This window comes from Rhodoferax ferrireducens T118 (assembly GCF_000013605.1).
In the GTDB taxonomy this organism is placed as follows: Bacteria; Pseudomonadota; Gammaproteobacteria; order Burkholderiales; family Burkholderiaceae_C; genus Rhodoferax; species Rhodoferax ferrireducens.
This window is the reverse complement of record NC_007908.1, coordinates 4,299,270-4,414,612: the sequence shown is the minus strand read 5'-3', so window position 1 is coordinate 4,414,612 and position 115,343 is coordinate 4,299,270. Positions and strand designations below refer to the sequence as shown.

94 protein-coding genes, 1 CRISPR repeat array and 1 riboswitch (1 of these 96 only partly in view) are annotated in these 115,343 nt (G+C 61.3%); of the genes, 58 read left to right on the top strand and 36 right to left on the bottom strand.

Going from position 1 to position 115,343, the window contains the following annotated elements; all coding sequences use genetic code 11:
* Positions 1–55: 55 nt before the first annotated feature.
* Positions 56–991 (bottom strand): N-acetyl-gamma-glutamyl-phosphate reductase, encoded by a 936-nt coding sequence (gene argC, locus RFER_RS20015; protein WP_011466207.1) that lies wholly within the window; start codon positions 989–991, stop codon positions 56–58.
* A 161-nt stretch (positions 992–1,152) separates the two neighbouring features.
* Here argC and sucC point away from each other — a divergent pair, with 161 nt between their 5' ends.
* The 8 genes from sucC (at position 1,153) to RFER_RS19975 (ending at position 11,810) form a co-directional block, all read left to right on the top strand.
* Positions 1,153–2,319 carry an ADP-forming succinate--CoA ligase subunit beta gene (gene sucC / locus RFER_RS20010; RefSeq protein ID WP_011466206.1) on the top strand — a complete coding sequence of 389 codons (1,167 nt, stop codon included), beginning with the start codon at positions 1,153–1,155 and terminating at the stop codon, positions 2,317–2,319.
* A gap of 19 nt (positions 2,320–2,338) precedes the next feature.
* A complete protein-coding gene (sucD, locus tag RFER_RS20005) occupies positions 2,339–3,232 on the top strand; it encodes a succinate--CoA ligase subunit alpha (RefSeq protein ID WP_011466205.1) in 894 nt (297 codons plus the stop codon).
* 121 nt (positions 3,233–3,353) lie between these two features.
* The gene (locus tag RFER_RS20000) at positions 3,354–4,052 is read left to right on the top strand and encodes a TerC family protein (protein WP_011466204.1); all 699 of its coding nucleotides are present in this window, start codon (positions 3,354–3,356) and stop codon (positions 4,050–4,052) included.
* A gap of 208 nt (positions 4,053–4,260) precedes the next feature.
* Positions 4,261–6,984, top strand: coding sequence for a CHASE2 domain-containing serine/threonine-protein kinase (locus RFER_RS19995; protein WP_011466203.1), 2,724 nt, complete (start codon positions 4,261–4,263; stop codon positions 6,982–6,984).
* A 12-nt stretch (positions 6,985–6,996) separates the two neighbouring features.
* Complete coding sequence (locus tag RFER_RS19990; protein ID WP_011466202.1) at positions 6,997–7,782, top strand: Stp1/IreP family PP2C-type Ser/Thr phosphatase; 786 nt, start codon at positions 6,997–6,999, stop codon at positions 7,780–7,782.
* Positions 7,783–7,830: 48 nt separating this feature from the next.
* Entirely contained in the window at positions 7,831–8,508 is a 678-nt protein-coding gene (locus RFER_RS19985; RefSeq protein ID WP_011466201.1) for an FHA domain-containing protein, read from the top strand.
* A 93-nt stretch (positions 8,509–8,601) separates the two neighbouring features.
* Entirely contained in the window at positions 8,602–9,393 is a 792-nt protein-coding gene (locus RFER_RS19980; protein ID WP_011466200.1) for a 3',5'-cyclic-nucleotide phosphodiesterase, read from the top strand.
* On the top strand, positions 9,390–11,810 hold the full coding sequence (locus RFER_RS19975; RefSeq protein ID WP_011466199.1) for a GspE/PulE family protein: 2,421 nt from the start codon (positions 9,390–9,392) through the stop codon (positions 11,808–11,810). The genes RFER_RS19980 and RFER_RS19975 overlap by 4 nt, the downstream gene beginning before the upstream one ends.
* A 125-nt stretch (positions 11,811–11,935) precedes the next feature.
* Here the strand turns inward: RFER_RS19975 and RFER_RS24985 are convergent, their stop codons facing one another.
* Positions 11,936–13,705 carry a methyl-accepting chemotaxis protein gene (locus RFER_RS24985; RefSeq protein ID WP_011466198.1) on the bottom strand — a complete coding sequence of 590 codons (1,770 nt, stop codon included), beginning with the start codon at positions 13,703–13,705 and terminating at the stop codon, positions 11,936–11,938.
* 479 nt (positions 13,706–14,184) lie between these two features.
* Positions 14,185–14,272, bottom strand: a riboswitch (cyclic di-GMP riboswitch).
* A 268-nt stretch (positions 14,273–14,540) separates the two neighbouring features.
* Here RFER_RS24985 and RFER_RS19965 point away from each other — a divergent pair.
* From RFER_RS19965 to lipA, 3 genes are read left to right on the top strand one after another with little or no spacing between them, the layout of a single operon-like run.
* Positions 14,541–14,810, top strand: coding sequence for a YbeD family protein (locus RFER_RS19965; RefSeq protein WP_011466197.1), 270 nt, complete (start codon positions 14,541–14,543; stop codon positions 14,808–14,810).
* Positions 14,811–15,503, top strand: coding sequence for a lipoyl(octanoyl) transferase LipB (gene lipB, locus RFER_RS19960; RefSeq protein WP_011466196.1), 693 nt, complete (start codon positions 14,811–14,813; stop codon positions 15,501–15,503).
* Between the two features lie 47 nt (positions 15,504–15,550).
* The gene (gene lipA / locus RFER_RS19955) at positions 15,551–16,567 is read left to right on the top strand and encodes a lipoyl synthase (RefSeq protein WP_011466195.1); all 1,017 of its coding nucleotides are present in this window, start codon (positions 15,551–15,553) and stop codon (positions 16,565–16,567) included.
* A gap of 46 nt (positions 16,568–16,613) precedes the next feature.
* Here lipA and RFER_RS19950 read toward each other — a convergent pair whose 3' ends face one another.
* Positions 16,614–17,234 (bottom strand): TnsA endonuclease N-terminal domain-containing protein, encoded by a 621-nt coding sequence (locus RFER_RS19950; protein WP_011466194.1) that lies wholly within the window; start codon positions 17,232–17,234, stop codon positions 16,614–16,616.
* Positions 17,235–17,442: 208 nt separating this feature from the next.
* Between RFER_RS19950 and RFER_RS19945 the strand changes: the two genes are divergently transcribed.
* The 3 genes from RFER_RS19945 to RFER_RS19935 all read left to right on the top strand — a co-directional run bounded on the left by RFER_RS19945 (position 17,443) and on the right by RFER_RS19935 (position 26,004).
* Positions 17,443–20,850, top strand: coding sequence for an EAL domain-containing protein (locus tag RFER_RS19945; RefSeq protein WP_011466193.1), 3,408 nt, complete (start codon positions 17,443–17,445; stop codon positions 20,848–20,850).
* 674 nt (positions 20,851–21,524) lie between these two features.
* A complete protein-coding gene (locus RFER_RS19940) occupies positions 21,525–25,061 on the top strand; it encodes a DEAD/DEAH box helicase (protein WP_011466192.1) in 3,537 nt (1,178 codons plus the stop codon).
* A 244-nt stretch (positions 25,062–25,305) separates the two neighbouring features.
* The gene (locus RFER_RS19935; protein WP_011466191.1) at positions 25,306–26,004 is read left to right on the top strand and encodes a PEP-CTERM sorting domain-containing protein; all 699 of its coding nucleotides are present in this window, start codon (positions 25,306–25,308) and stop codon (positions 26,002–26,004) included.
* A 59-nt stretch (positions 26,005–26,063) separates the two neighbouring features.
* On the opposite strand, the gene RFER_RS19930 is transcribed toward RFER_RS19935, so the two are convergent.
* Complete coding sequence (locus RFER_RS19930) at positions 26,064–26,855, bottom strand: exodeoxyribonuclease III (RefSeq protein ID WP_011466190.1); 792 nt, start codon at positions 26,853–26,855, stop codon at positions 26,064–26,066.
* An 11-nt stretch (positions 26,856–26,866) separates the two neighbouring features.
* Between RFER_RS19930 and pyrE the strand changes: the two genes are divergently transcribed.
* Together pyrE and RFER_RS19920 are read left to right on the top strand one after the other, a co-directional pair.
* Positions 26,867–27,589, top strand: coding sequence for an orotate phosphoribosyltransferase (gene pyrE, locus RFER_RS19925; RefSeq protein WP_041791020.1), 723 nt, complete (start codon positions 26,867–26,869; stop codon positions 27,587–27,589).
* Positions 27,590–27,591: 2 nt separating this feature from the next.
* Positions 27,592–28,254 (top strand): DUF4124 domain-containing protein, encoded by a 663-nt coding sequence (locus RFER_RS19920; RefSeq protein ID WP_011466188.1) that lies wholly within the window; start codon positions 27,592–27,594, stop codon positions 28,252–28,254.
* A gap of 72 nt (positions 28,255–28,326) precedes the next feature.
* Here RFER_RS19920 and gatB read toward each other — a convergent pair whose 3' ends face one another.
* Genes gatB through gatC form a run of 3 tightly spaced genes read right to left on the bottom strand, consistent with a single transcriptional unit; the run spans position 28,327 to position 31,626 of the window.
* On the bottom strand, positions 28,327–29,817 hold the full coding sequence (gatB, locus tag RFER_RS19915; RefSeq protein ID WP_011466187.1) for an Asp-tRNA(Asn)/Glu-tRNA(Gln) amidotransferase subunit GatB: 1,491 nt from the start codon (positions 29,815–29,817) through the stop codon (positions 28,327–28,329).
* Positions 29,818–29,819: 2 nt separating this feature from the next.
* Complete coding sequence (gene gatA / locus RFER_RS19910; protein WP_011466186.1) at positions 29,820–31,301, bottom strand: Asp-tRNA(Asn)/Glu-tRNA(Gln) amidotransferase subunit GatA; 1,482 nt, start codon at positions 31,299–31,301, stop codon at positions 29,820–29,822.
* 25 nt (positions 31,302–31,326) lie between these two features.
* Entirely contained in the window at positions 31,327–31,626 is a 300-nt protein-coding gene (gene gatC, locus RFER_RS19905; protein ID WP_011466185.1) for an Asp-tRNA(Asn)/Glu-tRNA(Gln) amidotransferase subunit GatC, read from the bottom strand.
* Positions 31,627–31,829: 203 nt separating this feature from the next.
* Here gatC and RFER_RS19900 point away from each other — a divergent pair, with 203 nt between their 5' ends.
* The 4 genes from RFER_RS19900 to mrdA are packed head-to-tail and all read left to right on the top strand — an operon-like array spanning position 31,830 to position 36,361.
* Positions 31,830–32,873, top strand: coding sequence for a rod shape-determining protein (locus tag RFER_RS19900; RefSeq protein ID WP_011466184.1), 1,044 nt, complete (start codon positions 31,830–31,832; stop codon positions 32,871–32,873).
* Between the two features lie 15 nt (positions 32,874–32,888).
* Positions 32,889–33,809: a rod shape-determining protein MreC gene (gene mreC / locus RFER_RS19895; protein WP_011466183.1), complete on the top strand. Its 921-nt coding sequence runs from the start codon at positions 32,889–32,891 to the stop codon at positions 33,807–33,809.
* A complete protein-coding gene (mreD, locus tag RFER_RS19890; protein ID WP_011466182.1) occupies positions 33,806–34,336 on the top strand; it encodes a rod shape-determining protein MreD in 531 nt (176 codons plus the stop codon). Before mreC ends, mreD begins: the two co-directional genes overlap by 4 nt.
* Before the next feature lie 3 nt (positions 34,337–34,339).
* Positions 34,340–36,361, top strand: coding sequence for a penicillin-binding protein 2 (gene mrdA, locus RFER_RS19885; RefSeq protein WP_011466181.1), 2,022 nt, complete (start codon positions 34,340–34,342; stop codon positions 36,359–36,361).
* A gap of 22 nt (positions 36,362–36,383) precedes the next feature.
* On the opposite strand, the gene RFER_RS19880 is transcribed toward mrdA, so the two are convergent.
* Both RFER_RS19880 and RFER_RS19875 read right to left on the bottom strand, forming a co-directional pair.
* On the bottom strand, positions 36,384–37,142 hold the full coding sequence (locus RFER_RS19880; protein ID WP_011466180.1) for a TSUP family transporter: 759 nt from the start codon (positions 37,140–37,142) through the stop codon (positions 36,384–36,386).
* A 255-nt stretch (positions 37,143–37,397) separates the two neighbouring features.
* Entirely contained in the window at positions 37,398–39,107 is a 1,710-nt protein-coding gene (locus RFER_RS19875; protein WP_011466179.1) for a GMC family oxidoreductase, read from the bottom strand.
* A gap of 171 nt (positions 39,108–39,278) precedes the next feature.
* Between RFER_RS19875 and RFER_RS19870 the strand changes: the two genes are divergently transcribed.
* The 4 genes from RFER_RS19870 to RFER_RS19855 are packed head-to-tail and all read left to right on the top strand — an operon-like array spanning position 39,279 to position 42,899.
* Complete coding sequence (locus RFER_RS19870; protein WP_011466178.1) at positions 39,279–40,409, top strand: MlaE family ABC transporter permease; 1,131 nt, start codon at positions 39,279–39,281, stop codon at positions 40,407–40,409.
* Positions 40,406–41,221, top strand: a complete 816-nt coding sequence (locus RFER_RS19865) for an ABC transporter ATP-binding protein (protein ID WP_011466177.1) — start codon at positions 40,406–40,408, stop codon at positions 41,219–41,221. Before RFER_RS19870 ends, RFER_RS19865 begins: the two co-directional genes overlap by 4 nt.
* An 11-nt stretch (positions 41,222–41,232) precedes the next feature.
* On the top strand, positions 41,233–42,198 hold the full coding sequence (locus RFER_RS19860) for an MlaD family protein (RefSeq protein ID WP_011466176.1): 966 nt from the start codon (positions 41,233–41,235) through the stop codon (positions 42,196–42,198).
* Positions 42,195–42,899 (top strand): ABC-type transport auxiliary lipoprotein family protein, encoded by a 705-nt coding sequence (locus RFER_RS19855; RefSeq protein WP_011466175.1) that lies wholly within the window; start codon positions 42,195–42,197, stop codon positions 42,897–42,899. Before RFER_RS19860 ends, RFER_RS19855 begins: the two co-directional genes overlap by 4 nt.
* 41 nt (positions 42,900–42,940) lie before the next feature.
* Here RFER_RS19855 and RFER_RS19850 read toward each other — a convergent pair whose 3' ends face one another.
* From RFER_RS19850 to RFER_RS19795, 12 genes are all read right to left on the bottom strand, one after another.
* Entirely contained in the window at positions 42,941–43,339 is a 399-nt protein-coding gene (locus RFER_RS19850) for a rhodanese-like domain-containing protein (RefSeq protein WP_011466174.1), read from the bottom strand.
* Between the two features lie 189 nt (positions 43,340–43,528).
* Positions 43,529–49,156: a CRISPR direct-repeat array (repeat unit 37 nt; unit sequence GTTTCAATCCGCGCCCGACATGAATGCCGGGCGATCC).
* 225 nt (positions 49,157–49,381) lie between these two features.
* The gene (gene cas2 / locus RFER_RS19845; protein WP_011466170.1) at positions 49,382–49,672 is read right to left on the bottom strand and encodes a CRISPR-associated endonuclease Cas2; all 291 of its coding nucleotides are present in this window, start codon (positions 49,670–49,672) and stop codon (positions 49,382–49,384) included.
* Between the two features lie 9 nt (positions 49,673–49,681).
* Positions 49,682–50,710 carry a type I-C CRISPR-associated endonuclease Cas1c gene (gene cas1c / locus RFER_RS19840; protein WP_011466169.1) on the bottom strand — a complete coding sequence of 343 codons (1,029 nt, stop codon included), beginning with the start codon at positions 50,708–50,710 and terminating at the stop codon, positions 49,682–49,684.
* A gap of 12 nt (positions 50,711–50,722) precedes the next feature.
* A complete protein-coding gene (gene cas4, locus RFER_RS19835) occupies positions 50,723–51,361 on the bottom strand; it encodes a CRISPR-associated protein Cas4 (RefSeq protein ID WP_011466168.1) in 639 nt (212 codons plus the stop codon).
* A gap of 24 nt (positions 51,362–51,385) precedes the next feature.
* Positions 51,386–52,240 carry a BRO-N domain-containing protein gene (locus RFER_RS19830; protein ID WP_011466167.1) on the bottom strand — a complete coding sequence of 285 codons (855 nt, stop codon included), beginning with the start codon at positions 52,238–52,240 and terminating at the stop codon, positions 51,386–51,388.
* Between the two features lie 31 nt (positions 52,241–52,271).
* Complete coding sequence (cas7c, locus tag RFER_RS19825) at positions 52,272–53,156, bottom strand: type I-C CRISPR-associated protein Cas7/Csd2 (RefSeq protein ID WP_011466166.1); 885 nt, start codon at positions 53,154–53,156, stop codon at positions 52,272–52,274.
* Between the two features lie 15 nt (positions 53,157–53,171).
* Complete coding sequence (cas8c, locus tag RFER_RS19820) at positions 53,172–55,082, bottom strand: type I-C CRISPR-associated protein Cas8c/Csd1 (protein ID WP_011466165.1); 1,911 nt, start codon at positions 55,080–55,082, stop codon at positions 53,172–53,174.
* Position 55,083: 1 nt separating this feature from the next.
* The gene (cas5c, locus tag RFER_RS19815) at positions 55,084–55,833 is read right to left on the bottom strand and encodes a type I-C CRISPR-associated protein Cas5c (RefSeq protein WP_244095753.1); all 750 of its coding nucleotides are present in this window, start codon (positions 55,831–55,833) and stop codon (positions 55,084–55,086) included.
* Complete coding sequence (locus tag RFER_RS19810; protein ID WP_011466163.1) at positions 55,790–58,267, bottom strand: CRISPR-associated helicase/endonuclease Cas3; 2,478 nt, start codon at positions 58,265–58,267, stop codon at positions 55,790–55,792. Before RFER_RS19810 ends, cas5c begins: the two co-directional genes overlap by 44 nt.
* Positions 58,268–58,351: 84 nt before the next feature.
* Positions 58,352–59,332, bottom strand: a complete 981-nt coding sequence (locus RFER_RS19805; protein WP_011466162.1) for a helix-turn-helix transcriptional regulator — start codon at positions 59,330–59,332, stop codon at positions 58,352–58,354.
* Between the two features lie 65 nt (positions 59,333–59,397).
* Positions 59,398–61,182, bottom strand: coding sequence for a carboxyl transferase domain-containing protein (locus tag RFER_RS19800; protein WP_425057091.1), 1,785 nt, complete (start codon positions 61,180–61,182; stop codon positions 59,398–59,400).
* A 40-nt stretch (positions 61,183–61,222) separates the two neighbouring features.
* Positions 61,223–62,884, bottom strand: coding sequence for an AMP-binding protein (locus RFER_RS19795; RefSeq protein WP_011466160.1), 1,662 nt, complete (start codon positions 62,882–62,884; stop codon positions 61,223–61,225).
* A gap of 112 nt (positions 62,885–62,996) precedes the next feature.
* Here RFER_RS19795 and RFER_RS19790 point away from each other — a divergent pair, with 112 nt between their 5' ends.
* Positions 62,997–63,638 (top strand): TetR/AcrR family transcriptional regulator, encoded by a 642-nt coding sequence (locus tag RFER_RS19790; protein WP_011466159.1) that lies wholly within the window; start codon positions 62,997–62,999, stop codon positions 63,636–63,638.
* 139 nt (positions 63,639–63,777) lie between these two features.
* Here the strand turns inward: RFER_RS19790 and RFER_RS19785 are convergent, their stop codons facing one another.
* A complete protein-coding gene (locus RFER_RS19785; protein WP_011466158.1) occupies positions 63,778–64,332 on the bottom strand; it encodes a bactofilin family protein in 555 nt (184 codons plus the stop codon).
* 88 nt (positions 64,333–64,420) lie between these two features.
* Positions 64,421–66,562: an alpha-glucan family phosphorylase gene (gene glgP, locus RFER_RS19780; protein ID WP_011466157.1), complete on the bottom strand. Its 2,142-nt coding sequence runs from the start codon at positions 66,560–66,562 to the stop codon at positions 64,421–64,423.
* 342 nt (positions 66,563–66,904) lie between these two features.
* Between glgP and RFER_RS19775 the strand changes: the two genes are divergently transcribed.
* Together RFER_RS19775 and RFER_RS19770 are read left to right on the top strand one after the other, a co-directional pair.
* Positions 66,905–67,846: a choice-of-anchor L family PEP-CTERM protein gene (locus tag RFER_RS19775; protein ID WP_011466156.1), complete on the top strand. Its 942-nt coding sequence runs from the start codon at positions 66,905–66,907 to the stop codon at positions 67,844–67,846.
* A gap of 184 nt (positions 67,847–68,030) precedes the next feature.
* Complete coding sequence (locus RFER_RS19770) at positions 68,031–70,592, top strand: EAL domain-containing protein (RefSeq protein WP_011466155.1); 2,562 nt, start codon at positions 68,031–68,033, stop codon at positions 70,590–70,592.
* 8 nt (positions 70,593–70,600) lie between these two features.
* Here the strand turns inward: RFER_RS19770 and RFER_RS19765 are convergent, their stop codons facing one another.
* The gene (locus RFER_RS19765; protein WP_011466154.1) at positions 70,601–71,044 is read right to left on the bottom strand and encodes an Lrp/AsnC family transcriptional regulator; all 444 of its coding nucleotides are present in this window, start codon (positions 71,042–71,044) and stop codon (positions 70,601–70,603) included.
* 168 nt (positions 71,045–71,212) lie between these two features.
* Between RFER_RS19765 and RFER_RS19760 the strand changes: the two genes are divergently transcribed.
* The 7 genes from RFER_RS19760 to RFER_RS19730 all read left to right on the top strand — a co-directional run bounded on the left by RFER_RS19760 (position 71,213) and on the right by RFER_RS19730 (position 78,235).
* Positions 71,213–72,394 (top strand): KamA family radical SAM protein, encoded by a 1,182-nt coding sequence (locus RFER_RS19760; RefSeq protein WP_011466153.1) that lies wholly within the window; start codon positions 71,213–71,215, stop codon positions 72,392–72,394.
* Between the two features lie 66 nt (positions 72,395–72,460).
* A complete protein-coding gene (locus tag RFER_RS19755) occupies positions 72,461–73,498 on the top strand; it encodes a zinc-binding dehydrogenase (protein WP_041791014.1) in 1,038 nt (345 codons plus the stop codon).
* Between the two features lie 22 nt (positions 73,499–73,520).
* Positions 73,521–74,597, top strand: coding sequence for a hypothetical protein (locus tag RFER_RS19750; RefSeq protein WP_011466151.1), 1,077 nt, complete (start codon positions 73,521–73,523; stop codon positions 74,595–74,597).
* On the top strand, positions 74,594–76,150 hold the full coding sequence (locus RFER_RS19745) for a lysine 5,6-aminomutase subunit alpha (RefSeq protein WP_011466150.1): 1,557 nt from the start codon (positions 74,594–74,596) through the stop codon (positions 76,148–76,150). Before RFER_RS19750 ends, RFER_RS19745 begins: the two co-directional genes overlap by 4 nt.
* A complete protein-coding gene (locus tag RFER_RS19740; protein ID WP_011466149.1) occupies positions 76,143–76,898 on the top strand; it encodes an OAM dimerization domain-containing protein in 756 nt (251 codons plus the stop codon). The genes RFER_RS19745 and RFER_RS19740 overlap by 8 nt, the downstream gene beginning before the upstream one ends.
* A gap of 99 nt (positions 76,899–76,997) precedes the next feature.
* The gene (locus tag RFER_RS19735; protein WP_011466148.1) at positions 76,998–77,411 is read left to right on the top strand and encodes a hotdog domain-containing protein; all 414 of its coding nucleotides are present in this window, start codon (positions 76,998–77,000) and stop codon (positions 77,409–77,411) included.
* 2 nt (positions 77,412–77,413) lie between these two features.
* Positions 77,414–78,235, top strand: a complete 822-nt coding sequence (locus tag RFER_RS19730; protein WP_011466147.1) for a 3-keto-5-aminohexanoate cleavage protein — start codon at positions 77,414–77,416, stop codon at positions 78,233–78,235.
* A 149-nt stretch (positions 78,236–78,384) separates the two neighbouring features.
* Here RFER_RS19730 and rocF read toward each other — a convergent pair whose 3' ends face one another.
* Both rocF and RFER_RS19720 read right to left on the bottom strand, forming a co-directional pair.
* Positions 78,385–79,350, bottom strand: coding sequence for an arginase (gene rocF / locus RFER_RS19725; RefSeq protein WP_011466146.1), 966 nt, complete (start codon positions 79,348–79,350; stop codon positions 78,385–78,387).
* A complete protein-coding gene (locus tag RFER_RS19720) occupies positions 79,347–80,456 on the bottom strand; it encodes an ornithine cyclodeaminase (RefSeq protein ID WP_011466145.1) in 1,110 nt (369 codons plus the stop codon). Before RFER_RS19720 ends, rocF begins: the two co-directional genes overlap by 4 nt.
* A 125-nt stretch (positions 80,457–80,581) precedes the next feature.
* Here RFER_RS19720 and RFER_RS19715 point away from each other — a divergent pair, with 125 nt between their 5' ends.
* Positions 80,582–81,007, top strand: a complete 426-nt coding sequence (locus RFER_RS19715; RefSeq protein ID WP_011466144.1) for an Lrp/AsnC family transcriptional regulator — start codon at positions 80,582–80,584, stop codon at positions 81,005–81,007.
* Positions 81,008–81,084: 77 nt separating this feature from the next.
* Here the strand turns inward: RFER_RS19715 and RFER_RS19710 are convergent, their stop codons facing one another.
* Positions 81,085–81,915 (bottom strand): lysophospholipid acyltransferase family protein, encoded by an 831-nt coding sequence (locus tag RFER_RS19710; RefSeq protein WP_011466143.1) that lies wholly within the window; start codon positions 81,913–81,915, stop codon positions 81,085–81,087.
* Between the two features lie 191 nt (positions 81,916–82,106).
* Between RFER_RS19710 and metK the strand changes: the two genes are divergently transcribed.
* On the top strand, positions 82,107–83,288 hold the full coding sequence (gene metK, locus RFER_RS19705; RefSeq protein ID WP_011466142.1) for a methionine adenosyltransferase: 1,182 nt from the start codon (positions 82,107–82,109) through the stop codon (positions 83,286–83,288).
* A 61-nt stretch (positions 83,289–83,349) separates the two neighbouring features.
* Here the strand turns inward: metK and RFER_RS19700 are convergent, their stop codons facing one another.
* On the bottom strand, positions 83,350–84,069 hold the full coding sequence (locus RFER_RS19700; RefSeq protein WP_011466141.1) for a YggS family pyridoxal phosphate-dependent enzyme: 720 nt from the start codon (positions 84,067–84,069) through the stop codon (positions 83,350–83,352).
* Between the two features lie 35 nt (positions 84,070–84,104).
* Here RFER_RS19700 and RFER_RS19695 point away from each other — a divergent pair, with 35 nt between their 5' ends.
* The 3 genes from RFER_RS19695 (at position 84,105) to RFER_RS19685 (ending at position 87,280) form a co-directional block, all read left to right on the top strand.
* On the top strand, positions 84,105–85,148 hold the full coding sequence (locus RFER_RS19695) for a type IV pilus twitching motility protein PilT (protein WP_011466140.1): 1,044 nt from the start codon (positions 84,105–84,107) through the stop codon (positions 85,146–85,148).
* A gap of 72 nt (positions 85,149–85,220) precedes the next feature.
* A complete protein-coding gene (locus tag RFER_RS19690) occupies positions 85,221–86,357 on the top strand; it encodes a PilT/PilU family type 4a pilus ATPase (RefSeq protein ID WP_011466139.1) in 1,137 nt (378 codons plus the stop codon).
* Positions 86,358–86,365: 8 nt separating this feature from the next.
* Positions 86,366–87,280: an NAD(P)-dependent oxidoreductase gene (locus RFER_RS19685; protein WP_011466138.1), complete on the top strand. Its 915-nt coding sequence runs from the start codon at positions 86,366–86,368 to the stop codon at positions 87,278–87,280.
* Positions 87,281–87,323: 43 nt separating this feature from the next.
* On the opposite strand, the gene RFER_RS19680 is transcribed toward RFER_RS19685, so the two are convergent.
* Genes RFER_RS19680 through RFER_RS19670 form a run of 3 tightly spaced genes read right to left on the bottom strand, consistent with a single transcriptional unit; the run spans position 87,324 to position 88,981 of the window.
* Positions 87,324–87,962: a BON domain-containing protein gene (locus RFER_RS19680; RefSeq protein WP_425057069.1), complete on the bottom strand. Its 639-nt coding sequence runs from the start codon at positions 87,960–87,962 to the stop codon at positions 87,324–87,326.
* A gap of 2 nt (positions 87,963–87,964) precedes the next feature.
* Positions 87,965–88,558: a phosphoheptose isomerase gene (locus RFER_RS19675; protein ID WP_011466136.1), complete on the bottom strand. Its 594-nt coding sequence runs from the start codon at positions 88,556–88,558 to the stop codon at positions 87,965–87,967.
* Positions 88,559–88,594: 36 nt separating this feature from the next.
* Complete coding sequence (locus RFER_RS19670) at positions 88,595–88,981, bottom strand: YraN family protein (protein ID WP_011466135.1); 387 nt, start codon at positions 88,979–88,981, stop codon at positions 88,595–88,597.
* Between RFER_RS19670 and rsmI the strand changes: the two genes are divergently transcribed.
* From rsmI to RFER_RS19625, 9 genes are all read left to right on the top strand, one after another.
* Positions 88,981–89,916: a 16S rRNA (cytidine(1402)-2'-O)-methyltransferase gene (rsmI, locus tag RFER_RS19665; protein WP_041791011.1), complete on the top strand. Its 936-nt coding sequence runs from the start codon at positions 88,981–88,983 to the stop codon at positions 89,914–89,916. The genes RFER_RS19670 and rsmI overlap by 1 nt on opposite strands.
* A 110-nt stretch (positions 89,917–90,026) precedes the next feature.
* Positions 90,027–90,380 carry a MerR family transcriptional regulator gene (locus RFER_RS19660; RefSeq protein ID WP_011466133.1) on the top strand — a complete coding sequence of 118 codons (354 nt, stop codon included), beginning with the start codon at positions 90,027–90,029 and terminating at the stop codon, positions 90,378–90,380.
* Between the two features lie 92 nt (positions 90,381–90,472).
* The gene (locus RFER_RS19655; protein ID WP_011466132.1) at positions 90,473–90,796 is read left to right on the top strand and encodes an EthD family reductase; all 324 of its coding nucleotides are present in this window, start codon (positions 90,473–90,475) and stop codon (positions 90,794–90,796) included.
* 265 nt (positions 90,797–91,061) lie between these two features.
* Positions 91,062–91,682, top strand: coding sequence for a PAQR family membrane homeostasis protein TrhA (trhA, locus tag RFER_RS19650; protein WP_011466131.1), 621 nt, complete (start codon positions 91,062–91,064; stop codon positions 91,680–91,682).
* A gap of 190 nt (positions 91,683–91,872) precedes the next feature.
* Positions 91,873–95,529, top strand: coding sequence for an indolepyruvate ferredoxin oxidoreductase family protein (locus RFER_RS19645; protein WP_011466130.1), 3,657 nt, complete (start codon positions 91,873–91,875; stop codon positions 95,527–95,529).
* Positions 95,530–95,603: 74 nt separating this feature from the next.
* The gene (gene yajC / locus RFER_RS19640) at positions 95,604–95,933 is read left to right on the top strand and encodes a preprotein translocase subunit YajC (protein ID WP_041791009.1); all 330 of its coding nucleotides are present in this window, start codon (positions 95,604–95,606) and stop codon (positions 95,931–95,933) included.
* Positions 95,934–95,963: 30 nt separating this feature from the next.
* A complete protein-coding gene (gene secD / locus RFER_RS19635) occupies positions 95,964–97,844 on the top strand; it encodes a protein translocase subunit SecD (RefSeq protein ID WP_011466128.1) in 1,881 nt (626 codons plus the stop codon).
* A gap of 23 nt (positions 97,845–97,867) precedes the next feature.
* Positions 97,868–98,821 (top strand): protein translocase subunit SecF, encoded by a 954-nt coding sequence (secF, locus tag RFER_RS19630; protein WP_011466127.1) that lies wholly within the window; start codon positions 97,868–97,870, stop codon positions 98,819–98,821.
* 84 nt (positions 98,822–98,905) lie between these two features.
* Positions 98,906–101,278 (top strand): DUF1631 family protein, encoded by a 2,373-nt coding sequence (locus tag RFER_RS19625; protein WP_011466126.1) that lies wholly within the window; start codon positions 98,906–98,908, stop codon positions 101,276–101,278.
* On the opposite strand, the gene RFER_RS19620 is transcribed toward RFER_RS19625, so the two are convergent.
* The 3 genes from RFER_RS19620 to RFER_RS19610 form a co-directional block, all read right to left on the bottom strand.
* The gene (locus RFER_RS19620) at positions 101,275–101,787 is read right to left on the bottom strand and encodes a DUF494 family protein (protein ID WP_011466125.1); all 513 of its coding nucleotides are present in this window, start codon (positions 101,785–101,787) and stop codon (positions 101,275–101,277) included. The two genes, RFER_RS19625 and RFER_RS19620, sit on opposite strands and share 4 nt — an antisense overlap.
* Before the next feature lie 87 nt (positions 101,788–101,874).
* Complete coding sequence (gene dprA, locus RFER_RS19615) at positions 101,875–103,104, bottom strand: DNA-processing protein DprA (protein ID WP_011466124.1); 1,230 nt, start codon at positions 103,102–103,104, stop codon at positions 101,875–101,877.
* 43 nt (positions 103,105–103,147) lie between these two features.
* Positions 103,148–104,377, bottom strand: a complete 1,230-nt coding sequence (locus RFER_RS19610; protein ID WP_011466123.1) for a LysM peptidoglycan-binding domain-containing protein — start codon at positions 104,375–104,377, stop codon at positions 103,148–103,150.
* Between the two features lie 299 nt (positions 104,378–104,676).
* Between RFER_RS19610 and def the strand changes: the two genes are divergently transcribed.
* The 10 genes from def (at position 104,677) to RFER_RS19560 (ending at position 114,378) form a co-directional block, all read left to right on the top strand.
* A complete protein-coding gene (def, locus tag RFER_RS19605; protein WP_011466122.1) occupies positions 104,677–105,186 on the top strand; it encodes a peptide deformylase in 510 nt (169 codons plus the stop codon).
* Entirely contained in the window at positions 105,183–106,154 is a 972-nt protein-coding gene (gene fmt, locus RFER_RS19600) for a methionyl-tRNA formyltransferase (protein ID WP_011466121.1), read from the top strand. The genes def and fmt overlap by 4 nt, the downstream gene beginning before the upstream one ends.
* Positions 106,155–106,205: 51 nt before the next feature.
* The gene (locus RFER_RS19595; protein WP_011466120.1) at positions 106,206–108,017 is read left to right on the top strand and encodes an NAD(P)H-dependent oxidoreductase subunit E; all 1,812 of its coding nucleotides are present in this window, start codon (positions 106,206–106,208) and stop codon (positions 108,015–108,017) included.
* Complete coding sequence (locus RFER_RS19590; RefSeq protein ID WP_011466119.1) at positions 108,014–108,736, top strand: 2Fe-2S iron-sulfur cluster-binding protein; 723 nt, start codon at positions 108,014–108,016, stop codon at positions 108,734–108,736. Before RFER_RS19595 ends, RFER_RS19590 begins: the two co-directional genes overlap by 4 nt.
* A gap of 11 nt (positions 108,737–108,747) precedes the next feature.
* Positions 108,748–109,299 (top strand): NADP oxidoreductase, encoded by a 552-nt coding sequence (locus RFER_RS19585; protein WP_041792926.1) that lies wholly within the window; start codon positions 108,748–108,750, stop codon positions 109,297–109,299.
* A 20-nt stretch (positions 109,300–109,319) separates the two neighbouring features.
* Positions 109,320–110,843 carry a Ni/Fe hydrogenase subunit alpha gene (locus RFER_RS19580; RefSeq protein ID WP_011466117.1) on the top strand — a complete coding sequence of 508 codons (1,524 nt, stop codon included), beginning with the start codon at positions 109,320–109,322 and terminating at the stop codon, positions 110,841–110,843.
* The gene (locus tag RFER_RS19575) at positions 110,840–111,310 is read left to right on the top strand and encodes a hydrogenase maturation protease (RefSeq protein WP_011466116.1); all 471 of its coding nucleotides are present in this window, start codon (positions 110,840–110,842) and stop codon (positions 111,308–111,310) included. Before RFER_RS19580 ends, RFER_RS19575 begins: the two co-directional genes overlap by 4 nt.
* Positions 111,311–111,403: 93 nt before the next feature.
* Positions 111,404–111,820, top strand: a complete 417-nt coding sequence (locus RFER_RS19570) for an archease (RefSeq protein ID WP_011466115.1) — start codon at positions 111,404–111,406, stop codon at positions 111,818–111,820.
* Between the two features lie 3 nt (positions 111,821–111,823).
* The gene (locus tag RFER_RS19565) at positions 111,824–113,254 is read left to right on the top strand and encodes an RtcB family protein (protein WP_011466114.1); all 1,431 of its coding nucleotides are present in this window, start codon (positions 111,824–111,826) and stop codon (positions 113,252–113,254) included.
* Between the two features lie 17 nt (positions 113,255–113,271).
* Positions 113,272–114,378, top strand: a complete 1,107-nt coding sequence (locus RFER_RS19560; RefSeq protein WP_041791007.1) for a CapA family protein — start codon at positions 113,272–113,274, stop codon at positions 114,376–114,378.
* 24 nt (positions 114,379–114,402) lie between these two features.
* On the opposite strand, the gene RFER_RS19555 is transcribed toward RFER_RS19560, so the two are convergent.
* Both RFER_RS19555 and RFER_RS19550 read right to left on the bottom strand, forming a co-directional pair.
* Positions 114,403–114,864, bottom strand: a complete 462-nt coding sequence (locus tag RFER_RS19555) for a CBS domain-containing protein (protein WP_011466112.1) — start codon at positions 114,862–114,864, stop codon at positions 114,403–114,405.
* 33 nt (positions 114,865–114,897) lie between these two features.
* Positions 114,898–115,343, bottom strand: the 3' portion of a protein-coding gene (locus tag RFER_RS19550; protein ID WP_244095751.1) for an HPF/RaiA family ribosome-associated protein. The gene runs 160 nt beyond the window's last position; only the last 446 of its 606 coding nucleotides appear in the window; its start codon lies off the right edge, out of view; the stop codon is at positions 114,898–114,900.

The window sequence follows — 115,343 nt, the reverse complement described above, 5'->3', positions numbered from 1 at the left end:
TAGCCCACGTTAAATAAGCGTAGTTAGCTATCAATATCATAGCTAATTTGGTAAGCTACAGCCCCAGCATCAACTGCAAGTTCTGCACCGCAGCGCCGCTGGCGCCTTTGCCCAGGTTGTCCAGGCGCGCCACCAGCACGGCGTGGTGAAAGTCATCGTGCACTTGCCTGTTGGCGAACACGCGCAGTTCCATCCGGTTGGTGTCTACCAGTGCCAGTGGATCGAGCTTGTTGTCCGGGGTGGCGGGCAGCACGCTGACCCACTCGCTGCCCGCGTAATGCTGCGTCAGCGCGTCCTGCAAGTCCTGCGCGCTCACGTGCCCCGGCAAGAGATCCAGATGCAGCGGCACTTGCACCAGCATGCCCTGCCTGAAATTGCCCACTGAGGGGATGAACAAGGGGCGCCGTAGCAGGCCGGTGTATTTCATGATCTCGGGAATGTGCTTGTGTTTCAAGCCCAGGGCGTACAGCTCAAACGCGGGCGCCGAGCCATTTTCATAGGCCTCGATCATCGGGCGGCCACCGCCCGAGTAGCCGCTGACGGCGGGCAGGGTGATGGGGAAATCTTTGGGGATCAGGCCCGCATCAATGAGCGGGCGCAGCAGTGCGATGGCCCCGGTGGCGTAGCAGCCCGGATTGGCGACCCGGCGTGCCTGGGACACCGCCTCCCGCTGCCCGGCAACGAGTTCCGGAAAACCAAACACCCAGCCCGGCGCCGTGCGGTGCGCGGTGGAGGCGTCAATGATCTTGGGGCCGATCTGGCCGGTGGCACGCGCCATGTCGTCGATCATGGCGACCGATTCAATCGCGGCTTCGTCGTGCAGACAAAGCACCACCAGGTCAACCTGTGCCATCAGGGCGCGCTTGGCGGCCGCATCCTTGCGCTGTTCAGGCGCAATACTGATCAGCTCGATGCCTGGCAAGGTTTGCAGGCGCTCACGGATTTGCAGACCGGTGGTACCGGCCTCGCCGTCAATAAAAATCTTGTGCATGGTTCATCTCGGTCGGGAGGTGCTGGCTGGTCCTGTCAGCTGGCCTCAAGTTTGGTGCATTGCAGCATGATACAGTTGGAGGCTGCTTTGTCCAGTGCCTGCCGCAGAGTCCTCAAACTCTGCCGCCGGATGAAAAACTACCTGTTCCTGAGAGAGCCTTCATGAAAATTCACGAGTACCAAGGCAAGGAAATCTTGCGTCAAGCTGGTGTACCGGTGCCGCGCGGCATTCCGGCCTTCACCGTTCAAGAAGCGGTGGAAGCCGCTCAAAAACTCGGCGGCCCGGTCTGGGTGGTCAAGGCCCAGATCCACGCCGGTGGCCGCGGCAAGGGTGGCGGCGTGAAGTTGGCACGCTCGATCGACGAGGTCAAAAAGCTCGCCGGTGAAATCCTGGGCATGCAGTTGGTCACGCACCAAACCGGCCCCGAAGGGCAAAAAGTTCGTCGCCTGCTGATTGAAGACGGCGCTGACATTCAAAAAGAATACTACGTGTCCGCCGTGACCGATCGTGCCAGCCAGCGCGTGGCCATGATCGTCTCCAGCGAGGGCGGCATGTCGATTGAAGACGTGGCGCACGACACGCCCGAGAAAATCATCACCGAGATCGTGGACCCCGCCACCGGCCTGACCGTTGCGCAAGCCACCAAACTGGCCAATGCCATCGGCGTGCCTGCTGGCTCGACCGCGCAAGCCGTGGACGTGCTGCAAAAGGTTTACAAGGTCTACATGGACACCGATGCCTCGCTGGTTGAAATCAACCCGATGATTCTGGAAGGCAATGGCAATATCAAGGCCATCGACGCCAAGTTCAACTTTGACGACAACGCGCTGTTCCGCCATCCCGAGATCGTGGCCTACCGCGATCTCGACGAAGAAGACCCGGCCGAAGTGGAAGCCAGCAAGTTTGACCTGGCCTACATCAGCCTGGACGGCAACATCGGCTGCCTGGTCAATGGCGCTGGTCTGGCGATGGCGACCATGGACACCATCAAGTTGTTTGGCGCCTCGCCGGCAAACTTCCTGGACGTGGGTGGCGGCGCCACCCCCGAGAAGGTGACCGAAGCCTTCAAGATCATGCTGAAGAACCCCAACGTCAAGGTGATTCTGGTCAACATCTTTGGCGGCATCATGAAATGCGACACCATTGCGGCCGGCGTCATTGCGGCTTGCAAGGCCGTGAACCTGAATGTGCCGCTGGTGGTGCGCATGAAGGGCACTAACGAAGAGCTGGGCAAAAAACTGCTGGCCGAATCCGGCCTGCCCATCATCAGCGCCGATACCATGGCCGATGCAGCGCAAAAAGCGGTGGCTGCCGTTAAAGCAGCCTGAGACTGACTAGGAACAAATCATGTCCATCCTCATCAATAAAGACACCAAAGTCATCACCCAAGGCATCACCGGCAAGACCGGTCAGTTTCACACCGAAAAGTGCCAGGAATATGCCAACGGCAAGAACTGTTTCGTCGCCGGGGTGAACCCCAAAAAGGCGGGCGAGAAGATTTTTGACATCCCGATTTTTGCCTCCGTCAAGGAAGCCGCCAGCCAGACTGGCGCGACCGTGTCGGTTATTTACGTGCCACCGGCCGGCGCAGCCGCTGCGATCTGGGAGGCCGTGGAGGCCGACCTGGACTTGGCGATCTGCATCACCGAGGGCATCCCGATCCGGGACATGCTCGAAGTGCGCAACAAAATGCGCGCCAAGGTGGCGGCCGGTGGCAAGGAAACCCTGCTGCTCGGCCCCAACTGCCCGGGCCTGATCACGCCCGACGAGATCAAGATCGGCATCATGCCCGCGCACATTCACCGCAAGGGCCGTATTGGGGTGGTTAGCCGCTCCGGCACGCTCACCTATGAAGCGGTGGCGCAGCTGACTGAAATTGGGCTCGGTCAGTCCAGTGCCGTCGGCATTGGCGGCGACCCGATCAATGGCCTCAAGCACATCGACATCATGCGCCTGTTCAACGACGACCCCGATACCGACGCGGTCATCATGATTGGCGAAATCGGCGGCCCGGACGAAGCCGACGCAGCACGCTGGTGCAAAGCCAATATGAAGAAACCGATTGTTGGCTTTATTGCCGGTGTCACCGCCCCTGCGGGCAAACGCATGGGTCACGCCGGCGCCTTGATTTCGGGTGGTGGCGACACGGCCGAAGCCAAGCTGGCGGTGATGGAGGAGTGTGGTTTCAAGATCACGCGCAATCCGTCCGAACTGGCCAAGCTGCTCAAAGCCATGCTGTAAAGGCGAGTCGCCTTTATCGGTGCGCCCCAACGGCAGCACTCAACCCACCTAGCCGGATTGCCCCAGGGACAATTCGGCTTTGTTGTTTATAAGCCTCAGGCATTCATAGAGACCCAGCACCGTGGAAGAATTTCTCACCGCTCACTTTTGGTTCGCTGTCGGTCAGATCATCATGATCGATATTTTGCTCGGTGGTGACAATGCCGTGGTGATCGCCCTGGCTTGCCGCCAGCTGCCGGTGCACCAGCGCCTGAAGGGCATTTTGTGGGGGACGGCGGGGGCGATTGTGCTGCGTGTCATCCTGATCGCCTTCGCCTTGACTTTGCTGCAGGTGCCATTTTTGAAGCTGGTCGGTGCCGCCTTGTTGTTGTGGATCGGCGTCAAGTTGCTGCTGCCGCAGGACGAAAACGGGCACAACAGTATTCAGGCCAGTGACCAGCTGTGGGCGGCGGTCAAGACCGTGATCATTGCCGATCTGGTGATGAGCATCGACAACGTCATCGCCATCGCCGGTGCGGCCACAGGCGCTGGCAGCCAGCACCAGTTGCCGCTGGTGATTTTTGGTTTGCTGGTCAGCGTTCCGATCATTATTTGGGGCAGTCAACTGGTGCTCAAACTGATGGACCGCTTCCCGGTGATCATCACGGTCGGTGGTATGTTGCTGGGGTGGATTGCCGGCACCATGGCGCACAGTGATCCCGCCGTGCAAAACTATTTACCCCAGTCCATGGTGTGGCACTATGGCTTCGGCTTGGTGGGCGCGCTGGGCGTGCTGGCGATGGGCGCGGCACTCAAGAAACGCCGGCTACCACCCACCTGAGTCGATGCCAAGGCGCACGCAGGGTTGTGGCTGCCCGTGGCTTGTTCGGCATTTTTTTGCACAAAGCTGCGAAATTTCTTCAAGATGCCTCTTGTTGACGGTGGTTCCATCTGCTACTGTAGCCTTGCGCTGGATCTTTGCGTTTGACATCTTGCGGGCTGGTGCGCCGCTGATCGGTTTCAGCTACACAAAGGGTTAAAGGTGCCGGGTGGCGAAATCTTCTTTATCTGAATCGGGTTCTTTCTGGCGCACCGACGGGTTTGTGGGTGTCTTGGTTGTGCTCATTGTGGTGCTGCTGTACCTGGGCAGCGACTTTATTGGCACCTTGGAACGGCGGTTTTATGACGTCGCCAGCACCAACACCAGCAGCTCGCGCCATCCGTCCGACCGGATCGCCGTCATCGCCATTGATGATCGGAGTATTGCCAACATCGGTCGCTGGCCCTGGCCACGTGGTATTCATGCCCAGTTGATTGACAAGTTGGCGACCGCCAAATCCAAGGTCGTGGTTTATGCCGTGTTCTTTTTTGAACCCCAGGTTGACCGGGGTCTGAGCTACATTCGCAAAATGAAAGAGGTGCTGGGCGCCGACGCCGATCCAGCCGGCACCCCCTCCGCTCGGAGTGAACAGCTGGCGCGGGTGATGACCGAAGCCGAGACAGCACTCGACACCGATGGTCAACTGGCGGCGAGTCTCAAAAGCGCCGGCAACGTCATCCTGGCTTCGTCTTTCACCTTGGGCGAACCCCAAGGCAACGCCGACCAGCCCCTGCCCGCGTTTGCGCTCAAGAGTGCGCTCGATGAAAACAGCGCTTTCTCGCTGCCAGCGCTCAGAGGGCAGCAGCCCATCGAGCGCCTGGGGGCGGCCGCAGCCGGTATCGGTCACCTGAACCAGACGCAGGACGTGGACGGCGCCGTTCGATTTGAGCCCCTGCTGGTCAATTACGACGGCAAGGCGGTGCCCTCGGTGGCGCTACTGGCCGCCACCCAAAGTCTTAACCTGAGCACCGCTGATATCGCGCTCCATGAGGGTGAATCAGTGCAAATCGGCCAACTGCGCGTAAAAACCGATGCGGCGGCGCGCATGTTGCCCCAGTTCTATCAAGCGCGTGACGGCAAACCGGCCTTTAGCGTGGATTCTTTTGACGATGTGCTCAGCGGCAAAATCCTTGCCTCCAAATATGCAGACAAGATTGTCATCATTGGGGTCACGGCAACGGGCGTGGGTACCCAGTTCCCTGTGCCTGGCAACCCGGCCTTGTCGCCCGCAGAAGCGATTGCGCATGTGACGTCGAGCATCTTGGGCGAGCACTTTATTGTTCAGCCAGGCTGGGGTGCCGGGGCCAGGCTGGCGCTGTTGCTCCTGGCCAGCGCCTATCTCATTGCCGCCTTGCCACGCTTGCCGGCGGGTCGGGCAGCCGTGATCACCCTGCTGTTATTGACGGTTTTACTGGGCACCGAGTTTGGCCTGTTGTCGGGCGCGGCGCTGTGGCTGAAGCTGGTGTTTCCGGCGACGCTGCTGCTGATCGGGCATCTGGCCCTGACGACCAAGCGATTCTTGATGCCGCAGGCCGACAAGTCCAAGCCGGATGAAGAGTCGGCTGAAACCAAGCGCATGATGGGCTTGGCGCTGCAGGGGCAGGGCCAGCTCGACATGGCCTTTGACCGGTTCCGCCGCGTGCCCATGACAGAGGCGGTGATGGGTGATTTGTGCCGCCTGGCACTTGACTTCGAAGGCAAGTGCCAATCGGACAAGGCCGGGGCGGTGTATCAATACATGGCGACCTACAGCAAGGACTACAAAGATATCAAACTGAAGTTGAACCAGGCCGGGAATCCGTCAGAAGCCGTGCTGATCGGTGGCAGCATTTCCCGTCCGGGGGGCGCCCTGCGGTTCGACGCTGGCGCGATTGAGAAGCCCATGCTGGGGCGTTACCAAGTGGAAAAAGAACTTGGCAAAGGCGCGATGGGTGTGGTGTATTTGGGTAGAGACCCGAAAATTGGCCGGGTGGTGGCGATCAAGACCCTGGCGCTGAGTAAGGAATTTGAAGGTGATGAACTGGTGGATGCGAGGGAACGCTTTTTCCGCGAAGCCGAAACGGCCGGGCGTTTACAGCACCAGAATATCGTGACGATTTTTGACGCTGGCGAGGAGCACGATCTGGCCTATATTGCCATGGAGTTCCTCAAGGGCAAGGACTTGGCCGACTACTGCCAGGGGGGTCGTTTGCTGGCAGTACCCACCGTGCTTTCCATCGTGGTGCGGGTGGCGCAGGCGCTGGACTATGCCCACCACCAGCATGTGGTGCACCGCGACATCAAGCCGGCCAACATCATGTACGAGCTCGAGAGCGACACCTTGAAGGTGACTGACTTTGGAATTGCGCGCATCACCGATTCGAGCAAAACCAGGACCGGCCTGGTGTGGGGTACTCCCAGTTTCATGTCGCCCGAGCAACTCGCCGGTAAAAAAGTGGATGGTCGATCGGATCTCTATTCGCTCGGTGTCATGCTGTTCCAGCTGTTGACAGGCGTGCTGCCCTTCCGTGGTGACTCCATGGCCGAGTTGATGTCCAAAATTGCGAATGATGAGGCGCGCGACATTTGCAGCATCCGCCCGGCGTTGCCAGCGGCGCTGGCGCGCGTGGTCGCGGTGTCACTGAGCAAACGCCCAGAGGCCCGCTACCAGGATGGGGCTCAGTTTGCCTTTGAGCTGCGGGCGGTATTATCGGCACTGATGGGTGACGTGGCGGCGCTTGGCGGTGCCGTACCGACGGCAGACCGGCAGGCGTCATCCGTGGCTGAAAAAACGGCGCAGTTTGTGGCAACCGTTCCTGCATCGGCGACAGAATTTGAAAAAACGGTCGTGCTCGCCAGCACAACCTCCACGTTGAAACCGCCCAGCGCCAAAGCAGGCGGCCTTGACACCTAGCCTGGTACCTCCATGAATTACACCTTCTGTACACAGACTGACCCGGGCCGGGTCCGGGAAAACAACGAAGATTCCGTGGCTTTTGATGCAGCCACAAACCTGGGTGTTTTGGCGGATGGCATGGGAGGTTACAACGCTGGTGAGATTGCCAGTGGCATGGCGACCGCCTATATCAAGTCCGAATTGGCGCGCTGGTTATCCGAGGCCAGCCCGCAGGCCAACGCCGGGGAAGTCAGGCGCGCCATTGAGATTTGTGTCGACAATGCCAACCGCTCCATTTTTGCTGCCTCCTGCTCCAACCGGCATTATGCGGGTATGGGAACCACCCTGGTGGTCGGCGTTTTTCTGGACAACCGCTTGTTGTTAGGGCATGTCGGAGATTCCCGCTGTTATCGCTGGCGTGGCAACACCCTGCTGCAGATCACCAAGGACCATTCGCTGCTGCAGGAGCAAATTGACGCCGGATTGTTAACGCCCGAGCAGGCGGCGACAGCGCCCAACAAAAACCTGGTCACCCGGGCACTGGGCGTGGACAATGTGGTTTCACTGGAACTCAACGAGCATCGCGTCGAGCCTGGTGATATTTATTTGATGTGTTCCGATGGACTTTCTGACATGATGCCAGACGCCGCGATTGCGGAAGTCCTGCAACATGGCATATCACTGCTGCCAATGGTGCAAGAGCTGGTAACCTTGGCCAACCAGAATGGCGGACGCGATAACATCACGGTATTGTTGATTCAAGCTTCAGCCAGCCCGGACAAGCGCGGATTGATGGCCAGATTGCTTGGTAAATAGCTAGCGCATGAGAAACCCAATAATCAATTTCAGGAACAGGAGTCGGTCATGCCGAAAATGATCGTATCGATCGACGGTGTTGTCATCAAGGAAGTCCAATTGACAAAGGACCGCACGACGCTGGGCCGGCGGCCGTACAACGACATCGTGATCGACAACCTGGCAGTCAGCGGCGAGCATGCGGTGGTGCAAATGACGGGTGGACAGGTTTATCTGGAAGACCTGAACAGCACCAATGGCACCTACGTGAACGGCAAGGCGATCAAGAAGCAGTTGCTCCAGGATGGTGACTCGGTCGAAGTCGGCAAATACAAGATCAAATTTGTCAGCGATGTGCTCGGCGAGAGTTATGAAAAGACCATGATGGTCAAAGCGGGTGCCAGCGGGTTGGCGCCATCCGCTGCACCGACGTCGTTGACGCCGCCCGCGAGCGCTGGTTTCGCGGCGCAAGCGAGTGCCGAGCCGCCGGGCGCCGCAATCAAGGTCTTGTCAGGGGCTGCGGCCGGCCGTGAAGTGCCCTTGACCAAAGTAGTCACCACGATCGGCAAGCCGGGTGTCGCCGTTGCCGCGATCACCCGACGCCAGCGTGGTTTTGTCGTGCATCACGTTGAAGGGGCGGGCAACCCGACCCTCAACGGGGCGCCCGTCGGGGCAGAGCAGGTGGCCTTGAAAAATGGCGATCTGATTGAGCTGGCCGGGACCCAAATGCAGTTTGTTCAGGCTTGAGCTGGCCGATGACAGGCCAGGCTTGCGGTCCGGCCTGACGGGTCAAGATCACGTACAGCGAGGCGTTATGGGATATTTTTCAAAGCATTCGGCATGAAAGTACGTGTACTGGGCTGTTCAGGCGCGATCTCAAAGGATTGTCGAACCACGTCATTCCTGATCGATGGGGACGTGTTGATTGACGCCGGCACCGGGGTCGGTGACCTCACGCCGGATGAAATGAGCGGCATTGAGCACGTCTTGCTCACGCACTCGCACCTGGACCACGTGCTTGCCCTGCCCTTGATGGTGGACGCGATTGCCGCCCGGCGCACGACGCCAGTGCAGATTCATGCACTCGCTGGCACCATCGCCGCCTTGGAAAAACATATTTTTAATGATGTCATCTGGCCCGATTTCGCTCGCCTTCCAACGCCAGAGGCGCCCTTTGTCAGTTTTCATGAAATCCAGGTGGGCCAGACCCTGCAATTCGGGCGCAAGCTGGTGGAGGTTTTGCCTGCGGTGCACACCGTCCCCGCTGTGGGTTTTGCCGTTACCGCAGGAAACGGCTGCTGGGTGTTCACCGGTGACACCGAACGCAACCCGGCATTCTGGGACCGGCTCAACCAACTCAATGTGGCGATGCTGGTGATCGAAACCGCCTTCAGCAACCGCGAAAAAGACTTGGCACAACGCAGCCTGCACCTGTCACCCCACGTACTGGCCGACGAACTGGACTGCATCGCGCCCGGCGCTGCTTATCCTATTTACATCACCCACACCAAGCCCGCGGAAACCGAGTTGATCATGGCCGAGATTCAGCGTTTTGATCAGACCTTGGCCAATGGACCCCATGTGACGCACGATATTCGCTGGTTGCGCGCCGGGCAGGAGTTTGAGTTATGAGCGCCGTGATTAAACCGGTCAGTGGCGAGAGAAATTCCGAGCAGGTTTTTTTTGAATCACAAAAGCTGCCCAGCGAGAAACGGGGCATGCTGTTTGAAGCCCTGTTTTACAAGCAGTTGCAACAGGTTACCACCCGGATCCACGAAACCGAGAATCTGGAGCAGATCATGCTGGAGGCGAGCCAGGATATCTGCAAACTGTTCAATGCCGACCGTCTGACTCTTTATGCCGTCAATGAGGACCAGAGTGCCATTGTCTCCAAGGTCAAGACCGGGCTCAACAGCAGCCGGGACCTCAAGTTGCCGATCACGCCCCAAAGTATTGCCGGTTACGTTGCCTTTAGCCGACGACTGCTCAACCTGCCCGACGTCTATGACGACGACGCGCTCAAGCAAATACACCCGGCCCTGACCTTTCTCAAGGAAGTGGACAAACGATCGGGCTACCGAACGCGGCAGATGCTGGTGGCCCCTATTCTTGAAGGCAAGACGCTTTATGGCGTGCTGCAGGTCATCAACAACAAAAACGATCAGCCCTTTGGAGAGCTTGAAGTGGAAGGCGTGTCGCAACTGTGCAAAACACTGGGCACCGCCATTCGGCAACGGATCCAGAAGGCGGAAGCGAGCGCGCGGCGCATGGCCACCAAATACGATGGTTTGGTCGCCGACGGTGTGATGTCGGCGCAGGAGCTTGAGCATTGCCTGCAGCAGGCGCGCGTCGAGGGCAAGTCGGTGGAGCAGGTCTTGATCACGCAGTACCAGGTCCGGCCAGCCCAGATTGGCCCCTCACTGGCCAAGTTTTTTGGCGTGCCCTATGAGCCCTTCAGTGCGGGGCGCATCCGCTCGGAGATGCTGCATGGTCCGCTCAAGCGCGAGTTCATTGAACAGCAGGGGTGGATACCGCTGGAGGAGTCGCCCGATGGCCTGGTCATCATGTGTGTGGACCCCGAGGCGGCGCTCAGCTCGCGCGTGGTGCCGCAGGTATTTCCCCGCATCATCAGATTCTCCTACCGGGTCACAACGCAAACCGAATTTGCCGATACTTTGGGTCAGATCTTCGGTCTGGAAGCGGCGGGCGGGTCGATCGACGAGTTGCTGGCTGACATGGACGGCGGGGCCATTGACGACGGCAGCAATGACGACTCGCTGGAGTCGGCGGCGGCTGACAACGAACTCGTGAAGTTCGTCAACAAGGTCATCATTGACGCCTACAAGCAGGGTGTGTCCGATATTCACATTGAGCCGATGCCGGGCAAGCTTAAAACCGGCATCCGATTCCGCATCGATGGCACGCTGCAGCCGTATATCGAGGTTCCGGCCCATTTTCGCCAGGCCATGGTGACCCGTTTGAAGATCATGTGCGACCTCGACATTTCAGAGCGCCGCCGGCCCCAGGACGGCAAGATCAAGTTTAAAAAATACGGTCCGCTCGACATTGAACTGCGGGTGGCCACCATACCGTCCGCTGGCGGGGTGGAAGACGTGGTGATGCGGATTCTGGCCGCCGGGGAGCCGATCCCCATGGACAAGCTGGGCCTCACCCCGCACAACATGGAGCGCGTCATTCGCACCGTCGAGAAGCCGTACGGCTTGTTTTACGTGTGCGGCCCGACCGGCTCGGGCAAAACCACCACGCTGCACTCCATCCTCAAGCATCTCAACACGCCCGACACCAAAATCTGGACGGCCGAAGACCCGGTGGAAATCACGCAAAAAGGACTGCGCCAGGTCCAGATCAACCGCAAAGCCGGCATCGACTTTGCGCTCATCATGCGGGCCTTCTTGCGCGCCGACCCCGACATCATCATGGTCGGCGAGTCGCGCGACAAGGAAACGGTGGCGATGGGCATCGAAGCGTCGCTCACCGGCCACCTGGTGTTCTCGACCCTGCACACCAACTCGGCGCCGGAATCCATCACCCGCCTGCTGGACATGGGCATGGACCCCTTCAACTTTGCCGATGCGCTGTTGGGCATTCTGGCGCAGCGGCTGGCCAAAAAGCTGTGTGACTGCAAGGAAGCCTATGTGCCCGATGCCGAAGAGCTGCGCCTGTTTGCGGCCGAATATTCTGATGAGCTGCGGCACTCGCAAGCCTGGGCGGCCGACTATGAAGGTGAAACCGATAGATTGATCGCGAGCTGGCACCGGCAATACGATCAGGACGGCCAACTGCGGTTTTACCGCCATGTAGGCTGCGACAAGTGCCACAACACCGGCTACAAAGGCCGCATCGGCCTGCATGAGCTGCTGATCGCCGACGACGGCATCAAGAAACTGATCCAGGAGCGTGCCCGCGTCGCCGAGATTTTTGCCGCCGCGGTGGAAGGCGGCATGCGGACCTTGAAGATGGACGGCATGGAGAAAATCATGATGGGCCTGACCGACATCAAGATGGTCAGGTCGGTGTGCATCAAGTGATGCCAAGCCGAACCCCCATCACATCACATCACATCCAATAGCCGCAGCGTGGCTGCAGGCCCGCAGCTTTTGGCTGTGCCGGGTCAAAAACCCGTCTTGGCTACCGCGAATGTCGAGACGTGACCTTAGAAGCTTTCCCAGTCATCCCCACCCGCATTGGCGGTGGCGGCTCGCGGGGTTTTGTGCGCGGTCGTCACGGGAGCTGCCAGCGAGCGCGGCGCAGGACTGGGAACGATTTTTGTCTTGGCGCCACTTTCCAGTGTTCTGTCGACCGGGGTGGGGTGGGTGTTGATCGTCCGTTGCGGCGTCGTGTTGTGCGCCCTGCCGCCGACATCGTCCTGCGACAGCTTGAACACCGCGACTGTCCCGACCAGATCCTGTGCCTGTGTCTGCAGGCTCGAAGCGGCCGCCGCCATCTCTTCCACCAGCGCAGCATTCTGTTGCGTCGTCTGGTCCATCTGCGTTACAGCCTCGCCGACTTGCGCCACGCCCTGGCTTTGTTCGACGCTGGCGGCCGTGATCTCGCCCATGAGGTCGGTGACGCGGCGGATTGAACCGACCACTTCGGTCATGGTGGCGCCGGCCTGATCGACCTGCGCAGTGCCCTGCTCAACCCGCTCGACGCTGGTATTGATCAGGCTCTTGATTTCCTTGGCGGCGTTGGCCGAACGTCCCGCCAAGGACCGCACTTCACTGGCTACCACAGCGAAACCACGCCCCTGCTCGCCCGCGCGCGCCGCTTCCACCGCCGCGTTCAGAGCCAGGATGTTGGTCTGGAAGGCGATGCCATCGATCACGCTGATAATGTCCGAGATTTTGCGCGAGGCGTCATTGATACCCTTCATGGTATCCACCACCTGGCTCACCATATGACCGCCCTGGATCGCGACGGTGGAAGCACTTTGCGCCAGTTGGTTGGCCTGTTTGGCGTTGTCGGCGTTTTGCTTGACGGTGGCGCTGAGCTCTTCCATGGACGCGGCGGTTTCTTCCAGCGCGCTGGCCTGTTGCTCGGTGCGGGCCGAGAGATCCTGGTTGCCTTGCGCGATCTCGGCGCTGGCGCTGGCCACGCTCTCGGAGCCTTGGCGCACCGTGCCCACCACGCGGGTCAACGACGTTTGCATGCGTTCCACCGCTGCCAGCACACTGGCTGTGTCGCCGGTACGCAACTGCAGTCGGGCGCTCAGATCGCCATCGGCAACGCGGCTAACGGCATCGCACAGCTCGGCGGGCTCGCCGCCCAGTGAGCGTGACAGATTACGAGTAATTGCCCAGCCCACACCCGTGCCAATCAAGAGCATCAACAACGCAAGGCTGATCAATACCGTCATTGATGCTGCGGCCTCAGCTGCGGCCTCATTCGCCAGTTTTGCGGCGAGGGTTTGCTGCAGGGCCATCGAATCACCGACGGCCTTGAATAAGGTGTTTTGCAGGTTTTGCACGTCGCCCATCAGCTCGCTGCCAGCGCTCGCGTCCGCGCCGCGGCTGGCAAGCTCGGAGACTTTATCGATACCAATGTAGTAGCGAGGCCCCGTCTCCTTGATGATTTTCAAGAACTCAGTGGCCTGAGGTGAGTGAGTGGATTGTTCCAGTTGTGCCAGGAGCTTGGCGTTAGCGGCCCGACTTTCTTCAATTTTCTTCTTCTCGCCGTTACGAAGATTGTTGTCCTGCGTAATGACCATGTTGCGCACGGAGCTTGCCACGATGTTGAGGTTGTCCTTGTAGGCAGCAAACTGGAAGGTTTTGACCATCCGGTTATTGGCCACCTCATCGAGATTGCCGGCCAGCGTGCGCATTTTGAGCGCCCCAAAGATCGAAATGGCAGTGCCGATCAGGACGATCGCGCCAAAGCCGAGTGCCAGCCGGGTCGAAACTTTCATGTTGGTAAAAAGTGCCATGGGAATCCTCTGGGGTTCTTGAGATCAATGGGAAATTGAATTGAGCAGCCCCATGTTGGCGCTGCCCATTGGTTTGTCGATGTCGTGCAGGACCCGCATGCGCTCCTGCGTCAGGCTTGAACAACAGCGCGCGGACTCCCGCGGGGCGCTTCCTATCGCTTGGTTCACTGGGTGCAGCACTTGCACCCTGGGTGATTTTTTTGTTGGTGCGATGGGCGTGTTATCGGCACGACTCTTGATAATTCAAGTGTTATTCGCATGTCCTTGAGTTGCAAAACGTGCCCTTCGTATGAAGCATAAAATATTTCTGCAAAAGCCCGCGACACAGAGATGACGGTCACGGGTTCGACGGCTCACAGTCAAGGGCGCATCAGGCAGAAAGAAGGGGGGCAGGGCTTCGGACCAAAGCGTATGCGGCAATGGTTGCCGACTTCGCCAGGTCGGCGAAGTTAGAGGGCGCCAGTTGGACTGGACCCGTTTTGGGCAACCCCGCTACCACTTCGCACGAATGCGTCAGGCCGGAAGCTTTGCGACCCCGTCTTTCGATCGGGTGTGCTTTTGAACTTGGACGCATTATATGTTTGCCAGTATTGGCGTAACAGATGCGGCCATACCCAGAAATGATGAGACCATTTGCCCCTGCGGGTTTCGGCTGAATTTGTGACCCCCGTCGGGGTCGAACTGACGCTTGGCCGGCTCAATTCTGTTGCCTCCAACTCGGCATTGGTCAGGCCAGCGATAATTTCCGGATGAACAAGTCACCCGCTTTGCCCTGCTGCCGCAACTGCGAATTCACCACGCTGCCTTGCTTCCAATGCTTTAAACACCTGTGATCATGCCCACACCCCCCGAGTCGCTCATTACCTATCCGTCGCGGTTTCCCATCAAAGTCATGGGCGCCAAAGTGGACGGTCTGGTGCATGCGATCACCCTGATTGCCCGCCAGTTCGACCCCATGTTTGATGCCGCCACCGTTGAGCTGCGCGAGAGCAAGGGCGGCAAGTATTTGGGTGTGACCATCACCGTGACTGCCACCAGCCGCGAGCAACTTGACGAGCTGTACCGCACGCTTTCCACGCATCCGATGGTTAAAGTGGTGCTGTAGATGGCCATGGACCTGTTGCGGCACCGACTTGGCCGGATCGACTACCTTCCCGCCTACGAAGCGATGCAGGTTTTTACCGCTGCGCGCACGCCCGAGACGCCTGATGAACTATGGATTTGTGAGCATCCCCCGGTTTACACCCAAGGACTGGCGGGTAAGGCAGAACATGTGTTCAACCCCGGCACTATCCCGGTGGTGCAGACCAACCGGGGTGGTCAGGTCACTTACCACGGCCCTGGCCAGGTGGTGGCCTATCCGCTGCTGGACCTGAAACGCGCCGGGTACTTCATCAAGGAATATGTTTACCGGATAGAAGAAGCGGTGATCCGCACCTTGGTGGAGTTCGGCGTGACCGGGCACCGGGTGGCGGGTGCGCCAGGTATTTACGTGCGACTGGATGACCCGGGCTCGCATGCGTTGCTGCCGCAGCGGCCGATGAAGTCGGGGCTGGCCAACCCCAGTTTTGGCGGCCTGGGCAAGATCGCTGCCCTGGGGCTCAAGGTCAGCCGCAACTGCACTTACCACGGCGTGGCGTTGAACGTGGCGATGGACCTGGAGCCCTACACGCGTATCAACCCCTGCGGCTATGCGGGTTTGCAAACAGTGGACCTTTCTACAATCGGCGTTTGCGCTGGCTGGGATGAGGTCGCGGAGCTGCTGGGCGACAAGCTCACCCGCTACCTGGCGCCCTGACCCGGCCAGCAAGCCTGCTTGCCTCCTTTACCTACCCTTTTGCCACCATGAGTCACAGCCCCGACGACCTTGCCACCCCAGCCATCCCTGCGTCCGTGCGCGAGGTCCAGCCGCCAGAAGCCTACGACCCGCTGGTCAAACAAAAATCTGCCGCCAAACTGTCGCGCATCCCGATCAAGGTGGTGCCGGGCGAAATTCTGCGCAAGCCGGCGTGGATTCGCGTCAAGGCCGGCAGCCCGACCACCCGCTTTTACGAAATCAAGGACGTGCTGCGCAGCAACAAGCTGGTGACGGTGTGCGAGGAGGCCAGTTGCCCCAACATTGGCGAGTGTTTTGGCAAAGGCACCGCCACCTTCATGATCATGGGTGACAAATGCACCCGGCGTTGCCCTTTTTGCGATGTCGGCCATGGTCGCCCCGACCCGCTGGATGTGAATGAGCCTGCCAACCTGGCGACCACCATCGCCCAGCTCAAGCTCAAATACGTGGTGATCACCAGCGTCGACCGCGACGACCTGCGCGACGGCGGTGCCGGGCATTTTGTGGCCTGCATCCAGGCCATCCGCGACAAGTCGCCGCAGACCCAGATCGAGGTGCTGGTGCCCGACTTTCGCGGCCGCGACGATCGGGCGCTGGAGATCTTGAAAGCCGCACCGCCTGACGTGATGAACCACAACCTGGAAACTATCCCGCGGCTGTATAAGGAAGCGCGCCCCGGCAGTGACTACCAGTTCTCACTGAACCTGCTGAAGAAGTTCAAGGCGCTGTTCCCGGACGTGCCGACCAAAAGCGGCCTGATGGTCGGCCTGGGCGAAACCGACGAAGAAATTTTGGCCGTGATGCGTGACATGCGCGCCCACGGCATCAACATGCTGACCCTCGGCCAGTACCTCGCGCCTTCCAGCTCGCACCTGACGGTCAAGCGCTACGTGCATCCCGACACTTTCAAGATGTTCGAGGCCGAGGCCTATGCGATGGGCTTCAGCCACGCTGCGGTGGGCGCCATGGTGCGCTCAAGCTACCACGCCGACCAGCAGGCGGGCCATGCGCTGAGTCAGTTGTGAACAATCAGAAGTAAATAAGAAAATTCAATAGTTATTGAGACAATGTTCAGAAGTTAGTGAGATAAATTAGCGTGGCGGGCACTGGGAATAGCCTAAAAAACCCAAGTTCCTCCAATGAATCGCCACGGATCCCGTGCTGCGCATTGGCGATGTCTGGCGCGATGGTCAGCTTGATGTCCGCCCCGACTACCAACTGGAAGAATTCACAGATATCGTCACTCGAAGGACTGAAATTGCGGTACTCGCGCAGGAACTTGAGGTTGGCCAGCCGTGGTGAGCGAATTTCATTCTGGTCAACCGTCCTGAATTCCCAGCCTCTTTCCTCCGCATATTGGCGGGCTGCCGCGAACTTGGGCGCATACTTTTCGGTATTGCGCACCAGATCTTCGGCGGACTTTACCTCGACCAGCGAAGGCTTGCGAATCTCACCGGTTTGCGGGTCGGGGCGGTATTCAACGAACACATCGGGCACGTAACCCTTGGGGAAGCCCGGAACCGGTATTCGAACAGGCTGGACTTCAAACTTGGCTGCGGCATCATCAAAATCCAGAGTCAGCAGGTAATCCTTCTCCAACAGCGACTCGAAAGCATCCATCTCTTCGTTCTTTCGGCTGGAGTAGCCACCAGTGACGAACAGATAGTTTTTCGGGATTTTCCGAACCGCCATGCAGGATTCTTTTTGTGAAAAAACAAGTTTGCAATGCGGCCACCGTAATTCAAAAGGCGCATTCACCCAATAGCAGGCCGCGGCAATCCGTAGCGATGCGGCTCAACCATGAAATTCCCACGTCATTGGAAAGGTTGAAGCTCAGCATAGGCAGCAACTGGTGACACAATGCCCGCTGATTTGAAGGCAAAAAAATGGGGAGGCTTACGTGAAAACGCGCTCCAGTTTTGAAACCAAGGTGCTGGTCGCGTTTACCGCTGCCGTGCTGGTGGTTGCGGGACTCGCCACCACCACCTGGAAGGTGGCGCAAGGCGCTGCCGAAGCGGCACACTGGGTAGCGCACACCCACGAGGTGCTTGATAGCCTTGCCCAAACAAGGGCAAACACGCTTCAGATCGAATTCAGCACGCAAAGCTACAGGATTTCGGGCGACCCGGCGCGACTTGCCGAACGCGATGCGACGATTGCGACGCGGGAAACCCTGCTGAGCCAGGTCAAGCAGCTCACCAGCGACAATGCCCGCCAGCAGGAGCGCTGGATGCGGCTGCGCGAGGTCATTGATGAACGACTCGCAATTTCCAGACGTGTCGAATTCTTGCGAAAGACCCAGGGCCTCGAAGCCGCGAGCGCATTTGTGGCAAGCGCTCCGCTGCAGGAAACGCGCGAGCGCACCTACGGCCTATTGCGCGAGATGAACGAAGAGGAGCGTCGGCTCTTGGAGGACCGCAATGCCGAGCAGTTGCGTGCGCGCCAAAGCATGGTGGCTGCCGGCGCGCTGGTCGCGCTCTTGCTGCTCGCGCTGCTTACGGCCACCTTTGGATTGATTCGGCGTCAGTTGCGCGAAACCGAAGCAAGTCGACGCGCGCTCGCCGACAGCGAGGAGAGCCTCTCCACCACGCTGTATTCGATCGGCGATGCGGTGCTGGCGACGGACACCGAGGCACGTATCACGCGCATGAATCCGGTTGCGGAAGCTCTCACCGGCTGGCCCTTCGCCGACGCGCAGGGCCGCCCCGTCGAGGAGGTATTTCGTATTGTCAACGAACACACCCGGGAGCCGGCCGAGGTGCCGGTGGCCAAGGCGCTGGCCACTGGCGAAATCCAGGAGCTGGCCAATCACACTGTGCTGATCGCGCGCGATGGCAGCGAGCGCCCTATTTCCGACAGCGCGGCGCCGATACGCGATACCAGGGGACGGGTGGGCGGCGTGGTGCTCGTTTTCCGAGATGTGACCATTGCGCACCAGGCCCAACAGACAATCCGCGAACAGAACGAACTGCTGGAACAGCGCGTACACGAGCGGACGATTCAACTGCACGAGAGCGAGGATCACCTGCGCAGCGTGATCAGCAACGTGCCCGTGATGATCGCCTACGTCGATGCGCAGCAGCGCTACATCTATGTCAATCAGTCGTACCGGGAGCGTTTCTCGCCCGGGCAGGCCGACATCGCGGGTCAGACGGTGCGCGACATCCTGGGCCACGAACGCTATGCCGTCGCCGCCCCACTCATTGCCAAGGTGTTGCAAGGACAGCCGCAAAGCTACGACTGGCAACCCTTCCCCGGTGTCTGGCAGCTCGTCAACTACGTGCCCAAGCGCGATGCCCGGGAAGGGGTGGTCGGCTATTACGTGCTGGGCACCGACCTCACCGAGCGTAAACACGCCGAGGAAAAGATCCGCACGCTCAATGCCGAGCTCGAGCAGCGCGTGCGCGAGCTGGAGCATGTCAGCCGTGCACTGCGCACCCTGAGCGCGGGTAACCGCACCATGCTGCGCGCGACCGTCGAGCAAGGCTTGCTCGACAATATGTGCCGGGCCATCGTGGCCAACGGCGGCTATCAAATGGCGTCGGTGTGGTACCGGATCGATGATGAATTCAAATCACTGCGGGCGATGGCGGAAAGTGGTCACCCGGGCGGCCTCGACGCTCTGCATCAGATGAAGGGTAGCTGGGCCGACAACGAGTACGGCGGCGGCGCGGTCGCCTCTGCGATCCGCACTGGGCAGGCCAGCGTGGTCCAGAACATCCTCGCCGATCCGAATTACGCACCGTGGCGGCCCTATCTGCCAGGCTATGCCTGCGTCATTGCCTGCCCGCTGCGCGTCGACGGCGAGATCATCGGTGGGCTCGCCATTTACTCTGCTGAGCCGGATTCCTTTGGATTGGATGAAGTGACGCTTCTCACTGAATCGGCTGATGACCTGGCTTTTGGCATTGCCACCCTGCGCGCACGCGCCGAGCAACAAAAAATCCAGCAGGCAATGGAGCGCCTGACGCGCTACGACGCCCTCACGGGACTACCCAACGAGACTCAATTCACGGAGTTCCTCGCTGCTGCCATAGATGCCGCCAAGCGGCTCAACCAGCCATTCGCCGTGCTGCAAGCCAATGTCGAACGGCTGAGTGAGATCAATGATGCCCTTGGGTTCGGCCACGGCGATCAATTGCTGCGGGAGTTCGGAGCACGGCTATGCGTCGCCGCGCCGGCGTCTGCCATGGTCGCGCGCCTGCGGGGTGATGAATTCGCGATCCTGCTGCCCGACAGCAACGCCAATAGCGTCATCACCATGCTGCAACGCGTGGAAGACGTGTTGGCGCAGCCGTTCCCGGTCGCCGACATTGCGCCAGATGTGTCGGCCAAAATCGGTGTCGCGTTGTTTCCACAACATGGGGCGACACCCCACGACCTGTTCCGGCATATGGACATGGCTGTGCACCAGGCCAAGAAAAAAGGTGTGAAGCACGCCATCTTCGATCCAGACCTGAACCAGGACCAATCGCGCCGTCTGACTATGGCCGGGGAACTGCGGCGGGCGATCGAGGGTGGTGATCTGTTGCTCTACCTGCAGCCGAAAGTGGAGATCACCACCGGTCGCTTGTGCGGCGCCGAAGGACTGGTTCGCTGGAAGCACGCAGAGCGTGGGCTGATTCCGCCGGGCGAATTCATTGGGCTCGCCGAACAAACCGGGCTCATCAAGCCGCTCACCGAATGGGTGATCAAGACCAGCTTGCGCTTGAACCAGGCCTGGCAGTATGAAGGCTGCGCACTGCCAATCGCCGTTAACCTTTCTGCACACAACCTGCACGACGAAAGGTTGCTGCAAACAATCCGCCACTTGCAGACCACATATGGCGTGGCTGCCGGCCTGCTCGAACTTGAAAACACCGAGAGCGCGGTGATGGACGACGCCGAATTCGCACTGCGTGTATTGCACAGCCTGCGCGATGAAGGCATACCGCTTTACATCGACGACTTCGGTACCGGTTATTCCTCGCTCAGCTATTTGCAGAAACTACCGGTGGAGTACATCAAGATCGATCAATCGTTTGTACGCGACATGACAATCAGCAGGGATTCCTCGCTGATCGTGCGATCTACGATCGACCTGGTCCGTGACCTCGGACGCAAGACGGTGGCCGAGGGCATCGAGACCCAGGAACAATGGGATCAACTCGCCGCATGTGGTTGCGATATCGCGCAAGGCTACTTCATCGCCAGACCGATGCCGGCCGAGGACTTCCAGAACTGGGTCAAACAATTTCGTGCGCCTGTCACGACACCGTCGGGTAAAGCCTGCGGAACGCCGCTCGACATTCAGTCAGCAATCTCATAAGTGCTTGATTTTGCAGTGCTCCTGGAAACGATCGGCATCGGACATTCAACTCACGCGTCACTCAACATTCAACTTTGTCGTTTTTGCGCCATTCAGCATTCAATTATCTTGACATTCGCCGGGTGCGAACCAGATTCATGTCTGAAATTCTCGGTCGGAATATTTCGATAAAACAGCCGCTCTTACCGTATGCGCGCGAACCACACTATCCAAACAAGCACTCGCGTACCACCTTGGTCAAATCCGTGTCGGCAGCAACACACTCTTCCAGATTCATTGCGCGAGGCAGTCCTTCGCGGCAAAGCGTCTTCCCGTCTCAAATGGTCACTATCAATAGAGTGGTCAGAATAGAGCGGAACGGTGGTCAGTGGTTTCCAGCATACGCAAGCCATTTTGAATGGCCTGCGCCTTGGGGGAATAATTCTTTATTTCCAATTGATTGCGCTTACCAGCGACGCTTAAACTACTCGGAGCAGGCATTCAGGCTGACGCTTACAAGACAGTCTCGATGACTTCTAAACTTTATCTCATCAACTTTTGAATGAAATCATGAAAAATGGCCCGACTGTCTCATTTGCTTCTGATTGTTAACAGCTGAGTCAGTTGACAGTCTGATTTTGATATTATTTTAATAGCTACTTAGGCAATGTTTACGGCGGCTAGAGCCCTATTTTATGCAGAACGATAGCGCTGCTGTCGGCCCCTGGTTCAGCACCCAGTCGCTGGCCAACTCGATCGACCGCGCCACCTGGGACCGCGGCCTGACGCTGTACCTGGCGCAAAAGGTGCTGTCGCTGGAAATCAAGCCCATGGGCGACTACTGGCAGTTGCTGGCCACTGTGCAGGGCAGTCAACGCTGGCCCTACCAGGTGTCGATCGAGCTCACATTCAAGCCCAATGGCGAAGTCGCCAACTGGGACAGCGACTGCAGCTGCCCGGTTGGTTACCAGTGCAAGCACGGGGTGGCGGTGCTGCTCAAGGCGGCGCAGCAGGGGCGCCGGCTGATGGACCCCAGCGCGGCGCTCAGTGCGTGCGCGCCTGCCGCGCCCACGCCCGAGCAGATTGAAGCGGCGCAACAGGTCGCACGGGAGCGGGCCGCCGAACAAGCCCGCCGCGAGGCCGAGGCGCCCCTGTTGCACTGGCTGCAGGAGTTGAACCAGGCTGCGCGCCAGGGCGCGCAGGCCGGCATCGACACGGACGCCCGCTCTGTGCACGAGCAGTATCTGTACCTGTTGTCCGTGGCCGGCGCCAAGGGCCGCACGCCCGAGCTGCAAATGGACGTCGTCGTGTCCTGCCCCAAAGTCCATGGCGGCTGGGCCAAACCCAAAGCGCTGCGCATTGCACCGGCGCGCGGACAGACCACGTTTGACCAGGCCACGCAGGTCGATCAGGAGTTACTGCAGCTGATGCGTGCCCTGCCCAGCGGCAGCAGCGGTTACTACAGCTACGGTTACAAAGCCAAAGTCACGTTGTACGGCAAGATTGGTGTCATGGTGCTGCAGCAAGCGGCCAGTACCGGGCGCTTGCTGTTTGAGAGCGGCAAGGGTCTGCCGGGCGCCCCGGTGCAATGGGGCGCGCCGCAGGACTTGCGCTGGGAATGGCATGAAGTAGCCAGCCCGAACGATGCCGAGCCCGCCTGGGCCCTGCGCGCGCGCTTAGGCAACGCTAGAGCGCAACTGTGCCTGAACACGCCGACCTTGTACCTCGATGCGGCCAGTGGTCTGTGCGGCTTGGTTCAGGCTGACGGCGTGCCCGCCGCGCAGCTGTCGGTACTGCTGAAGGCGCCGCCGCTCAAACCCTCGGCGTTGAAGACGCACCAACTGGCACTGCTGCAACAGCTGGGCCCGGTGCCGCCACCGCCGGTGCTGGAGCAGTTGCCCACACTCTCGGGCATCACACCGCACGCCTGCCTGCACATCGCACCGCTGCCGGTGTCAGACACCCTGCTCAAAGGTTTGCTGCAGGCGCAACTGCAGTTTGACTATGCGGGGCGCCGGGGTTGGTGGGCGGGTCTTGGCACCACGGTGCTGGTGGATGACGCGCAGGGCCGCGTGCTGCTGCACCGCGACCCGGAGGCCGAGTTTGAAGCCGTCGCGCAGCTGACGGGAATGGGGCTGCGCTCCACCGAGCCGGGCCGCTTTGGCCTTCCCGGCGACGCCTCGCAGCAAAGCTGGCTGCAATGGGCGGACAGCGGTTTTGCCGCGTTCAAGGCGGCCGGCTTTGAGGTCACGCTCGACGACGCACTGATTGACTGGATCAGCCACGCCGATGACCTCGACGTGAAGCTGCAGGGCCGGGGCGATGATGAGGACGGCGCGCATGACCCGCATGCCGGTCACGCCGGCGTCAATGGCAAGGAAGACGAGGACGGTGACGCGGGCGTCACCTCGCCCTGGTTTGACCTGTCCCTGGGGATGGAGATCAACGGCGTGCGCCACAACATCCTGCCCTGGCTGCCGACACTGATTGCACAGGCGGCCACCAGCCCGCTCGACCCGGCCACCGGCTTGCCCAATATCCCGCCGTTTATCTTTTTGCCCAACACCGCGGGGCAAGGCTTCATCCGCCTGCCCACCGACGCGCTCAAGCCCTGGATGGCCGCGCTCCTGGAGCTGGTGGGCGACCGCAGCCATGATTTCACCGGCGACTGCCTGAAACTCTCGCGCCTGGATGCCATGCGCACCACCGCTTCGCTGGGGGAAGGCGCGGTCTGGGACGGCGCACAGGCACTGCGCAAGTTGGTCAAGCAACTCAGCGGCCAGACCGAATTACCTACGGTGCCGGTGCCGACCAGCGTGCAGGCCAGCCTGCGCCCGTACCAGCAGCAGGGCCTGAACTGGCTGCAGTTCTTGCGTCAATACAGTCTGGGCGGCATCCTGGCCGACGACATGGGGCTGGGCAAAACGCTGCAAACCCTGGTCCACATCCAGGTTGAAAAAGACGCGGGCCGCCTGAAATACCCGGCGCTGATCGTGGCGCCGGTCAGCCTGATGGGCAATTGGCAGCGCGAGGCCGCGCGCTTTTGCCCCAACTTGCGCAGCCTGGTGCTGCATGGCAAAGACCGGCACGAGCTGGCCGACAGCCTGCACGACCATGACATCGTCATCACGCCTTATTCGCTGCTGGAGCGCGACCGCGAGCGCTGGCTCAAGACCCGCTGGCACCTGGTGGTGCTGGACGAAGCGCAAAACATCAAAAACGCCAGCACCCAAGCCGCGCAGGTGGCCAGCCAGATGCGCGCGCGCCAGCGCCTGTGCCTGTCGGGCACGCCGATGGAAAACCATCTGGGCGAAATCTGGAGCCTGTTCCACTTCCTGATGCCGGGCTTTCTGGGCAGCCAGAAGAAGTTTCAGGACCTGTTTCGCACGCCGATTGAAAAATTGGGCAACCCGGAGCGGCTGGAACAATTGCGTTCGCGCGTCACGCCCTTCATGCTGCGGCGCACCAAGGCGCTGGTGGCGGGCGAGCTGCCGCCCAAGATCGAGACCGCGATGCGCGTCGAGCTGACCGGCAAACAAGCAGACCTGTACGAAACCATTCGCTTAGGCATGGAAAAGAGCGTGCGCGAAGCGCTCGACACCAAAGGCATGGCCAAGTCGCAGATCACGATTCTGGATGCGCTCTTGAAGCTGCGCCAGGTCTGCTGCGACCCGCATCTGGTGACGCTGGCCGCTGCCAAAAAAGTGAGCAACTCGGCCAAGCTGGAGCGGCTGATGGAAATGCTGCCCGAGATGCTGGCCGAGGGCCGGCGCATCTTGCTGTTTTCGCAGTTCACCAGCATGCTGAAATTGATCGAGGCGGAGCTTCAAAAGCGCAATATCCCATGGATCAAGCTCACCGGCCAGAGCCAGAAGCGCGATGCGTTGATCGAGCAGTTCACCAGCGGCGCCGTGCCGTTGTTCCTGATCAGCCTGAAAGCCGGTGGTGTCGGCCTGAACCTGCCGCAAGCCGACACCGTGATCCACTACGACCCGTGGTGGAACCCGGCAGTCGAAAACCAGGCGACCGACCGCGCCCACCGCATCGGCCAGACGCAAAGCGTGTGGGTCGTCAAGCTGGTGGCGCAAGGCACGATTGAAGAGCGCATCCTGGGCCTGCAAGAGCGCAAGGCGGCGCTGGCCGAGAGCATGTACAGCGGCGCAGTCGGGCGCAAACAGCCGCTGTTTTCCGAGAGTGACCTGGCGGAGTTGCTCAAGCCGCTATCGGTTTGATAGCAACTTGCGCCTATTTCACGGTGACTGCGGGCTGCTTTTTTGCAGTGAAAACGCTGGAGACAGATGGTTGGCCCTCAAGGTGAGGTTGGCAGGCGCCAGCCAGGAAGTGTCGAAATTTTTTACAGTTGCCCTTGCGAAATTATGTGTAAATTCTGTAACTAGTTGTTATTAATGGAATTAGCAAGTCTGGCGCAGATATTGCTTATGACTGTTGGATCAATCCCATCACCGAGAGACCATCATGACCAAATCGCTGACTTCCAAATTTATCGCGGGCGCTTTGCTGACCTGCGCAGCCAGCGCCATGGCCGCGCCGGTTGCGTTTGATGTGACGGCGGCCAGCCTGACACCCGGTGCAGGCTATGGGGTTGACGCCCATGAGAATACTGGCACCTTGCTTGACGTGTTGTTCACCCCGGGGTTCAGCACACAGAACTTTTCGCTCGCCTCGGTCGGCGATCAATCCACTTTCCTGGTGGGAACCCTGGATTTTCGCGAGTCCAATGGTAACGGCGGCATTCTGGCAGCGGAAACGGACGCTTTGGATGTCACTGCCTCGTTGACGTTTGCCAGCCCCTTGGGTTCGACGCAGACCCTCACCACCACCGGCGTCGCGACTGCCGGAGCCATCAATGGCGGCGCCAACGACTCCGCCAACGGGGGTGTCGACTACTCGCTGACCTGGGCCGCCTTGACGAACATTGCCTTTGGCACCGGGGGTCTGTTCGACATCAGCCTCAACCCGATTACCTTTTCAGACACGAGCGACCTGAACCAGAATCTCAGTGCAACGGTCACGTTGCGCGCGTTGCCCGCGACCACGCAGCTAGAGATCGTGCAGCCAGCGGCCGTGCCCGAGCCGGGCTCGCTGGCCCTTTTCGCTGCGGCGCTGACGCTGGCCGGGCTGACGTCCCGGCGCCGTCGCGGCACCGGCGTCTGAGCTGGTCGCTCCCCCAGCGCCGAATCGGCGCTGAAGTCTGGTTCTGACAAGGCGCTGGCTCAAAGCGTCCAGTCATACTCGATGGTGAGCGGCGCGTGATCCGAGAATTTTTCAGCTTTGTAGATGGTTTCCGAGCGTGCCAGCGCCGCCATGGCTGGCGTGGCCAGGTGGTAGTCCAGCCGCCAGCCCACGTTCTTGGCATAGGCCTGACCCCGGTTGCTCCACCAGGTGTAGGCTTCATCCGTGGCGGTGGGTTGCAGTTGCCGGTACACATCCACCAGTCCGGCCTCGGTCAACAACTTCGTCATCCAGGCCCGCTCCTCGGGTAAAAAACCTGAGTTTTTGCGGTTGCCTTTCCAGTTTTTCAGGTCAATTTCCTGGTGCGCGATGTTCACGTCACCGCACAGAATGAACTCGCGCCCGTTCTTGAGCTGCGCCAAATGCAAATAGAACTCTTCCAGAAAACGAAACTTGGCCTGCTGGCGTTCCTCGCCGGACGAGCCGCTGGGGAAGTAGCAACTGATGATGGAGCGCTTGGCCGAGGGTGTGTCAAAACGCAGTTCCACGTAACGGCCCTCGGCGTCAAATTGGGACGAACCGTAGCCGACCCGCACATCGCTGGGTTCGTGCCGGCTGTAGAGGCCAACACCGGAGTACCCCTTTTTCTCGGCAAAATGAAAGTGGCCGCGCAGGCCGGCCAGATGCTCAAATCGGTCTTGCACGTCCAGGGCCTGGGCCTTGACCTCCTGTACACAAATACAATCAGGCTGAGTCTTGGTGAGCCAGGCTTCCAGGCCTTTGGCGGTAGCAGAGCGGATGCCGTTGAGGTTGAGGCTGGTTAATTTAAACAAGGAATTCCCCGATGTCGATAAGTGTTGGAACCAAAACCGGCGCCGCCCCCGCGGCGGACGCATTGGCCCAGGAGTTTGTGCAGTTTGCGCTGGATTGTGGTGTTTTGCGTTTTGGTGAATTCAAAACCAAAGCCGGTCGCCTGAGCCCCTACTTCTTCAATGCCGGCTTGTTTGATGATGGTGCCAAATTAGGACGACTGGCGCAATTTTATGCGCAGCGCCTGCTGGCCAGCGGCATTGAATTCGACATGATTTTTGGCCCCGCCTACAAAGGTATTCCACTCGGTGCGACACTGGCGGTGGAGCTGGCCCGCCTGGGCCGCAACGTCCCTTTTGCCTACAACCGCAAGGAGGTCAAGGACCACGGCGAGGGCGGCACCCTGGTCGGCGCCCCGCTCAAGGGACGGGTGCTGATTGTGGACGACGTGATGTCCGCCGGCACCGCCGCCCGCGAATCAATCGCCATCATCGAGGCCGCGGGTGCCACGGCCCACGCTGTCGTGATTGCGCTGGACCGGCAAGAAATGGCAACCGAGCGCCGTGGCGACTCGGTGGTCGATGTGCCCTACAGCGCCGTGCAGTACGTGCGTTCCCAGCTCGGCTTGCAGGTTTGTGCGATTGCCAATCTGGCGGATTTGATGCAGTATCTTGCCAGGGACAGCGCAGGCGGGCTGGCCGCCGACCATCAGCGCGTCCTGGCCTATCGGCAGCGCTACGGTGTAGAAGAAAGCTAAACATGTTCAGATGGATCGGGTTGGATGCGAGGCAAACGTTCCTGGGTGTGTTGCTGATGGTTCTGTCAGGCATGACTGTTGCCCAGGCGCAGCAGACGGGCGGCGGCAATGGGCAGGGCATCTACACCTGCGTCGACGCGCGGGGCCGGACGTTGACCTCTGACCGGCCCATTCCCGATTGCAGTGATCGCGAACAAAAAGTGCTCAACCCCAGCGGCACGGTCAAAGCCAAGGTAAGTCCAACGCTGACGGCACAGGAGCGCGCTGCGCTTGACGCCCGGGAGAAAGCGGCCCAGGAAGAACGGGCCCGCCTGAATGAAGAAAAACGGCGCGACCGGGCGTTGCTGGCCCGCTACCCGAACCAGGCGGTGCACGACAAGGAACGCGCCGAGGCACTGGCCCAGATTGGCGTGGTGCGCCAGGCGGCGATGCATCGGGTGGAGGAGCTGCTGCGCCAGCGCACCGTGGTTAATGAAGAGATGGAGTTTTACAAGAAGGACCCGAGCAAAGCGCCGCCCTCCGTTCGGCGCCAGGCTGACGAGCTGACCCAAAGCCTGGCCATTCAGGGTCGTTTTATTGCTGATCAGGACGCGGAACTCAAGCGCGTGAACGCGCGTTTCGAAGAAGAACTGGCGCGGCTGAAGCGGCTCTGGTTGCGGCCCTGACCCATGCCCCCCGGACAGCACCAGAGGGTGCCAAACGGGGCCGGAACCTGGCGCATTGAAGCAGACCTGGAATCAGTCCAGTTTCTTGCGCAGCAGATCGTTGACTTGCTGCGGGTTGGCCTTGCCTTGGCTGCCCTTCATGATCTGACCGACCAGCGCGTTGAGCGCCTTGCTGTTGCCGGCCTTGTACTGCTCGATGTTTTTCGGGTTGGCCGCCAGCACGTCGTCGACAATTTTTTCCAGCGCGCCGCTGTCGTTCATTTGCTTGAGACCCTTGGACTCAATCACCGCATCGACATCGGGGGACTCGCCGGCCCACAGCGCATCGAGCACCTGTTTGGCTGCGTTGTTGGACAGGGTGCCATCCACAATGCGGGTGATTAACAGACCCAGCTGCGCGGCGTTCACGGGTGACTGGGCGATGTCAATTTCATCGGTATTGAGTCGGCGCGCCACGTCGCCCATGATCCAGTTGCTGGCCAGTTTGGCCTGCCCGCAGGCTTTGGCGGCGGCTTGAAAATAGGCGGCAATGGCATGGCTTTGAGTCAGCGCCGTGGCATCGTAGTCAGAGAGCCCATAGTCAGCGACAAAGCGCTGCGCCATGACGCGCGGCAGCTCGGTCATCTCGGCGCGAACCCGCTGCACCCAGTCATCGGCAATCACCAGCGGCGGCAAATCCGGGTCGGGAAAATAACGGTAATCGGCCGCATCTTCCTTGCTGCGCATGGAACGCGTTTCACCGCTGTCGGGGTCGAACAATACCGTGGCCTGTTCAATCGCGTGGCCGTCTTCAAGTTGCTCAATCTGCCAGCGCACTTCATAGTCGATGGCTTGCTGCATGAACTTGAAGCTGTTGAGGTTCTTGACCTCGCGCCGTGTGCCCAATGGCGCGCCGGGCTTGCGCACCGACACATTGGCGTCGCAGCGGAAACTGCCTTCCTGCATGTTGCCGTCGCAAATACCAATCCAGGTCACGATCTTGTGCAGCTCCTTGGCGTAGGCTACCGCTTCCAAGCTGGAGCGCATGTCGGGTTCGGTCACGATCTCCAGCAGCGGCGTGCCGGCGCGGTTCAGGTCGATGCCGGTTTGGCCCACATAGTCTTCGTGCAGTGACTTGCCGGCGTCTTCTTCCAGGTGGGCGCGGACCAGCCGCACCGAACGTTTTTCGCCGTCCAGGTAGAACTCGACCTCACCACCGACCACCACCGGAATTTCAAACTGGCTGATCTGGTAGCCCTTGGGCAGGTCGGGATAAAAATAATTCTTGCGCGCAAAAATGCTGCGTGGTGACACCTGGGCGCCAATCGCCAGCGCAAACTGAATGGCCCGCTCGACCGCGCCCCTGTTCATCACCGGCAAGGTGCCCGGCAGCGCCAGGTCCACCGCGCAGGCTTGCGTGTTGGGCTCGGCGCCGAAAGCGGTGGCGGCACGGCTGAAGATTTTGGATTGGGTGGACAACTGGGCGTGGGTCTCGAAGCCAATCACGACTTCGTAACCCAGCACCAGTGGGGATGGGAGGGCAGCCCGCGAGGCTGACGGCGCTTTTTCAACAAACGTATTCATGCTCAAAATCCTTCTGGCTTGGCAAGGTGCCAGTGCGTCGCCTGCTGGAAGCGATGTGCCACATTGAGCAATTTCGCCTCCTGCAGATAATTGCCGATCAGTTGCAGCCCGACCGGCATGTGGTTGGCGCCAAAGCCCACCGGCAAACTCATGCCCGGCAAACCTGCCAGCGAGCCCGGCAGGGTAAAGATGTCGGCCAGGTAATCGGCCAGCGGATCGTTGCCGTGCCCGCCCAGTTTCCACGCCACCGTGGGTGCCACCGGTCCGGCAATCACGTCACACTGCAGATAAGCCTGCTGAAAATCGTCAGCAATCATGCGACGGATCTTTTGCGCTTGCAGGTAGTAGGCATCGTAGTAGCCGTGGCTCAGCACATAGGTGCCAATCATGATGCGGCGCTTGACCTCATCACCAAAACCCTCGGCGCGGGTCTTCTTGTACATGTCGGTCAAGTCCGCGTACTGCGCGGCCCGGTGACCAAACTTGACGCCGTCAAAACGGCTCAGGTTGCTCGACGCCTCGGCCGGTGCAATGATGTAATAAACCGGAATGGACAACTCGGTGCGCGGCAGCGAAATCGGCACCAGCCTGGCCCCCAGTTTCTCCAGTTCCTTGAGTGCGCCGTCCACGGCGGCGCGCACGTCATCGGCCAGGCCTTCGCCAAAAAATTCAGCCGGCACGCCAATGCGCAAACCTTCGATGGATTCTGTGAGAGACCGTGTGAAATCTTCGGCCGGCAGGTCCAGCGAAGTGGAATCACGGTCCGGGTCCGGCCCACACATGGCCGACAGCAGCAAAGCGCAGTCTTGCGCCGTGCGCGCCATCGGCCCGGCCTGATCGAGGCTGGAGGCAAACGCCACCATGCCGTAGCGCGAGGCGCGACCGTACGTGGGCTTGATGCCGGTGACGCCGCAAAACGAGGCCGGTTGCCGAATCGAACCGCCGGTGTCAGTGCCGGTGGCGGCGGGCAGCAGCCGCGCGGCCACGGCTGCCGCGCTGCCGCCGGACGAGCCGCCGGGGGTGCGGGTCAGGTCCCACGGGTTCCTGACCGGGCCAAACGCCGAATTTTCATTCGCCGAGCCCATGGCGAATTCGTCGCAATTGAGCTTGCCCAAAGTCACCACGCCCTGCGCGGCCAGCTTGCTCACCACGGTGGCGTCAAACGGCGAGCGATAGCCGGCCAGCATCCTGGAGCCCGCGGTGGAGATGAAATCGCGCGTGACAAAAATATCCTTGTGTGCCATCGGAACGCCCAGCAGCGTTGGTGTGGCACCGCCGCTGTCCGCGGCCAATGCCAGGTCAGCGGCGCGCGCCTGGCGCAGCGTGACTTCTTCGTTGAAGTCCAGAAAAGCCCCGAGCGACGCGTTCGCCTGGGCGCGGGCCAAGAAATGCTGGGCCGTCTCCAGGGCCGAGACTTTGCGCGCGCGCAGCAGGCTGGCGAGCTGGGCCACGGTGAGGTCGTGCAGTGCAGTGGTGGTAGTCATCTTTTGTTGTTGTTGGTTGGTGGTGTTACTCGATCACCTTGGGCACCAGAAACAGGCCATGCTCAAGCGCAGGGGCGTTGCGCTGGTTGGCCTCGCGCTGGTTGGGCTCGCTGACCCGGTCTTCACGCAGGCGCAGGGTGATGTCCTGGACGGTGGCCACCGGGTGCGCCAGCGGCTCAATGCCCGTGGTATCGACCGCGCGCATTTTTTCGACCAGGGCAAAAAACCCGTTGATTTGTGTCAGCATGCGCTCACTCTCGGCCGCTTTGAGCTCCAGCCGTGCCAGGTTGGCAATTCGGGCGATGTCAGTAGAAGTCAGGGACATACAAGTATCTTCATTCGAAACCGGTTGTAAAACACCTTTAAAGAGGCGGGGCCGGACAGTTATTCACAGGGGATGAGGTATTATCCCGCCTTTGGCTGTGGGTCTGCGACCCGGCAGGTTTTTGCCAATAAAACCCGATTTTGAACCCGTTAACCAGGTGATGGCAGGCCGACGCGCCCACCATGCCCGAGAGGACTATATTAATGTTTGGAGCATTCCGTCAGTACTTCTCCACTGACCTGGCGATTGACCTCGGTACCGCCAACACCCTGATCTACGTCCGTGACAAGGGCATTGTGCTCGATGAACCCTCCGTGGTGGCGATCCGCCACGAAGGCGGCCCGCAGGGCAAAAAGACAATCCAGGCGGTCGGCAAGGAAGCCAAGGCCATGCTGGGCAAAGTGCCCGGCAACATCGAGGCTATTCGTCCGATGAAAGACGGCGTTATTGCCGACTTCACCGTCACCGAGCAGATGCTCAAGCAGTTCATCAAGATGGTGCACCCGCGCTCCATTTTTCGGCCCAGCCCGCGCATCATCATTTGCGTGCCGTGCGGCTCGACCCAGGTCGAGCGCCGCGCCATCCGTGAAAGTGCCCTGGGCGCCGGTGCCCGCGACGTCTACCTGATTGAAGAGCCGATGGCCGCCGCCATTGGCGCCGGTCTGCCGGTCAGTGAGGCCAGCGGCTCCATGGTGGTTGACATTGGTGGCGGCACCACCGAAGTCGGCGTCATCTCGCTCGGTGGCATGGTCTACAAGGGCAGCGTGCGTGTGGGCGGCGACCGCTTCGACGAAGCCATCATCAACTATATCCGGCGCAATTACGGCATGCTCATTGGCGAGCCCACGGCAGAGGCGATCAAGAAAAATATCGGTTCGGCGTTTCCGGGTAGCGAAGTGCGCGAGATGGAAGTGCGCGGGCGCAACCTGTCCGAAGGCGTGCCACGCAGTTTCACGATCTCCAGCAATGAAATCCTCGAAGCCCTGACCGACCCGATCAACAACATCGTGTCGGCGGTCAAGAACGCGCTGGAACAAACCCCGCCCGAGCTCGGTGCCGACATCGCCGACCGCGGCATGATGCTCACCGGCGGCGGTGCGCTGTTGCGTGACCTGGACCGTCTGCTGGCCGAAGAAACCGGTCTGCCGGTGTTGGTGGCCGAAGACCCCTTGACTTGCGTGGTGCGGGGTTGCGGCATGGCGCTGGAGCGGATGGACCGCCTGGGCTCCATTTTCACCAGCGAATAAGCAACAGGCGCGGCGATGCCACTTGGTACGCTGGACGGGACGCCGCCGCCTTTCTTTCGCCAGGGCCCGTCGGCCCTGTCCAAACTCACCTTCTTCAGTCTGCTGGCGCTGTTCCTGATGGTGGCCGATGCGCGCCTTGAGCTGGCGCGGCCGTTGCGGGTGGCGGTGGCGGCCGCGCTCTATCCGATGCAATGGCTGGCCCTGCGGCCCGTGGTCTGGGTCCAGGGTGGCGGCAAATATTTTGAGTCTCTCAAACGCTCCCAGAGCAGCGAAGAAGCCGCCCTGTACAAGCTCGGTTTGCAGTCCCAGCGTGCCAGTCAGGTCGAGCAACTGCTGTTGGAAAACACCCGCTTGCGCGCGCTGCTGACGTTGCGCGAGCGCGTGGCCACGCCATCACAGGCGGCACAAGTCCTGTATGACGCCGCCGACCCCTACACCCGCAAAGTCATCATTGACCGCGGCTTGCTCGACGGCGTCGCGGCCGGCTCGCCGGTGCTGGACGAAGCCGGCGTGTTGGGCCAGGTGACACGGGTCTATCCGGCGATCAGCGAAGTCACGCTGATCACCGACCGGGAGCAGGCCATTCCGGTGCTCAACACCCGCACCGGGGCGCGCGGCGTGGCCTTTGGCGACCCGGCCCTGCGCGCCAACGCGCTGGAGCTGCGTTTCATGGCGGCCAATACCGATGTGCAAGTCGGTGATTTGTTGACCACCAGCGGCGTGGACGGCGTCTACCCCCCGGGTTTGCCGGTCGCGAAGGTGGCGAAGGTCGATCGCCGTGCTGACTCGGCATTTGCGCGCATCAGCTGTGAGCCCCTGGCGCTGGTGTCAGGCGTGGTGCATGTGATGGTGCTGCAGCCCGTTGCCAGCCAGATCGCCTCGCGGCCGGTCGTGCCGGCAAGCGCCGGCCCGGTCAGGAAAGGATCGAAAAAATGATCATGCGCCCGGGCCATCAGTTGCTGTTGCCCGCCAACCCTTTCTTCATCTGGGGCAGCCTGGTAGCGGCCTTGCTCCTGAACATGTTGCAGAACATGGGGCTGTGGGGGCGAGCCGCCTGGATGCCCGACCTGCTGGCGCTGGTGCTGGTGTTCTGGAGCATCCACCAGCCGCAGCGCATCGGCATTGGCGCCGCTTTTGTGTTTGGCATTTTTGTTGACGTGCACCAGGGGGCGATGCTGGGCCAGCACGCCTTGAGCTACACGGTACTGAGCTTTCTGGCCATTGCCATCCACCGCCGCCTGCTGTGGTTTCCGGTGCCGTCGCAGGCGTTTCAGGTGTTGCCGCTGTTTGTGGCGGCGCATGCCATTGCGCTGAGTGTGCGCATGCTGGCGGGGGGCGGCTTTCCAGGCTTTTGGCTGTTGCTGGCGCCGCTCATCGAGTCGCTGCTGTGGCCGGTGGTCAGCGTGCTCTTGCTGATGCCGCAACGAAGAACCCCCGATCCCGATGCGCACCGGCCGTTGTAGCCTATGACCGAACTGCGCAACGTCGAGGCGGATCTGTCGCGCTTTCGGGCGCGGGTGCTGGTGGCCGGCATCGCGGTCGTGGTGTGCTTTTTGCTGGTGCTGTCGCGGCTGGTGTACCTGCAGGTGGTGCGCCACGACGACCTGCTGGAGCAGGCCGAAAGCAACCGCACCGCGATTGTGCCGGTGGTGCCGAACCGGGGCCTGATCCTCGACCGCAACGGCATTGTGCTGGCCAGCAACTACTCGGCCTACACGCTGGAAGTGACCCCCTCCAAAGTGACCGATCTGGAGCAGACGATCGACGCCCTGTCGCAGGTGGTCGAGATATCGCAGCGTGACCGGCGTCGTTTCAAGAAGCTGCGTGAAGAGTCCAAGAGTTTTGAGTCGCTGCCGCTGCGCACCCGCCTGAGTGATGAAGAGGTCGCCAAATTTGCGGGGCAGCACTATCGTTTTCCGGGTGTCGAGATCAAGGCCCGGCTGTTTCGCAGCTACCCCTATGGCGAGCTGGCCAGCCACGTCATCGGCTACATCGGGCGCATCAACCAGACCGAAAAGGAAAAGCTCGACGACTCCGACGATGCCGCCAACTACCGGGGTACCGATTACATCGGCAAGCTCGGTGTGGAGCAGAGCTTTGAGGCCCAGTTGCACGGCATCACCGGTGTCGACTCGATGGAGACCTCGGCCGGCGGGCGCGCCATGCGCCGACTCGCCAGCAACCCGGCCACCCCTGGCAACACCGTCAAGCTGGCGCTTGACATCAAGCTGCAACACATGGTGGAAGAGCTGTTTGGCGAACGCCGCGGCGCGCTGGTGGCGCTGGACCCCAAGACCGGTGAAATACTGGCCTTTGTCAGCAAGCCCACTTTTGACCCGAATCTGTTTGTCGAAGGCATTGACCAGGAAAGCTGGCAAGCGCTCAACGAGTCCATCGACAAGCCGTTGCTGAACCGCGCGTTGCGCGGCACCTACCCGCCCGGTTCCACCTACAAGCCCTTCATGGCGTTGGCAGCGCTGGAGACCGGCAAACGCACGCCCGAGCAGACCATCTTCGACCCCGGCTACTTCATGTTTGGCGGGCATCGCTTTCGCGACGACAAAGAGGGTGGCCACGGCAATGTCGACATGTACCACTCGATCGTGGCGTCGTGCGACACCTATTACTACATGCTGGCTAACGACCTGGGGGTGGACACCATCCACGACCAGTTGCAGCGCTTCGGTTTTGGTGAGTTGACCGGCATTGACATTTTCGGCGAGGTGCGCGGCCTGCTGCCATCCACGGCCTGGAAGCGCAAAGCCTACAAAAAGCCGGAACAGCAAAAGTGGTACGCCGGTGAAACCATCTCGCTGGGCATCGGCCAGGGCTACAACAACTTCACCATGCTGCAATTGGCCTCGGCGGTCGGCACGCTGGCCAACAATGGTGTCAAGATGAAGCCGCACCTGGTGAAAGAGGTGATGGACATCATCACGCACGCGCCGACCACCACCGAGCACGAATCGGTGGGTGAAGTGATCGCCAAAGCGGCCAACATTGCGGTCATCAAGCACGCCATGGTCGGGGTGAACCTGGAGGGCACCTCATCGGCCAGCTTCCGCGGCGCGCCCTACACCAGCGGCGGCAAGACCGGCACGGCGCAGGTGGTGCAGATCAAGGCCAACGAAAAGTACGTCGCCTCCAAGATGGAGGAGCGCTTTCGCGACCACGCCCTGTTCACCGCCTTCGCGCCGGCTGAAGACCCCAAAATTGCCCTGGCCATCATCGTGGAAAACGCCGGATTTGGCGCCAAATACTCGGCCCCGATTGCGCGCCGGGTGATTGATTACTGGCTGCTCAACCAGTACCCGAGCCTGGAAGACATTGAGGCGGTGAAAAAAGGCATGGCACCGGCACCGATTGGCAAACCGCGCACGGTGGCAGAGCTGCCCTGGCCGCCGGGTGCACCGGTGGCGCCTGTGGCACCGGCTAGCGCCGCCAGCGCGCCGGCAAAAACGGCGAGTGCGGCATCACCTGGCCGTTAAGAGACTTTCTTGCGCCTTGTTCTCAGCGCAAGAAGGCGTCATAGCCGGTTTTCAGGATCAGCGCGCTCACGACCACGATGAAGAATGCGCGCACAAAGCCGGTGCCGTGCTTGAGTGCCAGGCGCGTGCCGAGCAGGCTGCCCGCCACGTTGGCCAGCGCCATGGCGAGCACAAAGTGCCACCAGATATGGCCCTTGGCGACGAACAGAATCAGCGCCGCCGTGTTGGTGGCGGTGTTGATCAGCTTGGCGGCGGCCGAGGCGCTCAGAAAATCGTAGCCCATCACGCGCACAAACAAAAAGACCAGAAAACTGCCGGCGCCGGGGCCAAAAAACCCGTCGTAAAAACCGATCACGGCACCGATGGACGCCGCCAGACATGCCTCTTTGCCGCCCGAGAACAGCGGCGCATGGGTGCGCCCCAGCTCTTTTCTGAGCACCGTGTAGATCAGCACCGCCAGCAACACGCCGGGCAGCAGCCTGCGCAAAAAATCAGGCGATACCACGGTCACCAGCCAGGCGCCGGCGAAGGCCGCGATAAAACCGGCGGCGGCGGCGGGCAGCAGCGCGGCCCAGCGCATCTCGACCCGGCGGCTGAATTGCCAGGTGGCAAAGCCCGTGCCCCAGACCGACGCGCCTTTGCCGGTGCCAAACAGGGTGGCTGGATGGGTGTTGGGGAAGGTGACAAACAGGGCCGGCACCAGAATCAGGCCACCGCCGCCCACAATTGAATCCACAAAACCGGCCAGCAGCGAGGCGAGCGAGACAACGAACAATTCCATCGGCACATTGTCGCATCAGGTGCAGCTGTTGATTGCTACATTATTAATAGCTATATAGGCAATGAAAACGGGGGCTAGAGGCCAATTTTGTATAAAAAAAGCACCGGGATCACCGGTGCTTTTTCATTTTTATCAACCCTTTGCGGGTTTGTCTCCTGGGCCTTTCACGGACAGCGGGCATGGATGCCTGCTGGTGATTGACTCGACTGTAAGCGGGGGTTGTGATTGACGCATCAGGACTTACCCTGTTCGGATTTACCCTTCTCTCCGGCGGGTTGAATCCTCAATTATCCAGCGCGCCGCCTTTTCCGCAATCATCAAAGTGGGTGAGTTGGTGTTGCCGCTGGTGATGACCGGCATCACGCCAGCGTCGACCACGCGCAAGCCCGCCACCAGGCCGCCATTCCCGCCACGCACCCGCAAGTGTGAATCCAGCACCGCCAGCGGGTCGTCGGCCGCCCCCATTTTGGTGGTGCCGACCGGGTGAAAAATGGTGGTGGCAATATCGCCGGCCAGGCGCGCCAGTTCCTCGTCGGTCTGAAACTGAACGCCCGGCTTGAACTCTTGCGGCTGGTACTTGGCCAGCGCCGGCTGCGCCACGATGGCGCGCGTCAGGCGAAGTGAATCCGCCGCCACCTGGCGGTCGGCCTCGGTGCTCAGGTAGTGCGGCGCAATCGCCGGCGCCGCATCAAAGCGGGGGCTCTGGATCTGCACCGTGCCGCGGCTGCTGGGCTGCAGGTTGCACACGCTGGCGGTGAAGGCGTTGAAGTGGTGCAGCGGCTCGCCAAAAGCGTCCAGGCTGAGCGGCTGCACGTGGTACTCGATGTTGGGGTAGGGCTGGCTGGCATCGCTGCGGGTAAAGGCGCCCAACTGGCTCGGCGCCATGCTCATCGGGCCACTGCGCTTGAGCGCGTACTCCAGGCCGATCATGGCCTTGCCCCACAGCGAGTTGGCCTGTGTGTTGAGGGTTTTGACGCCCGTCACCTTGAACACGGTGCGAATCTGCAAGTGATCCTGCAAGTTCGCGCCCACTCCCGGCGCGTCCACCTGCACCGCAATGCCATGCCGCTGCAAGAGCGCGGCCGGGCCAATGCCCGAGAGCTGCAAAATCTGCGGCGAGCCGATGCTGCCGGCACTCAGGATGACCTCGCCGGTCGCCGTGGCGTTGACCATCTCGCCGCCCATCCACACCTGCACACCGCTGCAGCGCAGGCTGCCATCAAGCTGGGTTTGCAGTTGCAGCTTGACCACTTGCGCCGAGGTCCAGAGTTCAAAATTGGGCCGATTCATGCAGGTGGGACGCAAAAAAGCCTTCGCCGTGCTCCAGCGCCAGCCCTTTTTCTGATTAACCTCAAAGTAACCGACACCCTCGTTGGACCCGGCGTTGAAGTCCTCGGTCGGCGCGATGCCGGCCTGCTGCGCGGCCTGGGCAAAGGCGTCCAGGATGTCCCAGCGCAGGCGTTGTTTTTCGACCCGCCACTCGCCGTTTGCGCCATGGAAGTTCTTGAAATCCTCAAGCTTTTTAGCGCTCTGGCCCCCGTCCACAGGACTTGAGTAGCTATCCAATTTGTAGTGACTCTCGTGCGCCATGAAGTCGCTCAAGCTGTTTTGCCAGGACCAGGCCGGGTCACCCGTGAGGCTCGCCCACTGGTCATAGTTGTGCGCCTGGCCGCGCATGTAAATCATGCCGTTGATGCTGCTGCAGCCGCCCAGCGTCTTGCCGCGCGGGTAGCGCAAGGCGCGGCCATTGAGACCCGTCTCGGGCTCGGTCTGAAACAGCCAGTCGGTGCGCGGGTTGCCAATGCAATGCAGGTAGCCCACCGGGATATGAATCCAGGGGTAGTCGTCCTTGCCGCCGGCCTCGATCAGCAGCACGCGCTTGGCCGGGTCCTTGGAAAGCCGGTTGGCCAGCAGGCAGCCTGCGGTGCCGGCGCCGACGATGATGTAGTCAAAAGTGGTGTTCATGCGGGCCCCAGGTTAAGGTAAAAAGCGCGATCTGGCCCCGGCGCGCGGGCTGGCGCGGTGGGCATGAGGCTATTTTGCAGCAAGCGCGGCGCCCATCCCGTCGCGCAGCGTCAGCGCTTGGCGTTACGATCCCTGCATGGCTCCCGTTTATCACTGTCTTTCTGAGTCGCCATGACGCCAGAGGCCCCCCGTATCGAGCGCATCGGCGCGCCCGCTGGCACTGGCTGGCGGCTGTCGGGGGATTGGTCGGCCGCGCGCCTGGCCGAACCGGCCAACTGGGCCAGCTTGCAGTCCGGCCTGGCCTTGGGTGCGGCGGGCGCGGCGCTTGAGGTCAGCTGGGATCTGCGCGACCTGCAGCGGCTGGATCACACCGGTGCCCAGGTGTTGTGGAACGCCTGGGGCCGCCAATGGCCCCGTCAACTTTTGATCGAGCCCGCGCAGCGCGCCATGTTGAGCCGCGTCGAACAGTACGCGTTGCCGCCGCCGGTGGCGCGGCGCACCAGCGCCTGGCAACTGTTTCTGGCGCTCGGCGCCCTGGTCTGGCTGCTGATTGACCATCTCAGGGATGCAACCCGGCTGCTGGGCCAGCTGCTGCTTGACACCCTGCGACTGCTGCGTGCGCCCGCCAAGGGGCCCTGGCGCGATGTGTCGGGCCACCTGTTCAGCATCGGCGCCACCGCGCTGCCCATTACCGCGCTGCTGGGTTTTTTGATTGGTGTGGTGCTGGCGTATTTGATGTCGCTGCAGCTGCGCCAGTTTGGCGCCGACAGCTTCATTGTCAATATTTTGGGCTTGTCGGTGATCCGCGAGCTCGGGCCGGTGCTGGCGGCCATTTTGATTGCCGGGCGCTCGGGCTCGACCATCACGGCGCAAATTGGCGTGATGCGGGTCACCGAAGAGTTGGATGCCATGCGCGTGATGGGCATTGCCAAAGGCTACCGGCTGGTGTTGCCGCGCGCCATCGCCATGGCGCTGGCGATGCCGCTGCTCACGGTCTGGACCTCGCTGGCGGCCCTGCTCGGCGGCATGCTGGCCGCCGACCTGACCATGGGCGTGACGCCTGCGTATTTTTTTGCCGCCTTGCCGCGCGCGGTCGAAGTCTCCAACCTGACACTGGCGATGGGTAAATCGGTCGTGTTTGGCCTGCTCATCGCCCTGATCGGCTGCCACTACGGCTTGCGCGTCAAGCCCAACACCGAGAGCCTGGGCCAGGGCACCACCGCCTCGGTGGTGACCTCGATTGCCATGGTGATTCTGGTCGACGCGGTGTTTGCGCTGGTGTTCAAGGACATCGGCATATGAGCGCCAGCGGGCCAGTTGCCGCAGCCGCCCCGGCCGTGGTCGAGATCGACCAACTTTGGTCGGTGTTCCATACCGCCGGTCGCGACGCCGTGGTGCACCAGGACCTGAACCTGCGCATCGTCGCCGGTGAGTTCATGAGCATTGTCGGCGGCTCCGGCAGCGGCAAGACCGTGCTGCTGCGCCAGATACTGGGGCTGGAGCGGCCCGCCCGTGGCAGCGTCACGGTGCTGGATCAACCGGCGGCGCAACTCGGCTCCGAGGGCGCGGCCAGCCGCGTCGGCATGTTGTTCCAGCATGGCGCCTTGTTTTCGGCCTTCACGGTGCTGGAGAACATCGGTTTCGCGCTGCGCGAACTCGGCACCTTCCCGGCGGCGCTGATTCGCGACGTCGCGATGGTCAAGCTGCAGATGGTTGGTCTGGAGCCGGCGCAGGCGCACAAGATGCCAGCGGACCTGTCGGGCGGCATGGTCAAGCGGGTGGCGCTGGCGCGCGCGCTGGTGATGGACCCGCCGCTGTTGCTGCTCGACGAGCCCACCTCCGGTCTGGACCCCGACAGTGCCGACGGCTTTGTCGCGCTGCTGCGCTCGCTGCACCGTGAGCTCGGGCTGACGGTGGTGATGGTGACGCACGACCTGGACACCCTGTTCGAGCTCAGCACCCGCATTGCCGTGGTGGCTGAAAAACGCATCATTGCCTGCGGCACGCCGACGGAGGTGATGGCGCATGATCATCCGTTTATTCACGACTTCTTTCTGGGCGCGCGCGGCCAGCGGGCTGCGGCCGTGTTGCGTCAAGCCCCGGTTACCGAGTAAAACACCGACTTATGGAAAACAAATCACATGCCCTGGCCGCTGGCGCCTTTGTGCTGGTGCTGCTGGCCTTGCTGGTCGCCCTGGCGCTCTGGCTGACCCGTGACACGCAGTCGCAGCGGATCTATGAACTCTCCAGCGCACAGGCTGTGACCGGCTTGCAGCCGCAAGCCACGGTGCGCTTCAAAGGCGTGAACGTGGGCAAGGTCAGCGCCATTGGCTTTGATCCGCTCCAGCCCGGCAACGTGCTGATCCGCATCGCCGTGGATGACAAGGCGCCGATCACCCAGTCCACCTTTGCCACCCTGGGTTTTCAGGGCGTCACCGGGCTGGCTTTCATCCAGCTCGACGACAGCGGCAGCTCCAAAGTCGCGCTGCGCGCCGACGTGCAGCCGCCGGCGCGCATTCCGATGCGCCCCGGCCTGTTGGCCGAACTGTCCGAGCGCGGCCTGCGCATCCTGGGGCAACTGGACGAAACCACGCAGCGCGTCAACAAGCTGCTGGGCGACGACAACCAAAAGACCGTGATCGGCGCGATCGACAACATCGGTCAGGCGGCGCGCGGCCTGCAGCAGTTTTCAGACCGCACCGGGCAATTGCTGGACCCCCTGGTGAAAGACACCACCGCCACGCTCAAAATCATGCAGGCCACGTCGGTTCGGGTCGGCGACAGCGCCGACGAGGCCCGCGCCTCGGCCCGCGCCTTCAGAACCGTCACCGAGCGCATGAACCGGCCCGGCGGCACGCTCGACCAGCTCAGCCAGGGGGCCGGCACGCTGGCTGCCAGCGCCCAAACCCTCAATACCTTGACGCTGCCGCACCTCAATCATGCGCTGGGCGACACCGCCCGCATGACGCGCCAGGTCGGGCGGGCGGCCGCCAACGTCAGCGACAACCCGCAGTCCCTGCTCTTGGGCAATGGGCCGGTGGCGCCCGGCCCGGGCGAACCCGGCTTTGCTGCAACCCCAGGTCAACCATGAAAAACGCTACACATTCAATAGCTTCTCGCGCTTATTCCACGGAGGCTAGAGCCCTATTTCTTGTGGTTTTTTTGGCGCTCACCGGCTGTGCACTGACGCGCCCCACGGCGCGCCCGGCGGTGTATGACTTTGGGCCCGGCCGTCTGAGCAGCGCGCCAGCGCCCCAGGCGGGTCAGGTCGCAGCGTCCGCCCTGGCGCCGCTGGTCCTGGACGAGGTGCAGGCCAGCAGCGCGCTCGACGGCAGCGCCGTGCTGTACCGGCTGGCTTATACCAACGCGCAGCAACTGCGGCCCTACGCGCAGGCGCGCTGGAGCATGCCGCCGGCCCAGTTGGTGCGCCAGCGTCTGCGTGAGCAGCTGGGGCAAGACCGCGCGCTGCTGGAGCCGGGCGCCGTCGTCAGCGCGGCCAGGCTGTCAACGCCGGGCGCGTTGGCCGGCGTGACCCCGATCACCCTGCGCCTGGAGTTGGAAGAATTCAGCCAACTGTTTGAGGCGCCCGGCTCAAGCGTGGGCCTGCTGCGCCTGCGCGCCACGCTCACGCAGGCCAGCCCCAGCGGGGCAGGCTTGCTGGCGCAGCGCATCATCGTGGTACAGCGTCCGGCCCCCAGCGCCGATGCTGTCGGCGGTGTGCAGGCCCTGCGGCTTGCCACCGACGCGGCGGCGCAGGAGTTGGCACAGTGGTTGCAGCAGTTGGGTCATTAGGGCGCAAGGGCGCCCGCGGCTAGCTGCGGGTCCGCAGCGGCTTAGCGCGAAGCGGCACCCGTGAGCACCGGCAAACCGGCTTGTTGCCAGGCCAGCATGCCGCCCTCAATGTTGGAGGCAGCGCTGAAGCCTGCCGTCTCAAGCAGCGCGGTGGCCTGCGCCGAGCGCCGGCCGGAGCGGCAAATCAGCACCACCCGCTGGTTCTTGAAGGGCGCGATTTCTTTCAGCCGTTGCGCCAGCTGGCCCAGCGGGATCAGCGTGCTGCCGGGCGCATGACCCTGCGCGTATTCATCGGCTTCGCGCACGTCGAGCAGCAGTGCACCGCTGCTTTGCAGCGCGGCGGCTTGTTTGACATTGACGGCCGGCAGACCTGCGCTGGCGGCAGCGGCCAGCGCCAGCAAGGCGCTCGCCAGCAGGGACTTGCCTAAAGTTGGTTTCATCAGGGTTCCTTTGGGCTTTGGGAATGACTGCAAAGGGCGCAAGCATAGCAAGACATAGTCTTGACCTGAACCTGCAGGGATATAACTCAAGACAACGGCGTGTTTCAATCCGCGCCATCATCGAGCGCCGGGTCATGATTTTCACGTTTCAATCCGCGCCATCATCGAGCGCCGGGTCATGATTTTCACGTTTCAATCCGCGCCCGACATGAATGCCGGGCGATCCCCACGGCGAAACTGCCTCACCAAGGGGACAGTGACGTTTCAATCCGCGCCCGACATGAACGCCGGGCGATCCGGCGTCCAGCGCCGGAATCAGCTGGCCATTGCCGGTGTTTCAATCCGCGCCCGACATGAATGCCGGGCGATCCCCCTACGGCCAGCCCGGCGACCAGCTATGGGTCAAGGTTTCAATCCGCGCCCGACATGAATGCCGGGCGATCCCTCCTACCGCGCTAAAGAAGGCTATTACAGGCAAAGGTTTCAATCCGCGCCCGACATGAATGCCGGGCGATCCAAGTGCATGCGCAAGATAGCGCTGGCCGAGCGTTTGTTTCAATCCGCGCCCGACATGAATGCCGGGCGATCCCCAGCAACGGCCCCGCCACGGTGTACCAGGTTCTGTTTCAATCCGCGCCCGACATGAATGCCGGGCGATCCCGCCCGCCAGGATCTGTTCGGCGAGCTTAGGGTTCGTTTCAATCCGCGCCCGACATGAATGCCGGGCGATCCAAATCAGGGGTTGCATCGTTGCCCACCCCCAGCTTGTTTCAATCCGCGCCCGACATGAATGCCGGGCGATCCCATGTGCTTTCCTCTCACTCAGGCAGGGGTGAAATGTTTCAATCCGCGCCCGACATGAATGCCGGGCGATCCAAGACCATCCGACATAGCTATCCTTTGTTATTTTTGTTTCAATCCGCGCCCGACATGAATGCCGGGCGATCCCCCAAGACACTACCCACGGGGGATGGCCTGGTGAAGTTTCAATCCGCGCCCGACATGAATGCCGGGCGATCCACAGCGTTATGGCCGCCCAGGCGCCGCGGTTGGTGTTTCAATCCGCGCCCGACATGAATGCCGGGCGATCCATTGCCAAGGCTGCCGGCTTGGTGATTCTGACCGAAGTTTCAATCCGCGCCCGACATGAATGCCGGGCGATCCAGCTACGACCAGGCTTATATCAACCTGATCGCTGCTGTTTCAATCCGCGCCCGACATGAATGCCGGGCGATCCTATGCGCCTGCTGGCACCGGGCAAATCACAAGCTGGTTTCAATCCGCGCCCGACATGAATGCCGGGCGATCCCCATGGTTGCCGCGTGCCAATCCCGTGATGCGCACGTTTCAATCCGCGCCCGACATGAATGCCGGGCGATCCCACCTCGTCCATCTTGCCAGCGTCCACCGGGTCAGCGTTTCAATCCGCGCCCGACATGAATGCCGGGCGATCCCACCTCGTCCATCTTGCCAGCGTCCACCGGGTCAGCGTTTCAATCCGCGCCCGACATGAATGCCGGGCGATCCCCATCGACTTCTAAGGACCAATATGGAAACGACTGTTTCAATCCGCGCCCGACATGAATGCCGGGCGATCCGCAACATGGCGCGGCCGCACACCAAGTTGGAAAAGTTTCAATCCGCGCCCGACATGAATGCCGGGCGATCCGCGGTATCAGTGTCCAGCGTGGCACAGCACACGGGTTTCAATCCGCGCCCGACATGAATGCCGGGCGATCCCCCGAGGGATTTCCGTTCATTCCGATGGCATCGGAGTTTCAATCCGCGCCCGACATGAATGCCGGGCGATCCTCCTGCAGGTCGGCCTTGATGGTGAAAGACACATTGTTTCAATCCGCGCCCGACATGAATGCCGGGCGATCCTCTCTCCCGGCGTAGAGACAAGCCGCCCTGATGTTGTTTCAATCCGCGCCCGACATGAATGCCGGGCGATCCCGGCACCCAGGCTGGATCGCATCTTCCATTGCGCGTTTCAATCCGCGCCCGACATGAATGCCGGGCGATCCTGGTCATAGCTGATGCCGCCCGACAAACCCATGGTGTTTCAATCCGCGCCCGACATGAATGCCGGGCGATCCCCGGCGCCGCCGCCGACACCTACACCGTCTATATGGTTTCAATCCGCGCCCGACATGAATGCCGGGCGATCCTCAGGTGCGCAATCTTGATCAGCGGGTCTTGTGCGTTTCAATCCGCGCCCGACATGAATGCCGGGCGATCCATTTCATCTTTGGCGCGCGGGTGACGCCATCCAAGTTTCAATCCGCGCCCGACATGAATGCCGGGCGATCCCTTCAAATGGCTCTCCGTTGCGGCTGGCTGTATCGTTTCAATCCGCGCCCGACATGAATGCCGGGCGATCCTCTGCGTCTTGAGTTGCTCGGCAATGTCAACGTTGTTTCAATCCGCGCCCGACATGAATGCCGGGCGATCCGATCAAGGCGCAGTGGCAGGACACCCCGCAACTGTGTTTCAATCCGCGCCCGACATGAATGCCGGGCGATCCGTCGCCTGATCCTCGGCCTGCTGCAAAGCCGCCTTGTTTCAATCCGCGCCCGACATGAATGCCGGGCGATCCGTTCACCCTGGATCTGCTGCAAGCCACTGTTGCCGTTTCAATCCGCGCCCGACATGAATGCCGGGCGATCCTCCTGGAGCGCATGGACGAAAAGAGGGTGCATGTGTTTCAATCCGCGCCCGACATGAATGCCGGGCGATCCTGGCGGCACCTGGCGCAGGAACGGTGGGTTACGATGTTTCAATCCGCGCCCGACATGAATGCCGGGCGATCCCCGCCCGCCGGGGACTTGTACGCAAGGCGAAAAAAGTTTCAATCCGCGCCCGACATGAATGCCGGGCGATCCGCCCGCTCACCGCTTGGTGGTGGGGCGGGATGGGTGTTTCAATCCGCGCCCGACATGAATGCCGGGCGATCCGATTCAGTCATGGGAAACACCATCAAGAAAAAGAGCGTTTCAATCCGCGCCCGACATGAATGCCGGGCGATCCCGATCAACATGCACCGAGTTGGCTAGCGTGCTTTGTTTCAATCCGCGCCCGACATGAATGCCGGGCGATCCGCGTCCAGGTCCATGCCAGCCTCATCCGCCGACTTGTTTCAATCCGCGCCCGACATGAATGCCGGGCGATCCCACCATTGCCATGGTCCAGACCCTTGCGCAAAAGGTTTCAATCCGCGCCCGACATGAATGCCGGGCGATCCGCAATGCACGCCTACCGATCACAGTTTATCTAAGGGGTTTCAATCCGCGCCCGACATGAATGCCGGGCGATCCTGCAAATCGTCAACACGGGCGTAGCCGCCTTTGTGTTTCAATCCGCGCCCGACATGAATGCCGGGCGATCCGAGCCATGACGGGGCGCAATTACCAGTTGAGACTAGTTTCAATCCGCGCCCGACATGAATGCCGGGCGATCCCGCCAGGTCGCGCCGCGAAGCGTTGATAAGGGGGAGTTTCAATCCGCGCCCGACATGAATGCCGGGCGATCCGATCGCAAAATCCACCGGCGCGGCGATCTGCACGTTTCAATCCGCGCCCGACATGAATGCCGGGCGATCCCTGACGCCGGTCAGCAGCCGCAACTGGTGGCTTGTTTCAATCCGCGCCCGACATGAATGCCGGGCGATCCAACTCAATAGCGCATCCATGCCGGGAACCTGGTAGTTTCAATCCGCGCCCGACATGAATGCCGGGCGATCCTGCACCAGTTGTTTGACGGTCTGCACCTGAGTTGTTTCAATCCGCGCCCGACATGAATGCCGGGCGATCCACCGAGTGCCTTTTGCACAATGCCGCGAGTCGGTGCGTTTCAATCCGCGCCCGACATGAATGCCGGGCGATCCCCCCGCGTGCAAGACACCCTTGGACATCTACAAGGTTTCAATCCGCGCCCGACATGAATGCCGGGCGATCCCTGTCAGGAACAGGCTCACAGGCACCTTGACGATGTTTCAATCCGCGCCCGACATGAATGCCGGGCGATCCAAGCTGCCGTTATTGGCTGCGGTAGGAAAGCCGCTGTTTCAATCCGCGCCCGACATGAATGCCGGGCGATCCGGGCATCAGGTGCAGACCTACATGCAATCCAAGGTGTTTCAATCCGCGCCCGACATGAATGCCGGGCGATCCGAGGCGTGACAAGACCCACCGCCGCCATGTGCATGTTTCAATCCGCGCCCGACATGAATGCCGGGCGATCCGAGAGTTTTGCCGTGCTGTGATTTACACCACGCTGTTTCAATCCGCGCCCGACATGAATGCCGGGCGATCCCAGCATGCGCGTGTCGGCTTCGGGATAGTCAAACAGTTTCAATCCGCGCCCGACATGAATGCCGGGCGATCCCTTTCGACCAAAATCGTTTCAGTGTTTTTTCATCTGTTTCAATCCGCGCCCGACATGAATGCCGGGCGATCCGTTATGCGACGCGGGCCACACGCCCGGCAGTGCTGTTTCAATCCGCGCCCGACATGAATGCCGGGCGATCCGCTCCGACCGTAAGCCAACGGGCAGCGCGACGATTGTTTCAATCCGCGCCCGACATGAATGCCGGGCGATCCTCAGGTCATACACCTTGCGCGGGCGCACCACCGGGTTTCAATCCGCGCCCGACATGAATGCCGGGCGATCCACCCGTATGGCTGGCTGGCTCTGGCGCTGGAAGTGTTTCAATCCGCGCCCGACATGAATGCCGGGCGATCCCGCCTCTTCACTGGTCTGGATCACACCAGCACGGCGTTTCAATCCGCGCCCGACATGAATGCCGGGCGATCCCATTCATGGAATTCTCCGAGAGTTCTTTAAGTAAGGTTTCAATCCGCGCCCGACATGAATGCCGGGCGATCCCGCAAGGGCTTGTCGCCGAGCTGGGCGAGTTTCCAGTTTCAATCCGCGCCCGACATGAATGCCGGGCGATCCGAGGCTTCGTGCTCCGCAAAGCATTCCGCGGAGTGTTTCAATCCGCGCCCGACATGAATGCCGGGCGATCCTTGCGGTCGAGATACCAGAGTTGACGGCGAAGTCGTTTCAATCCGCGCCCGACATGAATGCCGGGCGATCCCTATCGAACTGGCGGTGACCGACAAGATATTGACTGTTTCAATCCGCGCCCGACATGAATGCCGGGCGATCCCCAGATAGATGGTGTCGCCAAACACCGTCGCATTGTTTCAATCCGCGCCCGACATGAATGCCGGGCGATCCGGGAATGCACGCGCCAGGCGGGATAGATCAGACTTGTTTCAATCCGCGCCCGACATGAATGCCGGGCGATCCCGCCAGGTCGCGCCGCGAAGCGTTGATAAGGGGGAGTTTCAATCCGCGCCCGACATGAATGCCGGGCGATCCCCGACTGGGTCACGCTGCCCGATCTTGACCGCACCGTTTCAATCCGCGCCCGACATGAATGCCGGGCGATCCGCCGCCTCTGGTGCCAGCAGGGGGCCAACGATCGGTTTCAATCCGCGCCCGACATGAATGCCGGGCGATCCCCCATCTGGGCGATCTGACATAAGGTAGATGAACTTGTTTCAATCCGCGCCCGACATGAATGCCGGGCGATCCTTAAGTATTCCAGCATCTAGCTCGATTACGCTAGTTTCAATCCGCGCCCGACATGAATGCCGGGCGATCCTCGTGGTCAGCGTCGTGTCAATACCTTCGAGCGAGTTTCAATCCGCGCCCGACATGAATGCCGGGCGATCCGCGGGGCCGTCAAAACCCAGGCGCCCGGTTTTCTCGTTTCAATCCGCGCCCGACATGAATGCCGGGCGATCCGCTTCGCGGCCAAAGGCTTGTAAGCAAAGGCATTTTTGGTGCATTCGCGCGAACCTCGTTGCTCCACAAGACTAACCCCGTGGATTTACGTGGAGAGATTCTGGAAAATCATTTGAATCAATGGCTTGCGTAGCGCGCGAACCCTGTAGGGAGAAGTCAACCACTTGGGGTTCGCGGTATTGACCTTACCACAGGCCATGCGTCTGCGAGCACTTCGGGGCGCAATCAAAGCACCAGCGGCCCATCAAAATCCACCGCCTTGAAGGCGCCGTGCTCAAGAACTTCAAACCCGCGGGTACCGGGTATGCGGTACAGGCGCAAGCAGTCTTGCTGCGCGTCGATCTCTGCGAGCAATTCCCGCTCAAGTGCTTCAAATTGAGCAACGTCCAACTGGCACTCAAAAACCGATTTCTGTACCCGCTGCCCGGTACTTTCGCAAACTTTGGCAACCCTTCGCAAGCGCCGCCGTCCGGCCCTGGTTTCGGTACTCACGTCGTAGCAAACTAGTACCAGCATGGCTCAATCCTACTTGGCCACAAACGGCACATACGGTGCACCGTCATCGCGCAAAGCGCGCGCCATCAAGCGTGCCTGCACCAGCGGCACCAGGCCCAAGGGGACAGACTGCGCCAGCAGCGGGTGATTGATCTCGTCGCGCTTGCGTTCTTGATACGCCACCACCACCGCCTTGCGCGCATCCGGCTCCAGTAACACGCCACCGCCTTCACGCAAAACAAAATCATCAGCAGTCAACTGACCTCGGTTGATGAGCGTCAGGGCCAAGCGATCAGCCCAGGGGCGAAACTCTTCCATCAAATCCAGCGCCAGTGCAGCGCGGCCCGGTCGCAAGGCATGCAAAAAACCCACTTGCGGGTCCAGCCCGGCTGCCTCCAGCGCGCTACGGCAGTCGTTCATCCACATGGAATACAAGAATGACAACATGGCATTGAAGCGGTCACGCGGCGGGCGACGCGTGCGCCCATCCATCTGGAAGACCGCGCGCGACTCAGGGCGCACCAGCAAATTGAGGCCAATGAAATACTGCCGCGCGGCCTCACCCTCTATGCCCCGCAAGACGTCCAGACTGGTGGCCTCGGTGAGCGCGCGCAAACTGGCAGCCAGGTCGTCGGCCAGGCGGGTTAATACCTGGGCTTCGTCTTCTGACTTGGCTTCGCGGGCACCGCGTTGCAACACCTGCCGGGTGTTTTTGATCTTGCCCGCCACACAGGCGCGTGCCATGTCCAGCGTAAACGCGGGGTCTGCCACACGCCCAAACTGAGCTTGGCGCAGCAGAACATTGCCTGTGACTGCGCCCTCTAACCTTGCTTTGAAACGCCCATTGTCATCCAGCAACACCAGCGCAATGCCGCCTTCAGCCAGGCGGTGCATGAGCGGTGCCGACAAACCCGTGTGACCGAAACACACCACTGCGCTCAAGTGGTGCAGTGGCACACGTAGCCTGGTTTCTTGCTCCACCTCCACGCGCAGGGTGTCGTTGTCCAGACGCAGATAAGTGTCCGCCGTGGTGACGTAGAGGGTGTTGAGGAGTTGCATGGGTATCCAGACTTAGGCATCGGGGTCAAACAGCGCAGACCGAGCGGCGATCAGCCCCGCGTGTGTGGCCTGCGGCTGGCAGCGCTCCAGCAGCGAACAAGCTTTGCAGCGCTTGGTCGCCTGCTCGCCCACTAGGGGCGGGGGCAGCTCACCGCTGGCCAGCATTTGGCGGATGGCGTCAGCAGTTTGCGCCACGTCAGCGCGCAATTGTTCAGTGATAGCGACCACGCGCCGACGTTTGGAAGTGGCGTAGTAGAGGGCGCCCTCGTTCACAGTCTTGCCCGTCATGGCTTGCAGGCACATGCCTTGGGCTGCCAACTGCAAATCGTCACATGCGGCAATGTCAGCGGCCTTGTTGCGACTGCCATGTTTGTATTCCACCGGGTAGGGCACGCCGCCAGCCAAAAATTCCACAACGTCTGACTTGCCCACCAGACCCAACTCGTCATGCCACAGAGGCAAAGCGCGCTCCACGCGAACGCCTTTGGCCGTTTCGACGCCGGGCTGGTCTACCTTGGCATGCACCGCCTGGCCACGCAGGGTGTGGACGTTGTCGTCAAACACCTGCTCCAGGTGAATCAGGCCGCACTGGCGCGGGCAATAACGCCAGTGCTGCAGTGCAGACAGGGGGATCTTTTCAGGCTCGTCCACAAAATTTTCCGATGTCCCAACGCCTTACGCTTTGCGCGGTGACTTGGCGCCCTTGACTGCCTTGGTGGCAACCGGTGGCAGGTAATTGGCTCCTGTGACCACTGACTTGCCGGTCTGGCTTTCCAGTTGGTTGCGGGCTTGGGCGGCGATGCGGCCACCGGCCTTGGCCGCAGTCTTGTTTTGCGACACGCCGGTGGCATTCACGTTCTCTGCAATCTGGCGGGTGGACAACTCAGCCAAGGCGGTAAAAATGAGTTCCGCCTCGCTCATGTGGTCGCGCAAGTTGTGGCTGCTCAGGCCCTTCATATCTTTGTGCTCCGCCACGCTTACGCCCGACCATTCCTGATGGATGATGTTGGTCAGGATGGCAAACTCGCTGCCCTTTTTGACGTCGTGCTCACTCCAGTAGTCGGTGAGCTTGTTGCGGGTTTCCTGCCCGGTCATGCGTTGCTGAATCCACTTGTCGCTTCGCCCATGCTGTTGCCAGGTCTGGCGGGCACGGTCCAGCGACAGGGCCGGATCGGCCAGCTCTTGCATGCGCTCATAGCCGACCTTGGCAAGCCAGAGTTTGATGGGCTCGGCCTTGGGGCTGGGGACAGACTGCACCAGGCGCAGCAGGGTTTCGGCGGTGGCGACATCGGTCTCGCGCTGCTTGCCGTCTGGCGAGGTCAATTTCAACTGTACGATTTTCTCGTACGGTTGCTCTGAGCCCGCTTCTTGCGCGAGCTTGCGTTTAAGGTCAGACCAGTACCGCCTGGCGTTATTGCTGTCCGTCAGTACCTGCACCACGTCGACCACAGAAAACCACCAGGTTTCCGTGTCTTCGTCGTACACGCGGCGGATGGCTTTCCCGTCGAATTCAGCGGGGAAGATTTTCATGTGGCGCTCCCTCTTGATATATCAACCGTGCTTAAAACCCGTCCAAACACTCTGGCACCAATCCATCGAGAGAGTCGATGCTGTAGCTACCATCAGGGTTGACAGTCAAGCTTCGATGCACCTTGGCTGATGAATACTGTCCAGACTTGCAGTTGTGTTGCCACCAAATCACTTTCACTACTTCCATGCTGCCTGCTGGGCGTGCCGAAGATTCATCGTTTTCAAATAGCTTTGGCAAAACAGCTTTCAAGGCCTGAGCATCTGCGTCTGAAAACCCTGTTTTCTCTGCAAGTTGTGGATTCATGCTTCCAAAAAATCGGTAGATGCCTTGATCTACACGATGCTTCGTTCCCATCGTGTCAGAACTGCGTTTGGTGCCATCACCTTCGCCACTCACACTTTTCGTGATTTGTGTACTGGTGATATCAATGGGCTCCACGCTGAATGCCGATTGCACCGTGACAGGGCCACGAATGCCTATAGAGACTCCAGTATCCCCCTCGTCATCACTGCCATCATCGTTTTTCTTACCTGCCTTTTTGTTGCTCTTCAACGCAAACAATTGCCCGAACGCTCGCACATCCAGCCACTTCGAACATGCCAATAACGCAGTTTGATCAGAGCCCAACGCTTTGCCAAGTACAGCTTCGGCACGGGCACGCAGGCTTTTGTACTCATCGGCTTTGCGATCATCAGACTGCACAAAAATCATGTTGCCATCGTCTGCCTTCCCCGCTGCAACCCAGCGTTCAAGCAATCGGTCACGAATCTTCCGTTTGATGGAAACATCGGTCATTTCGCCGAAGTTCGAATAGTCTGTGCGGGGACGATTGCCGTTGAGCGGGTCGCCATTTGGGTTGGCGTTCTTTACGCGAAGAATCACCGCGAAATCAATTTTGTTCTGCAGGGTTGTCATGTGGGCTCCTTGGGGTTAGTTGGCGATAGCTTCTTCGGTGGTGGATGCGATGGCATCCACTTTGGGTGAATTGAGTTCCCGACGTTGGCAGTGGTAGCCCAGTAAAAACTCCCCGGTGAGTTTTCTGTCGTCTAAAAAGTCGTCACCTTGAAAGCTTGCCACGATACCGTCGTGGAGCACTTCCATCTTGTGAAGAAAACCTGCTTGTTTGGCACGCAAACGAGATTTGGCGGGTGTCAATGCCAACTCTATCGTGCGCCATGTACTCGCTGGGCGGTCGGCAAAGCGCTGCATGAGCTTGGCGGCCGTGGTGTCACGTTTTTCACCACCCAGGTAAATGGCGCGTGATTCAATATGTTCGGCCAAGGCAAGCAGTCGCCCATAAAGATAGTCCCGCGATAAGCGGTCTGTTTCAAGTGTCATTTGATAGTCCCTTTCATGAAAATAACTGTTAAATAGCGCGCAGGCGATGCCCAGTGTTTTTTCCCACTCCCAGTGAGCCATGCCAACACGGTTGGTGGCGCGGCGCACCGTGCTGTTCATCAAGTCGCGCGGCAGGCGTTGACCATCGATGATGCAGGGCAGCAATCGTTCGACGGTGCTTTTGCGCAGCTTTTCATCCACTCGCCGCCCGAATGCGGCTTCTGCGACATCGCGCGGTGACGGGGCTCCAATAAATTGCCGATTTGCACCAAAGTTCTGCATCCAGGCACTTCGTCGATGCCAGGTTTGCAGTCGCTCGAAAAAGTTCGAGCTTTTCAGTTCACGATAAAACGAAATGGCCATTCGACCTGGTGTCGCCGAGTCCAGCCCCAAGACCACGACATCGTCGGTAGGAGCCAATTTGGCCCGGTAACCTGCAATGGCACGGTTTAGCCTCAACGAAAAAGCTTGGCCGACATCGCCAACATTGGTCGGCGGAGATTGGGTGTCGGCTTGCGATATTTCCTCGGCACTCAAAAACAGCGCCAAAGAATCTTGGAATGGATCAGGAACATCCTTGCCAGCCACGGCCCATGTCACGATCACTTGATCATCGTTGCGATACGCTTGTCGATGAATCAACCAACGCAGTGCGTTATGGGCTTTTTGAGTGACTTCATAACCAACACCGCAAGCTTGCAGACCAGTCTTATCTGTAAACCGACCACGAAAGGTGTAGCCAGAACTGTCATTGGCACTGATGAGCTTGGCACCATCACCCGCATGGCGAATTCTTTTTGGGTGATTCTCAGCAAGGGCAGTCTCACCAACACCAGTCACCATGCACAAGCCCTTGAGCGTTTTGGTGCTTGCATCAAACCATGCCCAAGCCTTTTGCAAACTGGTGTCTTCCCAAACTGCTGTACATGGGTTGCCTTGCTCCCATACTTGCCAGCGAACAAATGCGTCGCCCTGGTCGCGCTCACCCGCGTTGGGTGTGAGCATGCGAAACAATTCTGGCGCAGGGCCGGAGCCAGTCCAACGTGTGAGCAAATTGTCATTTGCATCCACGTGCAGGATTCCTGCGTCAACCAAATCTGTGATCAGCGTGCCGCCATGCACATAGCGCAACACGGCCTGGGCTTTGGAATGTGCAAATTCAGAGCTACACCAAGCATTGAGCAAGCCCTCATATTCGTTAAAAAAGGATGGCTTCTTGCCGCCATGCAATGGGTAATCCAACGCACAGTACTGGAGTTTGTCGCATAGGGGGTGTGGTGGTGGCTTAGTGCCAACACGCCCAGCCGATTGCTCTGTGGCAGGAATGTAGGTCTCGATCTTGTTGATCAAACGAGCGGTTTTGAAACCACCTTGGGCATCCAATGCAATTTCGATATGTGCTTGCTGTTGTGCATGACTTACGGGCAGTAGCTGTGCTTCGCCTGCCATGTCACGCCCCTGGCATTGCTCATAGGTTTCATAGAGTTTGTGTATCCAGCTCACGTTAGTCCTCCAATTCCGCCGCTTCAGCCTCTACACCACGCAAATTCTGGTCACCAAATTTTTTGATGCCCATGTCACGGACATATTTGCGAACGGTGCAGTCCTCTGGGCGTTTGAATGTGACGCGACCATTGAACATGGTGGGTTGCCAGAATCGGGCATGGAGTTTTGACTCGCCGGTTTCATCGGGGTAGTCAAACCCGTGAAACACCAGCCCAAAAGCCAGCTCGCCCTCAACGTCATAAGGACTGTCGCCTTCGCCGAAAACGCAGGACTCAACATAGCCTTGGCAGTCACGCGTACCCAGGAAAACGTCTTGCCGCCCCCCTCGCTCGACCATTCGCTGCGCAATCGCGAGGTGTTTGGCGGGAATACGGTCATCCTTCAGTTCGGGGCGGTGAAGGTTCCACTCAAAATGCGCACGCACTTGGTATTCCACATCCGCAAGAAAGGTGTAAATAGCCAGGGTATTACCGCCGCCGTAGTCCAAAGGTTTGGTGCCTTTTGTTTGTGTCCGGATGCGCTTCATCACCCGCACTTCATCAATCACCCAAATAAGTGTCGGCTTCCAGTAAATGGACTTGGTGATGCCCTTCAGCGCCTCATAAGTGGGAATGTGGTACGAGCACTTTTCACCTCCGATTTTGGTCAAGGGGTCGGTAAACAAGGCATGTCGTGCCGATACCTTGAATTCGATGCCGTTCGGGTTAACCATAAAGAACCTCCATATTCCCTTCGGGTGTTGTTGCAAGCCCAAACTCTGTGCTGTAGTAGCGCGAGTCGATCAAAAACAAAATATCGGTGTCAGGCCTGACTTCGCGAACAACACCAGCCTTTTGCAGCTTTTCCAAGACGTTGGGGAAAACGTTCACGCTGTACTGCTGGGCTTTTCGCAATAAGTCAAATTCTTTGTCTGGCATGTAGGCACTGCACAAATCGGCAATCAAATCCCGTCCCGCCTGCTCAAAGGGCACCAGCACCCCCCGAGTTGGCGCATCGATGGCTTTAAACGCACGGGCGGCCGCCATGAACGATTGCCGGAGATAAATGTCAGGGGCCCTTCCTGCGGCTTTGGAATGTTCTGCCGAAGCGATCGTGTTGCAGGACAGCAAATTCAACAAACTGTCGTGATGGCCCAGTTTTTTTTCAGAAACCGGATAGGTCATCTCGTCAGATCTGGCGTAAAAGTAGTTTTGGTAATACCAAGCCAACGCCTGAGGTCCAATCAGGTTGTTGCCGAACTTGCCGGGATTTTCGTGAAAGTCGCTCATCACACGTTCTGCCCTGTCTCGACCAATCCGAATATCGGGGAGCATGTTCAAGTTTTCGTCTTGCGGGTTAATGACATGGACAATCCCGCAATCTTGTCGACCATTGCGATTGCAGCGCCCTGCAGCTTGTGCAATCGAATCCAGACCGGCAGTGAAGCGGATGACACAACCAAAATCAACATCCACACCGGCCTCGATCAACTGGGTGCTAATGCATAACGTTGGCGTTTGTACTTGCAAGTCATCGCGAACTTGCGTCAATATGACCTTGCGGTGGGCGGGGCACATGTGGGTGCTGAGGTGATAGACCTTGAATTCAGCACGCTGTTTGCATTGACGGTAAATGGCTTGTGCAGCGATTTTTGTGTTGACAATGACCAGACAGCTCTGCGCCCTTTCCACCTCACTCAACGCCAGTGCAGCAATGTCATCTGCCGACCAACCGCCGTGTCTGAGTTGGTTCTTGACTTCGACCCGTTTTAGGTCATCAAACAAGCCCTGCACATCGGGCATGATCTCGTGATCATCGGCTAACTGCATTGCACCCTTGAAGGCATCCACCTTGTCCAGCAAAGGTTGTGTTGCGGTGCATAGAACCACCGTGCTGTTGCAATGCTTGGTTAAAAAACTGATCGCGTTGTTAAACAGATGAACACAATTGACCGGCAACGTCTGAATTTCATCAAAGATCAACACAGCGTTGGCCAGTTGGTGCATGCGCCGGGCACCTCGGGTACCCGAACCAAACAAGGTTTCCAGAAACTGAACGCTGGTGGTGTAAACCACTGGCGCATCCCAGTTTTCAGAGAGCATTTTGCTGCGCCAAGTTTGTGATTCGGGAGTCAAATTGGAATGGTGTTCTAGTACCACGGTTCCGGGCACAACACCTTGTGGTTCCAGAATACGCCGAACCACATCCGCATTTTGGTCAATGATGGATGTAAATGGAATGACATAAATCACGCGTTCCATCTGGTGTGTCTTGGCATGATGTAGCGCAAACCTTAGACTCGCCAGTGTTTTGCCGCCACCCGTAGGCACTGTCAGAGTAAAGATGCCGCGACGACGCTTGGCAGCATTGAAGCAGTGCTGCGAAATATCCTGACGAAGTTGGTCAATGGGATAACGGGGAGTGAAGTTAGCCAGATGCGCTTCAAGGCGGAAGCACAAAGTATCCCAATCGGCATAGCGTCCACCCATACGCAATTTGGCCTGTCTGGGGTTTTCAAAATCTGCGGTATCGATACGATCAGCGTCGATCAAGCAGCTGAACAAAAACCGCACCAGTAAACCGATGTGCTGTTGCGTCACGATGTTGCGATCATTTTTTTCTGGAGAGAGCCGAATGATCTTGCCAACAAGGCTCTGTATTGCATGAATCATTGAAGGCTCTGCCATAAGCGCGTGAGCGCGCAGCAGAACAAGGTCATCGGCGACGGTCTGTGCTTCATCTAAATGGCTTCGTCCGTCCTGCTTGTTCATTCGTTTGCTAAACGAGTCATCCCCAAGACTGTTTTCGTCAGCGCTTAAACAGTCGATTAGTCCTGAGTGATGCGAAGCAATACACAGCGCCAATATCTGAGCAACGATCTGTCCGAGTTGCCCAAACTTAGCGAGTTCTTGCCACACCAGTTGTGCGCCGGCTGTGGAATGGTCAACTTTTCCCTTGAGCCCTTTGGCATCGACAAACTCATCTTCATCCGGGTTCAGCAACTCAACAGCAGATTTCAGATAATTTTGGAACTCTGCGCTGTACTTCCCCAAATCGTGCAGCAAGCCAATGAGTTCGCCTTGCTGAGGCAAACCAATTTTGCTAGCGAACTCACTGGTCAACCGTGCAACGCCCCTTAAATGGTCGGGCAGTAGCTGAATAGCTCCGTCAGCCTTTCGTACGTGGGCAATGTGTTTTGACACGCTGAATATTCTCCCGTGAATTGTTTTGATTTGCAGGTAGCTTACGCCCCCACAGGCTCACCACATGAACCTCTCCTTCATCCTTCAAAAATATTTTTCACCCATCTTCCCCACCTCTGCCCCCACCGCCTCGCGCAAACTCTTCGGCCCCAGCACCTCGCAGTGCGCGCCGTGTTTGAGGATGTCCATGATCAGTTCGCGGTGGTCGGTGTAGGGAATGCGCAGCAGGTAGCCACCGTCGGCTTGGTGTCTGCCGTCTTGCTGCGGGTGCCACTGCTCTTGCGCCACCCAGCGGGCGCGCTCGGGCGTGAAGCGCAAGCGTGCCCAGCGCACGGTGCCGCTGGAAAAAATGCCGTAGCCGGAGCCGAAAGTGGCATCCAGTTTGGCGTCGCTGACGTCGCGTGCCGGGCGGTCCAACAGTTGAACTTCGGCCATGGCATCGAGGGCAAAGTTGCGCAGACCTTGGCGCAGGTGGCACCATGCGTCCAGATACCAGTTGTCGCGGTAGTGCACCAGGCGCAGGGGCGACACCTCACGCACGCTGGCTTCGCCGGTCCCTCGGGCGCAGTAGGCAATGTGCAGCCGCTTGCGCTGCGCCAGGGCGGTGGCCACTCGTTCAAAGTGACGCGGCGTGACACTGCGCTGCGCCAGACCGATGATGCGCACGCGGCGGCGCAGTTGGGTGGCGTCTGCGTTGCCTTCGTGTCCCAACAGTGTGTTGAGACGGTCAATGAATGGGGCGATGTGGGTATTGAGCAAGCCGCCCGTGTCCAGCCCCGACAACAAATGTTGCACGGTCAGCAGGGCATGAATTTCAGTGGCCGAGAACCACAGCCCCGGCAACTCGTGGGGGATGCCACTTTCGCCATCGGCTTTTTCAAGGCTGTAGCCGCCGAGCTCGCGGCTGTAGGCGATGGGGTTGTTCAGTCGGGTGCTGAGGTAACTCAGGTCACGCTTGAGTGTGGAGCGCGAGACTTCAAGTGCTGCCTGTAGGGTGGAAAAGCTGGCAACCGTCTGGCGACGCAGCAGCCCCAAGATCATGTAGAAACGTTCGGTCCGATCCATTGCAGCTCCCTGTGTGACAGGGTGCATTATGAAATCGAAACCGGTGCCCGCCCAATCGAGTCGGCCTACCAGGCGTCAATGGCCAACCCGCTCGCCGGCGGCAACTCCCCCTGCGTTTGCAGCCCCCGAAGCAGCCAGGCGCGGGTCTGCGCCGGGTCAATCACGGCGTCAATCTCCAGCGTGGCGGCCATGTGGATGGCGCTGCCGTTGTCGTATTGTTTGGCCAGCAGTTGCTCGAACAAGGCCTCGCGCTGCGGCCCTTCAGGCAGCGCTTCGAGTTCCTTGCGGTAGCCCAGTCGCACGGCGCCCTCCAAGCCCATGGCGCCAAATTCGCCACTTGGCCAGGCCACGGTCATCAGGGGCGAGTGAAAGCCGCCGGCCGTCATGGCCATGGCACCCAGGCCGTAGCCCTTGCGCAGCACCACGCTGAAAAACGGCACGCGCAAATGCGCGGCCGCAATAAACAGGCGGCTCACATGGCGCACCTGCGCCTGGGCTTCCATGTCCGGCCCGACCATGAAGCCGGGTGTGTCCACCAGGCTGATCAGCGGCAAGCCGTGCGCGTTGCACAGTTGCATGAAGCGCGCCGCCTTGTCGGCCGCATCGGCGTCGATGGCGCCGCCCAGGTGCAGCGGGTTGTTGGCCAGGATGCCGACCGGGCGGCCCTCCATGCGCGCCAGCGCGGTGTGGAGCCCCAAGCCAAAGCCGCTGCGTAGAAACAGCACGCTGCCCTCATCAGCCATGCCGGTGATGGCAGCGCGCGTGTCATAGACGCGCAAGCGGTTTTCCGGCACCACGTCACGCAGCGCCTGCACGTCTGGCGCTTGCCAGTCGTTTAAGCGGCCCTGAAAGAACGACAGGTAATGCCGCGCCGCCGCCACCGCCTGCGTTTCGTCCGCCACCAGAATATCGATGACGCCATTGCCGTGTTGCACCCCACTGGGGCCAATCTGTTCTGGTCTGAAAACCCCCAGGCCGCCGCCCTCGACCATGGCCGGGCCGCCCATGCCGATGTTGCTGTTGTCGGTGGCGATGATCACGTCACAGCAGCCCAGCAAGGCCGCGTTGCCGGCAAAGCAGCGCCCCGCCACGATGCCGACCATTGGCACCTGGCCATTCAGGCGCGCGAAGCTGGCAAAAGTGCCCACATGCAGCCCGGCCACGATCGGCATATCGACGTCGCCCGGCCTGCCGCCGCCGCCTTCGGCAAACAGCAGCACGGGCAGCTTTTGTTGCAGGGCCAGGCCCAGCATGCGGTCGGTCTTCTGGTGGTTGCGCAGGCCTTGGGTGCCGGCCAGCACGGTGGCGTCGTAAGCCATCACCACCGCGCGGCTGTGCTCGGGGCCAAACAGCGCCTGGTTGACGCTGCCGATGCCGGTCACCATGCCGTCGGCGGGGGTGTTCTGGATCAGGTCTTCTTCGGAGCGACGGCGGCTCTGGGCCGCCACGGCAAAAGCGCCGTACTCGATGAAGGAGTCGGCATCACACAAATCGGCAATGTTCTCGCGCGCGCTGCGCTGAGCCAGCGCGTGGCGCTTGCTCATGGCCTCGGGGCGGTTGGCATCGAGCGTGTAGGCCTGGCGATCAAGCACCCGTTGCAGGTCGGGGCGCACCGCAGCCGGCGTATCCTGAGGTGCAGACATATAAGCCAAATCAGGCTCCAGCCCCCGTCCTACCTGCGTAAGCAGCTCTATATTCAATAGCAAGTCGGCTTCTGCCACCAGCTCGCCATTGGCAAAGAACAGCTCGCCCACGCGCCCGGCCTGGGGGGCGCGCAACTCGTGCTCCATTTTCATGGCTTCCAGAATCACCAGCAGGTCACCGGCCTGGACGCTGTCACCAGGCTGCACGTGCCACTGGACGATCTGGGCCTGCAGGGGGGAACGAATTTCAGTCATGGGTTTGCTTTGTGGCGGGTGGCGTGAGGTCGGCGGATGGCGCCGGGTCTTTCAGCAGGCGGCGCAACACTTTGCCCGCGCCGGTGGTCGGCAGGGCGGCCATCAGCTGCACGTCGTGGGGTGCCTTGTAGGTGGCCATGTTGGCGCGCGACCAGGCCACAATGTCCGCGGCGCTGGCGCTCTGGCCCGGCTTCAGCACGACAAAAGCCTTCACCATTTCGCCCTTGTCGGGGTCGGGCACACCAATCACGGCGGCCTGGGCAATGGCCGGGTGCTTGATCAAAATCGTTTCCACTTCTTCGGGAAACACGCTGTAGCCCGAGACCTTGATCATCTCCTTGAAGCGGCCGATGAAGGTCAGGTAGCCATCGGCGTCCAGCTTGCCCATGTCGCCGGTGTGGACCCAGCCGTCGCGCAACGTCTGCGCCGTGGCCTCGGGCTTGTTCCAGTAGCCCTTGAAGACGCCGGCGCTGCGCAGCACGATCTCGCCGACCTCGCCGCTGGCGCAGACACGGCCCGACCCGGCGTCCAGGATGCGGATCTCGTTGCCCGGAATCGCCTTGCCCTGCGTGCCCCAGCGGATTGCATCGTGCGGCATGTAGGTGTCGACCGTGTGGGTTTCGCTCAAGCCGTAGGCCGCCTCGAACGACTCGCAGTGGGGTGCCAGGGCCTGCCATTGCCGGGCCAGTGCCTCGGTCAAGGTGACGCCAAAGCTGGTCACCGGGTTCATGCGCAAGCTCGACAAATCGAACGCCCTGGCAGTAGGCACCTGCATGGCAAACACGTTCATCGGCGCTATGCTGTACCACCAGGTCACGCGGTGGCGCTCAATCGCCTGCAGCACCGCCAGCGGGTCGAAACGGTACATCAACACGGTGGTCGCACCGGTGAACATCGTGACGTTGATGCCCATCACCATGCCCGCAATGTGATACAGCGGCGCAATCGCCAGCAACACATCATCGTGGCCGACGCCATTGCAGTTGGCCGCCGCGGCCGATTTGTACAAGGCGTTGCCATAAGTCAGCATGGCGCCCTTGGGCAAGCCGGTGGTGCCCGAGGTGTAGGTCATCAGCGCGACGTCATCCATGGCCAGCGCCACCGGCGGCGGCCTGGCCGTGCCCTGGGTGGCCGCCATGAAGTCTTCCACATCGGCCGGCAGTTGCGTGGGCTGGGCTTTCATCGCCAGCAATTCAGCGGGGACGGTCACGCTCGGCTGCTCGGGCAGCAAGTCGGCATAACGCACGGCAAACACATGGGTCAGCGCGGTCTGGCTGCGCACCTGCGCCACCACCGGCAGCAGGTTGTCGGCGGCGACGATCACGCGCGCCTGCAAGTCGCCCAGTTGGTAGAGCAACTCGTGCTCCTTGTTGAGCGGCCCACACGGGCAGACGATGGCGCCGAGTTTCTGGATGGCGTAATGCGCCATCACGTACTGCGGGCAATTGTTCAGAAACAGCGCCACTGGGTCGCCCTTTTTGACCCCCAGCGCCGCCAGCCGGGCCGCAAAGGCATCACTGGCGCGGTCGAGCTCGGCGTAGCTGATGCCGTGGCCGTACCACAGGTAAGCGGCTTTGTCGGGTTGCGTTCGGGCGTGAGCACGCAGGTAGTCGTGCAGGGGCGCATCCAGTTCGGGGAATTGAGCTGTCTCCATGGTGTCGCTTTCAGGGTAGGTGCGTCAGGTCCGGACAGTCCGGACGGTTGCAATATATACCAGCCGGTAGAATAATTCTACTGTTCGGTAGAACACAGGCGACAATCAACCCATGAGCACATCCCCCTCCCGGCCCCGCACCCGCCGGCAAAAAGCCGTCACGCCCGGCACGGACGAAAAACGCGAGCGCATCCTCAAGGTGGCCGAGCGCCTGTTCGCGGCCCAGGGTTACGCCAACACCACGATGGCGCAAATCGTGCGCGAGTTGGAGGTCAGCAAGCCCTTTGTGTATTACTACTTTCACAACAAGCAGGAGATTTTCGAGACCCTCTCCTGGCGCCCGGCGGTCGCGTGCTTCACCACGATGGACTTTGCCCCGGATGACCCGCGCCCGGCGCATGTCAAGGTGACCGAAGGGCTGGAGCGCCTGATCCGCGCCACCATCACGCATTACCCGGCGGCTTTTTTTGCTTACCGCGAACCTCAGGTGTACCGCCCGGAGTACCTGGCCGCACAGAAGAAACTGGCAAATCACTTTTATGAGCGCCTGTGCTCGCTGCTGGAGCAGGGGCGACGCGAGGGCAGCTTCGACTTCACCGAAACACGCATCACCGCGCAGGCGGCATGCAGCCTGCCCGGCTTTCTCTACAACTGGTACCGACCCGACGGCCGCCTGGATCCTGACGCCATGGTGCGCGAGCTCTCCAAACTGGCCTGGCGCGTCATCGGCCTGCGTGACACCGGTGCAGGTTGAACCCTCCACCCATGGCCCCCGACCTGACCGGCAAGCACGGCGATTTCCGGCTGGAAGCCAATAAAAAATTGCATTGCCGGCGTTGGGTCTTCCTGTCTAGGAGCAGGCGCTAGCCCGGCCCACGCCGGGCAATGCGATTTCAGGACGAGGTGGCTTGTGCGTGGCTGGCAGATTTGGGTGTCGGGAGGGCGCCAAACTGGATCTCTCCGGTGAGTTGGCCGCCTTCTTCAATCACCACTTTGCCGTAGCGGATCTTGCCGGTGACTTTGCCGGTGGAATAGATCGTCAACTTCTGGCGCACCGTCAGGTTGCCATCAAACTGGCCATGAATCTCGGCCATGTCGATTTCGGCCGAGCCCTTGAAGGCGCCGCGCTCCGAAATTTCAATCACGCGCGAATCCATGGTCGCCTCCACCAGGCCTTCAACCACCAGCGTATCGCAATCGGTGATTTCAACGCCTTTGAGTTTGATGTTGGGCCCCACGGTCAGTTTGCTGCCGCTTTGGGGCGCGGCTGGCGCCGCCGGTGCAGCTTGTGCGGTGTTGACGGATTGCGCGGAATTCAGTGCGTTTGACTGTTGCGTGGCGGTCGTGCCCGATGAGCCGTAACTGCTGGCGTTCGACACTGAAGTGCTCGGGCGCGCTGGTGAAGTTTCGGGTTCGCGTTTATTGAAAAAGTGAGGGGACATGGCCATGTGGTTTTCCTTGAAAAAATCCATGGTAGCGGCGCCACGTTGAAAAGTCGCCACCGATTTTGCAAGATCGGTAACAGAATGAATATCGTCAGTTGCGCCGGTAAACCTGATCCGCGTAGTCACGCAGCATGCGGGTGGCCGAGAAGCGCGGGCCGTTGGTGAGCAGGCTGCGCCGCATCATGCTCACCCAGCGCTGCGGCACGCCTTGGGCATCGCGTTCATGGAACATCGGCACCACCTCCTGCTCCAGCAGGTCAAACAGGGCATGGGCGTCGCGTTGATCCTGCGCCTGGGTGTCATCAATCACGTCGCCATTGATGGCCCAGCCGTTGCTGCCGTCAAAGGCCTCGGCCCACCAGCCGTCCAGCACCGAGAGTTGCAGGCCGCCGCCCAGGCAGGATTTCATGCCGCTGGTGCCGCTGGCTTCGTTCGGCGGCCGGGGCAGATTGACCCACACATCGCAGCCCGCCACCAACTGGGCCGCCAGCGTCAGGTCGTAGTCCTCCAGAAAGGCGGCGCGACCGGCCACGCTGGGTGCGTTCTTGAGGGCAAACACCTGGCGCACCACGTCCTTGGCGGCGAGATCGTCGGGATGGGCTTTGCCTGCAAACACAAATTGCACCGGCTGCGTGCCGCCGATCAGCGCCAGCGCGCGCTGCGGCAACAGCGCCACCAGGTGCAGGCGCTTGTAGGTGGCGAGCCGCCGGGCAAAGCCGATGGTCAGGCGCATCGGGTCGAAGCCGCTGCCGATGGCCTCGGCGTAATCGAGCGGCTCGCCGCGGCGCAGCCGGTCGCTGGTGGCCCGCCGCGCGATCATGTCAACCAGCTGGGCACGCGCCGCGCAGCGCGCCGCCCACAGCTCGGCGCCGGGGATGTCCTGCACCGGCGCCCAGGTGGCGCTCTGGTCGGCGCGGCGCAGCCAGTCTTCGCCCAGGTAGCGGTCCAGCAAGGCGCGCATGGGGCCGCGCAGCCAGCTGGGCACATGCACGCCGTTGGTGATGTGGGTGATGGGCACCTCCTGCACGGCACGGCCCGGAAACAGCGGCTGCCACATGGCGCGCGCCACCTGGCCGTGCCGCTGGCTCACCGCATTGGCGTGACGACTGGCCCGCAACGCCAGCGCGTTCATGCCCATGGGCTGGTTCGGGTTGGCCGGGTCGATGCGACCCAGCGCCAGGAAGTGTTCGCGCTCACCCACCAGATCGGCAATGCGCCCCAGCATGGTCAAGACTTCGGTGCGCTGGTAGGTCTCGTTGCCCGCCGGGACCGGGGTGTGGGTGGTAAAGACGACCTGTTCGCGCACCTGCTGCCAGGCGGCCTCACGTGCGCTAGCCCCGGGAGTCAGCGCTTGCGCCCGGGCCAGCAATTCAAAGACGCCGAGCGCGGGGTGGCCTTCGTTGAGGTGGTAGACGGCGGGCTCAATGCCCAGCGCGCGCACGGCCCGCACCCCACCGACGCCGAGCACCGCGTACTGCGCCAGCCGAATCGCGCGGTTGCCTTCATACAGCCTTGACGTGATCCAGCGCCCGCGCTGGCTGTTGACCGGCAGATCGGTATCGAGCAGGTAGAGCGGCACCCGCCCGACGTCAACGCGCCAGACCTGCGCCGTCACACTTTCCTCATCAATCGGCACGACCACCGTGACCGGCCGGCCATCGGCAGCCGTGACTTTGACGCAGGGCAGTCGCTCGGGGTCGGCATCGAGCCAGTACTCATGTTGGTAACCGGTCACATCGATGCGCTGGTGAAAATAGCCGGTGCGGTACATCAGGCCGATGCCGACCATGGGCAAGGCGAGGTCGGAGGCTTCCTTCAAGATGTCGCCCGCCAGCACGCCGAGTCCGCCCGAATAGATGGGCAGGGAGCCATGCACGGCAAACTCGGAACAGCAAAACGCGACCGGGTGCGCCGCTCTGATGGCGCCCTCACAGCAAGGCCGGGCGGCGTCCAGAGCCAGCTCCGCCGCAATCCGGCTGACCCAGCCGACAAAGCCCGCATCGGCGCAAGCGCGCGCCAACATGGACGGTGGCGTCTCGGACAGCAAGCGCCGCGGGTTGCGCCCACAACGGACCCAGCGCTCGGGGTCAATCGCCTCGAACATGGCCGCACCGTCGGTCGTCCAGGACCAGCGGTAGTTGTAGGCCACGCGGGCGAGCGGGCGCAGCGGTTCGGGCAGGAAGCTTGCCAGCTCCATGACCGCATGCTCAATGTCTTGGTCACCTGCGAACATGATCAGTCCTTGTCAAAACCAACCGGTTTCAAGCGTCAACACCTACCTGACCAACGAAGCAGAATTATGCGAGTGTGAGCGGTTTTTTTGCAAGTTCACTGAGCCAGTTGCAGGCAGCTGGCTCAGTGAGCGCGCGGCTGCAAATCGCACAGGGTATCCGGCTCTTGCCTCGCCCTCCAGGTGTCGGAAATCTTGACACCGTGATCACCCCGGCCCGCTGTCAAATTTGCAAGCAATTGTTTTTTAAAGACTTATTGGATTGACGGCCGTCGGGCACGAAAACTGCTCTTATGAATTGTGATGCTAGTTTTGTTCACTTCAAATAATTGAGGAGTATTAATCATGCGTAGCTCTTTTAATGGCCCCAAGGCCGTACTCGCCACGGCGGCATTGCTGGCACTGGGTCTGGCAGCGAGCAGCGCGTCAGCCGCTGTGGTGATCTCCACCATCAATTCCAGCGCCGGTATTGAATCCACCTTGATCAACGCCCTGCTGGCGCCGGCGAGCGGCGTCAGCGTCGTTGCAGGCACGCCAAGTTATCAGGGCACCAACACGGCGAACTTCCAACAGTCTGGCACCTACAGCGGCTTGAATCTGGCTCCTTCGTCTGGCTCCACGCCGACCTTGACCATGGCGGACGGTATCTTCCTGACCTCGGGCAACGCCAACATTCCACTGACCAACACCTTGAACAATTTCACCGGCCAATCGGGCAGCGGCGCGTATGTCCCGCTGGGCGCCTTGAGTGCCAGTGCAGGCGGGACGTCGACGACTTTGGACGCCAATGTGCTGAGCTTCAACTTCAATGTCGCCGCGGGTCAGACGTCGGTGTCGGCGCTGTTCATGTTTGGCACCGACGAGTTTCCGACCCAGAGCGTCACCGACATCTTCGGTTTCTTTGTTGATGGCGTGAATTTTGCGAAGTTCAGCACGGGCGAACTGATCTCCAACACCCCGGGCAACCCGACCAACTTCATCCTCAATCCGGTGGGCGGTGGCCTGTACGATATCGAGTACAACGGCCTGACCCAGGTGTTCAATGTGACCGGTATTCTGGGTGCCGGCAATGCCGACGGCAGCCATACACTCACCATCGGCATCGCTGACACCAGCGACAGCATCTTTGACAGCGGTGTGTTCGTCAGCTCGCTGAAGTCCGGCACCGCAACGGGTGGTGGTGGCATCGGCGACGATGGCAACACGGTGCCCGAGCCAGGTTCGCTGGCGCTGCTTGGCGTGGCACTGGCCGCCGTCGGCGCCGTGCGCCGCAGCAAGAAGGTCTGAAGTCGGCGGCAAGTCTTTCACAATCCCAGCTGCCCATCATGGAGGCACTGGGACATGGATGACCGGGCGCAGGCGTGCGGGACAGCGCTGTTGCGGTGTTGAATGATCTTGATTAGCGCAAACCGGTGACTTGGCTTGAGTCACAATGGCGACATCCAAGTCTCCTTGAAATACGCTGCGTCCCTTGTATTTGTTCAATTTGTTGCCCGCCGCCTGGCGCCTGCGTGTGCCGCGTACCTTGCTGGCGCTTTGCGCGCTGGCCCTGCTGACTGCGCCAACGCTGGCGCGCGAGGTGCGCGTGGGCGTCTACCAGAACGAGCCCAAGATATTCATGGGCGCCGATGGCCAGCCCAGCGGCATCCTGGGCGACCTGCTGGTGGCGATGGCCCGGCTGGAGGGTTGGACACTCAAGCCGGTGCCCTGTGAATGGGCGGCCTGCCTGGACGCCTTGCAGGCGGGCAATATCGACCTGATGCCCGACCTGGCTTTGAGCGAGCAGCGCTTGCAGATTTTTGACGTTCACAAGATTCCCTCGCTCTTGAGCTGGTCGCAGCTTTACAAACACAGCGGCGTCCCGATCAGCTCCATGCTGGACCTCAAGGGCAAGCGGGTGGCGGTGCTGGCGGGGTCGGTGCAGCAGGCGTATCTGCAGAACCTGCTGAGCAGTTTTGCTGTGCAAGCTGAATTGGTGCCCGTCCAATCGCTGGAGGAGGCTTTTAAACTGACAGCCGCGCACCAGGTCGATGCGGCGGCGACCAACCGCTTTTTTGGCGATCGACGTGCCGCCAGCTACCAACTGGACGCGACACCGATCCTGTTTCAGCCAGCCCAACTTTTTTACGCCACCGCCAAGGGGCGCAATGCGGATTTGTTGGTCGCCATCGATCGGCATCTGGGGCAATGGCAGTCGCAAGCCGACTCCGAATACTTCACGGTGCTCAAGCGCTGGATCGAGGCGCCGCCGCAATTTTCTGTGCCCGCCTATTTGTGGTGGAGTCTGGGTGCTTTGGCGCTGCTGCTGGCGCTGGCGCTGGCCGGCAGCGCGCTGCTGCGCCGTCAAGTGGCCGACAAAACCCGCCATTTGCGCGCCAGCGAAGACCGGCTCGCCACCATTCTCAACAGCGTTGATGCCTATATTTATATCAAAGACATGGAGTTGCGCTACCAGTACGCCAACCGCAAGGTCTGCGAGTTGTTTGACCGGCCCCTGGCGCAAGTGGTGGGCAGCACTGACAGCGAGTTCTTTGATGCCACCACGGTCGAGCGCTTACGCATCAATGACAAGCGGGTGATCGACAACGGCGAGCGGGTCGAGGCCGACGAGGTCAGCCGCAGCCTCGATGGCAGCCGGGAACAAACCTACCTGTCGATCAAATTGCCCCTGCGCCAACCCGATGGCAGCATCTACGCCCTGTGCGGCATTTCCACCGACATTACCGAACACAAGCGTTCTGAGGACGCCATTCACCAGCTCGCTTTTTACGACCCCCTGACGCTGCTGCCGAATCGCCGTTTCTTGATGGAGCGTCTGCAGCAAACCCTGAAAGCCAATGAGCGTCAACAACAGTGCGGCGCTCTGCTGTTCATTGACGTTGACAATTTCAAAGACCTCAACGACACGCTGGGGCACGCGATGGGTGACGAGCTGTTGCGCCAGATGGCGGTGCGCTTGAGCACCTGCACGCGCGCCGAAGATACGCTGGCGCGTCAGGGCAGCGATGAATTTGTGCTGCTGCTGTGCGACCTGAGCCCCGATCTGGACGCGGCGCTGGAGCAAACCCGGCATGTCGCTCAAAAAATACTGCAACACATCGCTGAACCCTACCTGCTGGAAACCCGCCACTACCAGAGCACGGTCAGCATTGGCATTGCCATGTTTGGCGACACGCCAACCAGCCGAGACGAGTTGTTCAAGCAGGCTGACCTGGCGATGTACCGGGCCAAGGCCGAGGGTCGCAACGCCTTGTGCTTTTTTAACCCCGCCATGCAGGCCCAGGTGACAGCCCGCACGGCGATCGAGGCCGATCTGCACCAGGCGCTGGCGCGATCCGAGTTTGTGCTGTATTACCAGCCGCAGGTGAACATCGACGGCCAGCAGTTCGGGGTCGAAGCCCTGGTGCGCTGGCAGCATCCGCAGCGCGGACTGGTGCCGCCGCTGGAGTTCATCCCGATTGCCGAGTCGACCGGCCTGATCCTGCCCCTGGGGCGCTGGATTTTGAGTACGGCCTGTCGACAACTGGTGGCGTGGGCGGCCAGCCCTGAGCAGGCGCATTGGAGCATTGCGGTCAACGTCAGTGCGCGCCAGTTTCGCCAGAGTGACTTTGTGCAGACGGTCGAGCAAGTACTGCGCGATACCGGCGCCAACCCGCAGCGCCTGGAGCTGGAGCTGACCGAGAGCCTGCTGGTCGACGATGTGGAGGTCGTGATTGCGCGCATGAGCGCGCTCAAGGCGCTGGGTGTGCGCTTCTCGCTCGACGATTTTGGTACTGGCTACTCCTCGCTGAGCATGCTCAAACGCCTGCCGCTGGACCAGCTCAAGATTGACCGCTCGTTTGTGCGCGATTTACGCCACGATCCGCAGGATGCCAACATTGTCAAGGCCATTGTTACCTTGGGGTTTGCCATGAACCTGCAGGTTATTGCGGAAGGGGTCGAGACAGCCGAGCAACGTGATGCACTGGTGAACCTGGGCTGCACCCATTTTCAGGGCTATCTGTTTGGCCGCCCGGCGCCGGCGCCGGCCTAAGCACTGCCTTACTCCGGTCGGTCGAGCTTGGTCGCGAGCAGGATGGTCGAGAAGGTTTCGATCACGCCTTTGATGACCCGCATCTTGTCAATCACCGCGTCAAGTTCGTGGGTCGATTCGGTTGCCAGCAGGGCGCACAGGTCGTAACGGCCACTGACCGAGTAGAGCTTGGTAATTTCGTGCCGTTTGGAGAGCGCGCGCACCACCTCGGGCTCGTTTTTCGATTCGATCGAAATCAGCACCATGGCATGGATGCCGGGCGCCGACCGGTTAGCGGTCACGCCGACGGTGTAGCCGGTGATCACGCCCGTATCTTCCAGTGCCTTCAGCCGCAGTTGCGCCGTGCTGCGGGCGCAGCCCAGCGCTTTGGCCAGCTGGACCATTGGCAGGCGGGCATTGACCTTGAGCAGGTCAAGCAGTTGGCGATCCAGGGGATCCAGGGGGGTGGCCATGTGTCAATCAATCAATATGGATGAAAGGCCACCATTTTGACTGAAATTGCGCCCCGTTTTCAGGCAATCTGCCTATTTTGCTTGGCAGCACTTGTTCCTAAACTTGTCCGTAGCCACCAAGTCATCGCAGGGGTTACTTGGGCACTTGCCACCGATCAGGAGCACCACATGCTGCAAAGAGTTGACTTCAATCCGGCCAAAAAACTGCTGAGCCGTGAGGCCCTGGACGCCTACGATCCGCAATCCGAATCCTGGCAAAAGCAGTTTGCCCGCCGCTACACGCACCATGCAGAGCTTGATGGCGTTCTCAACAACATTGAGAACGTCAACGAAACGGTTTACAAGAAGTTTGCCATTGCCATCACGCCTTACATGGCCAAGCTGATGGATCGCGACGACCCAAACTGTCCGATTCGCTTGCAGTACCTGCCCTCGCACTTTGAGGAAACCAAACCCGGGTTTGCCACCTCGCTCGACCAGCTGGGCGAGGAAGGTGACACGGTTCCCGGCACCAGCGTGGTCCACCGCTACCCGCGCCGCGTGCTGTTTCTGGTCAGCAACACCTGTGCCACGTTGTGCCGCTTTTGCACCCGCAAACGCATGGTCTCGCAGCCCGATGGCTCTGTCGCCAAGGACGAGATCGAGGCGTCGATCGACTACATTGCCGGCAATCAGGACATCGAGGACGTGCTGCTCTCGGGCGGCGACCCCTTCACCTTCACCGACGAGCGACTCGACTACATTCTGGGCGAACTGCGCCGTCGTGCCCCGCATGTGCGCTTCCTGCGCATCGGCTCGCGCATGGTGGTGCAAATGCCGACACGGGTGACACCGGAGCTGTGCGCCGTGCTGGAAAAGCACCGCGTGCAAATGGTCAACATCCACATCAATCACCCGAAAGAGATCACCCCCTTGCTGCGCGAGCGCGTCAAGATGATCCAGAAGGCTGGCATCATGATGGGGCTGCAGACCGTGTGCCTGAAGGGTGTCAACGACGATGTGGCTGTGATGCGTGAACTGTTCATGCAGACCATCGAGATGGGCGTGCGCCCCTACTACGTTTATTCGACCGACATGGTCGAAGGCGCGCACCACTTCATCGTGCCGCACCGGCGCATGCTCGAACTCTACGAAGGCCTGCGCGGCTGGATCAGCGGCCCGGCGATTCCGACCTTTGTGGTTGACGGTCTGGGCGGCCTGGGCAAGCTGCCGATCACCCCCAGCTACGTGCGCGAGGAAGAACTGCCGGACGGCAGCGGCACCACCGTCAAGTGCCGAAACTACAAGGGCATGACGATCGAGATGCCCGGTCTGGGCCAGGACTTCCATCTGCCAAGCCGCACCAACTAACTTAAAGAGCTTGTGGGTCAGACCACTTCGCGAGGCGAACGTGCTCTGGCCCCAACTGGAATGAATATGAAACACGGATCCCCCTACGGCACCCATCGTGTGCTGGAACCGCTGGGCGTGCTGCCGCAAGGCGCATGGAAAATCGACAACTCGATGGAGATCTATGACAACGAGATTTTGATCGACGTGTCAGCCCTCAACATCGATTCCGCCAGCTTTACCCAGATCAAAAGTGAAGCCCATGGCGACGAGGCCAAAGTGGCTGAGATCGTGCGGGGCATCGTGGCACAGCGCGGCAAGCAGCACAACCCGGTCACCGGCTCGGGCGGCATGCTGATCGGCACCGTGGCGCAGATCGGCCCGGCGTTGGTGGGCAAATGCGATCTCAAGGTGGGCGACAAGATCGCCACGCTGGTGTCGCTCTCGCTGACGCCGCTGCGCATTGATGAGATCAGCAAGATTCATCTGCAAAAAGACCAGATCGAGATCAACGGCCAGGCCATTTTGTTCGAGACCGGCCTGTACGCCAAATTGCCGGATGACATTGACGAGAAGCTGGCGTTGGCGATTCTGGATGTGGCGGGTGCACCCGCTCAAACGGCACGACTGGTGCAGCCGGGTGACACGGTGGTGGTGATTGGCGGTGGCGGCAAGTCCGGCACGCTGTGTATGTACGAGGCGAAAAAACGCGCTGGTGCAGACGGCTGCGTGATCGGCGTGTCACCGTTTGAGAAAGACTGCCGGCGCATGAAAGACCTGGGCTGGGCTGACCACGCCTTGCAGGTCGATGCCACCAACGCCTTGGCGCTGATGGAGGCAGTCGCCGAGGTCACCGATGGGAAAATGGCCGACGTGGTGATCAATTGCGTCAACATCCCCAACACTGAAATGGGCAGCATTCTGGCCACGCGGCAACAGGGGAAAATCTATTTCTTCTCCATGGCGACCAGCTTCACCGCCGCCGCACTGGGGGCCGAGGGTGTGGGCAAGGACGTGGAGATGATTGTGGGCAACGGTTATGCCACGGGGCATGCGGAGTTCGCGCTGGGTTTGCTGCGTGAGAGCGCCAGCTTGCGCAAGCTGTTCGAACAACTCTACGTCTGAAGACCGGCAGACAGACCTGAACATGACAGCATTTCAAAGCGCGCTGTGGCAACGTGTCCAGGCCAGTGGCTCCACCACCCTGGCCGTCATGGGCATGACCAAGAACACGGGTAAAACCGTGGCGCTGAATCATCTTCTGGCCCAGGCGGCTGCCAGCCGGATCAGCGTTGGCGTCACGTCGATCGGTCGCGACGGAGAAGACCGGGACCAGGTCTTTTTTGTCCCCAAGCCACCGGTTCTGGTCTGGCCGGGTACGCTGGTGGCCACGGCACGCGACACGCTGCAGCGCGCCAAAGTGCGTTGGAAACGGATTGACTCAACCGGGATCGACAGCCCGATGGGCGAGATTCTTGTCGTCAAGGTGCTCGACTGCGGCGAGATGGAAATCGCCGGTGCCTCTCGGGGCGCGGACCAGCGCAAGATCATCAGCCGTCTCAAACAATGCGGCGCCGCGCTGGTGCTGCTGGACGGGGCGCTCGGGCGCAGCCACCATGCCTCGCCCGCCATTGCCGACGCCGTCATTCTGGCCACCGGTGCTGCCATCGGCGGTGGTATGGCGGATGTGATGCGCAAGACACGCGATCGCCTGGCCATTCTGGGCATTGCGCAAGCGGATGCCGCTGTTCGCCAACTGTGCGATCCGGTATTCGCAACCGGTGGCGTGGGGGTGTGGGACAGTCAGGGCAAGCCCCTGTTTTTGGCCAATATTCCTACACTCAACGGGGCTCCAGCCCTGATGCAGTATGCGCAAGCAGATATCAAAACAATAGCGGTTAGTGGCGCGGTGGGACGCTCCCTGTGGCGCGCTTTGCTGACCCTGGCGAGCAGCAAGCCGGGCTTGAGCGTGGTGGTGAACGACGGCACCAAATTGTTTGTCGAGGCCGCAGACCTGGCGGCCATGCGCGGGCTCGGGGCCCGCCTGCTCGCTTACCGGGGCATTCACATGATCGGCATCACCTTGAATCCGTTTTCACCTCTGGGCGGCAGTTTTATCGCGCACGAGTTTCTGCTGGCCGCACGCCAGGCATTTGGCGACTACAGCGTCAGTGATGTGCTGCTGGAACAGCAAGCAAAAGACCAATTACAGGAGATGACATGACCCAATTGCATTTGGATCAGGCGCAGATTGACCGCGCGCGTGACTCGGCGCGGCGTATTGCGCGCCAGGTGTTTGACGACATGGCCCCGTTCACCACGACCACCGTGGAGCGCGCCACGCTGCGCCTGCTCGGTGTTGATGGCGTGGACGAAAACGACATCCCCCTGCCCAACCGCGTGGTCAGCCATTTGCAGGCGCAAAATCTGCTGCAGCACGGTGCCGCCATTATTCTGGCGGGTGCCATGCAGGAAACGGGTCGGAGTGCCCAGCAAGTGGCCCAGGCGGTGTCCTCGGGCACCCTCACACTGAGCTACCCCAAGAACGAGGCAGCCGCGCGCCACGCCGCTGACGCGTGCGCCGCCACGGTGTGCCAACACATTGCCGGGCAACGCGCGCACCGCGACGATCAGATCAAAACCCTGGGAGAAGGCAAAACCCCCTGGCTGTACCTGATTGTGGCCACCGGCAATATTCATGAAGACGTGGTGCAAGCCCGCGCCGCGGCCGAGCAGGGCGCCGACATCATTGCCGTGATCCGCTCCACCGGCCAGAGCCTGCTCGACTATGTGCCCTTTGGCGCCACCACCGAAGGTTTTGGCGGCACTTACGCCACGCAGGAAAACTTCCGGCTGATGCGCGCCGCGCTGGATGAAGTGGGCCAAAAGGTGGGCCGCTACATCCGCCTGACCAACTACTGCTCGGGCCTGTGCATGCCAGAGATTGCCGCCATGGGCGCCTTGGAGCGGCTCGACATGATGCTCAACGACTCGATGTACGGCATCATCTTTCGCGACATCAACATGCAGCGCACCTTCATTGACCAGTTCTTCTCGCGCATGGTCAATGCCTACGCCGGCATCATCATCAATACCGGTGAAGACAACTACCTCACCACCGCCGACGCTTTCGATGCCGCGCACACTGTGCTGGCCTCGCAGCTGATCAACGAACAGTTTGCCACCCTGTCGGGCCTTGGCCCCAAGCAAATGGGATTGGGCCATGCGTTTGAGATTCATCCTGAGCTGGAAAACGGCTTCTTGTGGGAACTGGCCCACGCGCAACTGGTGCGCCAGGTGTTTCCCGATGCCACGCTCAAGTACATGCCGCCCACGAAGTACATGACGGGCAACATTTTCAAGGGCCATGTGCAGGACGCCTTGTTCAACATGGTGAGCGTGTTGACACAGCAAAACATCCACTTGACTGGCATGATGACCGAGGCCATCCATACGCCGTTTATCCAGGATCGCTTCCTGGCGATCCAGAACGCCAAGTACGTGTTTGGCACCATGAAAGACCTGCACGCCGAGATTGAATTCAAGCGCGGCGGCAAGATTGAGCAGCGCGCCCAGGCGGTGCTGGCAGAAGCCGAGGCCATGCTGGCGCAGATTGAGGCCATGGGCCTGGCCGGAGCGATCGGCAAAGGCATGTTTGCCGAGATTTCGCGCACGCCCACGGGCGGCAAAGGGCTCGATGGCGTGATCCAGAAGGCCGGCAACTATTACAACCCGTTCCCCCACCTGATGTTGCCTGGAGAAAATCAACATGCTTGAGACCAAACGGCCAGAACAATGGGTCAAGCCCTACGGTGATACGCTGGGCGACGGTCGCGTCCAACTGTCCTTCACCTTGCCGGTGGCACTGGATGAGACGAGCAAGGAAGGTGCCAAGCGTCTGGCGGCCATGATGGGGCTGAGTGATCCCGCCGTGGTGCACTGCGAAGACATGGGCCAGGGTTTCAGCTTTTACGTGGTCTATGGGCAGTGCCGGCATCAGGTGGATTTGTCGAGTTTTCAGGTCGTCAAGCCCGACTACGAGGTGATGGACAAAGAAGCCATCAACGCGCTGATTGCCGAGAAAATGGGCCGCCGCATGGTGGTGGTCGGTGCCACGATCGAGACCGATGCCCACACCGTGGGCATTGACGCCATCATGAACATGAAGGGCTTCAACGGGCACAAGGGGCTGGAGAGTTACCACGAGATCCGCGCCATCAACCTGGGGGCCCAGGTGGACTCCGAGGTGCTGGTGGCCAGAGCCATTGAAGAAAAAGCCGATGTTATTCTGGTGTCGCAAGTGGTGACGCAAAAGAACATTCATCTCGACAACCTGACCAAGCTGTCGGATCTGCTGGAGGCCGAAGGCCTGCGTGACAAGGTGATACTGGTGGTGGGTGGCCCGCGCATCAGCCATGAACTGGCCAAGGAGCTGGGCTACGACGCGGGCTTCGGCAGCAAGAGTTACGCCGAAGATGTGGCATCCTTTGCCATCCACGAATGGATTCACAGAAAGGCCGCCTGAGTAATTAACTTGCGGGACAGACCGCAGCCGCGAAGCGGCCAGCTCTGTCCTCAACCGATCACGAAGGCCAGCTCTGTCCTCAACTGAACAGGAAACAAAATGGAAAACTACACCAGCCTGATCCGCCTGCGCATCAGCGCGCACGATGCCCACTACGCAGGGGGTCTGGTGGATGGTGCCAGGATGCTGCACCTGTTTGGCGACGTGGCCACCGAGCTGCTGATCCGCAGTGATGGTGACGAAGGCCTGTTTGTGGCTTATGACGAGGTCCAGTTTCTGGCCCCGGTCCACGCCGGGGACTACATCGAGGCGAGTGGCCGTATCGTGGCCATGGGCAAGACCTCGCGCAAGATGGTGTTTGAAGCGCGCAAGGTGATCGTGCCTGCCGGGATGGCGGGCCAGCCTTCAGCGGCGGATGTGCTGGCCGAGCCCCTTGTGGTCTGCAAGGCGTCCGGCACCTGCGTCGTGCCGCTGCACTGCCAGCGCATGGCGCGCCCACCTGTTCGCTGCTGAACATGGACAAACTCATCATCACCGCCGCCTTGACCGGCGCCGAAGTCACCCGCGAGCAACAAGCTGCGCTGCCGATCACGCCCGAAGAGATTGGACGCGCCGCCGAGGAATGCTGTCAGGCCGGTGCGTCGATGGTTCACGTGCACGCCCGCAACGCCGACGGCAGCCCGACCCAGGACAAAGAGGTCTACCGGCAAATCATGGCGGCGGTGCGCGCGCGTTGCGATGTCATCGTGCAGGTCTCCACGGGTGGCGCGGTCGGCATGACGCCCGCCGAGCGTCTGGCGCCGGTGACGCTGGCGCCCGAAATGGCCACCCTGTCCATGGGGTCAGTCAACTTCGGCGGCGATGTGTTCATGAACCACCCCGCTGATATGGCGGTGTTTCTGCAGGCGATGCAGGAACACGGCGTCAAACCCGAGCTCGAAATTTTTGATGCCGGCATGCTCACCACCGCCCATCGCTGGCTCAAAAAAGGCCTGCTGACCGGCCCGCTGCACTTTGACTTTGTGCTGGGCATACCGGGCGGCATGGCGGGTTCGCCCGAGGCGCTGATGTACCTCAAGGCGCAATTACCCGAGGGCGCCAGCTGGACCGTGGCGGGCATCGGTGCGGCGCAACTGCCGCTGGGCACGCTGGCCATTGTGCTGGGCGGCCATGTGCGGGTGGGCTTTGAGGACAATGTGTATTACCGCAAGGGCGAGTTGGCCAGCAGCAACGCCCAGTTGGTGGCCCGCATCGCCCGTATCAGCCGCGAGCTGGATCGCCCGGTCGCCAGTCCGGATGAGGCGCGCGCCCTGCTGGGTTTGCGCCAGCGGCACTGACCCGCAGTGGGTATTCGCTGACACGAGGGTCTCGTCTTCAAGCCCGGAACCCATTCGGTATGCTATATAATTAATAGCGTACTATGAAGGTAACACGCGGGCTAGATGCCTAAATTGTGTAAATTATTGAGACTGGCGCTGCTGGGTGGCTAACGCTTTGCGGCGGATGAACGCATCAGTGTGCTCTTGCCAAACAGGCTCTCGATCAGGTCCACCGCCAGCTCGGCGGTCTGGTTGCCTACATCGAGCGCCGGGTTGAGTTCGACCACGTCGAGCGAGGCCAGCCGGCCGGTGTCGGCAATCATCTCCATGCACAGTTGTGCCTCGCGGTAGGTCGGGCCGCCCCGCACCGTGGTGCCCACACCGGGGGCAATCGCCGGGTCGAGAAAATCAACATCCAGGCTGACGTGCAAATGGGTGTTGGCATCCACCAGGGCCAACGCCAGCTCCATGGCATGGCGCATGCCCATTTCATCGATGTAGCGCATGTCGAACACTTCAATGCCCATGTCGTGCACCAGGCGCTTTTCACCGGCATCGACGCTGCGAATGCCAATCTGGCGAATCTGCTTGGGCTGCAGGGCCGGGACATGACCGCCAATCTGGATCAGTTCCTGCGGGCCGTGGCCGCACAGGCAGGCCACCGGCATGCCGTGGATGTTGCCGCTGGGCGTCAAGGTGGCGGTGTTGAAATCGGCATGCGCGTCAAACCATAAAACCCGCAGTTTCTTGCCCTGGTCGCGGCAGTGCCGTGCCACCGCGCTGATGGAGCCGATGGCCAGGCAATGGTCGCCGCCCAGCATGATGGGCAGCCGCCTGGCCTGGAGTTCGCAATACAGGGCCTCATGCAGCAACTGGTTCCACTGCACGACCTGTGGCAGATGGCGAAAGCCGTTGACGGCCTGCAGCCACGGGTTGGCCGGGCCATGGAGGTTGCCGCAGTCTTTGACATCCAGACCCAACTGCGTCAGGGCCTGCGCCAGGCCCGCCACACGCAGTGCCTCCGGCCCCATGCGGGCGCCGAGCATACCGGCTCCAATGTCGGTGGGGACGCCAATCAGACTGATGTTGCCTGGGGCGAGGGCGGTGTCGGGAGAAAAGGCGCTGGTGTTCATGCGGCCGATGCTAACGCGGGTTCGGCATCCCGACGCGCTGCATCTGCCTGGCCGCGTGAAGCGGGGCGAATCAGGCTGAACAGGTCTTTCGGGTTGGCTAGCTCGGGCAGCAATAAAAGCCGTTGTCCCAGACCCAACTCAAAGGCTGTATCACGCAGGTAGCGCAGGGCCGAGTAGTCTTCCAGCGCAAAGCCGACCGAGTCAAATAGCGTGATTTGTCCGTCAGAAGTACGCCCCGGCGCCTCGCCGCGCAGCACCCGCCAGAGTTCGGTTACCGCAAAATCGGCTGGCATCTGCTGCAAATCGCCTTCGATGCGGGTTTGCGGCTCGTACTGCACAAACACCGCAGACCCGCGCAGCACATCCGGATGCAGCTCGGTCTTGCCGGGGCAGTCGCCGCCGACGCCGTTGATGTGCATGCCCGGCTCCATCAGCTCGGGCGTGAGAATGGTGGCATTGGTTTTGTCGGCCGTCACGGTGGTCACAATGTCAGCGCCGCGCACGGCCTGCGCAATGCTGGTGCAGGCGCTCAGGCGCAGACCGGTGTGCTGCAGGTTGCGCATGAGTTTGCGGCTGGCCAGGGCATCGGTATCAAACAGCCGGATTTCTTCAATACCCAGCAGGTGATGAAACGCCAGCGCCTGAAACTCAGCCTGCGCTCCGTTGCCGATCAGTGCCATGCACTTGCTGTTGGGTCGGGCCAGTGCGCGGGCGGCGACGACCGACATGGCGGCCGTGCGCAGCGCCGTGCTCAGGGTCAGCTCACTGAGCACCATGGGGATGCCGGTGGCCACATCGGCCAGCACGCCAAACGCCATCACCGTGGGCAGGCCCAGGCGCGTGTTTTTGGGGTGGCCATTAACATATTTGAAGGCATAGGTCTTGGCATCGGCAATCGGCATCAGTTCAATCACGCCGTCAAGCGAATGGCTGGCCACGCGGGCGCATTTGTCAAAGTCTTGCCAGCGCCGGTAGTCATCCAGGATGTAGTCAGCCAGGCGGGTCAAGGTGGCGGCGATACCCACTTGGGAGACCAGGTTGGCCACATCCTGGACGCTGAAAAATTGGGTTTGAGTCGGGGTTTGAAGCAGGGTGGGATGTTTCATGGTGTTGGGCTCCGATGGGTTCAAAAGAAGTGTCCCCAAACGGCTTGTCAATGTAAATCGTCAGTTCTGCCATCTTTTTGACAAAAAACTGGCACTTCGATATAGCAAACTGCCATAATGACAACATGGATGCGACCGATCAACAACTGTTATCACTTTTGCGCAAAGACGCCCGCACCAGCGTGGCCACCCTGGCCAGCAAACTGGGGGTGTCGCGCGGAACCGTCAGCAACCGGATCACCAAGCTTGAAGATGCGGGCATCATCGTGGGTTACGCGGTGCGGCTGCGCCCGGACGCGCAACCGTCCGAGATCAGCGCCTGGATGAGTGTGGCTGTCGCCGGCAACGAAACCCGCGCCGTGATTGCCAGCCTGCTCGGTGAGCCAGGTGTGGCTTGCCTGCACGACACCAACGGCCGTTGGGACTTGCTGGCCGAACTGCGGGCTGCCAATCTGGCCGAGCTCTCGCATGTGCTGGAACGCATCCGGCTGATTCGCGGCATCAGCAGCACCGAGACCAGCATCCACCTGGAGACTTACCGGCTGGCGTGAAGGTCCTGAAATAGCTATCTTCCTGATAGCTACCTGCGCTTATAAGACGGTGGCTAGAGGCTGATTACCCATAAATTTCAAATTTCCTGGCGCGGCTGTTTGTAGCGCGCGTAGCCCCACAGGTATTGCTGCGGGCAGTCGCGAATCAGTGTCTCCAGCGCCGCATTGATGATCCGCACCGCCTGCGCCCCGTCGGCGGGCAAGCTGGCGGGCAAGGGCTGCACATGCACCCGGTAGCCCCGGCCCCAGGACAAACGCTCGCCCCAGGCCATCAGCACCGTGGCCCCGGTTTGCTGCGCCAGCCGCACCGACAGGGTCATGGTGTAAGCCTCGCGGCCAAAAAATGGCGCCCAGACGCCCATGCCCAGCGGCGGCACCTGGTCCGGCAGCAGGCCCAGCGACTGGCCTTTTTTCAACGCCTTGATCATCTGCTTGACACCGGCCAGCGTCGTCGGCGCCGTGTGCAGGCCGGGGCGCGCCCGTGCCGTGCTCATCACCTCTCGCAGCCAAGGTTGGCGCGACGGGCGAAACAGCACCGTCATCGGCTGCTGTGTCTGACCGTAGCGCTGCGCATAGGCTTGGGCCGTGATCTCAAAGCAGCCCAGATGCGGCGTCAAAAACAGCACGCCGCGCCCGCGTGCCAGCGCTTCCTCCACATGCTGCGCGCCATCCCATTGCACCGGCACGGGCCGGCCCAACCACAGGCGCGGCAACTCGGCCACCAGCTTGCCGCTCTCGCCCACAGAACCCCGCCAGTGCCGCCAACCCAAGCCAGCCTGGCGTGCGTTCGCCACAAAACGCTGGCGATAGACCCCGGAGACCGCGAACACCAGCCAGCCCAGGCCCCAGCCCACGGCATGCAATAGCCACAAAGGCAGGGTGGACAGGATTTTGAAGAGGGTGATCATGGGTCGGATAAACTATGCCCGTCGCTGAGTTACAGAACTACTTGCAGGGCGACACACAAGGGCGGTTTGCCAAGAGCCGCCATTGTGCCTTGTCAATCATTTGACAAATCTGCTAAAGCGTTCGCCGAAAGCCCGAAAAGCCCAAGCAACGCGAACCTTGTTGTTTTACTTTTCAATTGGAGCTTTCAACCATGGCGAACGATTTTCTCTTTACCTCCGAGTCCGTATCAGAAGGACACCCCGACAAGGTGGCTGACCAGATTTCAGACGCCATCCTCGACGCGATCTTCAAGCAGGACCCCAAGTCCCGCGTCGCGGCCGAAACCCTGTGCAACACCGGCTTGGTGGTGCTGGCCGGTGAAATCACCACCAACGCGCATGTGGACTACATCCAGGTGGCGCGCGACACGCTCAAGCGCATCGGCTACGACAACACCGAGTACGGCATCGACTACAAAGGCTGCGCCGTGCTGGTGGCCTATGACAAGCAGAGCAACGACATCGCCCAGGGCGTGGACCATGCCTCAGACGACCACCTGAACACCGGTGCCGGCGACCAGGGCCTGATGTTCGGCTACGCCTGCAACGAGACGCCCGAACTGATGCCAGCGCCGATCTACTACGCCCACCGGCTGGTGGAGCGCCAGGCGCAATTGCGCAAAGACGGCCGTCTGCCGTTTCTGCGACCCGACGCCAAGAGCCAGATCACCATGCACTACGTGGACGGCAAGCCGCATTCCATCGACACGGTGGTGCTGTCGAGCCAGCACAGCCCGGAGATGAGCAACGGCCTGACGATGAAACCGGCCTTCATTGAAGCCGTGATGGAAGACATCATCAAACCCGTTTGCCCGAAGGAATGGCTGACGGCGGACACCAAGTACCTGATCAACCCGACCGGCCGCTTCGTGGTCGGTGGCCCGCAAGGCGACTGCGGCCTGACCGGACGCAAGATCATTGTGGACACCTACGGCGGCGCCTGCCCGCACGGCGGTGGCGCCTTCAGCGGCAAAGACCCCAGCAAAGTGGATCGCTCCGCCGCTTATGCGGCGCGTTATGTGGCCAAAAACATTGTGGCGGCCGGCCTGGCGCGCCAGTGCCAGATTCAGGTCGCCTACGCCATCGGTGTCGCCAAGCCCATGAACGTGACGGTGTACACCGAAGGCACCGGCGTGATCCCGGACGACAAGATCGCGGAACTGGTGCATGAGCTCTTTGACCTGCGCCCCAAAGGCATCATCCAGATGCTGGACCTCTTGCGCCCGATCTATGAAAAGACCGCCGCCTACGGCCACTTTGGTCGTGAAGAGCCCGAGTTCACCTGGGAGCGCACCGACAAAGCGCAGGCACTGCGGGCAGCGGCGGGGCTATAAGCCACAGACACTGCGGGCGGGCGCCGGGCTGTAGCCAGCCAAGCGCAGCCAGGCGCAAGGTTCAGTGGGCGATCCCGGACTTGATTGGGGGTCGCCCGCCAAAAATGGCGGTACCGACACGCACCATCGTGCTGCCGGACTGGATGGCCGCCTCCATGTCGGCACTCATGCCCATGGACAGCGTGTCAAGGGCCAGACCTTCGGCGTTTAAAGCATCAAATACCGCCTTGACCCTCGCAAACAGGGCACAAGCAGCTACGAAATCAGGAGTCGGCTCGGGAATGCTCATGATGCCGCGCAGGCGCAAGTTGGGCAGCTCGGCCACGCGCTGGGCGAGCGCCAGCGCCTCGCTCGGCGATACACCCGACTTGCTGGCGCCACCATCCACGTTGACCTGAATACAAACCTGGAGCGGTGGCCGACCGGCCGGGCGCTGATCGCTCAGACGTTGTGCGATCTTGAGCCGATCCAGCGTCTGCACCCAATCAAAGTGCTCGGCCACCAGCCTTGTCTTGTTGCTCTGGATCGGACCGATGCAATGCCACTCAAGCGGCAAATGGCGCAAGTGACTGATTTTCTCCACCGCCTCCTGAATGTAGTTCTCGCCGAAGGCCCTCTGTCCGGCCTCAAAAGCCTGTGTCACGATCTCGGGAGCAACGGTTTTGGACACGGCCAGCAGGGTGACCTCGCTGGCAGCGCGGCCGGCGGCCTGGCAAGCGGTTGTGACGCGCGCGCGAACACTTTGCAGTTGGGTCTGAAGTTGTTTTTGATTCGTGGTCATAATTACCGCAAGCGTAACAAACCATCGGGAACTTTGTGGACATCACCCAATTACTGGCCTTCAGCGTCAAGAACAAGGCGTCTGACCTGCACCTCTCCTCCGGTCTGCCCCCCATGATTCGCGTCAATGGCGACGTGCGGCGCATCAACGTCGAAGCGCTCGATCACAAGCAGGTGCATGCCATGGTGTATGACATCATGAACGACTCGCAACGCAAGGTGTATGAAGAGTTTTGGGAGGTTGACTTCTCGTTCGAGATTGAAGGGCTGGCCCGCTTTCGGGTCAATGCCTACAACCAGCAACGCGGGGCGGGTGCGGTGTTTCGGACCATCCCGAGCAAAATCTTGACCCTGGAGCAATTGAACGCACCGAAGATTTTTGCCGATCTGGCGCTCAAACCGCGCGGCCTGGTGCTGGTGACCGGCCCCACCGGGTCCGGCAAGTCGACCACCCTGGCGGCCATGGTCAACTTTCTCAATGAAACCGAGTTCGGCCACATCCTGACGGTGGAAGACCCGATCGAGTTTGTGCATGAGTCCAAAAAATGTCTGGTCAACCAGCGCGAGGTTGGCACCCACACGCTCAGTTTTGCCGCCGCCCTGCGCTCGGCCCTGCGCGAAGACCCGGACGCCATTCTGGTGGGCGAAATGCGCGACCTGGAAACCATCCGCCTGGCCATGACCGCCGCCGAAACCGGCCACCTGGTGTTTGGCACCTTGCATACCTCCAGCGCTGCCAAGACCATTGACCGCGTCATCGATGTCTTTCCGGCCGAAGAAAAAGAGATGGTGCGCGCCATGTTGTCCGAATCCCTGCAGGCGGTGATCTCGCAGACCCTGTGCAAAACCAAGGACGGCCAGGGCCGGGTTGCGGCGCACGAGATCATGCTCGGCACCAGCGCCATCCGCAATTTGATCCGTGAGGCCAAGGTGGCGCAGATGTATTCGAGCATTCAGACCGGCAACAGTGTGGGCATGCAGACACTGGATCAGAACCTGAGTGATCTGGTCAAACGCAACATCATCAGTCCGTCGGAAGCGCGCTCCAAAGCCAAGATTCCGGAGAATTTCCCCGGCTAAAGCAGGGCTCCCACGCTGGTCACGGCGTGTGTTGCGCTGCCCCCACGACCCAATCAACAACGAGGTGTTCTCATGGAACGCGATCAAGCCACCAAATTCATCAACGATCTGCTCAAGCTGATGATCAGCCGCAACGGCAGCGATTTGTTCCTCACGGCCGATTTTCCGCCCGCCATCAAGGTGGACGGCAAGGTCACCAAGGTCTCGCCCCAAGCGCTCACCGCGGCGCATACCCTGTCGTTGGCGCGCTCCATCATGAGCGACAAGCAGGTGGCCGAGTTTGAACGCACCAAAGAATGCAACTTTGCCATCGCACCGCCCGGTGTTGGCCGTTTTCGCGTCAGCGCCTTTATCCAGCAGGGCCGGGTTGGCTTGGTGCTGCGGGTCATACCGCTGAGCGTGCCCACTATTGATGGTTTGGGTGTGCCCCCGATACTCAAGGAAGTGGCCTCTGCCAAGCGCGGTTTGTGCATTTTGGTGGGAGCTACCGGCTCCGGCAAATCGACCACCCTGGCCGCGATGGTTGACTGGCGCAACGAAAACTCGTTTGGTCACATCATCACGGTTGAAGACCCGATTGAGTTTGTGCATCAGCACAAAAACTGTGTGGTGACCCAGCGCGAGGTCGGCATCGACACCGACAGTTGGGAAGCGGCGCTCAAAAATACCCTGCGCCAGGCGCCCGATGTCATTCTGATGGGCGAAATTCGCGACCGCGAAACCATGGAACATGCGGTCGCGTTTGCCGAGACCGGGCATTTGTGTCTCGCCACCTTGCACGCCAACAGCGCCAACCAAGCGCTGGACCGGATCATCAATTTCTTCCCTGAAGAGCGCCGCGCGCAGTTGCTGATGGACTTGTCGCTCAACCTGAAGGCGCTGGTGTCGCAGCGGCTGATCCCGAAACAGGATGGTCGCGGGCGCTATGCGGTGGTCGAGATCATGCTCAACACGCCGCTTATCTCCGACATGATCTTCAAGGGCGAAGTCTCCGAGATCAAGGAGATCATGAAGAAAAGCCGCAACCTGGGCATGCAGACTTTCGACCAGGCCTTGTACGACGCCTACGAAGCCAACCTGATCACCTACGAGGACGCCCTGCGCAACGCCGATTCACTCAATGACCTGCGCCTGCAGATCAAGCTCAACAGCCATCGCGGCAAAGCCCAGGACCTGAACGCCGGTACCGAAAATTTCTCCATCGTTTAAAGAGCACCATGAACAACACGCCTCGCAAAACATATGAACCCACCCCTGCCCGCAAAGTCGCCTTTCTGGGCCTGGGCGTCATGGGCTATCCGATGGCCGGGCATCTGGCACAGGCCGGTCACCAGGTCACGGTGTACAACCGAACTGCTTCTAAATCAATAGCATGGTGCTCAGAATACACGGGGGCTGGAGCCGTAAAACATGCTCAAACGCCGAGACTGGCGGCGCAACAAGCCGAATTCGTTTTTTGTTGTGTGGGCAACGACGATGACCTGGCGCAAGTCACTTTGGGCGCGGACGGCGCCTTTGCCGGTATGGAGCCGGGCAGCGTGTTTGTGGATCACACCACCGCCTCGGCCCGCGTGGCGCGCGAGCTGTACCGCGCGGCCAAAGACATGGGCCTGCACTTCATTGATGCGCCGGTATCGGGCGGCCAGGCTGGCGCGCAAAACGGTGTGTTGACCGTGATGTGCGGCGGTGATCAGGCCGCGTTTGACAAGGCGCAACCGGTGGCCATGGCCTTTTCCAAGGCCTTTACGCGTCTGGGCGAGAGCGGCGCTGGTCAACTAGCCAAGATGGTGAACCAGATTTGCATTGCCGGGCTGGTGCAGGGCTTGAGCGAGGCGATTGCCTTTGGCCAGCAGGCCGGTCTTGACATGAACCAGGTGCTCGACGTGATTGGCAAGGGCGCAGCACAGAGCTGGCAACTCGACAACCGGGGCAAGACCATGGTGGCCGACAAGTTCGATTTTGGTTTTGCCGTCGACTGGATGCGCAAAGACCTGGGGCTGGTGCTGGACGAAGCCAAGCGCAACGGTGCGCGCCTGCCGGTCACCGCGCTGGTGGACCAGTTCTATGCCGACGTGCAACACATGGGCGGCCAGCGCTGGGACACGTCGAGCCTGATCAGGCGGCTAAGATAATGTCTCCCCACGTTTCCTAGGGGCGGCCCGTCGGAAAATTGCTCTATTTCTTGGTCTCAACCGGGGCCGGTTTGGGCAGCAGGTTCTTCAGCTCTTCTTCGCTGATGATCTCCAGCACGCGCACGACTTTTTGCACGCCGCCGGTGGAGCGGGCAATGTCGGTGGCCCGGTTGGCTTCGCGCTGGGTCACGCGTCCCATCAAATAGGTGGTGCCGCGCTCGGTCACCACCTTGAAGGCGTTCGCATACAGGTCCTTGGCGTCGATCAAAGCCGCTTTGACCTTGCCGGTCACCAGCGCATCCGAAGAACGCTGGGTCAGGGTGGAGTGCCCCAGCACCGCCAGCTCATTGACGATGGCGCGCACATTTTCAACCCGTGACACCACTTGTTCCACCAGTTGCTTGTCCTGTGCGTTGGGCACCTCGCCCGTCAACAGCACCTGACGGTTGTAGCTGGTCACGCTGACGTGGACCCGGTCCCCGAGGTTCTCGCTGATGCGGGCGGACGCGTGCAGCTCAATGCCCTCGTCTTCAATTTGTGTGCCCGTGGTACGGCGGTCGGTGGCCATCAGCGAGCCCATGACGGCGCCGCCCATGATGACGGGGGCGCAAGCGCTCAGTGTGCTGCCCAGACTGGCGCTGAGCACCATGAGGGTCAAAAGTTTTTGAGTTGCAAATTTCATGGTCATGTTTCCTGATCTCCAAGTAGCTGCGCGTCCACTGCGTCGCAAATGCAATGCAGCGCCAGAATGTGGACTTCCTGAATGCGCGCGGTGCGGTCGTGGGGCACACAAATGTGCACATCGGTATCGCGCAGGGCGTGGCTCATTTTGCCGCCACCGTGTCCGGTCAAGCCCACCACCACCATTTCGCGCTCGTGCGCGGCCTCAATGGCGGCCAGCACATTGGCTGAATTACCGCTGGTTGAAATAGCCAGCAACACGTCGCCGGGTTGCCCCAGGGCGCGCACCTGGCGCGAAAAAATCACGCTGAAGTCGTAATCGTTGGCAATCGCCGTGAGGATGGAGCTGTCGGTGGTCAGCGCAATAGCCGCCAGCTCCGGGCGTTCGCGCTCAAAGCGCCCGACAAATTCGGCAGAGAAATGCTGCGCATCCGCCGCCGAGCCGCCGTTGCCGCAGGCCAGCACTTTGCCACCGCTGGTGACGCAGGCCAGCAGCGCCTGCACGGCGGCGGCAATCGGTTTGCTCAAAATGGGCGCGGCCTGGTATTTCAGGTCAGCGCTGTCGATAAAGTGTTGTTGAATACGTTGCTCAAGCATAGGCGCGATGATACCCGGCCCCTTCTTATGCCGTGCTTAACAGGCCTCAAAGGCCGCTTGCAACCATTGAATGACACCGCACTCCAGCGTCACCACATCAAAGCGGCAGGGCGGCGGCTCGCGCAAGCGCATCAAATAATGACGCGCCGCAAAAATAATGCGCCGCTGCTTGGTGACGCTGATGCTGGCCGCAGCCCCGCCATGGCTGGCGTTGGCGCGTTGACGCACCTCGACAAACACCGTCGTGCCATCCGGCGCGCGCATGATCAGGTCAATTTCTCCGCCCCCGCGCCCTGGCGTCCGATAATTGCGCTGCAGCAGGCGCAGACCCGCCTGCTGCAGATGGCGCAGTGCGGACTCTTCGGCTGCATCGCCTGCTTGTTTGCTGGTGCCGACCTGGGTCTTGATTTGAGGAATTGCCATTGACTTCTGTTTACGCTTCTTTGTATGCCTCTGCTTTGGGCGCCGCGTCTGAGGCGGCCGGTGGCCAGAATTATCCGTCCGGCGCGCTCTACGTGGTGGCCACGCCGATCGGCAACTTGGCCGACATCACCTTGCGCGCGCTGCATGTGCTGCAGTTGGCCGACACCATCGCCTGCGAGGATACGCGCCATACCCAGGCCTTGCTGCGTGCTTACGGCATTGACAAATCAAATGCGCAATTGCTCGCCGTGCACCAGCACAACGAAGCGCAGGCGGCGCAAATGGTGATTGAGCGGCTGCAGCGCGGTGAACGCGTGGCCTACGCGAGCGATGCCGGCACCCCCGCCGTCAGCGACCCTGGCGCACGCCTGGTCGCCAGCGTACGCCAGGCCGGGCTGCCCGTCGTGCCACTGCCCGGTGCCAGCAGCGTCACGGCCGCCCTGAGCGTGGCGGGCATTGCCGGGGACGACGCGCAGCATGGCGGATTTGTCTTTGTTGGTTTCCTGTCGTCCAAATCGAGCGAGCGTGCCAGCGCCATTGAAGCGCTGGCGCTGGAAGCGCGCGCGGTGGTGTTGCTGGAGGCGCCGCACCGGATTGAAGCGCTGGCTGCGGCGTTGGCCACTCTGGGCGAACGACCTCTCACGATTGGGCGAGAGCTGACCAAGCAGTTTGAAGAAATCGCCACCATCGCGGCGCATGATTTCGCCGGCTGGCTGCAACACGACACCAACCGCAGCCGCGGCGAGTTTGTGCTGGTGCTGCATCCGGCCGCCGTGGTGGCCGATGCGGGCGCCGAGCAGCGCATCCTCCAACTGCTGTTGGCCGAACTGCCTTTGAAGACCGCCGTCAAACTGACCGCCGACATCACGGGCGCCTCGCGCAACGCCTTGTACGAGGCGGCGCTGGCCATGAAGAAGGGGCAGGCAGAGTCATAGCCCGGCCGGGTTAATGATGGCTGGTGGTTCGATGGCAAAACGATCATGAGGAACACGAAAAAAGGCGGGATTCACTGCGGTTCTGCGATGAAGATCGTTGGGTACGCCTGATGTACATCGGAAAGCTCGCCAAATTGAGCGGGGCAACACCAAAGGCGATTCGCTTGTATGAGGCGATGGGTCTTATTCCCGTTCCCAGCCGACAGGGCCAGTACCGCGTTTACTCGTTGAAAGACGTGTCGCTGGTGCATATGATCCGGCGTGCTCAGGCTGTCGGTTTCAGCCTTGCCGAATTGAAACCCCTGGTTGCACTTAAAGCTAAAACCAATCAGCTTTCCATAGAGGAAGCGAACCTTCTGATTGCCAGGAAACGGGAAAAATTGCGCAATGACATGGACAAGATCATGTCGCAAGACCAGCAACTGATGGCGCTTCATGAAGAGCTCAATCGGATTTCCGAATAGAAATCAGGAGCGAGTTGCGCTGATAGCTTGACTCTGCCCCTAGGGACAAGGCTGATGATCCAGGTATCACCTTTTCCAACTACGAGGCAGCGATGGTAAAAATCAGCATTTTGTATCCGAACAGCAAGGGCTCACGATTCGATCTGAGCTATTACAGTCAAACACATATGCCAATGGCTATCGACCTGCTTGGCACTCACACCGGCTTTAAAGGTGTTTCGGTGGAACACGGACTTGGAGGCGCAACTCCTGGTACAGAGGCGACCTATGTCGCCATGTGTCACTACCATTTCGATGCAGTTGAAAGCTTCATGGCTGCATTCACACCACACGCGGCGATACTCCAGAATGACATGCAAAACTACACAGACATTGAGCCGGTTATTCAGGTCAATGAAGTGTTGATTTCTCGGTAGTTATTGCCTTATCACGTGACACATCGGCTGGTTCATGAAAGTCCCCGCCATTTCTGGCTGTCGGCATTTATCCGGACATCAGACGCCGGCTATGAACGACTGTTCTTATTGACGCCGTGAGCGTCATCGGCATTGGCGCCGATGACGGCTCCTGAATGTCCACGATTAGCTCAGTGGCCAATCACGCCGCTGCGGCGCCCGTCAAAGCGGCGCAAACTACACCCTCCAGCATGGACCGTGTCATCTCCCGGCTTAAGGACGTTTTGTGTACGACGGCGAAAAATTCAACAGTGTCAGTCACCTGATTGGCTCGGCATTCTCCATCTCTGGCCTGTCCATTCTGGTCACGGTGGCAGTCATGCAAGGCGATCCGTGGAAGGTGGTGAGTTTCAGCATCTATGGCACGACGCTCGTGCTGCTGTATTGTTTCTCAACCATTTACCACAGCATCCAGCATCAGCGCGCCAAGGCGATTTTGCAAAAAATCGACCACAACGCCATCTACCTGCTGATTGCCGGCACCTATACGCCGGTCGCGCTGGTCACCCTGCGCGGACCTTGGGGCTGGACGCTGCTGGGTTTGAGTTGGGGGCTGGCGTTATTTGGTATTGCCCAGGAGCTGACGCTGGGTCGCCACACGCGTCGTCTGTCAATGCTGTTGTACCTGCTGATGGGTTGGCTGGTGGTCATCGCCATCAAGCCATTGACACACGTCATGCCACTGGCCGGTCTGGTTTGGCTGGTGGCGGGAGGCATCGTGTACAGCCTGGGCATCTACTTCTACGTGTATGGTGACCGCCGCCGCCATTACCACGGCATTTGGCACCTGTTTGTGCTGGGGGGCAGCTTCTGCCATTTCATTTGCATCTTGCTGTATGTGGCGTGAGCGGCGTTTCAGTTCATTTCAGCTGGATTCAGACATCAGCCAGAGGCCATCCGACGCGACGGACTTGGCTGTTTAATGTCTCTGCCCTACACTTTCCCGCTTCAAAGAGGCCTCCGACTTGCAGTCGGTGACCCCGCAGCGCGCACTGACCGCGCCGCGTTGACCCTGCACGCCTGGAGACCCGCCAACCATGAACGCCTCATTGCCCGACCTTCTACCCCAAGCGCTGGCCAGTGCCACGCTGGACGACAAATATGCGCTGGACAAAGGTCGTGCCTTCATGAGTGGCGTGCAAGCCCTGGTCAAACTGCCGATGTTGCAGCAGGCGCGTGACCAACTGCTTGGCAAAAACACGGCTGGGTTTATCAGCGGCTACCGCGGTTCGCCGCTGGGCAATTACGACCAGGCACTGGTCAAGGCGGAGAAACACCTCAAGGCGAAGAGCATCGTTTTCCAGCCTGGTGTTAATGAAGAACTGGCCGCCACCGCCTTGTGGGGCACCCAGCAGCTCGGTTTCGCACCGCCCGGCTCCAACAAGTTTGATGGTGTGTTTGGCATCTGGTACGGCAAGGGCCCGGGCGTGGACCGCTGTGGCGACGTCTTCAAGCACGCCAATATGGCGGGCACCACGCCGTGGGGCGGCGTGATCGCCGTGGCGGGCGACGACCACATCTCGAAAAGCTCGACCGCAGCGCACCAGAGCGACCATATTTTCAAGGCCTGCGGTACGCCGGTGTTTTTTCCGGCCAGCGTGCAGGAGATTCTCGATCTGGGTCTGCATGCCTTTGCCCTGAGTCGTTTTTCCGGGGTCTGGGCCGGCATGAAGACGATTCAGGAGGTCGTCGAATCCAGCGCTACCGTGATCATTGATCCGAACCGGGTGCGGATCAAAATTCCGACCGATTTCGAGATGCCGCCGGGCGGTGTGCACATTCGCTGGCCCGATGCAGCCCTGGCGCAGGAGGCGCGCCTGTTTGACTTCAAGTGGTACGCGGCGCTGGCCTATGTCCGGGCCAACCGGCTCAACTACAACGTGATCGAGGGCCCGAATGACCGTTTTGGCCTGATTGCCAGCGGCAAGGCCTTCAACGACACGCGCCAGGCTTTGCTCGATCTGGGGCTGGACGATGCGACCTGCCAGCGTTTGGGCATCCGTTTGCACAAGGTCGGCGTGGTGTGGCCGCTGGAAGCCCAGCTGACGCGCGAATTTGCCACCGGCCTGCAGGAAATTCTGGTGGTGGAAGAAAAGCGCCAGATCATTGAGTACCAGCTGAAGGAAGAGCTGTACAACTGGCGTGCTGACGTTCGGCCCACCGTGCTGGGCAAGTTCAACGAGGTTGACAGCGGCTCGGCAGGCTCCCACTATGGCAGCGGTGGCGAGTGGTCGATGCCGAACCCGAGTGCCAATACGCTGTTGCGCGCCAATGCCGACTTGTCGCCCGCCCTCATTGCCCGGGCCATCGCCCAGCGCTTGAAGAAAATGGGCCTGGACGCCGACACGACGGCGCGCATCGACGCCCGACTGGCTATTCTGCAGGCCAAGGAGCAGGCCATGCAGATGCTTGAAGTGAGCAGCGTCAAGGGGGCCGAGCGCCAACCCTGGTTCTGCTCCGGCTGCCCGCACAACACCTCGACCAAAGTCCCCGAGGGCTCGCGTGCCATGGCCGGCATTGGCTGCCACTTCATGGCGATCTGGATGGACCGTGCCACCGTGGGCTTTACCCAGATGGGTGGCGAGGGTGTGCCCTGGGTCGGCCAGCAGCCCTTCAGCACCGAACAGCACGTGTTTGCCAACCTGGGCGATGGCACCTACTTTCACAGCGGGCTGATGGCGATTCGCCAGGCTATCGCGGCGGGCGTGAACATCACCTACAAGATTTTGTACAACGACGCGGTTGCCATGACCGGTGGCCAGCAAATTGGCGAGCGCCCGGAAGGACACTCCGTGGTGCAGATTGCCCAGAGCATGCGGGCCGAAGGTGCTATCAAAATAGTGGTGGTGACGGACGAACCGGACAAGTACGCCCACATCACCGGCTTGCCCGAGGGCATTGCCGTTGAACACCGCGACGAACTCGATCGCCTCCAGCGCGAGTTCCGGGAAATCAAGGGCACCACTGTCATCATCTATGACCAGACCTGTGCCACCGAAAAACGGCGCCGGCGCAAGCGTGGCAGTCTGGTCGATCCGGCCAAACGGGTTGTCATCAATGAATTGGTGTGTGAGGGTTGTGGCGACTGCGGCGTGCAGAGCAACTGTCTGAGCGTGGAGCCGCTGGAGACCGAGTTTGGCCGCAAGCGCCAGATTAACCAAAGTACTTGCAACAAGGACTATTCGTGCGTCAAGGGGTTTTGCCCGAGTTTTGTCACGGTAGAGGGCGGTCAGCTCAGAAAGAAATCAAAGGGCCAGGGACCGTCACCGTTTGATGCGGCATGGGGCGCGTTGCCGGAGCCGACGATGGCTTCGACGATCGGCCAGCAAAGCCAGGTGTGGGGCATTGTCGTCGCCGGTGTCGGCGGCACCGGCGTCATCACCATTGGCCAGTTGCTGGGCATGGCGGCGCATCTGGAGGGCAAGGGCATCGTGACGCAAGATGCGGGCGGCCTGGCGCAAAAAGGCGGCGCCACCTGGAGCCACGTGCTGATCGGCGCCTCACAAGACGCCATCCGCACCACGCGCGTGGGCATGGCGGGGGCCGACCTCATCATCGGCTGCGACCCCGTTGTGGCGGCCAGCACGGAAACCCTGCTGCGCATGCTCAGGGGGCGCACGCAGGTGGCGCTGAACTCCCACGCCACGCCAACGGCCGCTTTTGTCAAAAACGCCAACTGGCAAAACCCGGCCGAGGCCTGCGTCAGCGACATCGTCAAAACAGTGGGACTCGATGCGGTGGCCGCATTCAACACGGAGCTCGCGGCCACCCGTCTGATGGGCGACAGCATTTACACCAACCCGATGCTGCTCGGCTTTGCCTGGCAAAAGGGGTGGATTCCGCTGCAGCAAGCCTCGCTGCTGCGCGCCATCGAGCTCAATGCGGTGGCGGTCGAGCAAAACAAGACCGCGTTTACATGGGGCCGCCGCGCGGCGCACGATCCTGCTGCGGTTGACGAGCTGCTCAACCCGGGGCAAGTGGTGACTCTTGCCAAGCGCAGTTCACTCGATGAGTTGATTGCCAAACGGGTTGTGTTTCTGACGGCGTACCAGAATGGCGCTTACGCTGAACGCTACAAATCCTTTGTGCAGAAGGTGAAAAGTGTGGATGAGTCGGTCGGCCCCAGGAGCCTGGCTCTGAGCGAGGCGGTGGCGCGCTACCTGTTCAAGTTGATGGCCTACAAAGATGAGTATGAGGTGGCGCGTTTGCATAGCCACAGCGATTTCAACGCCAGGATAGCCGCCTTGTTTGAAGGTGATTTCAAGATTCACTACCACTTGGCGCCCCCCTTGCTGGCCAAAAAGAATACGCGCGGCGAGTTGCAAAAGCGGCCCTACGGCCCCGCCACGTTGCTGGCCTTCAAGGTGCTGGCTCAGTTCAAGGGCCTGCGCGGCACGGCGCTGGATATTTTTGGCAAGACCGAGGAGCGTCGCCAGGAGCGCGCCCTGATCACCGAGTACCAGGCCAGCATCAATGAGTTGCTTGACGTGCTGGGCCGCAACCAGTCAGGGGGGCAGTCGGGTGAAGGCGAGCAGACGCATTACCAGCTGGCACTGGACATTGCCCGTATTCCGGAGCAGATCCGGGGGTTTGGACACATCAAGGCGCGCCATCTGAGCGCGGCGCGTCAAAATTGGCAAGAGTTGATGACCCGGTTTCGGGGCTTCGTGGCCCCGCATACAATGCCCGGTTGACTCTTTTTTACACCAATCGGCGTGAAAAACTGCGGTGCATCTTGTTTTTTTAACCAACGATTTTGGAGTTACCCGTGTTTATTTCTTCTGCCTTCGCCCAAACCGCCCCTGCCGCCGCTGGCGGCGATATGCAATCTTCACTCATGAGCATGCTGCCGCTGGTGCTGATGTTCGTGGTTTTGTATTTCGTCATGATCCGCCCGCAGATGAAAAAACAAAAGGAACATCGCGCCATGATCGAGGCCCTGGCCAAGGGCGACGAAGTTGCCACCGTCGGGGGCATGCTGGGCAAGGTCAGCAAGCTGGGCGAGGGTTATTTGACGCTGGAAGTGGCGCCCAACGTTGAAGTTCAAATTCAGCGCAGTGCCGTGGTGCTGGTCTTGCCCAAGGGCAGTATCAAGTAAGCAGCAGTTACAACATCGAGAAGCGCGATCATGAATCGTTACCCAGTCTGGAAGTACGTGATCATCTTGATCGCGCTGGTGGTGGGGGTCGTGTACACCCTGCCCAATTTTTTTGGTGAAGCCCCGGCGGTGCAGGTGTCGGCGGTCAAGGTGGGCGTCAAGGTCGACAGCAGCACAAAAGTGCAAGTCGAAGCAGTCTTGCAGACCGCAGGCCTGGCCGCTGATGTGGTGACGCTGGACGGCAACTCGGTCAAAGCGCGCTTTGGCAACACTGAGACCCAACTCAAGGCCAAGGATGCGATTCAAAAAGCCTTGATTCCTGACCCGGCCAACCCCAACTACATAGTGGCGCTTAATTTGCTGTCGCGCTCCCCGACCTGGCTGACCGCTTTGCGCGCCTTTCCCATGTATCTGGGGCTGGATTTGCGGGGCGGCGTGCACTTCATGTTGCAGGTGGACATGCAAGCGGCGCTGACTAAAAAAGCTGAATCGTTGACCGGTGACATTCGAACCAGCCTGCGCGAGAAAAATGTTCGCCACAGCGGCATCAACCGCAACGGCCAGACCATCGAAGTGCGTTTTCGCGATGCGCAAACGCTTGAAGCGGCCAAAGAGATCCTGCTGGATCAATTTGCCGACCTGCAATCGGTGGACGCGCTGGACGGCACCGATTACAAACTGACGGCCTCCATCAAGCCCGTGGCGGCGCTACGGGTGCAGACCCAAGCGCTCAAGCAGAACATCACCACCTTGCACAACCGTATCAATGAGCTGGGTGTGTCTGAACCGGTCATCCAGCAGCAGGGCTTGGACCGGATTGTGGTGGAGTTGCCGGGTGTGCAGGACACCGCCAAGGCGAAAGATATTCTGGGGCGCACCGCCACCCTCGAAGTGCGCATGGTGGATGAAAGCAGTGAAGCGCGGGCGGCCGAGGGTGGTACGGCGGCGGTACCGTTTGGGTCCGAGCGCTTCCTGGAACGCAGTGGCCAGCCCGTGATCGTGAAAAAACAGGTGATTTTGACCGGTGAGAACTTGACCGATGCCCAGCCCGGTTTTGACAGCCAGACGCAAGAAGCCGTGGTCAACCTGACGCTGGACGCCAAGGGCGCGCGGATCTTTCGCGATGTCACGCGTGAAAGTGTCGGCAAGCGCATGGCGATTTTGCTGTTCGAGAAGGGCAAGGGCGAAGTGGTCACCGCGCCCGTGATTCGCTCGGAGATTGGCGGCGGACGGGTGCAGATCTCGGGCCGCATGACCGCGATGGAAGCCACCGACACGGCCTTGCTGCTGCGCGCCGGCTCACTGGCCGCACCGATGGAAATCATCGAAGAAACCACCATTGGCCCAAGTCTGGGTGCGGAGAATATTGCCAAGGGCTTTAACAGCGTCACCTACGGCTTTGCGGCGGTCACGGTCTTCATGTGCGTCTACTACGTGCTGTTTGGCCTGTTTTCGAGTATCTCGCTGGCCGTCAATCTGCTGCTGCTGGTGGCGGTGCTGTCGATGCTGCAGGCCACCTTGACGCTACCGGGCATGGCCGCGATGGCGCTGGTGATCGGCATGGCGATTGATGCCAACGTGCTGATCAACGAGCGGGTGCGCGAAGAGTTGCGCAATGGCGCCTCGGCGCAGGCCGCCATCCACGCTGGCTATGACCGGGCCTGGGCCACGATTTTGGATTCCAATGTCACCACCTTGATTGTCGGGCTGGCCTTGTTGACGTTCGGTTCCGGTCCGGTGCGTGGCTTTGCGGTGGTGCACGTTCTTGGCATTCTGACCAGCATGTTCTCCGGCGTGTTCTTTTCCAGAGGCCTGGTCAATTTGTGGTACGGCCGGCAAAACAAGCTCAAGACGGTGTCCATTGGGACCATCTGGCGCCCTGAACCCGATGCGCCGGTAGCCCCGAAATAAGCGCGAACTACAGCGAGATATTCATGGAATTTTTCAAAATCAAACGCGACATTCCGTTCATGCGGCATGCCATCATTTTTAACGTGGTGTCGCTCGTTACCTTTCTGGCAGCGGTTTTCTTTTTGTTCAGCCGCGGTCTGCATCTGTCGGTGGAGTTCACCGGTGGCACCTTGATGGAGGTGACCTACACGCAGCCGGCTGACTTGAACCTGGTTCGCAGCACGGTGGCCAAGCTCGGTTTGAACGATGTCCAGGTGCAAAACTTTGGCACCGCGCGTGATGTACTGATCCGTCTACCGGTGCAAAAAGGCGTCACTTCTGCCCAGCAGAGTGTGCAGGTGATGGCCGCACTCAAGGCGGCGGATGCGTCCGCGGTCATGCGCCGCACCGAATTTGTGGGTCCGCAGGTGGGCGACGAACTCGCTGCTGACGGCCTGAAGGCGCTGGCCTCCGTGGTGGTCGGCATCATGCTGTACCTGTCAATCCGGTTTGAATGGAAATTCGCGGTGGCGGCGATCATCGCCAATTTGCACGACGTTGTCATCATCCTCGGGTTTTTTGCGTTTTTCCAGTGGGAGTTCTCACTTCCGGTGCTGGCCGCCGTGCTGGCGGTGCTGGGTTATTCGGTCAACGAGTCGGTGGTGATTTTTGACCGGATTCGCGAGAATTTCCGGCGCTATCGCAAGATGAACACGATGCAGATCATCGACAGCGCCATTACCTCGACCATCAGCCGGACCATCATCACACACGGATCAACCCAGATGATGGTGTTGTCCATGTTGTTGTTCGGGGGCGCCACGCTGCATTATTTTGCCCTGGCCCTGACCATTGGCATTTTGTTTGGCATTTACTCTTCGGTTTTTGTGGCGGCCGCCATTGCCATGTGGCTGGGCATCCAGCGCGAAGACCTGATCAAGGGTGGGGCCAAAAAGGAAGAAGACCCGAATGACCCCAACGCTGGCGCCACCGTTTGATCAAACCGTGTGCCCAGGCCCATCCGGGCCGTGACGGATCGTTCCGTGCCGACGCCGTTGTTTTGGTCTGACTAGAATCAAAGCATGTCCACCCAGGCCTCCATGGCGCAACGCATCCTGCTCGCCCAAGAGACGCGCAAGCGTTTTCTGGCGGAGGCGGGTCGCGCCATGGTGGAGTTGGGTGTGGTGGCGCGGCAGCGGCTGACCGAGTTGATGAACGAGGCTGCGCCTTCGCGTGACATGCAAAACCGGCGCGACGCCTGGACGCTTTACCAGAGCTGCCAGACGGGCTGGGTTGAAGGTACCCTGACGGCCTGGCAGGCAGCCTTGAAGGCACCGGCGGCTGCGCCAAAGAGGGCGCCCGACGGTGATCTGGAGCTGGTTGGTACCGACGTGGTTGAGGACAAGATCATGGCCTCCCGCCTGGTCTTGAGCGTGATGGAAAACGTCAGCGCCGAGCTGAATGATCTGCGTGTGCGCATCAAGCTGCTGGAGGGCGCGCAAGACCTGCAGGACCACGATATTTTCCGCCCGGAAGTGTTGCTGCTGTTGATGATCGAACAGTGGACCCTGGCTGGCATGCCCCGCGAGGCCTGGCCCCTGGTGAACGAGGTGGCGAGCACGCTGTTGACGCAGCGAATCAACCAGGCTTATGCGAACGCTAACGCCTTGTTGATCAGGCAAGGGGTGTTGCCGACGATTGAATTGAAAGATCGCGTCAGACGCATCCCGTCCGCTGCGCCCCGCAGCGGTCCGTCGCCCATGCCATCGCCGGTGTCCGGTCGCGGCGCGCCTGAGGGTGGCGCCAGCCGCCGGGCGGCGCAGGCGGGCTCTGACACGGGTGGCGGCAGTGAGCGTGGTCATGTCAGCGGCGGCGCGCCATCGGGTCACGCCAGGTCGCAATCAGCCGGGTTTTTTGGCAGCGCGTCCGAGGAGACCCGCATGCTGACGTCCAGCACACCGCTGGCGCGGGCACGCAGTCGGGCGCAGGGTGTGCTGGGCCAACTCAAGCGCTTGTTGCTGGGCTCGGGTGCGGGCGATTTTGAAGCCACGCACTATGAGCCGCCGTCGCCCGCACTGGCAGCGGCGATTGCGATGCGTTCCCAGCCGGCGGGCGTTTATTCCGGCGCCGGCACGGTGCTCGACGAGGACAGTCCGGCGGCGGTGGTCAGGGTGGCGGGTGAGCTGCGGCGCACAACCACCGATCTCAAGAACAAGGCCGAAACCAAGAGCGAAAAGGCCATTATTGAAATCGTGGCCCTGATGTTCCAGGCCATCTTGCAGGAGGAACGCATTCCGCCCAGCATTCGGGTCTGGTTCGCGCGCCTGCAAATGCCGGTGCTGCGGCTGGCGCTGGCCGAGCCGGATTTTTTTGGCACCCTGACTCATCCGGCGCGCGAGTTGATTGACCGCATGGGGTCGTGTGTCATGGGTTTTGACGCCAGCGGCATCAGCGGCAGTGCGCTGGAGACCGAGATCAAGCGGGTAGTGCAGGTGATTGAGCAGTACCCCGAGACCGGACGCCGGGTGTACCAACTGGTGTATGACGAGTTTCAGAAGTTCCTGGCCAAATTCCTGACTGGACGCGCGTCAACCCAAAAAGCGGTTAGCGTGGCGCAGCAGGTGGAGCAGAAGGAGACGCTCACGATCCAGTACACGATCGAGATGCGCAACATGCTCAAAGACATGCCGGTGCGCGACGAGATTCGTGAGTTTTTGTTCAAGGTCTGGGCCGAGGTGCTGGCGGTGGCGGCGGTGCGCAAAGGCCCGCAGCACGCCGACACGCTCGCGTTCAAAAAAACCGCCACCGATCTCCTTTGGGCCGCCAGCGCCAAGCCCAACCGCAACGACCGCGCCCGCGTGATCGCGGATTTGCCGCAATTGCTGCAGAAATTGCGCGCCGGCATGACGCTGCTGGGCGTGGCACCGTCCGAGCAGCAGCGCCATATTCAGACCGTCAGCGACACTCTGGCCGATGCGTTCCTGTCCAAGACCCAGGCAATTGGGAGCGAGCAGATTGCGGCCATGGCCGAACACTTGGCCCACCTCGAAAACTTCGTCACCGACGACGGCCTGGGCGATCTGCCGCTGGACGCCCACAGTATTGAAATGATGTTGGGTATCGACGCCTCAGCGATGGACGTGGTGACTGACGGCGGCTCCCAGCCCAGTGCGGCGATGCTGGCGTGGGCGCAGGAACTGCAGGTGGGGGCCTGGTTTTCGCTCGACCACAACGGTCAGCTCGCTCAGGTGCAGTTCGCCTGGCGCAGCGATCGCAAACACCTGCACCTGTTTGCTTCGACCACCGGGCACTGTTACCTGATGCAGACCGGGCGCCTGGCAGCCTACCTGCAGGCGGGTCTGCTGCTGCCGCAAGAAGAAGAAACACTCACCGTGCGCGCCACGCGCGATGCCTTGGGCAAGCTCGAAGCCAATCCGGAGCGGCTGCTCGGTTAATGGGCCACCCGGCTGGCGCCGTCGTCACACAACTCGTCGAGTATCAGCGCGTCGGGCTCCAGCCCCAGACGCCAGAACACCATGAGCACAATGACCTTGAAGTCTTCCAGCGCCAAGGGGTAGGCGGGTGCTGCCATGGCGCGCTCCAGCACGATCTCGCGCAGAGGGCCTGGCAGCGCGCCCGCGTTTTCGAGAAAAGTGACAAAGCCCAGACAGGGCGCACCCAGGTGATTCTGCTCGGCCGCCGTGTACACGCGCAGGCTGTGCGGCGACTGGGCAAGGGCATCTGTTCTTGACGCTTCTTGGGTGCTGTGGCCCGCGCCGGCTGGCGCTGTCGCCACCGACTGCTCGCGCGCCGCCAGACTCAGGTCATGCAACCAGGTCAAGGCATCCTGAATTTCCTCGGCATCAAAGCCGACGGCGCTGAGCTTTGGCTGCAGATCAGCCGGTTCAGGGCAGGACTCGCCATGCCAATAATTCTCGTAAACGAAAACAAGGACTTCAAACATGGGTGCAATATAGCCCGAAGGCGGATCGCTTAAGCGACAAGTTGACCGTCAAATCAGACCTGGCCCCCCGGCTCGTCGCGCGGGCGTCTATCCCCGGCTCATGCGCTGGAACAGGCCGCCGGGCAGGCGCACCAGCAGACCGTCGAGTTCGAGCGTCATCAACTGCGCTTGCAGGCCGGCGGTGTCGATGCCGCAGCGCGCCTGCAAGGCGTCCAGCCCGACGGGGTCGAAGCCGATCGCATCGAGCAACACCGCTTGAGTGCCAAATGAGCCTGTAGCCCCCGTGGAACAGGCGTCAACAGCTATCGAATCGAGAGCATGTGTCAAGCCGCTGTCGATTCTCATCTCCTCCAGCACGTCCTGCGCCGATTCCACCAGCTTGGCGCCTTGCTTGATGAGCGCGTGGCAACCGCGCGCCTGCGTGGAATGAATCGAGCCGGGAATGGCAAAAACATCTTTTCCCTGTTCGGCGCTGAGTCGCGCGGTGATCAGGGAGCCGGACTTCAGGGCGGCCTCGATCACCAGCGTGGCCTGCGCCAGCCCGGCAATCAGACGGTTGCGCTTGGGAAAATTGGCAGGCAGCGGCGGCGTGCCCAAGGGGTACTCGCTGATGAGCAAGCCGTTTTGGGCGATGCGGTGCGCCAGCGCCAGGTGTCTTTTGGGGTAGACCCGGTCCAGCCCGGTGCCGACCACGGCCACCGTGGCGAGCCGGTCGGAACCCGGCGCCAGACTGTCGAGCGCACCCTCGTGGGCCGCGCCGTCCACCCCCAGGGCCAGTCCGCTGACCACGGTCAAGCCCGCCAGCCCCAGCGCCTTGGCAAACTGGCGCGCGTTGACCGCGCCTTGGGGGGTCGGGTTACGGCTGCCGACCACGGCAATGCTGTTGGCCAGACGCAAGGCCAGCTTGTTTACTACTGAAGTAGTAGCTGCTTGCCCTTTGTTGGCGGTGGCTACAGCCTGATTTGACATAAATTCACCAGCCCCCAGCAGGTACAGCATCAGGGGCGGGTCCTCGATGTTGAGCAGGGATTGCGGGTAGTTGGCATCCCCCAGCACCACGATTTGGCGCCGGCCACTACCGACACCGGTGTCCCGCAGCCAGGCCCAGGTCTGCTCCAGCAGTGGCGCCAATTCAGGCGGCTCGGCGCGCAGGGCCGTCGCCTGCCGGGCGCTCACCACCTGCTGCAGCGTCGATGACGACTGCTCAAACACCTTTGCGGGCAAGCCAAACGCCACCAGCAATTTGCGGGCAGCTTCATTGCCGACGCCGCTGCTGAGCGTCAGGCGCAGCCAGGCGGCCAGTTCGTCGCGTTCCACTGAAACCTTGGGGGTGCTGGCGTCAACGGGGTGTCAGGCGGCCTCAGCGCGGGTTGACCAGCCGGTCGCCGACTTTGACGCCATCCGTGATGTCGAGCACCAGCGCATACGAGAGTTTCTCGAAGGGGCGAAACACCATCAGCAGACCATTGCGTTCATCGGGCAACTTCAGCTCGGGGCGCGCCGCATCGGTCTTGTCGATCAGGCGCGCACCGTCTTTCAGGATCGCCAGGACGTGCCCGCTTTCGATGCCGTCGCGCGTGCCCAGATTGATCGCCACGACCTGGTTCTGCGCTGCGTTGACCACCGCGCTGCCATAGACCGAGACAATGCGGGCGTTGACTGGCCCCTGGGGTGCGTGCGGCACGTAGCTCAACAACTGTTGCGGTGGCTCGGGCAGCAGCCGGTCGCCAACGCGCATCTCTTCCTTGGCCGCCACAATGTCAAGCGTGGCCGGGATGATGTCGGTGCGGGGTTTGCCATCCTTGTCAACCGAGGCCTGGGTGGATTCGCCGCGCACCAGCAGCGCCTTGCCCACGTACTGCGCCTCATAGCCCAGAACTTCAGCGGTGACCGGGTCTTTCAATGGCGTGGCATTGCGAAACACCCGGTACGCTTTCTGCTTTTGCGTCGGTTCATCGATCAGCACCGCGTCACCCTGGCCGCGCGCGTAGGCCCGGTCACCCCGGGTCAGCAACACACGGCCCTCCTGCGCCGCCACAATGCGCGGCGCCAGGGCCAGGCCGTTCTCGTCCACGATCACCGGCTCGGCCAGAAACGGTTCGATCAAGTGGCTTTTGAGCGTCGGCAGGGCGTCGTCCGCCAGCTGTTCAATTCGGGTGCGTGGCGACAGGCGCACGGTCGTCAGCGCCGCCGCATCGGCGCCAGACTGGCGAGTGCGCAGGGTGGCGCGCCCGCCCTGGCGCTCCAGATACAGCGTTTGCCCCGGGTAAATCCGATGGGGGTTGCGGATGTCAGCCAAATTCATGCCCCACAATTCGGGCCAGCGCCAGGCGCTTTTCAGGAACATGCCGGAGATGGCCCATAACGTGTCGCCGCGTTTGACGGTATAGCTGTCGGGCGCATTGGCCGCCAGTTCGCTCAAGGGCACGCCGGCCTGCGCGACCTGCGTCGCGGTCGCCTTTTGCCCTGCCGTGATCGGGAAATTCTGGGCCCAAGCTGGCGCGGTGGCCAAGCTGGCGGTCAGCACCGCCAGGGTGACCCCAATGACTTTGGCGGCGGCGGTGGACTTTGGCATCAGGTTTTGGGTCATAGGGTTCTGCACGGCAAATGTGTTTCAGGCGGTTGGCGCGCCAGGCGGCGGACTGGCCAACCTGGAGGACAACATGATAAGTCACGCACGATTTTGCACTTAAGCCCTTGATCCGGCAACGTTTCCTCGGCCGGCCGTGTGCCGGCAGTGCCAAAAGTAGCGAAAATAGCGACATATCCCAAAACCTTGCGGGACAGGCGGCAGCCTGAAGGTTTGCGGGACAGACCGAAGTGACGCGAAGCGCACAAGCTCTGTCCTCAACATTTCAAGGCGTGCCAGTTCTGTCCTCAACTAATTAAATGGCATTACTTCCAATTCTTTGTTATCCCGATCCCAAACTGCACACCGTGGCCAAACCGGTGTCAACGGTGGATGTGCGCGTTCAGACCCTGATCGTGGATATGCTGGAAACCATGTACGAGGCCAAAGGCATTGGCCTGGCGGCGACCCAGATCAATGTGCACGAGCGTCTGATCGTGGTGGATGTCTCTGAAGAACGTGACGCGCCGCTGGTGCTGATCAACCCGCAACTGGTCTGGAGCAGCGCCGAGACGCACCTCAACGAAGAGGGTTGTTTGTCGGTGCCGGGTATTTACGACGGTGTCGAGCGTTTTGACGCCGTCACCGTGACGGCGCTGGACGGCCAAGGCCAGTCGCGCCTGATTGAAGCCGAAGGCCTGCTGGCCGTGTGCATCCAGCACGAGATGGACCACCTGCAGGGCAAGGTTTTTGTCGAGTACCTGTCGCCGCTCAAGCGCAACCGGATCAAGAAAAAAATGCTGAAGAGCCAGCGCGAGGAGCGTGAGTGAGGCTGATCTTTGCCGGCACACCCGAATTTGCCCGCGTCGCGCTGGCCCAGCTGCACGCGGGGGGGCACGAGATTGCGCTGGTGCTGACACAGCCGGACCGGCCCGCCGGGCGCGGCATGAAGCTGCAGGCCTCGGCCGTCAAGCAGTTCGCGCTGGATCACGGTCTGGCGCTGGCGCAGCCGCGCAGCCTGCGGCTGGACGGCAAATACCCTGAGGATGCGGCTGCCGCACGGGAGGCGCTGGTGGCGGCGCAGGCCGATGCCATGGTGGTGGCCGCCTATGGCCTGATTCTGCCGCAGTGGGTGCTGGATGTGCCCGCCCGCGGCTGCTTCAATATTCACGCTTCGCTGCTGCCGCGCTGGCGGGGCGCCGCACCGATTCACCGCGCCATCGAGGCGGGCGACGCGCAAACTGGCGTGACCATCATGCAAATGGACGCCGGGTTAGATACCGGCGCCATGCTGCAGGCGCAGGCGATCCCGATCGGGGCGGGCGACACCACCGGCAGCCTGCATGACCGGCTGGCCGAGCTGGGCGCACAGTTGATGTTGCAAGTGCTGGCGCAGGCGGTCCATGGCAGTTTGCAGCCGGTGGCGCAGGCCGCACAAGGCGTGACGTACGCCCCCAAAATTGAAAAACACGAGGCGGCCATCGATTGGACGCAGCCCGCTGCGGTGATCGCGCAGCGCATCCGTGCCTTCAATCCATTCCCCGGCGCCACGGCGGTTTTGAATGGAGAAACGCTGAAGATATGGCTGGCAGACGTCGCACCGGGTGTTCCACCCGTTTCCAAGGAATTTGGATCAATTCTGGCTGTAGCCCCCGTCGGAATTGAAGTAGTTGCTATGAAATCAATAGTCAACATCACACAGCTGCAGCGCCCCGGCGGTAAGCGCTTGGGCGTGGCCGAGTTTCTGCGCGGGTTTGACCTGCAGCCCGGCATGGTTTTTGAGAGGCACGGCAGCTAGCGCCGCCCAAGGCCAGCTTGACTTCAGACGGTGTTCGTTTAAATTCAAGCCATGTGCCCGAACCGCCAATCCTCCCTGGCCGCAGCACCCGAGTTGCAGCGCCTGCTGGCGCGCTACCCGCCTGACCCACATGCCTTGCTGCAGATTCTGCGCGAACTGCAGGCCCTGCAAGGCTGGCTGGCGCCTGACGCCCTGGGCCAGGTTGCCAGCGAACTCGGTTTGACGCTGGCGCAGGTGCAAGGGGTGGCTGGTTTCTATCGCTTCTTGCACACCCGGCCGGTTGGTGCCTACCGCGTGCTGTTCAGCGACAACGTGACCGACCGCCTGCTGGGCAGCGAGGCACTGCTGGCCGACCTGTGCCAGCGCCTGGGGGTCGTACCCGGTCAGCTCAGTTTTGATGGCCTGGTCAGCGTGGAGCGGACCTCCTGCACCGGGCTGTGCGATCAGGGGCCGGCCTTGCTGATCAACCACCATCAGGTGCTCACTCGCCTGGACCCTGCCCGGGTGGCGCACATGGCCGAGCTGATCCGCGCGCGCGTGCCGGTGCCGCAATGGCCCGCCGCGTGGTTTGAGGTGCAGGACAACATCCGACGGGCCGATGTGCTGCTCGGCGCGCCTTGTGCGCCGGGGGCTGCGTTGACTCAGTCGCTGGCGCGTGGTGCTGACGCGACGCTGGCCGAGATCAAGCGCTCCAATTTGCGCGGGCGCGGCGGCGCCGGTTTTGCCACCGGCCTCAAATGGGAGCTGTGCCGCCAGGCCCCCGGCACGGAGCACATCGTGGTGTGCAACGCCGACGAAGGTGAACCCGGCACCTTCAAGGACCGCGTGCTGCTGAGCCGTCAGGCTGACGCGGTGTTCGAGGGTATGACCGTCGCCGCCCACGTGCTGGGCGCGCGCCGCGGCTTTCTTTACCTGCGCGGCGAATACCGCTTCCTGCTGGAGCCCCTGCAGGCCGTTTTGCAGCGCAGGCGCGCGGAGCAGCTGCTGGGCACCCACATCCTGGGGCAGGCCGGTTTCGATTTCGACATCGCCATTCACGTCGGCGCTGGCGCCTACGTCTGCGGCGAGGAGTCGGCGCTGATCGAGTCGCTCGAAGGCAAGCGCGGCACGCCGCGCATCCGCCCGCCATTCCCGGCCGAGCACGGCTACCTGGGGCATCCGACCCTGGTCAACAACGTGGAAACTTTTTGCGCCGTGGCGCACATCGCGCAGCACGGCGGCGCGCTCTGGGCCGGCATCGGCACGCCCAAATCGACCGGCACCAAGATTCACTCGGTGTCGGGCGACTGCGCGCGCCCGGGCCTGTACGAATACCCCTTGGGCACGCCGGTGAGCCGCCTGCTGGCGGACTGCGGCGCACGCGACACGCAGGCGGTGCAGGTCGGCGGGCCGTCCGGCGTGTGCCTGGCGGCGGACGAGTTTGAGCGCCGCATCGCGTTTGAAGACGTGCCGACGGCGGGCGCCTTCATGGTGTTTGACCGCTCGCGTGACATGTTCGAGGTGGCACGCGGTTTTGCGCATTTTTTTGCCCACGAGAGTTGTGGCTTCTGCACCCCGTGCCGGGTCGGCACCGCCTTGCTGGTCAAGCGCATGGACAAGCTCGCGGGCGGCCATGGCTCGCGCGACGACCTTGATGTGCTGTTCGAGTTGGATCGCTTGCTGCACAGCACCACCCATTGCGGCCTGGGGGCGAGCGCCTGCAACCCCTTGCGCGATACGGTGCTGAAGTTTCGCCCGGCCTACGAGCAACGCTTGCAGTCGCTCGATTTCGAGCCGGGTTTTGACCTCGACGCCGAGCTGTCGATTGCCCGGCGCATGACCGGCCGCGACGACGCCGCCGCGCATCTGGAGAACCGCACATGACGGATGACGTGAGTCCCACCCAGAGCTTCTCGCTCGACGGCGACGACCTGCCGTTTGCGTCCGGGGAGACCATTTTGCAGGCCGCCACGCGCGCCGGGCGCTACATCCCGCACCTGTGCTGGCACCCGGACTTTGCGGCGCATGGCTCGTGCCGGATCTGCAGCGTCAAGGTGAACGGCCGCGTCGGTGCCGCCTGCACCGTGCAAGCGGCGGCCGGGCTGGAGGTCGAAAGCAATACGCCCGAGATGAACCGCCAGCGCAAGACGCTGCTGCAGATGTTGTTCGTTGAGGGCAACCACTTTTGCCCCAGTTGCGAGAAAAGCGGCAATTGCCTGCTGCAGGCCACCGCCTACCAGATGGGCATGGAAGGGCCGCATTTTGAGGAGTTCTACCCCAACCGCCCGGTGGACGCCAGCCACCCCGACATCCTGCTTGACTTCAACCGCTGCATTTTGTGCGAGTTGTGCGTGCGCGCCAGCCGCGAGGCCGATGGCAAAAACATCTTTGCCATCGGCGGCCATGGCATGGGCACCCACCTGCTGGTCAACAGCGCCAGCGGCCAGTTGGGCGACACCGCGATGAGCCTGGATGACCGCGCGGCCCACATCTGCCCGGTGGGCGTGATCCTGCCCAAGCGGCGTGGCTTTGTGATCCCGATCGGCCAGCGGCGTTTCGATTTGAAGCCGGTGTCGCAGCAGCGCGAAGGTGATGCCACATGATGGCGCCCGCGATGTCCCCAACCCCGCGCAAGCTCAAGGTCGCCACCGTGTCGCTGGCCGGCTGTTTTGGCTGCCACATGTCTTTTCTGGATATTGACGAGCGCCTGTTCGATCTGATCGAGCACATCGAGTTCGACCGCTCGCCGCTGACCGACATCAAGCAGGTCGGGGCGTGTGACATCGGCCTGATCGAAGGCGGCCTGTGCAATGCCGAAAACGTGCAGGTGCTGCGTGAGTTCCGCGCGCACTGCAAAACGCTGGTGGCAGTCGGCGCCTGCGCCATTACCGGCGGTTTGCCTGCGCAGCGCAATCATCTCGATTTGGGCCAGTTGCTGACCGAGGTCTACCGCAGCCGGCCGGGCCTGAGCGCGGGCGGCGCCATCCCCAACGACCCCGAACTGCCGCTGCTGCTGAACAAAGTGCACCCGATCCGCGAGGTGGTGCATGTGGACTACTCCCTGCCCGGTTGCCCGCCCTCCGCTGACGCGTTCTGGCACTTCTTGAGCGACCTGATGGCCGGGCGCACGCCGCACCTGGGGCACGGCCTGATCCACTATGACTGACCGACTGAATGTGACCGAACATGAGCACCTCACTCGAAACCGCTGCCCCTGACGCCGTCGCCCAAGGCCTGCGCCGGGTCGCCATCGACCCGGTGTCACGGGTCGAAGGCCATGGCAAGGTCACCTTGCTGCTCGACGCGAACCACCGCGTGCAGCAGGTCCGCCTGCACATCGTCGAGTTCCGCGGCTTCGAGCAATTCATTCAGGGCCGACCTTACTGGGAGGTGCCGGTGATGGTGCAGCGGCTGTGCGGCATCTGCCCGGTGTCGCACCACCTGGCGGCGTCCAAAGCGTTCGACCGGGTGGTCGGCGCCTTGCCGGTCACGCCGACGGCTGACAAGATCCGCCGCTTGATGCATTACGGCCAGGTGATGCAGTCGCACGCCTTGCACTTCTTCTACCTGGCCGCGCCCGACCTGCTGTTTGGTTTTGACTCCGAGGTGAACCGGCGCAACATCGTCGGCGTGGCGCAGGCCCATCCCGACATCGCCCGCAAAGGTGTGCTGCTGCGCAAGTTCGGCCAGGAGTTGATCCGCGCCACCGCGGGCAAGCGCGTGCATGGCAGCGGCTCGGTGCCGGGCGGCGTCAACAAGCACGTCAGCCCGCAAGACCGGGCCCTGCTGCAACGCGATGTGGCGCAAATGATCGCCTGGGCGCAAGAAGCCGTTTTGATTGCCAAACAATTACATGCGCAGAACCCGGCGCTGTACGATAGTTTTGGCAGCTTTCGCTCCAACCTGCTGTCGCTGGTCAGGATGGATGGCGCGCTGGACCTGTACGACGGCGTGCTGCGGGCGCGCGACACGGCGGGTGCCATCCTGTTCGATGGCGCCAGCGACCAGGACTATCTGGGCTTGATCGAGGAAGAGGTCAAGCCCTGGACCTACATGAAGTTCCCGTTCCTCAAAAGCCTGGGGCCGGAGTTGGGCTGGTACCGGGTTGGGCCGCTGGCACGGCTGCAAAACTGCGACTTCATCCCCAGTCCGCTGGCTGAACGTGAGCGCCTGGACTTCATCGCCTGGGGCCGGGGCGAGCCGATCCAGGCCACGCTGGCCTACCACTGGGCGCGCATGGTGGAGATGCTGCATTGCGTCGAGGTCATCCAGGGTCTGCTGGATGACCCCGACATTCTGGGCGGCGAGCTGATCGCCAGCGGGCCGCGCCAACGCGGCGGCGTCGGGGTGATCGAGGCGCCGCGCGGTACGTTGTTCCACCATTACGAGGTTGGCGACGATGATCTGGTGACGATGTGCAACCTGATCGTCGCCACCACCCACAACAACCAGGCCATGAACGAAGCCGTGCGATCGGTGGCACGCGAGTACCTGGATGGGCGCGAGTTGACCGAAGGCCTGCTCAATCATATCGAGGTCGCCATCCGCGCTTACGACCCCTGTCTGTCGTGTGCCACCCATGCGCTGGGTCGGATGCCGCTGGAGGTGACGCTGCTCGGGTTTGACGGCGCGCTGATCGACCGTGTCCTCAAGTCGCACAGCGGTGAGTTCCGCCATGACCTGGGTACTGTGCCAAGCGTATCGGTATGACGGCAACGCCCGCGCCGGTGGCGCCGCTGCTGGTGTTCGGTTGGGGCAATCTGAGTCGCGGCGACGACGCGCTGGGACCTTTGTGCATTGAGCGCCTGCGTGCCCTGGCCGCGCCTGCCACCGCCGTGGACTACCTCGACGACTACCAGTTGCAGATTGAACACGCGCTCGATCTGGTGGGCAGGCAACGTGTGTTGTTTGTCGATGCCAGTCTGAGTTGTCCTGCGCCGTTCGAGCTGACGCAACTGCAAGCCGCGCGGGACATCAGCTTTACGACCCACGCCTTGAGCCCGCAGGCGCTGATGCAGGTGTTTTTTGATCTGCGCGGCGAGGCGCCGCCGTCCTGCACCCTGCTGGCGATTCGTGGCGAGTGTTTCGAGCTCGGCGCGCCGCCCAGCCCGGCGGCGCTGGCGCATCTGGCGGCGGCGCTGGCATGGGCGACGGACTGGCTTGATGCCGACCAATGACAGCGCGTTTGCGGTTTGTCAAACGCGCAGCTGCCACAGCGGCGGATAAGAGAACCCGTGAGGCGTGCACCGCATGCCCCGGGCACAAAAGCAATGTACAACCACTGGGAACACTTCGAGCATGGCGCCGACATCGGCGTGCGCGGCATCGGTGCCACCAAGGCCGGCGCCTTTGAGCAGGCCGCGCTGGCGCTGACGGCCGTGATCACCGACCCGCAGCAGGTGGCTGCAGTCGAGGCCGTGCACATCACTTGCGAGGCGCCGGACGACGAGTTGCTGCTCGCCGGCTGGCTCAATGCGCTGGTGTACGAGATGGCGGTGCGGCGCATGCTGTTTGGCCGCTTTCATGTCGATCTCCATGGCACGCACCTGGACGCGCAGGCGATGGGCGAGCCCACCTCGGTGCAGCGCCATCAGCCGGCGGTGGAGGTCAAGGGCGCCACTTACACCGCCTTGCGCGTGGCACCCGTCGATGGTGGCTGGCTGGCGCAAACCGTGGTCGATGTCTGAGCCATGGATCTGACGCTCCTGAAACAACACAGTGCCTGTGCCTGGGAGATCCCGGCCCAGGGCAAGATGCGTGTGCCGGCCATGATCTACGCCAGCCGGGAACTGGTGCGCGCGATGGACCACAAGGTCTACGAGCAGGCGGTCAACGTGGCCATGCTGCCGGGTATTGTGGGCGCCTCGCATGTGATGCCCGACGCCCACTGGGGTTATGGCTTTCCGATCGGTGGCGTGGCGGCCTTTGATGCCGATGCCGGCGGCGTGGTCTCGGCCGGCGGCGTGGGTTTTGACGTCTCGTGCGGCGTGCGCTGCCTGCACACCGGGCTGCGCCGCGAACACATCATGGCCGTGCAGCGCGAGCTGGCCGAAGCGCTGTTCGAACGTATTCCGGCCGGCGTCGGCAGCACCGGGGCGATCCGGCTCAACAGCGCGCAGATGGACGCCATGCTCAGCGGCGGCGCCAAGTGGGCGGTCGAGCGGGGCTGGGGCAGCAATGCCGACCTGGAACGGGTCGAAGAGCATGGCCAGATGCTGCACGCCAAACCCAAGTTCGTCTCGGAGCAGGCCAAGAAGCGCCAGCGCGAGGAGATGGGCACGCTGGGCAGCGGCAACCATTACCTGGAGGTGCAGGAGGTCACGGCGGTGTTTGATGCCGCGATTGCCAGCGCCTACGGCTTGCACCAAGGCGACATCGTGCTGATGATTCACTGCGGCTCACGCGGGCTGGGACATCAGATCGGCACTGAATTTCTGCGCAAAATGGTCGAGGCCGCGCCGGGCTACGGCATCATCCTGCCGGACCGCGAACTGGCGTGTGCGCCGATACGCTCCGACCTGGGCCAGGAATACCTCGGCGCCATGCGTGCGGCCATCAACTGCGCGCTGGCCAATCGCCAGATCCTGACGCAACTGGTGCGCGACGTGTTTGCCAAACTGCTGCCCTCGGCGCAACTGCCGGTGCTGTATGACGTGTCGCACAACACCTGCAAGCTGGAAACGCACAAGGTCGACGGCCAGCCGCGCGAACTCTATGTGCACCGCAAGGGCGCCACGCGGGCCTGGGGCCCCGGCCACCCCGAACTGCCGCAGGCTTTGCGTGCCAGCGGCCAGCCGGTGCTGATTGGCGGCTCGATGGGCACCGGCTCCTATGTGCTGGCGGGTACCAAGGCCTCGGAGTCGCTGGCGTTTTCGTCGGCCTGCCATGGCGCCGGACGCGCCATGAGCCGCCATCAGGCCCTCAAGACCTGGAACGGGCGCACGGTGGTCGATGAGCTGGCGCAACGCGGCATCCTGATACGCAGCCCTTCCATGCGCGGCGTGGCCGAGGAAGCACCCGACGCCTACAAGGACGTGAACGCGGTCGTCGATGCGGCCGATGCGGCCGGTCTGGCGCGCAAGGTGGCGCGGCTGGAGCCGCTGGTGTGCATCAAGGGCTAGACGTCACCCAAGCAACCATGGGCACCGTCACACTCTGGCTGGCCGGCGACGTGATGACCGGGCGTGGCATCGACCAGATTCAGGCGCACCCCGTTGTGCCGCTGCTGTATGAGCGCTGGGTGCGCGACGCGCGCGACTACGTGCGGCTGGCCGAACAGTTCAATGGACCGGTTCCGGCCCCGGTGGCGCCGGACTACATCTGGGGTGATGCCCTGGCCGAGATCGAGCGGCGCCAGCCCGAGTTGCGCCTGGTCAATCTGGAGACGGCGATCACGACCTCGGATGAAGCCTGGCCCGACAAGGGCATCAACTACCGCATGCATCCCGCCAACATCGGCTGCCTCACCGCCGCGCGCATCGACGTCTGCACGCTGGCCAACAACCATGTGCTGGACTGGGGGCGCCCGGGACTGGCAGAAACCCTGCACACGCTCAAGCAGGCTGGAATCCACAGCGCCGGCGCCGGCAGCCATCTTGAGGCCGCCTGCGCACCCGCCACCTGGCCACTCGCTGGCGGCGCGCGCCTGCTGGTGTTTTCATGGGCCGGTCCGGACAGCGGCGTGCCGCCCGCCTGGGGCGCCACGCCGCAGCGTTCTGGCGTCGCACTGCTGCCCGATTTGACAGAGTCCGGCGCGCAGCAAGTCGCCGCGCGCGTCGCCCGGCAGCGCCAGCCCGGCGATCTGGTTGTGGTGTCGCTGCACTGGGGCGGCAACTGGGGGGTCGAAGTGCCGCAACTGCATCGCCGCTTTGCGCAGCGCCTGATTGAGCTGGGCGCGGCCGATCTGGTGCACGGCCATTCATCGCACCATCCGCGGCCGGTCGAGGTTTACCGCGGGCGGCTCATTCTCTACGGCTGCGGTGATCTCATCAATGACTATGAAGGCATCGCGTCGCAAGAGCGGTTTGATCCCAGTGCCGTGTGTCTGTACTTTGCGCAGCTCGCGCGTGAGACCGGTGCGCTGCAGCAGCTTGAGATTGTGCCCATGCAGCTGCGCCGACTGCAGCTGAGACACGCCCAAGCTTCCGCGCGACGCGGCCTGCAATCATTGTTCGAGACCGAGGGCCGGCACTTCAACACGGGTGTGCAAGCGCAAGCCGATGGCAGCTGGCGACTGCGCTGGTGATGGCCTGCAGCCGTGTTCGCAGGCTCACTTTCGGATCTGGCGTTCGCGCCGGCCCTCGCTGTCGATGGCAGCCACCAGCAAACCCAGTTCCTGCGCCAGGATGTCCAGCACATCGTCGAGCGTCACCACACCCATCAACTCGTCCTGCTCGCCGACCACCGGAACGCGCCGTACACCCTTGCGGCGCATGCTGTGCATCAGGTCAATCAGTGAGTCGTCCTCGCGTGCGGTGACCAGGTCGGTGCTCATCACGTCCTCAACTTGCAGCGTGCTGGGGTCGAGATCAGAGGCGACCACAGCGGTCACGATATCGCGGTCGGTGAGCACGCCCACCACGATTCGCTTGCCACCCACCTCGTCAACCACAACGAGGCAGCCGACATGGTTTTCCCGCATCAGCCGCGCCGCGCCGTTCAGGGGCGTCTGCTTGAAGGCGATGGTCACGCTGCGTGTGCATATTTCGCCTGTGGTTAAACGTTCACCCATAGCGTTCTCCCCTGTTTTCCTGCTTGTGACACTTCATTCGGCTGGCGGTTCACCCATGCCATGCTTGCCCAGACTCACGCGCTTGGCCTGGAATCCTTCATCACCCGCTTCGGGAATGAACTGCACGGCGCTGCCAATCTGCAGGTGCTCAAACGGCGTACCCGCCACGTTGTCGCGGCTGAAGTAATACTCGTCGCCAGCAGGTGTACGGATGAAACCAAACCCCCCGGCATCGTCCAGGCGCACGAGCTCGCCATGCAGCGCCAGTGCGTGCTGCTTCTCCTGCCTCCTGCGCTTGCGCACGACGTCCTCAAGCTGGCGTTTCATGTGGTCGAAAGCATCGCGCAGCGCCACGTATACGTCTTCGTTTTGGACCCGGTTCACCACCAGTTCGTGGCCCGGCAGCGTGACGTCGATGCGCACACCGAAAGGGCGGCCCTGATGTTTGTGCTTCTGTTCCAGGTCGATATGGACATGGC

Excerpts from the sequence above, each read along its gene's own strand:
- RFER_RS19680 (WP_425057069.1), bottom strand. The coding sequence starts at position 87,962 with ATGAAATTTGCAACTCAAAAACTTTTGACCCTCATGGTGCTCAGCGCC.
- mrdA (WP_011466181.1), top strand. The coding sequence starts at position 34,340 with ATGACCGAACTGCGCAACGTCGAGGCGGATCTGTCGCGCTTTCGGGCG.
- cas7c (WP_011466166.1), bottom strand. The coding sequence starts at position 53,156 with ATGACAACCCTGCAGAACAAAATTGATTTCGCGGTGATTCTTCGCGTA.
- RFER_RS19655 (WP_011466132.1), top strand. The coding sequence starts at position 90,473 with ATGGTAAAAATCAGCATTTTGTATCCGAACAGCAAGGGCTCACGATTC.
- RFER_RS19755 (WP_041791014.1), top strand. The coding sequence starts at position 72,461 with ATGAAACACGGATCCCCCTACGGCACCCATCGTGTGCTGGAACCGCTG.
- RFER_RS19585 (WP_041792926.1), top strand. The coding sequence starts at position 108,748 with ATGTCCCCAACCCCGCGCAAGCTCAAGGTCGCCACCGTGTCGCTGGCC.
- RFER_RS19750 (WP_011466151.1), top strand. The coding sequence starts at position 73,521 with ATGACAGCATTTCAAAGCGCGCTGTGGCAACGTGTCCAGGCCAGTGGC.
- RFER_RS19565 (WP_011466114.1), top strand. The coding sequence starts at position 111,824 with ATGGATCTGACGCTCCTGAAACAACACAGTGCCTGTGCCTGGGAGATC.
- RFER_RS19730 (WP_011466147.1), top strand. The coding sequence starts at position 77,414 with ATGGACAAACTCATCATCACCGCCGCCTTGACCGGCGCCGAAGTCACC.
- argC (WP_011466207.1), bottom strand. The coding sequence starts at position 991 with ATGCACAAGATTTTTATTGACGGCGAGGCCGGTACCACCGGTCTGCAA.
- def (WP_011466122.1), top strand. The coding sequence starts at position 104,677 with ATGGCATTACTTCCAATTCTTTGTTATCCCGATCCCAAACTGCACACC.
- RFER_RS19775 (WP_011466156.1), top strand. The coding sequence starts at position 66,905 with ATGCGTAGCTCTTTTAATGGCCCCAAGGCCGTACTCGCCACGGCGGCA.
- RFER_RS19830 (WP_011466167.1), bottom strand. The coding sequence starts at position 52,240 with ATGAAAATCTTCCCCGCTGAATTCGACGGGAAAGCCATCCGCCGCGTG.
- RFER_RS19880 (WP_011466180.1), bottom strand. The coding sequence starts at position 37,142 with ATGGAATTGTTCGTTGTCTCGCTCGCCTCGCTGCTGGCCGGTTTTGTG.
- cas1c (WP_011466169.1), bottom strand. The coding sequence starts at position 50,710 with ATGCAACTCCTCAACACCCTCTACGTCACCACGGCGGACACTTATCTG.
- RFER_RS19620 (WP_011466125.1), bottom strand. The coding sequence starts at position 101,787 with ATGTTTGAAGTCCTTGTTTTCGTTTACGAGAATTATTGGCATGGCGAG.
- RFER_RS19715 (WP_011466144.1), top strand. The coding sequence starts at position 80,582 with ATGGATGCGACCGATCAACAACTGTTATCACTTTTGCGCAAAGACGCC.
- RFER_RS19785 (WP_011466158.1), bottom strand. The coding sequence starts at position 64,332 with ATGGCCATGTCCCCTCACTTTTTCAATAAACGCGAACCCGAAACTTCA.
- RFER_RS19795 (WP_011466160.1), bottom strand. The coding sequence starts at position 62,884 with ATGGAGACAGCTCAATTCCCCGAACTGGATGCGCCCCTGCACGACTAC.
- lipA (WP_011466195.1), top strand. The coding sequence starts at position 15,551 with ATGAGTCACAGCCCCGACGACCTTGCCACCCCAGCCATCCCTGCGTCC.
- RFER_RS19570 (WP_011466115.1), top strand. The coding sequence starts at position 111,404 with ATGTACAACCACTGGGAACACTTCGAGCATGGCGCCGACATCGGCGTG.
- RFER_RS19595 (WP_011466120.1), top strand. The coding sequence starts at position 106,206 with ATGTGCCCGAACCGCCAATCCTCCCTGGCCGCAGCACCCGAGTTGCAG.
- gatA (WP_011466186.1), bottom strand. The coding sequence starts at position 31,301 with ATGACTACCACCACTGCACTGCACGACCTCACCGTGGCCCAGCTCGCC.
- RFER_RS19645 (WP_011466130.1), top strand. The coding sequence starts at position 91,873 with ATGAACGCCTCATTGCCCGACCTTCTACCCCAAGCGCTGGCCAGTGCC.
- gatB (WP_011466187.1), bottom strand. The coding sequence starts at position 29,817 with ATGAATACGTTTGTTGAAAAAGCGCCGTCAGCCTCGCGGGCTGCCCTC.
- sucC (WP_011466206.1), top strand. The coding sequence starts at position 1,153 with ATGAAAATTCACGAGTACCAAGGCAAGGAAATCTTGCGTCAAGCTGGT.
- RFER_RS19980 (WP_011466200.1), top strand. The coding sequence starts at position 8,602 with ATGAAAGTACGTGTACTGGGCTGTTCAGGCGCGATCTCAAAGGATTGT.
- RFER_RS19975 (WP_011466199.1), top strand. The coding sequence starts at position 9,390 with ATGAGCGCCGTGATTAAACCGGTCAGTGGCGAGAGAAATTCCGAGCAG.
- RFER_RS19805 (WP_011466162.1), bottom strand. The coding sequence starts at position 59,332 with ATGGATCGGACCGAACGTTTCTACATGATCTTGGGGCTGCTGCGTCGC.
- RFER_RS19720 (WP_011466145.1), bottom strand. The coding sequence starts at position 80,456 with ATGAAACATCCCACCCTGCTTCAAACCCCGACTCAAACCCAATTTTTC.
- RFER_RS19675 (WP_011466136.1), bottom strand. The coding sequence starts at position 88,558 with ATGCTTGAGCAACGTATTCAACAACACTTTATCGACAGCGCTGACCTG.
- pyrE (WP_041791020.1), top strand. The coding sequence starts at position 26,867 with ATGTCGATAAGTGTTGGAACCAAAACCGGCGCCGCCCCCGCGGCGGAC.
- RFER_RS19875 (WP_011466179.1), bottom strand. The coding sequence starts at position 39,107 with ATGAACACCACTTTTGACTACATCATCGTCGGCGCCGGCACCGCAGGC.
- RFER_RS19740 (WP_011466149.1), top strand. The coding sequence starts at position 76,143 with ATGCTTGAGACCAAACGGCCAGAACAATGGGTCAAGCCCTACGGTGAT.
- RFER_RS19920 (WP_011466188.1), top strand. The coding sequence starts at position 27,592 with ATGTTCAGATGGATCGGGTTGGATGCGAGGCAAACGTTCCTGGGTGTG.
- sucD (WP_011466205.1), top strand. The coding sequence starts at position 2,339 with ATGTCCATCCTCATCAATAAAGACACCAAAGTCATCACCCAAGGCATC.
- RFER_RS19855 (WP_011466175.1), top strand. The coding sequence starts at position 42,195 with ATGAAAAACGCTACACATTCAATAGCTTCTCGCGCTTATTCCACGGAG.
- RFER_RS19870 (WP_011466178.1), top strand. The coding sequence starts at position 39,279 with ATGACGCCAGAGGCCCCCCGTATCGAGCGCATCGGCGCGCCCGCTGGC.
- RFER_RS19575 (WP_011466116.1), top strand. The coding sequence starts at position 110,840 with ATGACGGCAACGCCCGCGCCGGTGGCGCCGCTGCTGGTGTTCGGTTGG.
- RFER_RS19560 (WP_041791007.1), top strand. The coding sequence starts at position 113,272 with ATGGGCACCGTCACACTCTGGCTGGCCGGCGACGTGATGACCGGGCGT.
- glgP (WP_011466157.1), bottom strand. The coding sequence starts at position 66,562 with ATGTTCGCAGGTGACCAAGACATTGAGCATGCGGTCATGGAGCTGGCA.
- RFER_RS19950 (WP_011466194.1), bottom strand. The coding sequence starts at position 17,234 with ATGGCGGTTCGGAAAATCCCGAAAAACTATCTGTTCGTCACTGGTGGC.
- RFER_RS19710 (WP_011466143.1), bottom strand. The coding sequence starts at position 81,915 with ATGATCACCCTCTTCAAAATCCTGTCCACCCTGCCTTTGTGGCTATTG.
- RFER_RS19625 (WP_011466126.1), top strand. The coding sequence starts at position 98,906 with ATGTCCACCCAGGCCTCCATGGCGCAACGCATCCTGCTCGCCCAAGAG.
- RFER_RS19790 (WP_011466159.1), top strand. The coding sequence starts at position 62,997 with ATGAGCACATCCCCCTCCCGGCCCCGCACCCGCCGGCAAAAAGCCGTC.
- RFER_RS19660 (WP_011466133.1), top strand. The coding sequence starts at position 90,027 with ATGTACATCGGAAAGCTCGCCAAATTGAGCGGGGCAACACCAAAGGCG.
- RFER_RS19765 (WP_011466154.1), bottom strand. The coding sequence starts at position 71,044 with ATGGCCACCCCCCTGGATCCCCTGGATCGCCAACTGCTTGACCTGCTC.
- RFER_RS19940 (WP_011466192.1), top strand. The coding sequence starts at position 21,525 with ATGCAGAACGATAGCGCTGCTGTCGGCCCCTGGTTCAGCACCCAGTCG.
- RFER_RS19900 (WP_011466184.1), top strand. The coding sequence starts at position 31,830 with ATGTTTGGAGCATTCCGTCAGTACTTCTCCACTGACCTGGCGATTGAC.
- RFER_RS19850 (WP_011466174.1), bottom strand. The coding sequence starts at position 43,339 with ATGAAACCAACTTTAGGCAAGTCCCTGCTGGCGAGCGCCTTGCTGGCG.
- RFER_RS19555 (WP_011466112.1), bottom strand. The coding sequence starts at position 114,864 with ATGGGTGAACGTTTAACCACAGGCGAAATATGCACACGCAGCGTGACC.
- RFER_RS19700 (WP_011466141.1), bottom strand. The coding sequence starts at position 84,069 with ATGACCACGAATCAAAAACAACTTCAGACCCAACTGCAAAGTGTTCGC.
- RFER_RS19745 (WP_011466150.1), top strand. The coding sequence starts at position 74,594 with ATGACCCAATTGCATTTGGATCAGGCGCAGATTGACCGCGCGCGTGAC.
- RFER_RS19985 (WP_011466201.1), top strand. The coding sequence starts at position 7,831 with ATGCCGAAAATGATCGTATCGATCGACGGTGTTGTCATCAAGGAAGTC.
- secD (WP_011466128.1), top strand. The coding sequence starts at position 95,964 with ATGAATCGTTACCCAGTCTGGAAGTACGTGATCATCTTGATCGCGCTG.
- RFER_RS19735 (WP_011466148.1), top strand. The coding sequence starts at position 76,998 with ATGGAAAACTACACCAGCCTGATCCGCCTGCGCATCAGCGCGCACGAT.
- RFER_RS19965 (WP_011466197.1), top strand. The coding sequence starts at position 14,541 with ATGCCCACACCCCCCGAGTCGCTCATTACCTATCCGTCGCGGTTTCCC.
- RFER_RS19580 (WP_011466117.1), top strand. The coding sequence starts at position 109,320 with ATGAGCACCTCACTCGAAACCGCTGCCCCTGACGCCGTCGCCCAAGGC.
- mreD (WP_011466182.1), top strand. The coding sequence starts at position 33,806 with ATGATCATGCGCCCGGGCCATCAGTTGCTGTTGCCCGCCAACCCTTTC.
- RFER_RS19610 (WP_011466123.1), bottom strand. The coding sequence starts at position 104,377 with ATGACCCAAAACCTGATGCCAAAGTCCACCGCCGCCGCCAAAGTCATT.
- lipB (WP_011466196.1), top strand. The coding sequence starts at position 14,811 with ATGGCCATGGACCTGTTGCGGCACCGACTTGGCCGGATCGACTACCTT.
- RFER_RS19690 (WP_011466139.1), top strand. The coding sequence starts at position 85,221 with ATGGAACGCGATCAAGCCACCAAATTCATCAACGATCTGCTCAAGCTG.
- RFER_RS19990 (WP_011466202.1), top strand. The coding sequence starts at position 6,997 with ATGAATTACACCTTCTGTACACAGACTGACCCGGGCCGGGTCCGGGAA.
- cas2 (WP_011466170.1), bottom strand. The coding sequence starts at position 49,672 with ATGCTGGTACTAGTTTGCTACGACGTGAGTACCGAAACCAGGGCCGGA.
- RFER_RS19865 (WP_011466177.1), top strand. The coding sequence starts at position 40,406 with ATGAGCGCCAGCGGGCCAGTTGCCGCAGCCGCCCCGGCCGTGGTCGAG.
- RFER_RS19860 (WP_011466176.1), top strand. The coding sequence starts at position 41,233 with ATGGAAAACAAATCACATGCCCTGGCCGCTGGCGCCTTTGTGCTGGTG.
- metK (WP_011466142.1), top strand. The coding sequence starts at position 82,107 with ATGGCGAACGATTTTCTCTTTACCTCCGAGTCCGTATCAGAAGGACAC.
- RFER_RS19670 (WP_011466135.1), bottom strand. The coding sequence starts at position 88,981 with ATGGCAATTCCTCAAATCAAGACCCAGGTCGGCACCAGCAAACAAGCA.
- mreC (WP_011466183.1), top strand. The coding sequence starts at position 32,889 with ATGCCACTTGGTACGCTGGACGGGACGCCGCCGCCTTTCTTTCGCCAG.
- RFER_RS19760 (WP_011466153.1), top strand. The coding sequence starts at position 71,213 with ATGCTGCAAAGAGTTGACTTCAATCCGGCCAAAAAACTGCTGAGCCGT.
- RFER_RS19935 (WP_011466191.1), top strand. The coding sequence starts at position 25,306 with ATGACCAAATCGCTGACTTCCAAATTTATCGCGGGCGCTTTGCTGACC.
- secF (WP_011466127.1), top strand. The coding sequence starts at position 97,868 with ATGGAATTTTTCAAAATCAAACGCGACATTCCGTTCATGCGGCATGCC.
- RFER_RS19590 (WP_011466119.1), top strand. The coding sequence starts at position 108,014 with ATGACGGATGACGTGAGTCCCACCCAGAGCTTCTCGCTCGACGGCGAC.
- RFER_RS19685 (WP_011466138.1), top strand. The coding sequence starts at position 86,366 with ATGAACAACACGCCTCGCAAAACATATGAACCCACCCCTGCCCGCAAA.
- RFER_RS24985 (WP_011466198.1), bottom strand. The coding sequence starts at position 13,705 with ATGGCACTTTTTACCAACATGAAAGTTTCGACCCGGCTGGCACTCGGC.
- gatC (WP_011466185.1), bottom strand. The coding sequence starts at position 31,626 with ATGTCCCTGACTTCTACTGACATCGCCCGAATTGCCAACCTGGCACGG.
- rocF (WP_011466146.1), bottom strand. The coding sequence starts at position 79,350 with ATGAACACCAGCGCCTTTTCTCCCGACACCGCCCTCGCCCCAGGCAAC.